This is a genomic window from Pseudomonas sp. FW305-20, from assembly GCF_058788075.1.
On sequence record NZ_JBYTAJ010000009.1, the window covers coordinates 1 to 114058 of the forward strand.

The following is a 114058-nucleotide window of genomic DNA, read 5'->3' on the forward strand; positions in this document are numbered from 1 at the left end:
TTGCTGAAAGGGCAAAGCGAATATCAACCAAAAGCCAGTTGAGGGCTTTCCCTCAACCATAGAATCTCCCACAGGGGGATTTTTGTGCTTGTTAGATAGGTTGCAACGGCATCGTCAACTCAACCCGCAACCCGTCCGGCCGGCTGTCGAAATGCAACGTACAGCCGCAACGCTGGACAATCGCCTGGACAATCGCCAGCCCCAGGCCGCAGCCGGTGCTCTGGCCGTTGCGCCAGAAGCGTTGGGTCAAATGCTGCAGATCGTCTTCGGCAATGCCCGGCCCATGATCGCGAACCAGGAACTGCACGCGATTGCCGGTGGTTTCCAGGCTCAGTTCCACCGCGCCGTCGCCCGGGGTATGCCGCAGCGCGTTGTCCAGCAGGTTACGTAGCGCGGCAATCGACAGCACCGCGGGCATTTGCACCGGGGCGTGGGAGATTTTCGGCGGCAGCTGAAATTTGATCCGCTGACGATCACCGCTGGCGGCGTCCTGAATTGCCAGTTTCGCCACCTGCTCGGCGCTGCATTGCACGCCGTCATCAAACGACAGACTGCCCTCGACCCGCGCCAGCAACAGCAATTGTTCAAGGGTCCGGTGCAGGCGATCGGCGCCCTCTTCGGCCCGGGCCAGGGATTGATCGCGGGCCGCGCCGTCGGTCATGCGCGCCACTTGCAGGTGGGTCTTGATCGCTGTCAGCGGGCTGCGCAATTCATGGGCAGCGTCACCGGTCAGGCGGCGCTCGCGTTCGATGGTCTTGCCTATCCGTTGGAACAGCTGATTCTGGGTGTCCAGCAACGGTTGCAGTTCGCTGGGCAGCGGCTGGATTTGCAAAGGTTCGAGAGAATCGGCGCTACGGCGCATCAAGGCGTCACGCATGCGATTCAGCGGCGCCAGCCCCTGGCCGATTCCCAGCCAGAGCAGGCACAGGCAGCCCAGCAACGCCACGCCCACCGGCACCGAAGCGGCCAGCAGGATCGACATGTTCAGCGCCTCACGTTCGATCTGCCGATCAGCGGTGGTGATGCGCACGTCGCCGCGGGCCAGGGTGAAACTGCGCCACGGTGCACCGTCGATCATCTGGTCGTGGAAGCCCATTTTCTCGGCTTCGAGGGTTTGTTGCGGATCGGTGTGACTGCGGGCGAGGATTTCGCCACGCAATGAACTGACCTGGCAGGCCATGCCACCGGGGAGGTTCAGTTGTTCAGCACTGAAATGGGTGCCCTCGCCCTTGCTCGGCAATGGCGGCAATTGTTCCATCAGGCCGGCGACCATTCGTGCCGAGGCCACCAACCGCTGGTCGAGGGAAAACATCATCTGATTGCGCAGGTCGCTGAGCATCCAGGCTGCCGCCAAGGCCCAGATCAGCGCAAAAGCGGCGCCGAGTGTCAGGCTCAGGCGCGAACGCAGGCTCATCACTTTTTCAATTCCTCTGCACCATCAGCCGGCCCCAGGCGATAGCCCAGGCCGCGCACCGTCTCGACAATGCCATTGCCGAGTTTGCGTCGCAGGTGATGGATATGCACGTTGAGGGCGTTGCTTTCCAGTTCATCGTTGAAACCGTAGACGCTGTCTTTGAGTTGCTCGGTGGACAGCACCCGGCCCCGATTATGCAGCAAGGCCTGCAACAACGACTGCTCACGACGGGAAAGGTCCACCGGCTGGCCGCCAAGCATGGTTTCGCGGCTGCTCGGGTCGTAAGTCAGGCGACCATGTTCGATCAAGTTGACGCTGCGTCCGGCCACTCGTCGCAGCAAGGTATGCAGGCGCGCGGCGAGTTCGCGCAGGTCGAAAGGCTTGAGCAAGTAATCGTCGGCGCCCGCCTGCAAGCCGTCGACGCGGTCGGTGACTGAATCCCGGGCGGTGAGGATCAGCACCGGGATTTCCAGACCGCTGTGACGCAATTGCTGCAACAGCTTCAGGCCATCTTCATCGGGCAGACCGAGGTCGAGCACCATCACATCGAACTCGGCGACCTTGAGCATCGCCCGGGCCGACGAGGCAGTGGCGACATGCTCTACCGTCAGGCCCTGAGCGGTGAGGCCGGCGACAATGCCGCTGGCGATCAACTCATCGTCTTCGCAAACCAGTACGTGCATGGTGAGACCTGTTGAAAAAAAGGTGAGTAGGCCGGAGGCCGATTAAGCGGACATTATGCCGCAAGCGCCATTGCCACAAGGCCACTGTGGTTAATCATCGGTTAATCGCCGCCTCCCATTGTGCACCTCACTTGCACAGGGATAAGGCTTACCCATGCGTCGACTGTTTTTGTTTTTTGCTCTCTTGATCTCGGGCGTGGCCCAGGCAGGGACCAATCCGTTCGAGACCAAACCTGATTTTTTGCCGGTGGAAAAAGCGTTCGTCTTCACGTCCGAGCGTCTTGAGTCGGGCGAAACCCAGCTCTATTGGCAGATCGCCGACGGCTATTACCTGTATCAGAAACGCCTGAAGTTCGATGGCTTGCCCGCTGAGCAGCATCCCGCGTTACCTGAAGGCGAAGCGCACAGCGATGAGTTCTTCGGCGAACAGCAGGTCTATCGCCAGGGTCTGGAGCTGAAGATTGCGGCCGGTGCCACCGGGCAAATCAAAGTGGGCTTCCAGGGCTGTGCCGACGCTGGCTTGTGTTATCCGCCGCACACTCAGGTCGTGGATCTGGGCGGTACCTCCGCTATCGCTGCGACAGACGAAGCACCGGACCAAGCCCTGGCCAGCGGCCTGCAACAACGGGCGCTGGGCTGGAGCTTGCTGGTGTTCTTTGGTCTGGGGCTGTTGCTGGCCTTCACGCCTTGCTCGTTACCGATGCTGCCGATTCTGGCGGGTTTGATCGTCGGTAGTGGCGCCACACCCAAACGCGGTTTCGCCTTGGCCACCAGCTATGTCGTGAGCATGGCGCTGGTGTATGCGGCGATGGGCGTGCTGGCGTCAATGCTCGGGGCAAATTTGCAGGCGTTGTTGCAAAACCCTTGGTTGCTGGGCAGTTTCGCTGCGGTGTTTGTGTTGCTGGCATTGCCGATGTTCGGTTTCTTCGAGTTGCAACTGCCGGTGACCGTGCGTGATCGACTGGAAAATGTCTCGCGCAATCAGCGTGGCGGCAGCCTGTTCGGGGCCGGAGTGTTGGGCGCCTTGTCCGGTTTGCTGGTGGGGCCGTGCATGACCGCCCCGCTGGCGGGCGCCTTGCTCTACATCGCGCAAAGCGGCAATGCGCTGCATGGCGGGCTGATTCTGTTCGTCATGGGCATCGGCATCGGTGTGCCGCTGCTGCTGTTGGTCACCGTCGGCAATCGTTTCCTGCCCAAACCCGGTGCGTGGATGAACCTGCTCAAGGGTGTGTTCGGCTTCCTGTTCCTCGCCACCGCATTGCTGATGCTGCGCCCGGTGCTGGACGAATCACTGTGGATTGGTTTGTGCGGTGGGTTGCTGCTGATTGCCGCGTACAGCGCCTGGAAGCAATCGGAGGGTTTCGGTCGCGTCGCCCATGTGTTCGGCGCCAGCTCACTCTTGTTGGGTGTGTGGGGCAGCCTGTTGATGATCGGTGCCGCCGGTGGCAGCGACGACTTGATGAAGCCTTTGCAGGTCTACAGCGCTTCGAACTCGAGCAGCGCCGCCTATCCGGTCGGCCATGACGCATTCACCACGATCAAGGACCCGACAGCTCTGCAACGGGAGCTCGATGCGGCACAGGCTCAGGGCCAATGGGTCTTGCTGGACTACTACGCCGACTGGTGCGTGTCGTGCAAGGTCATGGAAAAACAGGTGTTCGGCAAAGCCCACGTACTGGAGGCCTTGAGCGATGTGCGCTTGCTACGGCTGGACGTCACCGCCGACAATGCCGCCAGCCGCGAACTGCTCGGCCGTTATAAAGTGCCGGGGCCACCGAGCCTGCTGTGGATCGGTGCCGACGGCATCGAGCGTCGGAGCCAGCGCATCACCGGTGAAGTCGATGCCGGCACCTTCCTGCAACGCTGGACCACAACCCGAGACGCCCGTTAATGCTGACCTTTACCCTCGGCACTTTTGCCATCGCGCTTAATCACCTGCTGCTGATCAGCGCCCTGGCGTTGGCGACTTTCGTCGGCTGGCGGGTGGCCAAGCGCGGCGGCGAGAATCCGGAGTCGGTGCTGTTCAGCCTGTTCCTGCTGGGCTTGGTGGCTGCCCGGGTCGGTTTCGTGGCCGGTTACTGGGCCCATTATCGCGACGATCCCTGGCAGATCATCGACCTGCGCGACGGCGGTTTCCTCGCCTGGCCCGGTGTGATCGTGCTGCTACTTGCGGCGTTGTATCGAGGCTGGCGTCGCCCGGGCTTGCGCCGGCCGTTGGGCTTTGGCGTGGCCAGTGGCCTGGCGTTCTGGTTGCTGGCGACCTTCTCCCTGACTATTTACGAACAAGGCACGCGCCTGCCGGAAATCACCCTGCGCAATGCCGCCGGTGAAACCGTGCAACTGGCCGATTACCAGGGCGGCCCGTTGGTGATCAATCTCTGGGCCACCTGGTGTCCGCCGTGCCGTCGGGAAATGCCGGTACTGGAAAACGCCCAGCAACACCGCCCGGACCTGACGTTCCTGTTCGTCAATCAGGCTGAAAGCATGCAAAGTGTCAGTACGTTTCTGGAAACCCAAGGCCTGAGCCTCTCCAACGTGCTGTTCGACGGCAGTGGCCGATTGGGTCAGGCCGTCGGCTCCATGGCGTTGCCGACTACGCTGTTCTATAGCCCCGAAGGTCGCCTGCTGGGCAGCCATCTGGGTGAGCTGTCGGAAGCGAGCCTGGCCCGCGCCCTGGAAAACTTCGACACCCCGAATCCTGCCGTACCGGCCACCTATTCAAGGAAATTGCCATGCCCCGCCTCCGCCACCTGCTGACGTTGACCCTGGGCGCTGCCCTGCTGCATTTACCCTCAGTGCAGGCCGCCGAAGAATTGCCCGAAGCGATCAAGAAAATCGAAGCCAAGGGCGCGAAAATCGTCGGCCAATTCGACGCGCCCGATGGCCTGCGCGGTTATGCGGCGCAGTACCAGAACCGGGGCATGGCGTTGTACCTGACCCCGGATGGCAAGCACGTGCTGCTCGGCAATCTGTACGATGCCGACGGCAACGACCTGAGCAGCGCACCGTTGCAGAAGCTGGTTTATGCACCGATGGCCAAGGAAATCTGGGGCAAGATGGAAGCCAGCAACTGGATCGCCGACGGGAAGGACGATGCACCGCGGATCGTGTACCTGTTCAGCGATCCGAACTGCCCTTATTGCAACGTGTTCTGGGAGCAGGCGCGGCCATGGGTCAAGGCGGGCAAGGTGCAGCTGCGGCACATCATGGTCGGCATCATTCGCGAAGACAGTCCAGGGAAATCGGCTGCATTGCTGGCCGCCAAGGATCCGCAGAAAGCGCTGGAAGACCATGAGAAGTCAGGCAAGAAGAGCTCGCTGAAAGCCCTGAAGGACGTGCCCCCGGCGATTCAGGCGAAACTGGCGGCGAACATGCAGTTGATGGAAGACCTGGAGCTGCAGGCCACCCCGGCGATTTTCTACATGGACGGCAAGGGCGAGCTGCAACAACAGCAAGGCGCGCCGTCGCCGGACAAGTTGGTGCAAATTCTCGGGCCACGCACCTGACATTCCCAACTTATAGCCAAGCCCCCCCTGCCCGCTGACCGCATACGCAGGGGGATATGTTCCCCTGAATCATCTGTGCGGCAACTTTAATATTCCGTAGCACTCCCGACGAGACATCAATAAAACAATCATTTACCTTTCTGAAAACGAAGGACCTCGACATACAGAAAGGACACTAAAACATGAACTTCCTCACCGACGAAATGCGTAACTTTGAGCGCAGCGCCGACATTACAGAGCTCAGCATATCGGCAACCATCCAGAACAAATCATTTGCGGGCACCGACGACAAAATCTATATAAGCATGGGTCACCATGAAAACAAGCAATTATTTTGCGACGCCCCTAGAGCGGGCCAGGCCATCACTGTCGACATAGATATTCCCCGCCTCTTCGGCAAGCAAAGCATTCATATCAGCGAACTGAATAATATTTCACTATATCAACTTCCAGTCGAGCATCCGATCGCCAGCGATGATTGGGAGCTGGAGTCACTGATACTGACCGCCAACCGTATTTTTACCAATACATCCTTTAAGAAAATCCACCAATGGCTCTCCAACCACTCCGTTAACTTACAGCAAATATGGGCCGGACAAATATCGTGGTCCGAGTGGGTCAACACCGACTACCGCCCCATAGATGTGAACACCCAGACCTACCCCGTTCGCTGGTTGCCGTGGATCGGCGACCTTCGGTCGTGGCGGACTTATGATCCATCAAAAATCGATGGTGTAGGCCAGCTGGTTGGAATGATTGACGGAAAACTGGTGGGCGAACGTTTGAAAAGTCGACAGACCGAAATCCTGAACGTCAACGGTTCCCATGACAGTTACACCTGGGTGTACACTCCCGAAGGTTCGATTATCTATAAGCTTTGGAAGCACGAAGCACGTAACGATTATATAAGACACAGCCAACTGGGCGGTGGTAGACCCGTTATATGTGCGGGCGAATTCAGACTGGATAATATTCAGGACCGCTCAGGCATTCGTGATGTCATCGGACTGGTAAATGACGCGTCCGGGCATTACATTCCAGATGGCGGTGCATGTTTAAAGTACGTAGAAGAAAAACTCCGAGGCCTGGGAATTAATACTGACCATACTGAATGGCGTTGGCACAACTCATTTCCGTAACGCTACATTCACCCAGCTCATTGTTTTATAAATAGTCCCAGCACACCTGAACCTTCGGTAACGCCTACCGAGTTACTCGCACCGAAGGTTCGGGCCGCGCTCTAACAATCTTTTTATCAAGTGTCACACGAACTCCTGTCTGCCAGGAACACCAGCAAGGCCTTAGTAACAAACTGCGGATTCTCCAAATTGGAGATATGCCCCGCCTCTGGCACCAATACATACGGGCATCCGATCAACCCGGCCATCTCCCTCGTTTCCGATGGCGGCCGCGGTTTGTCTTGATCGCCGCACATCAGCAGCGTGGTATCAGGATCCAACTCGCCCAGTCGCGGCAACAAATCGTCCCGCCCAAACGTAATCCGCCCCATCGGCACGATGCTCTCGCGCAGACGCTCCGGCGGCAGCGCGGCCAGTTGGGCGCGGAAGTCCTGGTACAGCGCCGACTGCGGATCGATGCCCGGACGGAAGAAGATCGGCACGACGATGTCGAGCAGCTGCGGTGCGATCACGCCGGTATCTTCGATCTGTTTGAACAGCGAGAAGTAGTATTGGCGAGTCGGTTCCGGCTCGACGCCGACGTAGGTGTCCATCAGCACCAGAGCATTGATCCGCTGCGACGCCGACAGCGCCAGACGCACGCCCCACATGCCGCCGACCGACAGACCGACCAGCGTGACACGGTCGATGTCCAGGTGATCGAGCAACGCCAGTGCCTGGCGCGCAATGTCATCCAGCGATTGCGTGCCGTGGGGTAGCGGCCCGGATTCACCATGGCCCCAGAGGTCCAGAGCAATCACCCGGTATTGCTGGGACAGGGCGGCAATCTGCGGCGCCCACATGGCCTGGTCCCACAGGTAACTGCCGGCCAGCAGAACGGCTGGGCCGGTGCCTTGATCAGTGTAGTGAAGGGGTTGTCCATCAACCGTAACGAAGGGCATTGACTGTCTCCTTTGTGAATTGCGATCCACCCAAAAAAGCACAGGCAGCCTGAGCCGGTCCGAAGCGACAGTCAACGCGCAAATCCGCGCAAATTTCGGTGACGCCATCGCAGCGGAACCATGTACTCCGGCATTTCAGTGCGCAGGCGCTACTTGATTAACCCAGCGTGTCGCAGTTCTCACTCTGCACCTCAAAGGGGCATTAGTTCTAATTCTCATTTGACAATAATTATCATTAATAATAATTTGTTGCTCGACGTGTTGGACGGCTCAGCCCCCGCTTGCCGTCCCGCCAACCTATTTGGAGCAAGGTGATTTCCAATGACGGAACAAGTGTCCACAAGCAGGTGCGATTCACCGCTACTTCAAGTATTCGTCGACAATCGACTGATTCTGGTCAAGATTGCCGCCCGCATTACCGGCTGCCGATCGCGTGCTGAAGACGTGGTGCAGGATGCGTTCTTCCGACTGCAATCAGCGCCGCAGATCACGTCCTCGTTCAAGGCTCAGATGAGCTACCTGTTCCAGATCGTGCGCAACCTGGCAATCGATCACTACCGCAAACAGGCGCTGGAGCAGAAGTATTCAGGATCTGAGGAGGAAGGCCTGAACGTGGTGATTCAAGGTGCTTCACCGGAAACCTCGCACATCAACTTCTCGACGCTGGAACACATCGCCGACGCGCTGACCGAGCTGCCTAGCCGCACCCGCTACGCCTTCGAGATGTACCGCCTGCACGGCGTGCCGCAAAAAGACATCGCCAAGGAGCTTGGCGTCTCGCCGACGCTGGTGAACTTCATGATTCGCGATGCATTGGGGCACTGCCGCAAGGTGTCGGGGAGTCGTGTGGATACCTTTGCCCGTCGCTAAGACCTGTAATCTGCCTTCTACTTGAACTTGCAGCGCGGGCTCTCGAGTCAGGTGCAGCTGAATCAGCGGCTGCCCTTCAAGGCTTACACACAGATCTCAGGTACCCGGAACCGGCACCACGGCGATCTTGTAGGGATCGAAAATCTTCAGCAGTTGGCCATTGTCCCGCAACCCTTGCAGCAATTTGCCGAAAGCCTCGCCAGTGATCGGTGCGGCCGGCCGGAGGATGGCGTAGTGGTGATAGATCTGGTCGATACGCTGGGACACCAGCAGCTGATCGGCGACTTTCTCGTTACGCAGCAGGTAATCGCTCAGATAGGAGCGCGTCACCAGGGCAACGTCGGCACGCCCACGCAGCACCATCAGCAGGTTGCTGTCGTGGGAATACGTCAACGTTGCATCGTAGTTTTGCGCGAGGAATTTTGGATCGGCATTGAAGTTGGCGAATTCATAGTGATAGCCGCTGAACAGCGCCAGGCGCTTGCCGGCGAGGTCGGCAAAATAATTCTGCTGGCGAACCGGCTGGCCATCGGGCTGGCGTTGCGCGACAAAAATCTCGGCGTCTTCCAGCCCCATGTCGACGGTGGTGTGCGGGATGTCCTTCCAGCCCCAGTCCGGGTTCTCGAAAATCGCCATGTCCACCCGGCCTTGCTTGAAGTCGCCGAAACGTCGGGGAATGGAAGTCGGCACCAACACAAACTGATAGTCGCTCTGCAAGGCATTGAGTGCCTCGACCAACTGCGGCAGCAAACCGGTGTCGGCACCGGATTCCGGGCGCACGGTATAAGGGGGAAAATGTGCGGCACCGACCCGAACCAGCTGTGCAGCCTGGGACGGAACCATGCATAACAGCGCAAGCGTCGCCAGCAAAAGCCGCGAAACCGTCCGAATTGGCGAAGACATCAAAACAACCCACTCCCCAAAAAAAACGCCTCAATGCATTCAAGCTAGGCGGTTTCGGCTACTTAGCCAGTTTTCTTCTGTTTCAAAACAAACTTACTGCTTTTCTTCCAGCACCAGAATCAATGCCTCATCGGCCAATTGATCGAGGCTCATGCTGCCGCCTGCGCGAAACCAGGTGGTGGTCCAGGACAACGCCCCGGTCAGAAAACGGCGGGTAATGAACACATCGCCGCGAATAAAACCGGCCTGCTTGGCTTCGCCCAGCACCTGAAGCCAGAGTTCTTCATAAATGTCGCGCAGCGCCAGCACTTGCGCCTGCCCGTCTGCGGACAGCGAGCGCCACTCATATACCAATACCGCCATGGCCTCGCCGCTGCCGCCCATGATCGACTGCAATTCACAACGAATCAGCGCCAATACCCGCTCGCGCACACTGTCGGCTTCTGCCAAGGCTGCACGCATCAACGCAGTGTTATAGCGAATGGTTTCTTCCATCACCGCCCGCAGGATCTCGTCCTTGCTTTTGAAGTGATGGAAAATGCTGCCGGACTGAATCCCCACGGCGCCGGCCAGATCGCGCACGGTGGTACGTTCGTAACCTTTGTTGCGGAACAGGTGAGCCGCCACTTGCAGCAGTTTGCCGCGGGCGCTGTCCGGGTCGGTCAATTGGCCGCTGTCGACCAATTCGCGCATCACCCTCAGGGCTTTTTGCTCGTCCACCCGTTCTCTCCTACAGTCGAATCAATCAAATACGCCGCACGCCGCTAAAACCGCGGGCTTGCGCGGGCAATTTAAGCTGGACGGCGCAACCAAGCAAGCGCTCGGGCCGAAGATATTTATACCGTTTACAAACCAAGCGCTTGCTTGGTAGTCTCGACGCACTTCTATCGCAGGTGACTATGGAGTTGACTGTGCCCAAGACAATCCGCATCGGTTGCGCCAGTGCCTTCTGGGGCGACACCTCGACCGCCGCCGCGCAACTGGTGGAAGGTGGGCGCCTGGATTATCTGGTGTTCGATTATCTGGCCGAAATTACGATGTCGATCATGGCCGGTGCGCGGATGAAAGATCCCCAGGCCGGTTACGCCAGCGACTTCATCGAAGTCCTGAGCCCGCTGCTGGGTCAACTGGCCGAACAGAAAATCCGTGTCATCAGCAACGCCGGCGGGGTCAATCCGCAAGCCTGCGCCGCCGCTTTGCAAGCGGCTTGCGACCAGGCCGGAGTGACGCTGAAAATCGCCGTGTTGCTGGGCGATGACCTGCAGCCGCAGTTCAAACAGCTGAGCAGCAGCGGTATCCATGAAATGTTCAGCGGCGCGCCCCTGCCGCCGATGTGTGTCTCGACCAACGCCTACCTCGGCGCACCGGGCATCGTCGAGGCCCTGCGTCTGGGCGCCGACATCGTCATCACCGGCCGCGTGGTCGACAGCGCCGTGGTCAGCGCCGCGCTGGTGCATGAATTCGGCTGGTCCTGGCACGACTACGACAAACTCGCCCAGGCGGCATTGGCCGGGCACCTCATCGAATGTGGCGCCCAGTGCACCGGCGGCAACTTCACCGATTGGCGCGAGGTGCCCGACTACGAACACATCGGCTTTCCCATCGTTGAAGTCAGCGCCGACAGCCAGTTCATCGTCAGTAAACCCGACGGCTCCGGCGGCCTGGTCACTCCCCTGACGGTCGGCGAGCAAATGCTGTATGAAATCGGCAACCCGCAGGCGTATCTGCTGCCGGACGTGGTCTGCGATTTCACTGAAGTCAAACTCGTGCAACAAGGCAAAAACGCGGTTCAGGTACACGGCGCAAAAGGCCTGGCGCCGACCGATCAGTACAAAGTCAGCGCGACGTACCCGGACGGTTTCCGCTGCACCGCCAGTTGCCTGATCGCCGGGATCGATGCGGTCGACAAGGCGCGTCGAGTCAGCGAAGCCATCATCAACAAGACCTCGGAAATCTTCAGTCAGCGCGGTTGGCCACCCTACAGCGAAGTGAACATCGAATTGCTTGGCAGCGAGGCCACTTACGGGCCCCACGGTCAGCGTCAGGACAGCCGCGAAGTGGTGATCAAACTCGCGGTGCGCCATCCGGGCAAACAGGCGTTGATTGTGTTTTCCCGGGAGATCGCCCAGGCCGCCACAGGCATGGCACCGGGGTTGACCGGGATTGTCGGTGGCCGGCCGACGGTGTATCCGCTGATCCGGCTGTTCTCCTTCCTTATCGACAAAACCGCCTGCACGCTGGAAATTGATCTCAAGAGCCAGCGCCACCCCTGTGCCTTGCCCGCCGTTGATGCAATCGACACCGCCGACCTGCCCGTGGCGTACGCCCCACCGAAACCCTCGGGCCGAGCCGATGCCAGCGTGGCCCTGGTCAAACTCGCCGTGGCGCGCTCCGGTGACAAGGGCAACCACAGCAACATCGGCGTCATGGCCCGCGAGCCGGAGTACCTGCCGTGGATTGCCGAAGCCTTGACGCCGGCAGTGATCGTCGACTGGATGAGTCATGTCCTCGATCCGATCCACGGACGCGTCGAACGCTGGTACCTGCCGGGCACCCACAGCCTTAATTTTCTGCTGGAAAACGCCCTGGGAGGCGGTGGCGTGGCCAGCCTGCGGATCGACCCGCAAGGCAAAGCCTTCGCCCAGCAACTGCTGGAAATCCAGATACCGGTGCCGCAGCGCATCGCCGACCGGGTCAACTAGAGGACTGTCGCCATGGCTTACGATTCGATTTTCAAAGCCGACTTGTTTGCAGGCCAAAACATCATCGTCACCGGTGGCGGCAGCGGCATCGGCCGTTGCACCGCTCACGAACTGGCGGCCCTCGGCGCCCATGTGCTGCTGCTCGGGCGCAAGGCTGACAAGCTGAAAAACGTCGCGGCCGAGATTACCGAAGATGGCGGCAAGGCTGACTGGATGGTCTGCGACATTCGTGAGGAAGAAACGGTCAAGCATGTGGTCAGCGAATTGATCCGCAAGCACGGACCGATTCACGGCCTGGTCAACAATGCTGGCGGGCAGTACCCGTCGCCGCTGGCGTCGATCAATCAGAAAGGCTTCGATACGGTGTTGCGTACCAACCTGATGGGCGGCTTCCTGATGGCCCGGGAAGTGTTCAACCAATCCATGAGCAAACACGGCGGTGCCATCGTCAACATGCTCGCCGACATGTGGGGCGGCATGCCCGGCATGGGCCACTCGGGCGCGGCCCGTGCAGGCATGGACAACCTCACCAAGACCGCCGCGTTCGAATGGGGTTATGCCGGGGTGCGGGTCAACGCCGTGGCGCCGGGCTGGATCGCGTCCAGCGGCATGGACACCTACGAAGGCGCGTTCAAAGCGGTGATCCCGACCTTGCGCGAACACGTGCCGCTGAAACGCATCGGCACCGAATCGGAAGTCAGCGCGGCGATCGTTTTCCTGCTCAGCCCGGCCGCGGCATTTGTCAGTGGCAGCACCTTGCGCATCGACGGCGCCGCCAGCCTCGGCGGGCGTGCCTGGCCGATACACAAGGCGCAGATCAGCGAGTCGTATAACGGTTTTCACCGTGCCTACCTGCCTGACGTGCTCAAGGACAAGGAATAAGTCATGCCGGTGATTCAGTCGCAAGTGGACCCATTCAGCGAACAGTTCGCCCGCAATCGCGCGGCGATGCTGGTCGGCATCGAGCATGTCCGCCAGCTCGAACAGAACCTGCTGAACAAAGCGGCCGAGGCCAAACCCAGGTTCGACAAGCGCGGCCAATTGTTGCCCCGTGAACGCCTCAATCTGCTGCTCGACCCTGGCGCACCGTTTCTCGAACTGGCGAGCCTGGCGGGCTACAAGTTGCACGATGACAAGGACGGCAGCTCGGCAGGCGGCGGGTTGATCGCCGGGATCGGCTACGTGTCCGGCGTGCGCGTACTAGTAGTGGCAAACAATAGTGCGATCAAGGGCGGGACCATTTCCCCCAGCGGTTTGAAAAAATCCCTGCGCCTGCAACAGATCGCCATGGAGAACAAACTGCCGGTCATTACCCTGGCCGAAAGCGGTGGCGCCAACCTCAATTATGCGGCGGAGATTTTCGTCGAAGGCGCCCGCAGCTTTGCCAATCAGGCGCGGATGTCGGCCATGGGCCTGCCGCAAATCACCGTGGTCCATGGCTCGGCCACGGCGGGCGGCGCCTATCAGCCAGGGTTGTCGGATTACGTCGTGGTGGTGCGTGGCAAGGCGAAGCTGTTTCTGGCCGGCCCGCCGTTGCTCAAGGCTGCCACCGGCGAAGTCGCCACCGATGAAGCATTGGGCGGCGCCGAGATGCATGCGCAGATCGCCGGCACCGCTGAATACCTGGCCGAGAACGATGCCGACGGCGTGCGCCTGGTGCGCGAGATTGTCGGCCTGCTGCGGTGGAACGATCAGCTGCAATGGCTACCCGAACGTCACTGGGAAGAACCGCTCTACCCCATCGATGAGTTGCTCGGGCTGATTCCCGACGATGCGAAAAAACCTTACGACGTGCGCGAAATCATCGCGCGGATAGCCGACGGCTCGAACTTTCTCGAATTCAAGGGCGAGTTCGATCAGCAAACCGTCTGCGGCCATTTGCAGATTCAAGGCCGCGCCTGCGGGTTCATTGGCAACAATGGGCCGATCACGCCCAAGGGTGCGAGCAAGGCGGCGCAGTTCATTCAGCTCTGTGATCAGAGCAAGACGCCGTTGCTGTTCTTCCACAACACCACCGGGTTCATGGTCGGCACCGAGTCGGAGCAGCAGGGCGTGATCAAACACGGCGCGAAAATGATTCAAGCGGTGGCCAATGCCCGGGTGCCTAAACTGACTATCGTCGTCGGTGGCTCCTATGGCGCCGGTAACTACGCGATGTGCGGCCGCGGCCTCGACCCGCGCTTCATCTTCGCCTGGCCCAACAGCCGCACGGCGGTGATGGGCGGCGCCCAGGCCGGCAAAGTGCTGCGGATCGTCACCGAGGCCAAACAGGCCAAGGACGGCCTGGTACCCGACCCGAAAATGCTCGACATGCTGGAACAGGTCACCGCGCAGAAACTCGACAGCCAGTCCACCGCGCTGTACGGCAGCGCCAGCTTGTGGGACGACGGGTTGATCGATCCTCGCGATACCCGGACCTTGCTCGGGTACTTGCTGGATATCTGCCATGAGGCTGAAGTGCGGCCATTGCAATCCAACAGCTTCGGCGTCGCTAGATTTTGATCGTCCCCACGCTCTGCGTGGGAATGCAGCCAGGGACGCTCCGCGTCCCAAGAGCGGACGCAGCGCGTCCATAGAGGCGTTACCACGCAGAGCGTGGGAACGATCGGGTTCGTCAGGAGAACAATAAGAATGATCTTCACCCAGGAACACGAAGCACTGCGCCGCACTGTCCGCCAATTCGTCGATCACGAGATCAATCCCCACGTCGATGAATGGGAAAAGGCCGGACGCTTTCCGATCCACGAGCTCTTCCGCAAGGCCGGCGAGCTCGGCCTGTTGGGGATTTCCAAACCGGAAAAGTTTGGCGGCATGGGGCTCGACTACAGCTATTCGATCGTCGCGGCTGAAGAGTTCGGCACCATCCATTGCGGCGGCATTCCGATGTCCATTGGCGTGCAGACCGACATGTGCACCCCGGCCCTCGCCCGCTTCGGCTCCGATGAGCTGCGTGAAGAATTCCTGCGACCGGCGATCACTGGCGAGCAGGTCGGTTCCATCGGTGTTTCCGAAGTCGGCGCCGGTTCCGATGTGGCCGGTTTGAAAACCACCGCCCGCAAGGACGGCGACGACTACGTGATCAACGGCAGCAAGATGTGGATCACCAACTCGCCGAGCGCGGATTTCATCTGCCTGCTGGCCAACACTTCAGACGACAAACCGCACATCAACAAGTCGCTGATCATGGTGCCGATGAACACCCCGGGCATCAGCCTCAGTTCGCACCTGGACAAGCTCGGCATGCGCAGTTCGGAAACCGCCCAGGTGTTTTTCGACAACGTGCGCGTGCCGCAACGCAACCGCATCGGCCACGAAGGCGCGGGGTTCATGATGCAAATGCTGCAGTTCCAGGAGGAGCGGCTGTTCGGCGCGGCGAACATGATCAAAGGCCTGGAGTACTGCGTCGACAGCACCATCGAGTACTGCAAGGAACGTAAAACCTTCGGCAATGCGCTGATCGACAATCAGGTCATCCACTTTCGCCTGGCCGAACTGCAAACCGAAATCGAATGCCTGCGGGCATTGGTCTATCAGGCCACCGAGCAATACATCAAAGGCCAGGACGTCACCCGCCTGGCGTCGATGGCCAAACTCAAGGCCGGGCGCCTGGGCCGGGAAGTCAGCGACAGCTGCCTGCAATATTGGGGCGGCATGGGCTTCATGTGGGATAACCCGGTAGCCCGCGCGTACCGTGACGTGCGGCTGGTGTCGATCGGCGGCGGTGCCGACGAAATCATGCTGGGGATCATCTGCAAACTCATGGGCATCCTGCCGGGGAAAAACAAATGAGCGCCCTGCCGGTTTGCCAGACCTTGTTGCTGGAATCGCACAACGGCGTCCTGCACATCACCCTCAACCGCCCCGAAAGCCGCAATGCCATGAGCCTGCTGATGGTCGCGGAACTGCGTGCGGTGCTGTTGGCCGTGCGCGATGACCGTGGGATTCGTGCCTTGGTGATCGGTGGTGCCGGCGGGCATTTTTGCGCCGGTGGCGACATCAAGGACATGGCCAACGCACGCGCTCAAGGCCCGAGCGCCTATCGCGACTTGAATCGCGCATTCGGTGCGCTGCTGCAAGAGGTGCAACACGCGCCGCAAGTGGTGATCACGGTGCTGCAAGGCGCGGTGCTCGGCGGTGGTTTGGGGCTGGCCTGCGTCAGCGATGTCGCCTTGGCCGATCACCAGGCGCAATTCGGTCTGCCGGAAACCAGCCTCGGCCTTCTGCCTGCGCAGATCGCACCGTTCGTGGTGCAGCGAATCGGCCTGACCCAGACACGTCGACTGGCGCTGACCGCGGCACGTTTCGATGGCACACACGCACGGCGCATGGGGCTGGTGCATTTTGTCGAGCATGACGCGCAAGCGTTGGCCGAGCGTCTCGATGAAATTCTGGCCCATGTGTTGTGCTGCGCGCCGGAGGCGAATGCGACGACCAAAAAGCTGTTGCTGGCGAGTGCCGGACAACCCTCGAATGCGTTGCTGGATGAAGCGGCCGACTGGTTCAGCGAGGCGGTGACCGGGGCTGAAGGTATTGAGGGGACCATGGCTTTCGTGCAAAAGCGTAAACCGGGCTGGGCGCCTTAAAAGCATCGTCGGAACGCCGCCCGGAGCAAGCCCGCTCCCACATTTGAAATGCATTCCCCTGTGGGAGCGAGCCTGCTCGCGATGAGGCCATCACATCCACCGCAAAACCGTGGGAATAAAACATGCCCGGACTCATAAAAATCCTGATCGCCAACCGCGGTGAAATAGCCTGCCGCATCCAGCGCACCGCCCAGGCCCTGGGCTATCGCACGGTCGCGGTGTTCAGCGATGCCGACGCCAATGCGCTGCACGTGCAACTGGCCGACGAAGCCGTAAACATCGGCCCGGCACCGGTGCAGCAGTCCTATCTGAATATCCCGGCCATTCTCGACGCCGCCCGGCGCACCGGCGCTGACGCGATCCATCCGGGCTATGGCTTCCTCTCGGAAAACGCCGGGTTCGCCCGCGCTTGTCAGGATGCCGGCATCACCTTCATCGGCCCCAGTCCCGATGCCATCGAACTGATGGGCAGCAAACGCCTGTCAAAACTCGCCATGCTCGATGCCGGTGTGCCGTGTATCAAGGGTTATCAGGGCGAAGAACAGGACGACGCCACCCTGAGCCGCGAAGCCGCACGCATCGGCTATCCGCTGATGATCAAGGCCAGTGCCGGCGGTGGCGGGCGTGGCATGCGCCTGGTGCGCGAGGCCAAAGATTTGCTCGAACAGCTGCGCACCGCTCGCTCCGAAGCGCTGCATGGGTTTGGCAGCGACGAACTGATCCTCGAGCAAGCGCTGATCGACCCGCGTCATGTCGAAGTTCAACTGTTCGGCGACCTGCACGGCAACCTGGTCTACCTTGGCGAGCGCGACTGCTCGATCCAGCGTCGCCATCAAAAAGTCATCGAAGAAGCGCCCTGCCCGGTGATGACCGCCGAGTTGCGTCAGGCCATGGGTGAAGCGGCGCTAAAAGCAGGTCGCGCAGTGAATTACGTTGGCGCTGGCACCGTCGAATTTCTGCTGGATGCGCGCGGGCAGTTTTACTTTCTGGAGATGAACACCCGTCTCCAGGTGGAGCACCCAGTGACCGAATTGATCACCGGCCTCGATCTGGTGGCCTGGCAGTTGCACGTCGCCGAAGGGCTGCCGTTGCCGTTGCGCCAGGAGCAGGTCCAGCTCAGCGGCCATGCCATGGAAGTCCGCTTGTACGCCGAAGATCCGGCGCACGGTTTTCTGCCACAGACCGGTCGCATCACCGCCTGGGAGCCTGCGTTGCAGAGCGGCGTGCGAATCGATCATGGCTTGGTCGAAGGCCAGACCATCAGCCCGTTTTATGACCCGATGCTGGGCAAGATCATCAGCCACGGCGCCACCCGCGAAGAAGCCCGGCGCAAACTGCTGCGGGCAGTGCAGGACAGCGTGCTGCTCGGCGTGCAGAGCAATCAGCGTTTGCTCGCCAGCCTGCTCGAACATCCGCAGTTCATCAGTGGTGAGTTCAGTACCGGCTTCATCCCGACTCACTTTGCCGAGCATCCTTGCCTGCATGCGCATGTGCCGAGCGCCGAAGAACTGGCCATCGCTGCGGCATTGTTCTATCAGGCTTCGGCGCAGGTTCATCACGCGCCACTGGCCGGTTGGCGCAACAACGCCAGCGTGCCGCTGCACTATCGAATCGGCCTTGAGGATCAGGATTGGCCTGTGGAGTTGAACGCTGTATCGGGTGAGCCGTATCGGATTCAAGTCGCAACAGTGCCCTTTGAATTGAAGATCATCCAGTGCGACGGACGCTGGGCCAGCCTGGACATCAACGGTGTCCGCCGACGCCATGCCTACCGTCTTGAGGCCGGGCAACTCTGGCTGTTCACCCGTCCCGGCAGTGTGCGGCTGATGGACCGCACGCAAGCCTTGGTCAGCAGCCAGGCCAGCGTCAGCTCCGGCACCCTCAAGGCTCCGATGGACGGGGCGATCGTCGACGTGCTGGTGACCGAGGGCAGCCCTGTCAGTAAAGGCCAGTTATTGGTGGTGCTGGAGGCCATGAAAATGGAGCATCCGCTTAAGTCAGGCATCGACGGCGTGCTCAAACGCTTGCAGGTCAGGGTCGGTGACCAGGTGAAAAATCGTCAGATTTTGTTGGAGGTCGAATAAGCCGCTAGGCGGATCCGCCGGGTTTGGCTACGCTCAAGCCCTATCAGGACGCGGATACCAGGAACCCTGCGATGCCTCACTGGCTGGTCATTGATCTGGAAGCCACCACCGATGAGGGTGGTTGGCCAGTAACAGAAATGGAAATCATCGAAATCGGCGCCACCCTGGTGGACCGAAAAGGTCGAGAACTGGATAGCTTTCAGCGCTTCGTACGCCCGACGCGTCGGCCTTTGCTGACGCCGTTTTGCCGGCAACTGACCCACATCACCCAGGCCAACATCGACGCCGCGCAGTCTCTGAGCGAGGTCTGGGCGTCGTTCGAACACTGGCTCGGCCAGCATCACTCGCGCCTCGAAGGCTGGGCCAGTTGGGGCGATTACGATCGCAAACAGCTGGTCCAGGAGTGGGAGCGCCTGCAACTCGACAGCGCCCTGAGCCGGGTTCCGCACATGAACCTCAAACAGCGCTTTGCCAAGTCTCGACGTCTGGAACGCCCGTTAGGGCTCAACGGCGCGCTGCAGCTGGCGGGCATGCAGTTCAGTGGCCAACAACATCGGGCGCTGGAAGATGCGCGCAATACCGCACGATTATTACCATTGGTTCTTCCGTCTTAGAGAGGTGACGCCGGCATGGGCCTTGTGCATACTGGCCGGCCCTTTTCAGCCCTTTTCGAGGAATCGCCCATGTTTAAAGTCAACGAGTACTTCGACGGCACCGTCAAGTCGATCGCCTTTGGCACCGCTGAAGGTCCTGCGACCATCGGCGTCATGGCACCGGGCGAATACGAATTCGGCACCAGCCAGCGTGAAATCATGCACGTGGTGTCCGGCGCCCTGACCGTCAAACTGCCGGACAGCAGCGACTGGGAAACCTTCTCCGCCGGCAGCCAGTTCAACGTCCCCGCCAACAGCAAGTTCCAGCTGAAAGTGGCCGTCGACACCGCTTACCTGTGCGAATACCGCGGCTAAAACCCTGGGTTTCACAGCGAAAAAAAAATGCCCGCGTCCTTGGATGCGGGCACTTTTTTTTTCAAAGGCCGTTATTCAGATGGTCTTATTCAAGGATCGTCACCGGCATACCGACTTCAAGTTGGCCATTGCTGTCGTTGACCAGGTTCTGTCCGAACATCGCGCCGTCGGCTTCGCTACGGTATTTCTGCAATGTAGCCAGAGGTTCACGATCTTCGCTGCGCTCACCGGTTTGCGGGTCGATGGTGGTCAGAATGCAACGTGAACACGACTTGACCACGCGGAACTCGACATCGCCGATGCGGATACGCTTCCAGCCATCTTCGGCATACGCCTCGCTGCCCTCGATCACCAGGTTGGGCCGAAAGCGCAGCATTTCCAGCGGGCGGCCGACTTTTTGCGACAAGTCATCCAGTGAGGCCTGTCCGATCAGCAACAGCGGAAAGCCATCGGCGAAGGCCACCTGATCATCGTCCTTGCCGTAGCCGGCCTGGGTGGTCCGTGCGCGATCAAGAGGGACTTGTACCAGGCGAGTCGGTTTGCCAATGAACTCACTGACCCAGGCACCCGCCTCGTCACCGGCATCCGGCACACGCAACGTATCGCGCCAAATGGTCACGCCACGCAGTTCAGCGTGGCTGGCAGGCAGGGCGACATCGATCGGTAAGCGGCCCGGCGCACTGAGGGTCAAGCCACCGTCGGCATTCCACAACGCCGACAGTTGACTCATCTGCGCCACGGCACGCTGGGTCAGAAAGCGCCCGCTGGCCTCGTCCACCAGCATCCAGCGTCGATCACCGTCCAGGCCCAGCTTGTCGAGGCTGACCTGCTGCAGGATCTCGCCCTTGCCGGATTTCAACGGATAACGATACAGCGCGCTCAGACGCAACATGGCCAGCTCCCTGGTGGATAAAAACGCCACCCTATACGAGCTTGATCACCGAATCAAAGGCCAAAACTGTGGGAGTGTGTTGGGTCAGGCAGGCACTTCGTCGAGCATCAGACGCTGGCGCACCACATCGACGAGTTTGTCCGGCTGGAATTTGGAGAGGAAGTTGTCGCAGCCAACCTTCTTCACCATCGAGTCGTTGAAGCTGCCGGACAACGAGGTATGCAGGACCACATAAAGGCCACGCAAGCGCGGGTCGTTGCGGATTTCCGTGGTCAGGCGATAGCCGTCCATTTCCGGCATTTCCGCGTCGGTAAAAATCATCAGCAGTTTGTCGGTCATGTTCACACCGGTATCGGCCCAGGCCTTGAGCATGTTCAGCGCCTTCAAGCCGTCGCTGGCGATGTGCATCTTCACGCCCAGTTGACCCAGGGTGTCGCGCAATTGCGACAGGGCCACGTTCGAGTCGTCCACCAGCAGCACTTCACGGCCACGGGCACGTTCCAGAACCGGATCGTCGAGTTTTTCGCGCGAGACCTTGGCGTTGTACGGGACGATTTCCGCGAGAACTTTTTCGACGTCGATGATTTCCACCAACTGGTCGTCGACCTTGCTGATAGCCGTCAAATAATGCTGGCGACCGGCGCTGGCCGGCGGCGGCAGAATGGCTTCCCAGTTCATGTTGACGATACGGTCCACGCCACCAACCAGGAACGCCTGCACCGAACGGTTGTACTCGGTGACGATGATCGTACTGGTCGGGCCTGGCACCAACGGGCGCATGCCGATGGCCTGGGACAGGTCGATCACTGGCAAGGTCTGGCCACGCAAATTCACCACGCCGCAAACAAACGGATGACGCTGGGGCATCAGGGTCAGCTTCGGCAGTTGCAGCACTTCCTGCACTTTGAACACGTTGATCGCGAACAATTGACGTCCGGCCAGCCGGAACATGAGAATTTCCAGGCGATTCTCACCCACCAGTTGCGTGCGTTGGTCTACCGTGTCGAGAATGCCGGCCATCAATGACTCCTGGGCTTGTTCTGATGAATTCACTAAAGGGGGTTATCGGCTGTTTTTGCCGGACCTTGACCCCCGTGTAAAATGCCACGAACAAACATTGATGTCACATTAACATCATGTTTTACTGGCCAGGCGGATTCATCTGCCCAATTGCCTGCCGCGAGACCTCGTTTCGTTCGGTTGGTTCCCCTGTGTAAGGGATTCCCCTAGTAACAATCAGGCCCAACCTGATATTCGCAATATCCAATAGCCATTAATGTGACGCCATTCTCATTGCATGAACGGAGTCAGGCTTTTGTGTGCGATCGCAGGTAAGTGGCCATCCACCCTATCGAGTTCCCCAGCCTGCAGCCAGACAGGCCGGCGCGCGATCTCACGACGGCATGGCAATGCGGGGACCATGATCGTCCCCGTCGACACACACGACACTCCCGCATTTGACATGACGTTGTGGAGATAGACATGCCGAACGATCGTAACGAATGGGCTAACCGGCTCCCTGAATTTCTCGTCGAAGCAGAAACACTGCTGGTTAAAACCGAGGAGTGCCTGAGCCATTTGCAGCTGATCAGCAATGACAAGGACGCCATCGACTGCATGCTGAGCACCCTGCTCAAACTGGCCAACAAGGCCGATGCTCTTGCCTTGGCAGCCGTTTCGGAATTTTCGTTGCACATTCATGGTTTGCTCAGCCATGCGCAGAATCACATGGATTTACACGACCAGGCCCTGAGTGCGCTGAAAGACTGCCTGACGTTGATCGCCTGGCAACTCGAGCTTATCGATCAGAAGACCGGCCAACTCAGCCTGGATGACAGCGAACAGACCTCCCTGATCGAAGCCTTCGCCTTTCAGGTCGGACACAGCCAGTTTCACCCCCCCGCTCATTCCAAACCGCTCACACTCGTTTCCTTTGCAGGTCGGCAAGCCTGAATTATCGGGCTTCTATGCCGTGCTGAAATTTTATTGCCGTGAAGCCCCTTTAGCGGGCTCATGTCGCATTTGAATATTTCATACCTGCTTACGACAACTCGAAACCAAATAAACCACTCTTTCAGCCAACTTTTTCCATTATGGAACTGCTGTCCATAGAGTGCTTGTTTCCTGACTCGACTGACATATAGACCAAACGCGACCAACGGTATCTTAGGTGGTAGTATGCCGCCCATTAGTTGACGTCAATTAATGGCAGATTGACTCCAGACAGAGACCGTTATCCTCGATGCCCCGGTCTTCCCGCAGCGAACATCTATTGGCTCCATCCGCTATGTACGCCAGCCTCAAGTCAATCATACGAAGGCTACCCTCCTCAAAGTACGCGCACCTGGTCATGCTTGTGTTGTGTACCTGCTCGGCGCTTGGCAGCGCGCTGGTTTATAGCCTGTCCACTCGCCTGCCCCTGAGTCTGCTTGCCCTCAATATCGCCGCGTTGGCCTGCGTCTGGGTGCAGCATTGTTTTTCGCGCAAGTCGATAAAATTTCAACCCCAGGAATTGGCTGACCGGCTGTTGGAGGTTCAGGAAAACGAACGTCACCGGCTCAGTCGGGAGCTGCATGACGACATCGGCCAATTGCTGACCGCGGCAAAACTTCAAAGCGACTGGCTCAAACGCCGAATGCCCGAAGAACTCCAGGGCCAGTGTTCGGTACTCTGCGACACGCTGGAAGAGACCCTGGCCAAGGTAAGAGACGTGTCGGCCATTCTCAATCCAAGGCAGCTGACCAGCCTCGGCCTGGAAGCCAGTCTGCGCGCGCATTTACTCAAGACACTGGCCAACACACCGGTGCACTGGAGCCTGGAATGCCATCAGCGCCTGTCCGGTATACCGGAGGAAATGAGCCTGGCCGCCTTTCGTATCACCCAGGAAGCGGTGACCAATATATTGCGCCATGCCAAAGCGAAAAATCTGTTGGTCCGCCTGCAACGTCTGCCGCAGGGCCTGACGCTATTGATCAGCGACGATGGCCAGGGTTTCGCGCCAGCGACCGATCCAGGCCGAGAAGGGCAACGCGGCATGGCAGGGATGTCGGAGCGGATCAATCAGTTGGGCGGCACACTGAGCATTTGCAGCGAGCCGGGCAAAGGCACTCAAATCGAAGCCCTCTTCCCCTGGGCGCCCCGTGCGCTCGAACGGGCCAGTACGAATAAGGTTATGCGTTGACTTGTAACTTACTTCTGGTGGATGACCACTCACTTATCAGGGCAGGCGTGCGCGCCCTGGTGCTGGATATTCCCGGTTACGCGGTAATCGGTGAAGCCAATGACGGTTCGCAGTTGCTCGAGTTGGTCGAGCAGTTGTCCCCCGACATCATCCTGCTGGATATTTCCATGAAGGAAACCAGTGGCCTTGACGCATTGCAGCGACTCAAGCGCGTACGCCCGCAGAGCAAGGTGCTGATCCTGTCGATGCACACCGATCCCGCACTCATCATGCAGGCATTGGAAACAGGTGCGCATGGCTACTTGCTCAAGGACACCACGGCCACCGAGCTCGAACATGCCCTGGATGCCTTGCGTAACAATGAGCGCTACCTGAGCCCGGCCATCGCCCATACCGTCATCAGCCAGGCGCTGACCCGAACTCAGAAACACCAGCCGGAACCTGATTCGCACAACCTGACAGCGCGTCAGCTGGAAATCCTCCGGCTGATCGTTCGCGGAAAATCCACCCGGGAAATCGCCAATGGCTTGGGCCTCAGCATCAAGACCGTTGAAACCCACCGCTCGCAACTCATGAAGCGCTTGCAGATCTACGATGTAGCGGGCCTGGTACTGTTCGCCGTGCGCGAGCAGATCATCAGCCTGGATGATTGATCAATGGCGATGCCCCCAGCAGCGGCGAGTTTTCAGGTAAATGCACGCGCAGTGCCGCCGGACGTGTCGAGAAACGCAAGTTGTCTCCTTCCAGAGGTTCGCCGTCGAGGTTGATGCAGAGGCCTTCCGAGACCTTGATTTCGACCCATGGCAAGCGGACTCGCACAAACATGTTGTCGATGCCGAAGCCATCCGCCAGCAGAGTCTTCAAGGTGCCGACGATTTCCTGCGGCGCAGGCAGAATACTGATGTCCAGCAGACCGTCGTCAGCCAGCGCTTCTGGACACAGCACGTGCCCACCGCCAGCCTGCCGGCCATTGCCGATGCCCAATGCCAACAGCTCGCCGCTCCACTGGAAATCAGGCCCCTGCAACTCGCCATAAGCTGCGTGCAACTCACTGAACCGCGATAAACCGGTGAACAGGTAAGCTGCGCCGCCGAGGATTTTTTTCAAGTCCTCCGAGGTGTTTGCCGTGACCTGGCTGCCAAAACCGCCCGTGGCCATATTCAGGAACACCTGCCCGCCGACCTCCCCCAGATCAATGGCGCTCGGTGCAATGTCGAGAAGTTCCAGCGCCTGCTCGGGCTCCAGAGGCACGCCGGCGGCACGCGCAAAATCATTGGCGGTCCCCAACGGCATCAGTACCAGGCTGGCCTGTGTCGAATGCGCTGCCATGGCTTCGGCAATATCGCGCAAGGTACCGTCACCGCCACCGGCGATGATCTGTGTGTAGCCTGCCGCCAGTGCTTCATCTACCAGCCGCTGTGCGTCGCCCGCTTCCCAGGTCACTCGAACAGCCAGTTCCCAACCCTGTTCTCGCTTGTCCGCAACGGCAGAACGAACCGCCTCGTTGAGCGCTTGCTTGCCATGCAGAATCAACAGCGCCTTGCGTTCGCTCATTAGTTGTCACTCCCATGATTGAATTCCGTATAGGAAATGTTGACCTCATCTCGCCCCATAAAAGTCGCAAGAATTTGAATTTTTTGAAGTCGAGCCGTATGGCGTCCTACAAGGCGGGATTTTTTCTTACAACATGTGAGGAATCGGCTCAATTGACCGAGCAATGCGTTTGGTACACCTTGGCACCAGCAGTTATCAAACATCAGCAGAAACTACACAGGGACGTGCCATGCAAAGCCAAGAGATCAGGTCACCGGTCACTCCGGTTGCATCCTTCGCAGAAAAACGCGCCAATCATCAAGCTGAATTCAAAACCAGCGCAAAGCCCAGTGGAGAGGCTGCCATGGAATCTCGCGTCGTTGAACTGGAGACACACCTCAAATACATCCGACGAGACATCGATGAAGTCCGCAGTGACGTCAAATCCATAAAACACAGGCTTGCCTATTCGGCTATCGGAACAGCCGTCGTCATCGGCGTTCTGGCCTGGATCGCCAATAGCCGTTTCGACCAGCTCGTGACACTCCTGGCTCACCAAGGGTAAGCCATGAACGCGAAACCCGGTTCGATCAACCGGGGTTGCGCGGTAAGACAGCGGCGGGAGTCAGCTCAAGACTTCGCTCAACGGGATGAAGCCCACGTAGTCACCTTCGCTCAGCGTGCGATCCTCCAGCACCTCAACCAGACCATCAGCCCAGGCAGCGCTACGCAGTACACCAGAACTCTGATTCCTGTAGATAATTGCCCGGCCATTCTCCAGACGCCCGCGCAAGTACTCGCGTCGAGTGCCTGCTTTTGGCCATGCAAACCCTGCAGGCACCTGAAACTTAAGGGGCTCAACCTCTTTTACACCCTGGCGGCGCAAGAGATAGGGCCTTGCCAACAAAGCAAAGGTCACCAGCGTTGAAGCCGGATTGCCAGGCAACCCAATCACCGGCACGCCGCGAAAATGCCCGAATGTCAGCGGTTTGCCGGGTTTGATGGCAAGTTTCCACAACGTCAACTCGCCCTCTTCACGCAAGGCAATGCCCAGAAAATCCGCCTCGCCCACCGAGACACCACCGGTGGAAAGGATCAGATCGACATCTTTCAATTCACCAAGACAAGTACGGGTAGTCGCTAAATCATCCGGGAGAATTCCGGCGTCGATCACTTCACAGCCCTGACGCTGCAACCAACTGCACAACAACACTCGATTGCTGTTGTAAATCTGTCCCGGTCCCAGCGCCTGACCCGGTTCAATCAGTTCGTCCCCGGTGGACAGAACAGCAACGCGAACCTTGCGAATCACGTCCAGCTCTGCACATCCCAGCGATGCAACCAACCCCTGCTCGATCGGCCCGAGGCGCGTGCCGGCTGGCAGAATCAATTCACCAACGGTAGCTTCCTGGCCTTGGGGACGAATGTTTTGTCCTGGGGCCATGGTTTGGGTGAAACGTACTCGCTCATCCGCCAGAATCTCGGTGTTTTCCTGCATCTCGACGCAATCTGCACCAGCGGGCACTGGCGCACCGGTGAAGATTCGTGCACAGGTGCCAGGCTTCAACGGCTGCGGAGCCTGACCGGCAAAAATCTTCTGGCTGACTACCAGGGGTTCTCCAGTCCAGTCGGCCACGCGCAAGGCATAACCGTCCATGGCACTGTTGGGCCAAGGTGGCAGATCCAGCGTCGAGACCAGGTCATCAGCCAGCACCCGACCCTGAACCTGCACCAATGGCAAGCGTTCACGCTCACGAATCGGTGAGGCTTCCGCCATTGCCAGCAAGCGTGCCAATGCCACCTCGACAGCCATCAGGCTGCCAGTCTTGCCTGGCTTACCCGCGGGATTCACAGGGTGCCGCCTGTTTAAGATGAGTGACGAAGTTGCACGGGCGGTGCCGCGAATCCAGCTGCTCGGCAAGAATGCCATCCCAACCGGTGCGCACGGCATTGGTCGAACCCGGTAAACAGCAGACCAGCGTGCTATTGGACAAGCCGGCCAGGGCACGGGACTGAACAGTAGAGGTGCCAATATCCGCCACCGATATTTGCCTGAACAGTTCACCAAAACCGTCGACCTGTTTATCCAGCAGGCAACTCACCGCTTCCGGAGTGCTGTCGCGCCCCGTGAAACCGGTACCGCCAGTGATCAGTACCACCTGCACAACATCGTCGGCAATCCAGTTGGCGACTTGCGCGCGAATTTTGTAGAGATCATCTTTGAGCAGAACCCGGGCCGCCAGGTTATGGCCGGCAGCACTCAAGCGGTCGACGAAGAGCTGGCCTGAAGTATCGGTTTCCAGGGTACGGGTATCGCTGACCGTCAGCACCGCGATGTTGAGCGGTGCGAAAGGTACATCAGCCTTGGCTTTCATAGGCTCATCCAGTTGTAGGAGAAACAGCCCGGTGTTATATCACAGCGCTTCATTTTTTCGCCGCCCCCATGGAGACCGGCCATGACCTCGAATACACATTTGCCGCCCTGCTCCATTCTGCTCCTGGCAGGTGGTCGCGGCCAACGCATGGGCGGGCAGGACAAAGGGCTGCTGGAATGGCACGGCGAGCCATTGATTGCCCACTTGCACCGCAAGACCCGCTCACTGAGCGATGACCTGATCATCTCCTGCAACAGAAACCTGGAAAAGTACGCCCCCTACGCCGACCAACTGGTTCATGACGATGAAGGCGACTTCCCTGGCCCCCTGGCCGGTATTCGCGCAGGCCTGAAGGCCGCCCGCCATGCGCATTTGCTGGTGCTGCCTTGTGATGTACCGCGCGTAGACACCGCACTGCTCAATAGCATGCGCGATTCCGCCAGCCATCACCCGGACCAACCACTGATGCTTCGCCATGGCGAACACTGGGAGCCTCTGCTGTGCATTATTCCCGTGGCACTCTCGGCGGAATTCGAAAGCGCCTGGAGCGACGGTGAACGCAGCCCGGGTCGCCTCATGCGCAAACTGGGCGCTACGGCCCTGCAATGCCCCGACAATGACCCACGTCTGGCCAACCTCAACACACCAGAACTGTTAAGTGCCCACAACTCTGTGTCAGACTGACACGAGAAGGAACTTGCGCGCGCTCTACACGTCTCAAGCTCAGTAACCAAAAGAATTCATATTCGGAGACACACTCATGACTCAACGGACCCTCGCCACTTTCATGCTCGCACTGGGCCTCGCTACCCTCGCCGGTTGCGCATCGCCTACAGTGATTACCTTGAATGACGGTCGAGAAATCCAGGCTGTCGACGCGCCAAAGTTCGATAAGGATTCGGGTTTCTACGAATTCGAACAACTGGATGGCAAGCAGAACCGCATCAACAAGGATCAGGTTCGTACCGTTAAAGAGCTGTAATTTTTGCGGTGAACAACCGGATATGAAAAAGCCCGCTTCATGCGGGCTTTTTCGTGGCTGAAGATCGGCAGATTCGCTGAATTTGGTGATCACCACTGCAGGGTGATGGTGCTTTCGAATGCTCTTTCCTGGCCGCTGACCGGGTCCACAAATCGTAATCCCTGAGCGAGCAGTTTCAAAGGATTGGCATAGTCATCCTCAACACCCTTGAGTACGTGCGGATAAAACGGGTCGTTGCAGATGCTGGCGCCCAAGGCTGTCATGTGCACCCGTAATTGATGCTTTTTGCCTGTCACCGGGTAAAGCGCATAACGCCACAGATCACCGTTCTTCTCCGTAACCTCGACAGCCGTTTCGGTATTGCTGACGCCCGGGCCTTCCTGCATGCGGAAGAAAGGCTCGCCATCGATGAGCCGACTCTTGTGGACCAGCGGAAAAGACAGTTCAGGTAGCGCTCGGGCAATTGCCTCGTAGCGTTTTTCGATCTGCCGTGTAGGAAACAAGGACTGATAGGCGGAACGGCTCTGAGGGTTGGCGGAAAACAGCACCAACCCCGCTGTGTGCCGGTCAATGCGATGCAAAGGCACCAGATGCGGGTTATCGAGTCGACGGATCAACCGTCGCAACAGGGTTTGCTCCACGTATTCACCCGCCGGCGTCACCGGTAGAAAATGCGGCTTGTCCGCCACGACCAGATGCTCATCCGCATACAGAATCGACTCAACCACCGGGATCGGCTTTTCGTCCGGCACCTCACGGAAATAATGAATCCGCAAGCCTTCCTTGTAAGGAAGATCCAGGGCGATCGGTATGCCGTGACCGTCGAGGACACGGCCACGAGCGATTCTGTCCAGCCATTGTTCACGACCGATGGCGCTGAAGTGCTCGCACAGACAATCGAGTACGGTCCGCCACGGACCGGGCGGCAAGTAGAGCGTGCTGGCCTGGTTGTGTGCAGCAGAAAATGATGAAGTGGACATACGAAAATTCTAACCCTCAATACAGGGCGGCATTATCCAACAGCGACCGGAACGAACCTAGAAGAGAATCCTCAAGCCGGAATCTGCGTGCGCGCTGCCGCTTCGGTGAACTCCTTGAGCCAGCGCAGCACATCGACTGCCTCCCATCGACCTGGGTCATAAAGTGCATACAACAAACCCTGATAGCCCACGACATCCAGCTGCCGGTGATAGCCCGCGCGCTGGAACAAGGCTTCGATTTCGGCGAAACAGGTATTGAAATGCAGTTTATTGAAAGGAGTTTTTCCTTCTGTCACCAGGCCATCCAGGCGCAATTCGAGGACAGCCTCGCGCACCACGTCCGCCGACATCCGGTTCACGCTGTTCTTCAATTGTTCGACATTGACCACGATTCATCCCTCTCACGCCCGGACCGCCTGCCCAAAACCCGAAACCAGAGGGCAAGGCAGGCATCACGAATAACTGTATGTGCATACAGTATCCGATCAATGCCGGTAAAGCCAAGGGAACCATCGCAAAGTTCGACAGGCGGGAACACCGACCGCCTAACGCAGGAACGCCACTACCTGATCGGCACTGAACGGCCAGCCCAGCTCCGCGCCGGTATCGATCCGCCGTAAAACCGGAATACGCAGACTGTAAGCCTCGAACCATGTTTCGTCGTCCGCGATATCCACCAGTTCCACCAGCAGACCGCGCTCGACAAACTCCATCAGCATGGCTTCGGCGACTTCACAAAGATGGCAACCAACGGTGCCGAACAGCTGACATTCAGGAAGCATGATTACAAGACCCGGTAAAGTAGGCGTTCATTCTAGGCCCGCCACGAAAAGCCGTCGAGCCAGGGACATCTTGATCAAAACTGGTTTCATGAGATTTCGGCAACGCCCTGACGCAAATCATTCGACCTGAACATCACTTGCGTCATGCTCGCCGCTTTTTTGCCTCTACGCTTGAATTGCCAGCGCCCATCACCGGAGTTATTCGTGTTCGCCAACCTGTTGATCATCCTCGCTTCCTCCCTGGTGGTGATTGCGCTGTTCCAGCGCCTGCGATTGCCACCCGTGCTGGGCTACCTGTGCGTGGGCCTGATGATTGGGCCAACCGCATTCAACTGGGTAAATGACAGCGAAGAGCTGCCGGATCTCGCCGAGTTCGGCGTAGTGTTTCTGCTATTTTCCCTGGGGCTGGAGTTTTCCCTGTCGAAAATCCTCGTGTTGCGCCGAGTGGTATTCGGGCTTGGCAGTCTGCAGGTGCTGTGCTCCGGGATGCTGCTAGGGGGGTTGCTGATGCTGCTCGGCATGCCGATCACGCCTGCGCTGTTACTCGGCGCCGGCCTGTCGCTGTCTTCCACTGCCATAGTCAGTAAAGAACTGAGCAGTCTCGGCGAGATCTTCAGCAGCCACGGCCAGAATGCCATCGCCGTGTTGTTGTTCCAGGACGTCGTGGCGGTATTGCTGCTGACCCTGGTGCCGGTGTTCTCTGGCAGCAGTGACCAGGCCTGGTATTGGGCGCTGCCACTGACGCTGGGTAAAACCGTCGTACTGTTCGTGGGCCTGCTGCTGGTCAGTCGCTGGTTGCTGCCGCGGCTGTTCCATGAAGTGGCAGCTGCCCGCTCCCCGGAACTGTTCGTACTACTGGCGCTAGTCATTGTTCTGCTGACGGCGTGGCTGACGCACCTGCTCGGTCTCTCCCCTGCCCTGGGTGCATTTCTCGCCGGCATGCTGCTGGGAGAAAGCCATTACCGGCACCAGATCGAGGCCGACATCCGCCCGTTCCGCGACATCCTGCTCGGGCTGTTCTTCGTCAGTATCGGCATGCTGATCGACTTGCAGTTGTTCGCCAGCCACGGCCTGCTGATCCTCGGCCTGACCCTCGGGCTGTTGCTGCTCAAGGGCAGCGTCGTTGCGCTGCTGGTCAAATGGCGTGGCAGCGATGGCGAAACCGCCTGGCGCAGCGGCCTGGCATTGGCCCAGGGCGGAGAGTTCTGCTTTGCGCTGATGGCACAGATGCAGCAAAACAAATTGATGCCCGCGGATTTTGGTGGCCTGCTGCTGGCGGCGACCTTTTGTTCGATGCTCGTCACGCCGTTGTTGCTGCGCGCCGCCCCCCACATCGCCACACGCCTGCACCGCAAACCCAACGAAGAAGCAAAACTTGAAGAAATCAACGCGCTCAATGCCGGGTTACACAACCATGTCGTTATATGTGGCTACGGTCGTGTAGGTCAGTCAATCGGCCGCGCGCTACGCAACGCGCAACAACCCTACATCGCACTGGATACTGATCCGGTGCGTGTCCACGAAGCCGCAATGGATGAGACCTGCGTGCATTATGGCGACTCAAGTCGCGGTGAACTCCTGGTTGCGATAGGGCTGTCGCGCGCCAGGCTGCTGGTGATCGCCGTGGATCAGACCGACATTGCGTTGTTGATTCTCAAGGAAGCGCGGCAACTCAATGCGAGCGTGCCGATTCTGGTGCGCACACGCGACGACAGCCAACTGGCCGAGCTGAAGGCAGCCGGCGCCAGCGAAGTCGTGCCCGAACTGCTGGAGTCGAGCCTGATGCTCGCCTCCCACGCGCTGATCATGCTGGGATTACCCGCACATCAGGTACAGGAGCGGGCCGACCAGATACGGCACGACCGCTATCGCCTGCTGCACGGTTTCTATCCGGGTACTGATGACGAAGAAACCTAGTCCTGGCTCACAGCGCCAATCTTATGCACCGACAAGTCAGCGCCGTAATACTCTTCTTCCTGACTCAGACGCAGACCATGCAACGCCTTGATCACGCCATACACGGTAAAGCCGCCGGCCAGCGCCACGATCACCCCCAACGCGGTGCCGATCAACTGGCTGATCAGACTCACGCCGCCCAGCCCACCCAACGCGCTCTGGCCGAAAATGCCGCAGGCGATTCCGCCCCAGACGCCACACAAACCATGCAACGGCCAAACCCCCAGCACATCGTCGATGCGCCATTTGACTTGAGCCGCAGTGAAGCACCAGACAAACAATGCGCCGGCGATGACGCCGGTGACCAGCGCGCCCACCGGGTGCATCAGGTCGGACCCGGCGCAAATCGCCACCAACCCGGCCAACGGGCCGTTATGCAGAAAACCCGGGTCATTGCGCCCGATGATCAGCGCCGCCACGGTACCGCCGACCATGGCCATCAGCGAGTTCACCGCCACCAGTCCGCTGACACCTTGCAGTGTTTGCGCGCTCATTACGTTGAAACCGAACCAGCCAACGATCAGGATCCACGACCCCAGCGCCAGAAAGGGAATGCTCGAGGGCGCGAACGCCACCAGTCGCCCTTCGCGATAACGACCATTGCGCGGCCCGAGCAACAACACCGCCGCCAGGGCCAGCCAGCCACCCATGGCATGAACCACGACCGAGCCGGCGAAATCATGGAAGCTGGCGCCAAAGCGTTCCAGCAACCAGGCTTGCAAACCAAAGTTGCCGTTCCAGATCATGCCCTCGAAAAATGGATAAATGAACGCCACGATCAGCGCCGTCGCGCACAACTGCGGGACAAACCGGGCACGTTCGGCGATGCCGCCGGAAATGATCGCGGGTATTGCCGCCGCAAAGGTCAGCAGGAAGAAAAACTTCACCAGTCCATAGCCATGATCAGCATTGATCACAGCCGCCGGTTGCATGAAGGTCACCCCGTAGGAAATCCAATAGCCTATAAAGAAGTAGGCCAGGGTCGAAATGGCGAAGTCGCTGAGAATCTTCGACAAGGCATTGACCTGGTTCTTTTGTCGAACCGTGCCGACTTCAAGAAAGGCGAAACCGGCGTGCATCGCCAGAACCATGACCGCGCCGATCAGAATGAACAACGTATTGGAGCTATGAACCAGACTGTCCACAGCGCTTTGCAGATTTTCCATGGGGTTGGCAGACCTGAAGGCTAAAAAAGCACCAAAGCAGTTCGCGCAGACAATTCATGCACCAAGTTGCATCCTGACAGGATCAGCAGATCGATCCCGATGAGCCACTTTGGCGCACAAGGTTGCAACCTTTGCGCGAGTTTTCATTATTTGAGATAAGGTTTTGCTCGCATCCTGCCCAGCAACAGCGCAACGGCGCAGACAGACGCACCACGACATAGCAAAAGTTGTACCAGTCATTTGTACTGAACCTTCGCGCAAGGCTCATACTCGAACGATTCAGAAGCCACTTACGGAGATCCACCCATGGCCAGCATCAAGGCAAAGACTGCTCAAGAAATCCTGATGAATGATTTTCAGACTCTGGTCAGCGACACCGAACGGTTGCTGGAACACACGGCAACATTGGCCGGCGATCAGGCTGATGAGCTGCGTGAGCAAATCCACGACAGTCTGCTGCGTGCGCGCGAAACCTTGAAATTGACCGAAGACTCCATGCGCGAACGCGGCAAGGCTGCTGTTACCGCCACCGAAGACTATGTCCAGGCCAACCCATGGCAATCGGTCGGGATCGCGGCCGGGGTTGGTTTCCTGATTGGCTTGCTGGCCACTCGGCGCTGATATGGCTATCGGCGAATCCGGCTCGTCCGCGACGGGCCCAAGCTCCTCACCGCGGCGCCTGGGTGCTGCGTTTCTTGGACTGCTGCACAGCCATGTCGAACTGTTCGGCATTGAATTGCAGGAACAAAAAGCCCGCACGGTAAGCCTGCTGCTGTTCGCAGGCCTGGCGCTGGTTTTTGCCTTGCTGTTGCTGGTGGGCTTGTCGACGCTGGTGTTGATCCTGTTTTGGGACACCTATCGCCTGGCGGCCATCATCGGGCTTTGTGTTTTCTATACCCTCGCGGCGATTTTCTGTGCGATGCGCTTGAGAGCGGCGATTTTCGATGAATCCTCGCCCTTCCACGGCACCCTGGAAGAATTGGCCAACGATCGGGAGCGCCTGCTGCCATGAGCCTGCCTGAACTGCCTCACAACAGCTCGCGCACTGAAATGCGCAAAGCACTGATCCGCCTGCGCATGGAAATGCATCGTCAGGAAATCCGTCACGAATCCGCGCAACTGTTGCAACCCTTGCAGCGTGTGCGCGGAATGACGCAAAACCTGCAGGACGGCTTCGGCATCAAGCACGCGCCACTCTGGGGCGTGGCAGCCGTCACCTTGCTGGGCTTTCTGACGGGCAAGGGCGCCAAGGGCGGTGGCGTCAGCAGCCTCACTCGGCTGGTTCGGCTGGGCGCCACGCTGGGTCCGTTGATCAAGCTGGTCATGCAAGGCTCTTCGCGTCACCACTAAGGCCATATCTGGCCGCGTTCTTGTAACACCGGGACTGAACCTCTTTATCGAGGGGTTCAGTCCTGCGCGCCTCGCCGGCAAGCCGTGCGCCTACAGATGTGTGGGTGTTTTTCGCTTGCAGGTCCGCACGCGAACCCGGAAGCTTAAGCAACCGAACACCTGACGGAGAGAACCCGCCTTGGATTGGCAAACCCTGCTTACTCGCGAACGCCTCGGAAAGCCTCTGCACAGCCCGGAAGAACTCGGCCGCAGCCCGTTCCACAAAGACCACGACCGGATCATTTTCTCGGGCGCGTTTCGCCGCCTCGGCCGCAAGACCCAGGTCCATCCGGTCAGCAGCAACGATCATATCCACACGCGCCTGACCCACTCGCTGGAAGTCAGCTGCGTCGGTCGTTCGCTGGGCATGCGCGTCGGCGAAACCATCCGCAGCGCCCTGCCCGACTGGTGCGAGCCCAGCGACCTGGGCATGGTGGTGCAATCGGCTTGCCTGGCCCATGACATCGGCAATCCACCCTTCGGCCACTCCGGCGAAGACGCTATTCGCCACTGGTTCCAGCAAGCCGCCGGCCGTGGCTGGCTGGATGCGATGAGCGAAGTCGAACGCAATGACTTCCTCAATTTCGAAGGCAATGCCCAAGGCTTCCGGGTACTCACCCAACTGGAATATCACCAGTTCGACGGCGGCACCCGGCTGACCTACGCCACGCTGGGTACTTATCTGAAGTATCCATGGACGGCAAAACACGCAGATTCACTGGGTTACAAGAAACACAAGTTCGGCTGCTATCAGAGCGAACTTCCACTTCTGGAACAAATCGCCCATAAACTCGGCCTGCCGCAACTCGAGGAACAACGTTGGGCGCGCCATCCGCTCGTGTATCTGATGGAAGCTGCCGATGACATCTGTTACGCGCTGATCGATCTGGAAGACGGTCTGGAAATGGAGCTGCTGGAATACGCCGAAGTCGAGTCCCTGTTGCTGGACCTTGTAGGTGACGATCTGCCGGAAACCTATCGCCAGCTGGGCCCATTGGATTCGCGTCGACGCAAACTGGCGATCCTGCGAGGCAAAGCCATTGAACACCTGACCAATGCCGCAGCGCGGGCTTTTGTCGAGCAACAGGACGCGTTACTGGCCGGCACGCTGCCCGGTGATCTGGTGGAGCACATGCACGGGCCTGCCAAGCGTTGCGTGCTGAATGCGAAGGACATGGCGCGGAAAAAAATCTTCCAGGACAAGCGCAAGACCCTGCATGAAATCGGCGCCTACACCACGCTGGAAATCCTGCTCAACGCCTTCTGCGGCGCGGCACTGGAACAGCATAACGGTCGAACCCCGTCCTTCAAGAGCCGCCGGGTCCTCGATCTGTTGGGAAACAATGCGCCCGATCCTCACGGTCCATTGCACGCCTCGTTTCTACGGATGATTGATTTCATCGCCGGCATGACCGACAGCTATGCCAGCGAAATGGCGCTGGAGATGACCGGTCGTTCAAGCCACTGATAAAACCGGGGGGTCAGCCATTACACCGCGTGCAATGGTTGATTTGCCCCCCTCAAACCCCAAGTGCACTCAACGTTCGCCGAATCCCCCTACAACATGTGCTGAGCTAACTGATCGATTTATTCGGTAACTTCGCGAAATAATCTCGCTTCCTTCAGTCCAACAGAAGAAGCGTGAATACTCCTATGTTCAAAGACGATCTGCGCATCTTGCTGGTGGAAGATCATCCCTTCCAACTCCGGGCGACTCAATACCTGCTTGAGAGTTACGGTTTCACCCAACTGACCACGACCGACAGCGCCGATGGCGCCTTGCATCAAATGCTCAAGGCGGTGCAACCGTTTGATATTCTTCTGTGCGATCAATGTCTGCCCGGTCTTTGCGGACTTGATCTGGTCGAATTTGCCAGCCAGCGGGGGATGATCAGACAGGCAATACTATTAAGCAGCCTGACATCCGATGAACTGGATGAACTTGAAAAAAAGGCCAACGAACACGGACTGCCATTATTGGGATACTTGATCAAACCTCTGAAACAATCCGAATTTAGAAACTTGTTGACCTTGGCATCATTCTAAAAAAACACATACCAACCACACTAACCCCCCCGCCAAAACACAATTTGAAACTTACCTTAAACAACTCCAACACTTCGACCAACTACCAACAACCTTCACCTTTCCTCATAAGAAACCTAGTTGATACGTAGTCCTATTCTTCTTCAGCCGTAGGACTATTCCTATATTGCAGCTACAGGTACGTCAGTTCATGCGTCACCTCAACTATCTGAGCTAAGGTGCGCGCTTTATTAGAGCTCGTATGGGATTTGATTATGAACTCCGTTTTTATTGTCGACGATCACCCAGTCATCCGCCTTGCCGTCAGAATGTTGCTTGAACATGAAGGTTACAAAGTCGTCGGCGAAACCGATAATGGGGTCGACGCCATGCAGATGGTTCGCGAATGCATGCCTGACCTCGTCATACTCGACATCAGCATTCCCAAACTGGACGGGCTGGAAGTTCTCGCCCGTTTCAACGCAATGAGTACCCGCCTGAAAACATTGGTATTAACAGCACAGAGCCCAACACTTTTCGGTATTCGCTGCATGCAATCCGGCGCATCGGGATATGTGTGCAAACAGGAAGACCTGAGTGAGCTGGTCAGTGCTATAAAAGCCGTATTGTCAGGTTACAACTACTTTCCCAGCCAGGCCTTGAATCCTGTTCGCTGTGATGATGCTCGTTTTTCCGACCTGGAATTGTTCAAGTCAGTCAATGATCGGGAACTGATGGTCTTGCAACTATTTGCCCAAGGACGCACCAACAAGGAAATTGCCAAAGGCATGTTTCTGAGCAACAAGACTGTTAGTACTTATAAAAAACGCCTCATGCAGAAACTCGAAGCCAAATCTCTGGTTGAACTCATCGATATGGCAAAACGTAACGCGTTAGTGTGAGAGACAGGATGCCCAGTCGTATAAAGGATTATCTGAGACTCATGGCCGCAGGTTTATGTCTGCACACCTCAGTGGCCGCTGCGCAGACCGTCAGCGAGAACTACAACCTGATGAGTCGCTCGATGGCTGGACACCAGGAAGTCCAACTGGATAAATCACAACGACAATGGATTGAGCATAAACGGGAACTGATCCTGGGCACGTCAGCCCCGGACTACCCCCCTTTCGACCTGACCATCAGTGGTCACGACTACGAAGGCTTTACCGCCGATTACGCAGGTATCCTTGGCAAAACAACCGGTCTGCCCATCAAGGTGCTGCGCTTTGCGTCCCGGGAGGCCGCGATCGAGGCACTCGAAAGTGGCAGGATCGACTTGCTGGGGACCGCCAATGGCTTTGAAGCCCGCAACGTTGACATCGTACTTTCCGCCCCCTACGCCGCAGACCAGCCGGTTCTGGTGACCCGCGAAGGTGAAACCCGATCCCTGACCGATGGGCTGGCGGGGCTACGGCTGAGCATGGTGTATCACTATTTGCCGCTGGAAGAGGTCAAGGCCATGTATCCGGGGGCGATCATCACGTCCTTTCCGTCCTACCAGAATGCGATCAATGCCGTTGCCTTCGACCAGGCTGACGTGTTTCTGGGTGACACGATTTCCACCCATTACATGATCAACAAGGGTTATCTGAACAACATCCGCATGGCCAACTTCGGCAAACACGAAGCCCACGGTTTCAGCTTTGCCGTGCATAAGGACAACCCGCAACTGCTCGGCATCATCAACGCAATGCTGTTAGCCATCCCCACCAGCGAACGAGACAACATTGCCAAGCGCTGGAGTGCCGGCAGTGACATGCTGCTCACCGATCAGAAACTGCAACTCACCCACAAAGAGGAACGCTGGCTGGCACAAAACCCGGTAGTGCGAGTGGTGGTCAATGAAGCTTTTGCGCCGCTGACGTTTTTCGACAGTGATGGCAACTTTCGTGGGGTTACTGCGGACTTGCTGGAGCTGATCAGATTGCGCACCGGCTTGCGCTTCGATGTCCGTCGCAGCCGCAGCGATGAAGAGATGATCCAACAGATCAGCGACAACCAGGCCGACGTGATCGCCGCACTTCTTCCCAGTGCCCAACGTGAAACGACGTTGAACTTCACCCGCCCCTATTTGCAAAACTCCTTTGTCCTGCTGACTCGCAAAGCCGCCGACAGCCCGGCAAGCCTTGCGCAGTTGGAGGACAAACGCCTGGCAATCGCCCAAGGCAATCCCCTGGTGGATTACCTGCGCAGCGAGTTCCCGCGGATCAAGCTGATTGAAACCCCGGATACCTTCAGCGCCGTGGAGTTGCTGGCCGAGGGCAAGGCAGAAGGTGCGGTGAATTCACTGGTGATTGCCAACTACTTCATCTCTTCGCAGCTCTTCGAGCACACCCTTCAAATCAGTACCACCATCGGCACCCGGCAAGCTGCGTTTTCACTGGCCACAAGCCGGGACGCCAAAGAACTGAACACCATTCTCGACAAGGCGCTGCTGAGCATTGCACCGGAAGAACTGGGCATCATCAACAGCCGCTGGCGCGGCTATTCGGCGTCCTCGCAAAGTACCTGGCGCAACTATCACCGTCTGTTCTACCAAGTCGTCATCGGTGCCGGGGTGCTGCTGCTGATTTCCGTTGCCTGGAACGCTTACATGCGTCGCCAGATAAAGCAGCGCCAGGCAGCCGAGCGTGCGTTGAACGATCAACTCGAATTCATGCGATCACTGGTCAACGGGACGCCTCATCCGATCTACGTCCGCGATCGCCAGGGACTGCTGCAAAGCTGCAACGACAGTTACCTGGAAGCCTTCTGCGCAAGACGTGAAGACGTCATCGGCAAAAGCGTCATGCAAGCCAGCCTGAGCAATGCGTTCGAAGCCCGGGAATTTCAGGCCGATTACCAGCGCGTTGTGGCCGAGGGCAATCCGCTGATTCTCGATCGCGCGCTGCACATCGGCGAGCGCAGGCTGACGATTTACCACTGGATTCTTCCCTACCGTGATTCGAGCGGTGAAGTCCAAGGCATCATTGGCGGCTGGATCGACATCAGCGAACGACGGCAACTGTTCGATGACCTGCGCGAGGCCAAAGAGCGCGCCGATGAAGCCAACCGTGCCAAAACCACCTTTCTGGCGACCATGAGCCATGAGATCCGCACTCCGATGAATGCGGTCATCGGCATGCTCGAACTCACGCTCAAACGCATCGATCACAAGCATCCGGATCGCCCGGCAATCGACGTGGCGTACAACTCGGCGAAAGACCTGTTGGAGCTGATCGGAGACATTCTCGACATTGCACGGATTGAATCCGGACGCCTGAGCCTGAGTCCTGAACGGGTCAATCCCAGTGAAATCGTGGCCTCGGTGGTGCGGGTCTTCGATGGACTGGCGCGTCAGAAAAATCTGCAGCTGCTGCTGGAATTTCGCCCTGCCAATCCAGGGTTTGATGTCCTGCTGGACCCTATGCGCTTCAAACAGGTGCTGTCCAACCTGGTGAGCAACGCCATCAAGTTTACGGAGCACGGCCAAATCAGGATCATCGTCGACCTGCAGCTGACCGCCGAGCCTGAGCGGGTCCGGATGTTGTTGCAGGTTCATGACAGCGGCATAGGGATCAGCGAACAGGATCAGCAGCGGTTGTTCGAACCCTTTGCTCAGGCCGATCACGCCGTGCAGTCAGCCAGAGGCGGGGCGGGGCTTGGGCTGATGATCAGCCGCAGCCTGTGCGAAATGATGGGCGGCAGCCTGCAATTGAGCAGCCAGCCGGGTGCCGGCACGCACGTCGAGGTGTCGTTGCACCTGGCAACATTGCCATTGGTACAGATGCCAGAAACTGCTGAAGCGAAAATCCGCACCACTGCGACTCCCTTAAACGTTCTGGTGGTCGACGATCACCCCGCCAATCGCTTGCTCATGTGCCAGCAACTGGAGTTTCTGGGCCATCGATTCAGCGTCGCGCCGGATGGACAGGCGGGGCTTCAGGCATGGGAAGCCGAGCCGTTCGATCTGGTGATTGCCGATTGCAACATGCCGGTCATGAACGGATATGAACTGGCCCGCGCCATTCGCCAACATGAACAAAAAACGCACCGCCCGGCCTGTACCGTGCTGGGTTTTACCGCCAACGCACAACCGGAAGAAATACAACGCTGCAAACAAGCCGGGATGGACGATTGCCTGTTCAAGCCACTTACCCTCACAGCCTTGAGTCAGTGGTTTGAAGGTATCAGGCCAACCGTGCGCGATCCTGCCTTCAGTCTGCAAGGATTGCGTCTTTTGACCGGCGGAGATCCGGTATTGGACCAGCGACTGTTGACCGAACTGTTGAACAGCAACCGTCTGGACCGACAAGAACTGCTGGCGCTGTCCCCCTCTAAAGAACCTCAGTCATTTCTCGACGTCGCCCACAAAATCAAAGGCGCCGCCCGAATCGTCCAGGCGTCCAGGGTGATCGACAGCTGCGAGGCGATGGAAAAGGCCTGCCATGAAGTGTTCCATCAGGATCAAGTGGCCGATTGCAGCAAGGCTATAGAGCGCGCCATGCTCGAACTGGAGCAGGCATTGCAGCAACAGATCGGCCAAAACGACAAAGGCAGAATGACAGAGCCTTAACTATGCTTGGACGCTGAGCAGTGTGTTAACCATCATGGAGAGACCTGCAATGCCCAGCCCACTGCGCCCGGATCAACGTCGGTTTCCCCTGCACGTCCATATCAGTGTGATGTTCACATTCCTGCTGTTGCTGACTGGCGTGGTGCTGGGCCTTTTCAACTACCAGCAAACCACGCAGATCATCCTTTCCAGCAGTGAGAAACTCTTCAACCGCATCGAGCAGGATGTCCGTCTCGACCTGCACGCCACTTATGAACCGATTCGCCATCTGCTGTCCCTGCTGGCGCAATACCCGGCGACCCAGGCACCTGACCTTGCGCAACGCCTGGCGCTGCTCAAACCCTTCAGCCAGTCGCTCAAGGACAACCCCGACCTGGCCTCGTTGTACCTTGGCTATGGCAATGGCGATTTCTTCATGGTTCGGCCCTTGCGAACCCCCGAGTTGAAAACGCTCCTCAAGGCACCGGACACGGCGGCTTATCAGGTGTGGAGCATTGAGCGAACAGGCAACAGCGGCCAGGTCCGCTCCCAATCATTGTTTTTCGATCAGGATCTGGCCCTCATCAGCCGCCAGGACAACCCCGACGAATCCTACGATCCGCGAACCCGTGCCTGGTATGCCAATGCCCGTAGCGACAGCAATCAGATCACCACCGAACCCTATCTCTTTTTCTCCACCCGCAATGTCGGCACTACCCTGGCCCGGCGCAGTGGCGAACAGGCGGTCATGGGTGCCGACCTGACCCTGGCGGCACTCTCCGCAACCCTGGCCAAACATGTCGTGACCCCCAGTACCGAAATCGTGCTGTTCGATGCAGAAGGAAATGCCATCGCGTATCCCGACAGCAGCAAACTGATCATCGACGATCAGACTGCCCGCCTGATCAAAGCCGCCGACCTGAGCCCCAGCCTCGGTGTATTGCTCAACAATCCCTCCGCAGGTAATCGCCTGGATGTCGCCGGTCGTCAATGGATCGTTGCCCGCAGCCGCATGCAGGAGGGCGGCCCTCAGGGGCTGCAACTGGCGCTGCTGGTGCCGGAAGATGAATTGCTGGTCGATGCCTACCGCATGCGCTGGCAAGGCGCGCTGATTACCCTGGCCACGCTGTTGCTGTGCCTGCCGCTGGGCTGGCTGACCTCACGAATCCTGGTCAAACCCTTGCGCGCGCTGGTGCAGGAGGCCGATGCGGTGCGCAGTTTCGACTTCAACTTTCCGGCCTCCCGTCGCTCTCCCGTGCTCGAAGTCGACCAACTGAGCGTGTCGATGACGCGCATGAAAGACACCCTGGCGAGTTTTTTCCGGATCACCGACAGCCTGAGCGCCGAGACTCGCTTCACCCCCTTGCTGGAACGGGTGTTGTTTGAAACCGTGAAAATCGGCCAGGCCCAGGCCGGCCTGATCTACCTGCGCGAAAGTGATGGCGATCGAATGGAGCCCCATGGCCTGGTCCTCAACGGTTCCTCACGGGCATTGCCGCCATTTCATCTTCGAGCACACGACTCCCAGGCGCCGCAAAGCCCGGCATGGCTACAACAGCTGTCGAAGGCCGACAACATCGTCACCACGCTTGGTTTCGAACAGGCCGGGGATTTGCAAAAGGTGTTGCATGAGCTGGAGTGTCCCCGCGTCCACCTGATCGGCATTCGACTGCACAATCGTCATAACGAAACCGTGGGCCTGCTGGTCCTGCTATTGGCCGATAGCGGCAACCAGAGCGATCTGGAGAAACTTCGTCCGGACCGCATCGCGTTCCTCCAGGCTGTGTCAGGCGCGGCCGCCGTCAGTATTGAAAGTCAGCGTCTGCAAGCCAAACAAAAACAACTGCTGGATTCCTTCATTCAACTTCTGGCGGGGGCGATTGACGCCAAAAGCCCCTATACCGGCGGTCACTGCCAGCGAGTACCGGCGCTGACCCTGATGCTCGCCCAAGCCGCCGCTGCCAGCCAGGCCCCCGCCTTCAGTGGCTATCAACCCAACGAAGATGAATGGGAAGCGCTGCACATCGCCGCCTGGTTGCACGACTGCGGCAAGGTCACCACCCCGGAATATGTGGTCGATAAAGCCACGAAGCTGGAAACCCTCAACGACCGTATTCACGAAATCCGCACCCGTTTCGAAGTGCTCAAGCGCGATGCCTGGATCAGCTATTGGCAAGCCATGGCCCTGGGCGGTAACGAGCAGCACCTGGCCGAACTGCGCAACGCCACGCTGGCGGGGCTGGACGATGATTTCGCGTTCGTTGCCCGCTGCAACCTGGGCAGCGAGGCAATGGCCGAGTCCGACCAGCAACGCCTGCGCAGCATTGCCCAACGCAGCTGGACCCGAACCCTGGATGACCGGCTGGGCGTTTCCTGGGAAGAGAATCGACGTCAGGCACGGACCCCGGCACCGGCACTGCCGGTCAGCGAGCCATTGCTGGCGGACAAACCCGAGCACCTGTTCGAACGCCCCGAAGCCGAGTTGATTCCAGAGGACAATCCCTGGGGGTTCAAGCTCGATGTGCCGCGCTACAAGTACAACCGGGGCGAGCTCTACAACCTGAGCGTTGCCCGAGGCACCCTGACCCGCGAGGAGCGTTACATCATCAATCACCACATGGTGCAGACGATTCTGATGCTCAGCCACCTGCCCTTCCCCGGCCACCTCACCAATGTCGCGGAGATCGCCGGTGGCCACCACGAGAAAATGGACGGCACGGGGTATCCCAAACAGTTGAAGCGCGAAGAAATGAGCCTGCCGGCGCGGATGATGGCGATTGCCGATATTTTCGAAGCCCTGACCGCCGCCGATCGCCCCTACAAGAAAGCCAAGTCCCTGAGCGAAGCGCTGGGCATCATGGCCACCATGTGCCGGGATTCTCACATCGATCCCGAGTTGTTCGGGCTGTTCATCAACGCGCAAATCTACTTGGAGTACGCCGATCGTTTCCTCGATCCCCAACAGATCGATGCGGTTGATCCGGCAAGCCTGCTGGTCAAAGCAGGCCTGGCATGATCAGCAGTCGGTCAGGCGCAGGAAAATCGCCGCCAATTGCTCGATACCAGCCTGATCTTCAACGGTAAAACGCGCCAGTTTCGGGCTATCGAGGTCCAGCACGCCAATCAATCGACCGTCCTTGACCAGTGGCACCACCAGCTCGCTGTTCGACGCACTGTCGCAAGCGATGTGCCCGGGAAACGCATGCACATCCTCGACCAATTGGGTCTGCAAGGTAGCCGCTGCCGCTCCGCACACGCCACGGCCGAACGGAATCCGCACGCAGGCGATCTGTCCCTGAAACGGGCCAAGCACCAGCTCTTCGTTGCGATTGAGGTAGAACCCGGCCCAGTTCAGGTCATCGAGCTGGTTGAACAGGAACGCCGAGAACTGCGCGGCGTTGGCGATGAAATCCCGTTCGTCCGCCAGCAATGACTCCAATTGCGCCCACAGCATGCCGTAGCCTTCGAGGCCCTGGCCGCTCTTTTGTAAATCGATCATGCCTTGTGCTCCAACAGCTTCAGCCCGACCCAATAGCGGGCAAATTGATACGCGCAACGTCCGTTGCGATTACCGCGGCCCGTGGCCCAACGTACCGCGAGGATGTCCAGTTCTTCGTCCCGCTGCCACTTGAGGCCCGCCTTGTCGGCCAGTTGACCGATCCAGTGTTCGACGACGTTGAGGAAGTGCTCCTGGGTAAACGGATAGAACGACAGCCACAATCCGAAACGATCCGACAGCGCAATCTTGTCTTCCACCGCCTCACTGGGATGGAGTTCGCCGTCAACGCGTTTCCAGTTTTCGTTATCGCTTTCCTTTTCCGGCACCAGATGGCGACGGTTGGACGTGGCGTACAGCAAAACGTTATCCGGCGCCTGTTCGAGAGAGCCGTCGAGCACGCTTTTGAGCACGCGGTAATCGCCCTCGCCCGACTCGAACGACAGATCATCGCAGAACAGCACGAAACGCTGGGGCAACTTGGCGATCTGTTCGACAATACGCGGCAAGTCCGCCAGGTGATCGCGCTCGATTTCGATCAAGCGCAAACCGGCTTCGGCGTGTTCGGCCAGCAAGGCGCGAACCAGCGACGATTTACCGGTTCCACGCGAACCCCAGAGCAGCGCGTGGTTGGCCGGCATGCCGTCGAGGAACTGTAGGGTATTACGCCCCAGTTGCTCCACTTGACGGTCGACACCGACCAGGTCGGTCAAACGTGTGTCGAGGCTGACTTGCAGCGGCAACAGAAAACCGCTGCGGCCCTCACGTTGCCAGCGCGCGGCCAGGCAGTGAGTCCAGTCGATGGTTTGCCGAGGTGCTGGCAGCAGCGGTTCGATACGGGCCAGAACGGCATCGGCGCGTTCAAGAAAAGCATTTAATCGGGAATCCACGTCTTCTCCTCGGGCACGTTCACAGTAATGATGGTGATACAGCGACGAAACACAACATCCGGTGTCCGGTTCATCCCTCTGCACAAGGGCTCACGAGAACATCGGTATCCATGCATGATCGACTATGCTTGAGCAGCGAAGGGAAACGGAAGTGGTTCAACACCCCATGGATATCAAGTTCACCAACCGGCTGTCCTACAAGCAAGCCAGGCTGACTGTGCTGGTCGGTTTCATTCTGGGCACGCTGCTCAGCCTGCTGCAAATAGGCATCGATTATGCCAGTGAAGACGCCTCCATCAACCGCGAAATCCTGTCGTTGCTGGAAATCAGCCATAACCCCGCGTCCCGCATTGCCTACAACATCGACGCCGAACTCGCTCAGGAACTGACCCTGGGCCTGTTGCGCTCGCCGGCGATCATCGGCGCACAATTGATCGACAACAACAGTACCGTGCTGGCCAACGTCAAACGCCCGGGGGTGCAAAGCGGCTATCGGGTGATCAGCGACTTCCTGTTCGGCGCCAATCGGCAGTTCGAAGACCGTCTCTACCTGGATCACTTGCCGACCGAATCCCTCGGCATCCTGCGACTGGACGTCGACACCTATTCATTCGGCAACCGCTTTCTGCGTCGGGCCGAGGTGACCCTGCTCAATGGCTTCGCGCGCAGCCTGCTGCTGACTGGCATCCTGCTGGCGCTGTTCTACGTGATGCTGACCAAGCCGTTGGTGCGAGTCATCCGTGAACTCAGCAGTCGCGACCCGCGCAGCGCGGAGTCAACGTCGCTGGAGTGTCCGACGGACCATGAAAACGATGAAATCGGTGTACTGGTCAAGGTGGCCAATCAACAATTCGAAAACATCGCCACCGAAATCCAGCAGCGACGCAACGCGGAAAACCGCCTGACCGACTACCTCGGGCAACTGGAGAACATCGTCTCGGCCCGCACTGCGGAACTCAAGGCGATCAACTCGCGGCTCAGCCAATCCAACGAGGAACTGGAAGTCGCCCGCAGCACCGCCCTGGACATGGCCGAAGCGCGCTCGGTGTTCCTGGCCAACATGAGCCACGAGATCCGCACGCCGCTCAATGGCCTGTTGGGGATGATCGCGCTTTCCCTGGACGGACCGCTCAATGCCGAGCAACAGCAACAGCTGTCCATCGCCCATGACTCAGGCAAAGTGCTGGTGGAACTGCTCAACGATATTCTCGATCTGTCGAAGTTCGATGCCGGCCAACTGGAGCTCGAACATATTCCGTTCGATCTTGGCTCGCTGATCGAAGACACCGCCAACCTGCTATCGCAAAACGCCGCGCCGAGCGTCGAGCTGAGCTGCCTGATCGACCCGCAATTTCCGGCCCTGGTGCTTGGGGATCCGACGCGAGTCCGACAGATCGTCAGCAACCTGTTGTCCAACGCCCTCAAATTCACCCGTTTCGGTCGGGTCGATGTGCGCCTGTCGACATTCGAGGACGGCGTCAGAATCGAAGTCTGCGACACCGGCATCGGTATCGCCCAGGATGCCCAGGTCAAGATCTTCCAGCCCTTCACGCAGGCCGGCGCCGGCATTACCCGGCAATTCGGCGGGACCGGGCTGGGTCTGGCGCTGACCTACAACCTCTGCGAAGCCATGCAAGGGCGCCTCACCATCAGCTCGGAAGCAGGCTTCGGCAGTCAGTTCTGTGCCGATCTGCCGCTACCCAGCCACACCCGCGCCCTTCCCCCGGCCTCTTTACGGGGCAAGGTCATCGCAATCACCGCCGCCAGCAGCGGTCTGGCCGAACTGTTGAACAGTGTTTTGCCTGGCTGGGGGCTCGACTATGAGCAGCGTTCCATCGATGACTCGTTGCTGGGTGTGAACCCGGATGTGCTGATTACCGATTGCCCCGAATGTCTGTTTGGCCTGCGTCCTTCGTGTACAGCCCCCATTCTGCTGGTCACCGCGTACGGCAGTTTCATGCCCAGCGAAGAAGCTCTCGCCCTCGCCCCCTTACAGCAACAGGCGCGACCTCTGGCACGCAACGCGCTATACCAGACGCTAAGGCGAACCCTGCAGCCGGAACTCAGCACGATCAACGGTGCCCGGCTCGACGTCCTCTCCCCACAACGACGCGGGCGCGTGCTGTTGGTGGAGGACAATCCGGTCAACCAACTGGTGGCCAAGGGGATGCTCGGAAAACTCGGTTGCGAGGTGATTGTCGCCGGTCACGGTGGTGAGGCGCTGGATCAGCTGGAGCAGAGCGAATTCGATCTGGTGCTGATGGACTGCAACATGCCGGTGATGGACGGCTACGAGGCCAGTCGGCAAATCCGTCGCAGCGGACGCTGGCCACAGCTGCCCATCGTCGCCCTGACCGCCAACGCCATGTCCGAGGAGCGCGAACGCTGCCGTGCGGCTGGCATGAGCGATTACCTGGCAAAACCCTTCCGCCGGGAAGAGCTGGCTGCCCTGCTGGATTTATGGATTCCGACTACGACAGTACTTTGATTTGCCTCAACAGGTGATCAAGGCCGTCGCGCAGATCATTCAAGCGATCCAGATCGACACCGCTGTCGCATAACAGACGGGCCTTGAGCGGCCCGACCTGATCGCGCAAAGCCTTGCCGGTTGGCGACAGGCTCAAGTGTACTTCCCGCTCGTCCCGCACCGAGCGCTGCCGCTGAACCAGTTGCAGTTGCTCAAGACGCTTGAGCAACGGCGTCAGCGTGCCGGAATCCAGCGCCAGACGTTCGCCCAACGCCTTGACCGTCGGCTGCTCTGGCGCTGCGTCCTGCCATTCCCACAACACCAGCATCGCCAGGTATTGCGGGTAGGTCAGGCCGAGCTGATCGAGCATCGGCTTGTAGGCGCGGATCACCGCCCGGGAAGCGGCGTACAGCTTGAAGCACAGTTGACTGTCAAGCTTCAGGGAATCGACTGACAAGGTGTTCATTTGAGCAGGGCTTCGATCTCGCGGCTCAGGTCCTGCGGCTTGGTCGCGGGGGCGAAGCGCTTGACCAGTTGGCCATCCTTGCCAATCAGAAACTTGGTGAAGTTCCACTTGATGCCTTGGGAACCCAGCACACCCGGCGCGCGCTTTTTCAGTTGAACGAACAGCGGATGGGCACCGGCGCCATTGACTTCAATCTTTTTGAACAGCGGGAAACTGACGCCGAAGTTCAACTCGCAGAACTCGGAAATCGCCCCTTCGTTGCCCGGCTCTTGCTTGCCGAACTGGTTACACGGAAAACCCAGCACCACCAGACCTTGATCCTTGTAGGTCTGCCACAACTCTTCAAGACCTTTGTACTGGGGGGTGAAACCGCATTTGCTCGCGGTGTTGACCACCAGCACGGCCTTGCCGGCGAAATCGGCCAGGGTCTTTTGCTCACCCTTGATGGTGGTGCAAGGGATGCTCAGCAGGTTGTCGCTCATGGTTCGGACTCTGAATGAGGGAAGATGAGGCAAACATAGCGAGCAATTGAATTGTGTGCAATTTAATAAATCAATTGCCGATTGACTGTAGGAGCACGGCTTGCCTGCGATGGCGTCCTTTTGATCGCCATCGCGAGCAAGCTCGGCTCCCACAGGGCTCGCATTACGCGCGCGGTGCCAGGTCCAGGCACACCGAGTTGATGCAATAACGCAGGCCGGTCGGCGGCGGGCCGTCCGGGAACACGTGCCCCAGGTGCGCATCGCATTTGGCGCAGACCACTTCGGTGCGGATCATGCCGTGGCTGACGTCACGGATCTCGACCATGGCGCTGTCGCCGATCGGTGCATAAAAGCTCGGCCAGCCGCAGCCGGAATCAAATTTGGTCTTGGAATCGAACAGCGGCTCGTTGCAGCAGATGCAGTGGTAGACACCGTCAGTTTTGGTGTCGTTGTACTTGCCGGAGAACGGCCGCTCGGTGCCCTTGAGGCGGCAAACGTTGTACTGCTCCGGATCGAGCATCGCCCGCCATTCTTCCTGGGTTTTTTCCAACTTTTCCATCATCACACCTCAGCAGCTGAAAAAGCCCGATCTGAACCTTTTCCACGGATCGGGCGGCACGTATGATTGCGCCTCGTCAAACGCCAGTCTGGCAGCCAGACCACGCGCATTCAAACGGATTTATGGATGCTGCCTCTCAAGGCGTCAGGCCTGTGTGAATACGCAGGATTCCCAGCACGGTCGTTCATACGCCGCCTGGATCGTTCATTTTCGGGAACACATCGCCATGCAGGTCAGCAAATCGAACAAGCTCGCCAACGTCTGCTACGACATTCGCGGCCCAGTGCTCAAGCACGCCAAACGCCTGGAAGAGGAAGGCCATCGCATCCTCAAGCTGAACATCGGCAACCCGGCGCCTTTTGGTTTCGAAGCGCCGGATGAAATCCTCCAGGACGTCATCCGCAATCTGCCGACGGCTCAGGGCTACAGCGATTCCAAAGGTCTGTTCAGCGCCCGCAAGGCCGTGATGCAGTACTACCAGCAAAAGCAGGTAGAAGGCGTCGGCATTGAAGACATCTATTTGGGCAACGGCGTTTCCGAGCTGATCGTGATGTCGCTGCAGGCCCTGCTCAACAACGGCGATGAAGTGCTGGTGCCGGCCCCGGACTACCCGCTGTGGACTGCCGCGGTGAGCCTGTCGGGCGGCAACCCGGTGCATTACCTGTGCGACGAGCAGGCCAACTGGTGGCCGGATCTGGCCGACATCAAGGCCAAGATCACCCCGAACACCAAGGCACTGGTGATCATCAATCCGAACAACCCGACCGGCGCGGTGTATTCGAAAGAAGTCCTGTTGGGCATGCTGGAACTGGCCCGTCAGCACAACCTGGTAGTTTTTTCCGACGAGATCTACGACAAGATTCTGTACGACGATGCCGTGCACATCTGCACGGCGTCCCTGGCGCCAGACTTGCTGTGCCTGACCTTCAACGGTCTGTCCAAGTCCTATCGCGTCGCGGGTTTCCGTTCCGGCTGGATCGCCATTTCCGGCCCGAAACACCATGCCCAGAGCTACATCGAAGGTATCGACATGCTGGCCAACATGCGCCTGTGTGCCAACGTACCGAGCCAGCACGCGATCCAGACCGCCCTCGGCGGCTACCAGAGCATCAATGATCTGGTATTACCCAACGGACGATTGTTGGAACAGCGCAATCGCACTTGGGAGCTGCTCAACGATATTCCCGGCGTGAGCTGCGTCAAGCCAATGGGCGCGCTGTATGCGTTCCCAAGGATCGACCCGAAAGTCTGCCCGATCCATAACGACGAGAAATTCGTGCTCGACCTGCTGCTGTCGGAGAAGCTGCTGGTGGTACAAGGCACGGCCTTCAACTGGCCTTGGCCGGACCACTTCCGTGTGGTGACCCTGCCGCGCGTGGACGAGCTGGACATGGCCATCGGACGTATCGGCAACTTCCTCAAGTCCTATCGCCAGTAACCTGCCTGTCACCGTGCGACGCTTGCGCATGTCGCACGGTGATTGATTCAGCAACATTTCTTTGCACCCTGCCGAACATCACTTCTTCAATCGCTGACCGATGCCTCGTTGCGCGCTCGCGCCTAACAACGGCGGGGCTTACGACGTTAATTGGCTGACAAACACTTCCTGCATCGATGTCGGAAATGCCCTTCAAACAGCTAGACTGTTGCCGTAGGACACAGTTTGAAATAGTCACCCGGTTGAATAGCCCGGGTCAGCACCTTATATACCCCGCAGTACGCTACATCTTTAGCATGAGGAGATTTCTACAACCATGATGCGCATCCTGCTGTTTTTGGCCACTAACCTGGCGGTCGTGCTGATTGCCAGCATCACCCTGAGCCTTTTCGGCTTCAACGGGTTCATGGCGGCCAACGGGGTTGATCTCAACCTCAATCAGCTGCTGATTTTCTGTGCGGTCTTTGGTTTCGCCGGTTCGCTGTTCTCGCTGTTCATCTCCAAGTGGATGGCGAAGATGAGCACCAGCACCCAAATCATCAGCCAGCCGCGCACACGTCACGAGCAATGGCTGCTGCAAACCGTCGAGCAATTGTCCCGGGAAGCCGGGATCAAGATGCCCGAAGTCGGTATTTTCCCGGCCTACGAGGCGAACGCCTTTGCCACCGGCTGGAACAAGAACGATGCGTTGGTCGCGGTCAGCCAAGGGCTGCTCGAACGCTTCTCGCCTGATGAAGTGAAGGCCGTTCTGGCCCACGAAATCGGCCACGTCGCCAATGGCGACATGGTCACCCTGGCATTGGTCCAGGGCGTGGTGAACACCTTCGTGATGTTCTTCGCACGGATCATCGGCAACTTTGTCGACAAGGTGATCTTCAAGAACGAAGAAGGCCAAGGCATCGCCTATTACGTGGCGACCATCTTCGCCGAGCTGGTCCTGGGCATTCTGGCCAGCGCCATCGTCATGTGGTTCTCGCGTAAACGCGAATTCCGTGCAGACGAAGCCGGTGCACGCCTGGCCGGCACCGCCGCAATGATCGGCGCCCTGCAACGCCTGCGGGCCGAACAGGGGCTACCGGTGCACATGCCGGACACCCTGACGGCTTTCGGCATCAACGGTGGCCTCAAACAAGGGTTCGCCCGCATGTTCATGAGCCACCCGCCGCTGGAAGAGCGTATTGACGCGTTGCGTCGTCGGGGCTGAGAGGCTTCGCACTAACAAAAAAAGGCCCGCATTGAATGCGGGCCTTTTTTTGTCTGCTGATTTTTGCAGTGTTCATTCGGGCCCCATCGCGAGCAGGCTCACTCCCACATTAGACCGCGTCTATCTAGACAGCTCGGTCAACTGTGGGAGCGAGCCTGCTCGCGATGAGGCCGGTACAAACAACACCAATCTATCGGCTGGAAACCCGATAAACCCGCTCTTCAAGCCGCGTAACACCCTTTTCCAGGAACTTCCAGCTTTCGCCCAGAACGTCCTGATCTTCCAGAATCTTTAACTCCCACGACGCACCGAACAACCGCTGCACTTCGTCATCCAGCACGGCAAAGGGCGGTCCCTCCATTTGTGCCTGGTCGTAATCCAGGGTAATCAGCAGCCCCAGCGAATCCTTCGGCATAATCCGCTTCAGATGCTCGGCATATTGCTCGCGCATCTTCGGTGGCAAGGCGATCAACGCAGCGCGGTCGTACAGCGCGCTGCAATCGGCAACGTCGCCGGCCGTCAACGCGAAGAAATCACCACACCAGATCTCGATCGAGCCCGCCCGATAGACCGTGAAGGGGCCTTGATCGCTGACGTCCGGATCAAATTGATGCTCATGGAAAAAGTCTTCCACCGCTTTTTCCGACAATTCGATGCCCAGCACCTCATGCCCGCATTTCGCCAGCCACAGCAGATCCAGGCTTTTCCCACATAACGGCACCAGTACGCGCGCGCCCTCTTCCAGGCCCAGCTGCGGCCAGTACCGCTGCAGATATGGATTCACTTCCGGCAGGTGAAAGCCGATCTGATTCGACGTCCACCGCTTGTGCCAAAACTCCGGCTGCATAATTAATCCCGAAAATTCGATCAAAAGACTCTAAAACTTATATTAGATTTAGATCAATGATCTGACTGAAGATGATGCCATCTTACCCCTCAGGAGCGCATTCATGTTCCCCAGCCTTTACATATCCCATGGCTCGCCCATGTTGGCACTGGAACCGGGCGCCAGCGGGCCCGCTCTTGCTCGCCTGGCGGCAGAATTGCCGAAACCCGAGGCCATCGTCATTGTTTCTGCGCATTGGGAAAGCAATGAGTTGCTCGTCAGCGGCAATCCCCAGCCTGAAACCTGGCATGACTTCGGCGGTTTTCCGCAGGCGTTGTTCAACGTGCAATACCCGGCACCCGGCAATCCAAAATTGGCCGCAGAGGTTGTCGAACTGCTGAAAAGCAATGGCCTGCCCGCTCGCATCGACGCCGAACGGCCGTTCGACCATGGGGTCTGGGTGCCCTTGTCATTGATGTATCCACAAGCCGACATCCCCGTGGTGCAAGTTTCGCTACCCACCCGCGGCGGCCCGGCCCTGCAGACCCGTGTCGGTCATGCCCTGGCCAGCCTGCGCGAACATGGCGTGTTGCTGATTGGTTCCGGGAGCATCACCCACAACCTGCACGAACTGGACTGGCACGCCGGCCCGGAAAGCGTCGAACCCTGGGCCCAGGCATTTCGTGACTGGATGATCGAAAAACTCGCTGCCAACGACGAACCCGCGTTGCACGATTACCGTCAGCAAGCACCGAATGCCGTGCGCAACCATCCCAGCGATGAACATCTGTTGCCGTTGTACTTTGCGCGCGGCGCGGGAGGGACATTCAGCGTGAGTCACAAGGGATTCACCATGGGCGCCCTGGGCATGGACATTTACCGATTCGGGTAATGACAGAACCGAGGCCTGTGGCGGCCAGGCTCAGACCACATCAACCCCGACATGAATCGCATCGTGCCGCCAAAACTCCAGATCACAATCGATCAACCGTTCATGCTGATCGTAATTGACCCGAGCGATGCGCAACCCCGGGCTCCCCACCGACACCCGTAAAGCCGCCGCCGCATCCACCGACAACGCCGTCGGCACAATCTCGAAACGCACCCGCCCATAGTGCAAGTCGTAATGCCGGGCATACAGCTCGGTAATCGACTGATTCAGATCGAAATCCAGAATCCCCGGAAAAAACTGCGGATTCAAATAGTGCTCCACATACAACACCAGCCGCCCATCTATCCGCCGCGCCCGGCAAATCTGAATCACGCTGGACAACGCCGGCAGCTGCAACCAGGCACAGACCGCCGCCGACGCCGGTTGCAACCGCGCGGAAATCACCTCGGTGGACGGCACCCGCCCCTGTGCACTGACCATTGCGTGAAAGTGACTGCGCTGCATCAGGTTATAGGCCAGGCGCGGTGGCGATACGAACCAGCCACGGCGCTCCTCCCGATAAATCTGCCCCTGGGCTTCCAGTTGCAACAACGCTTCACGCACGGTGATCCGCGTGGTTGCGAACAACTCACTGAGCTTGCGCTCGGCCGGCAGTTTGCTCCCGGGCGCCAACAGGCCATGGTCGAGCTGTTCTTGCAGAACCTGCCCGATGGCTGTCACCGCTTTGGTTGTCTCGATGCGCATCAACGTTACCTATCTGGACTAGACCAGCACTGTTCCGGGGCGGAACCGCGATTCAAATCGGTTCCCTCAATTCCCGACAAGCCTAGGCACTGCTCATGACTGACAGATGACAAAGCCGCCGAACGGTTGCTCCAAACGCCTGCAATTTCACGGCCAAGTCCTTTTATATCAGCCTATTAGCCATGGTCTACGCTTACTCCGAAGCCTGAGCTTTGCAACTTGAAAAATATAGGCCGACCGGTCGTCGACATCAAAATGTCATCCGAGGCGCCTAAATTGGCTCAGGTATTGCTGACCTAGACCAACACAACCGCAATCGCAGCGTTGAAAACGCCCAAAGGAGCTTCGGATGAAACAGCTTTTCCTGGCCTCACTGTTAGGCTCGACCATTGCCATGTGTACCGCCGCGATGGCGGCTGATAGCGATTTGAAAACCCTCGAAGCCGCGGCGAAAGCGGAAGGTGAGGTCAACAGCGTCGGCATGCCCGACAACTGGGCCAACTGGAAAGGCACCTGGGATGACCTGGCCAAGAACTACGGCCTGAAACACATCGACACCGATATGAGCTCGGCCCAGGAAATCGCCAAGTTCGCCGCTGAAAAAGACAATGCCACTGCCGATATCGGTGATGTCGGTGCCGCGTTCGGTCCGATCGCGGTGAAGCAAGGCGTTGTGCAACCTTACAAGCCAAGCACCTGGGATCAGATCCCGAGCTGGGCCAAGGATAAGGACGGCAACTGGGCGCTCGCCTACACCGGCACCATCGCGTTCATCGTCAACAAAAAGCTGCTGCACGGTTCCGACGCTCCGACCAAATGGGCTGACCTCAAGGACGGCAAATACAAGGTTTCCATCGGTGATGTGAGCACCGCGGCCCAAGCCGCCAACGGTGTTCTGGCTGCCGCGCTCGCCAATGGTGGCAATGAGAAAAACCTCCAGCCGGCGCTGGATCTGTTTTCCGATATCGCCAAGCAAGGCCGCCTGTCGATGGCCAACCCGACAATTGCCACCATGGAAAAGGGTGAAATCGAAGTCGGCGTGGTCTGGGACTTCAACGGTCTGAGCTACAAGGCCAAAATGGCCAACCCGGATGACTACACCGTGCTGATTCCCTCCGATGGCTCGGTGATCTCTGGTTACACCACCATCATCAACAAGTACGCCAAGCACCCGAATGCCGCCAAGCTGACCCGCGAATACATTTTCAGCGACGCCGGCCAGATCAATCTGGCGCGCGGCAACGCCCGTCCGATCCGCGCCGAGCATCTGACTCTGCCGCCCGAGGTTCAGGCCCAGTTGCTGCCTAACGAGCAGTACAAAAAGGTCACGCCGATCAAAGACGCCGATGCATGGGAAAAGACCTCCAAAGCCCTTCCGCAGAAGTGGCAGGAAGAAGTCATCATCAACATGCCGTAACACGGTAGATCCCCATTCGGGGATCTGATGGAGATCCAATGTGGGAGCGAGCCTGCTCGCGATGAGGGACTGTCAGCCAACATCAATGTTGAATGTCAGACCGCTATCGCGAGCAGGCTCGCTCCCACAAAGGATTGGTTGCGTATTTGAATCATCTGTTTTGCGGAGTTCCAGCCCCTATGAAGCACAACGTCATCCTTGTCGTGCTCGACGGCCTCAATTACGAGGTCGCCCGTCACGCCATGGGGCACCTGCAGGCTTATGTCGGCGCAGGACGCGCGGCACTCTACAAACTGGAGTGCGAATTGCCGGCGCTGTCCCGACCGCTTTACGAGTGCATCCTGACCGGTGTCACCCCGATCGACAGTGGCATCGTTCACAACAACGTCTCGCGCCTGTCGAACCAGCGCAGCATCTATCACTACGCCAGCGATGCCGGCCTTGTCACCGCCGCCGCGGCCTATCACTGGGTCAGTGAGCTGTATAACCGTTCGCCGTTCGTGGCTGCGCGGGATCGTCACACCGACGACCTGGACCTGCCGATCCAGCACGGTCATTTCTACTGGAACGATCACTACCCGGACTCGCACCTGTTCGCCGACGCCGAAAACCTGCGCCTGCGTCATGCGCCGAATTTTTTACTGATCCATCCCATGAACATTGACGACGCCGGGCACAAGCACGGTCTCGACACCCCGCAGTACCGCAACAGCGCCCGTTCGGCCGACATAATTCTGGCCGATTACCTGCAAACCTGGCTCGACGCCGGGTATCAGGTGCTGGTGACCGCCGACCATGGCATGAACAACGATCGTTCCCACAACGGCCTGCTGCAGGAAGAACGCGAAGTACCGCTGTTCGTCCTCGGCGATGCTTTCAGCTTCAATGCCAACGCCGCACCGAAACAGACTGAAATCTGCGGCACTGTCTGTGAACTGCTGGGCGTGCCCCATGACAAACCTGTGTGCCGGGAGCTGCTCAAGTGAACACCATGACCCGCGGAAAATGGCTGGCAGCCTTGTGTCTGGTGCCTTTCGCATTGTTCTTTATCGTATTCCAGATCGCCCCGCTGACCTGGGTGATGATCAACAGCCTGCAATCGGAAGAATTCGGCTGGGGCATTGCTAACTTCACCAGGATCTTCAATTCGAAGTTCTATCTGCAGGCGATCCAGTTCAGCCTCGAGATCAGTTTCTGGTCCAGCGTGTTCGGGATCATCATCGCGGTGCTCGGCGCCTATTCCCTGCGCCGGGTCGACTCGAAACTGCGCAACTTCGTCAACGCCTTCGCCAACATGACCAGCAACTTCGCCGGCGTGCCTTTGGCCTTCGCGTTCATCATCCTGCTGGGCTTCAACGGCAGCTTCACCATCATGCTCAAGCAGGCCGGGATCATTCAGGACTTCAACCTGTATTCGAAAACCGGGCTGATCATTCTCTACACCTACTTCCAGATTCCGCTCGGCGTGCTGCTGCTCTACCCGGCCTTTGATGCCCTGCGCGAAGACTGGCGCGAATCCGCCGAGTTGCTCGGCGCCAATGGCTGGCAGTTCTGGCGGCACATCGGTTTGCCCGTGCTGACCCCGGCGCTGCTCGGTACGTTTGTGATCCTGTTGGCCAACGCCTTGGGCGCCTACGCGACGGTGTACGCACTGACCACCGGCAACTTCAACGTGCTGCCGATCCGCATCGCGGCGATGGTTTCCGGCGACATTTCCCTGGACCCGAACCTGGCCAGTGCTCTGGCCGTGGTACTGGTGGCATTGATGACCCTGGTGACCATCGTGCATCAGTTGCTGTTGAAGAGGAGCTACCATGTCTCGCGCTGAACTGGGCCCCGTCGGGATCTATCACCGGGTGGTGGTGTATTTGCTATTTGCCATCCTGCTGCTGCCGTTACTCGGGACGCTGATTTACTCGATCTCCAGCAGTTGGTCAGCGACCATTCTGCCCAGTGGCTTTACCGTTAAATGGTACTTGGAGCTGTGGAGCGATCCGCGCTTTCTCCATTCGTTCGGCCAATCGCTGCTGGTCTGCGTCGGCTCGCTGATTCTGTCCGTGGTGCTGATTCTGCCGCTGCTGTTTGTGGTGCATTACCACTTCCCGAAACTCGATGCCCTGATGAACATCCTGATCCTGCTGCCCTTCGCGGTGCCGCCGGTGGTGTCGTCGGTGGGACTGTTGCAGCTTTACGGTTCCGGGCCATTCGCGATGGTCGGGACGCCGTGGATTCTGATCGGCTGCTACTTCACCGTGGCGCTGCCGTTCATGTACCGGGCAATCACCAATAACCTGCAGGCGATCAATCTGCGCGACCTGATGGACTCCGCTCAGTTGCTCGGTGCCAGCACCTGGCAAGCGGCGTTCCTGGTGGTGCTGCCAAACTTGCGCAAAGGTTTGATGGTGGCGTTGCTGCTGTCGTTCTCGTTCCTGTTCGGTGAGTTCGTGTTCGCCAACATCCTCGTCGGGACCCGCTTCGAAACCCTGCAGGTCTACCTCAACAACATGCGCAACAGCAGCGGCCACTTCACCAGTGCGCTGGTGATTTCCTATTTCTTCTTTGTGCTGGTTCTGACCTGGGCGGCCAATATTTTGAACAAGGACAAAAGCCAATGAGCTTCGTCAGCGTCCAACACCTACTGAAAAGCTACGCGGGCACCACGGTGTTCAGCGACATCAACTGTGAAATCCAGAAGGGTGAGTTCGTCACCCTCCTCGGCCCGTCCGGTTGCGGCAAGTCCACACTGCTACGCTGCATCGCCGGGCTGACCTCGGTGGATGGCGGCAAAATCCTGCTCGATGGCCAGGACCTCGTGCCGTTGAGCCCGCAAAAACGCGGGATTGGCATGGTGTTCCAGAGCTACGCGCTGTTTCCGAATATGACTGTCGAGCAGAACGTCGCCTTTGGTTTGCGCATGCAGAAGGTCAACGCCGACGACAGCCATAGGCGTGTTGCCGAAGTACTGAAACTGGTGGAACTCAATGACTTCGCCGCGCGTTATCCGCATCAACTGTCCGGCGGTCAATGCCAGCGAGTCGCCCTCGCCCGCTCGTTGGTGACCCGGCCTCGCCTGTTGCTGTTGGATGAACCGCTGTCGGCCCTGGATGCACGGATTCGCAAGCACTTGCGCGAACAGATCCGTCAGATCCAGCGCGAACTCGGCTTGACCACGATCTTCGTCACTCACGATCAGGAAGAAGCCCTGACCATGTCCGACCGGATTTTCTTGATGAATCAGGGAAAGATCGTACAAAGCGGCGACGCCCAGACCCTTTACACCGCCCCCATCGATCTCTTTGCCGCAGGTTTCATCGGCAACTACAACCTGCTGGACGCCGACAGCGCCACAAAACTGCTGCAGCGACCGATTACACACCGCATCGCGATTCGCCCGGAAGCCATCGAACTGAGCCTGAATGGCGAACTCGACGCACAAATCCGCAGCCACAGCCTGTTGGGCAACGTGATTCGCTACCGGGTCGAAGCCCGGGGGGTGGAATTGGTGGTGGATGTGCTGAACCGCTCGGCGGCCGATCTGCATCCCGATGGTCAGCGTCTGGCGCTTTCCATCGATCCGACGGCCCTGTGTGAGGTAGCCTGATGACTTTGCTGATGTTGAAGAGAGAACCGCACTGATGGCCCTGGCAATTTTTGATTTGGACGAAACCCTGATCCACGGCGACTGCGCCACCCTCTGGAGCGAACAAATGGGTCGCCTGGGCTGGGTCGATCCCGAGTCGTTCATGCGTCAGAACAATGAACTGATGGACGCCTACAGCCACGGCAAACTACGGATGGAGGAGTACATGACCTTCAGCCTGGAGCCGATGATCGGGCGCACCCCCGAAGAGGTCGACCATTTGGTAGGGCCTTGGGTGGAAGACTTCATCGAGCCGATCATTTTCAGTGACGCCACCAAAGCCATTGCCGCCCATCGCAAGGCCGGCGACCGGATTTTGGTGATTTCGGCGTCGGGCACGCACCTGGTCAGGCCGATTGCCGATCGTTTGGGCATTGACGAGATTCTCGGCATTGAACTGGAAGTGGCACATGGGGTGTATAGCGGCAACACCGTTGGCACGCTGACCTACCGCGAAGGCAAAATCACGCGATTGCTGGAGTGGCTGGATGCGCAAGAGGAAAACCTCGAGGGCGCGAGCTTCTACTCCGACTCACGCAATGATTTGCCGTTGCTGCTGAAGGTGGATTTCCCACACGTGGTAAATCCCGATCCGGTGCTGCTTGAGCACGCAGAAAAAGCCGGCTGGCCAATTCATACCTGGAAGTAACCTCCTCGCCTGATCGTTCCCACGCTCTGCGTGGGAATGCCTCAATGGACGCTCTGCGTCCGCCTGGGACGCGGAGCGTCCCGGGCTGCATTCCCACGCAGAGCGTGGGAACGATCAATCAAACCAGGCTTTCGTCGATCACCAACACCAACTTTCCCGACACCTTGTTAGTCGCCAACTCCGCAAACGCCGCTTCGGCGTCCTTGATCGGGAAGGTCTTGGCCAATTGCGGGCTCAAACGCCCTTCGGCAAACAGCGGCCAGACATGTTGGCCGAGATCGCTGAACAGATCCGCCTTGAACTGTTCGTCACGACTGCGCAAGGTCGAACCCAGCAGTTGCACGCGCTTGGCCAGTACCTGTGCCAGATCCAGCTGCGCCTCACGACCGCCCATCAGGCCGATCAGCACCCAACGACCATCGAGCGCCACCAGTTTCAGATTCAACGCGGCGTAGCTGCCGCCCACCGGGTCGAGAATCACATCGAACGGCCCCAGGTCGCTCAAGCTATCCAGATCGCCGTTGCGCACGACCCCACCTTGAGCGCCCAACGCTTCGCAGTAAGCCAAACGCTCGGCGGAACCGACGCTGACCCAGCACGGGTTACCAAACGCCTTGCACAGCTGAATGGCAGCTGAACCGATTCCACTTGCGCCGGCGTGCAGGAGAACTTTCTCACCCGGCTTGAGCGCAGCCAGTTGAAACAAATTCAGCCAAACGGTCGCATACACTTCGGGCAGCGCTGCCGCCTCAGCCAGGGACAAACCTTCGGGAACCGGCAACACATGCCGTCCGTCGACAACTACCTCCTCGGCCATCCCGCCCCCGGCCAGCAAGGCGCAAACCCGATCCCCGACCTGCCAGGACGAGCCCGGCCCCACCTCGCTGATCACCCCCGAACACTCAAGACCCAGTACCTGACTGGCTCCCGGCGGTGGCGGATAAAGGCCCGCTTTCTGTAACAAATCGGCGCGATTGAGACCCGCTGCCGCCACTCGAATCCGAACTTGTCCTACATCGCATGTAGGACTGGGCTCTTCAAGCCACTCCACTCGACCTTCAACGCCTTGCAATGCTTTCACAGTGCCTCCATAGTGAGTCTGGACTGAGCCCGTAGCTGTAGCGCCGGGCTTTCTTGCATTATGCGACCGGCCCTGGGGTCTGTACGAAAGCTAACAGGCAGTTTCCATACAGAGACTAGTGGTACCGGCGACTTCAAAGACGGCCTAATATGCGTGATCAATTGTCCCCGCGTCGAATCAGCATGAAGCATTTTTTCCCCAGCACCGCCCTAGCCCTGTTCATTGGTATCGGTCTGCTGCCGATGTCGACCCATTCGTTTGCAGCCAACAGCTGGGACAAGCTTCAGCCTGATCGTGACGAAGTGATCGCCAGCCTGAACGTCGTCGAGTTGCTAAAGCGCCATCACTACAGCAAGCCGCCGCTCGATGACGCGCGCTCCGTGATCATCTATGACAGCTATATCAAACTGCTGGATCCGTCGCGCAGCTACTTCATGGCCAGCGATATTGCCGAATTCGACAGGTGGAAAACCCAGTTTGACGATTTCCTCAAAAGCGGCGACCTGAACGCCGGGTTCACCATCTACAAGCGCTACCTGGACCGCGTCAAGGCGCGTCTGGACTTCGCCCTTGCCGAGTTGAACAAAGGCGTCGACAAGATCGACTTCAACGCCAAGGAAACCTTGCAGGTCGATCGCAAGGACGCCCCATGGCTCAAGAACACCGCAGAACTCGACGACCTGTGGCGCAAACGCGTCAAGGACGAAGTCTTGCGGCAGAAGATCGCGGGCAAGGATTCCAAGCAGATTCAGGAAACCCTGACCAAGCGCTACAAGAATCAATTGGCGCGCCTGGACCAGACCCGTGCGGAAGATATCTTCCAGGCGTACATCAATACCTTCGCCATGTCCTACGACCCGCATACCAACTATCTGTCACCGGATAACGCGGAAAACTTCGACATCAACATGAGCCTGTCCCTCGAGGGCATTGGCGCCGTGTTGCAGAGTGACAACGACCAGGTGAAAGTCGTGCGTCTGGTGCCTGCCGGCCCGGCCGACAAGACCAAACAGGTCGCACCGGCCGACAAGATCATCGGCGTTGCCCAGGGCAACAAGGAAATGGTCGACGTGGTCGGCTGGCGCCTGGACGAAGTGGTCAAGTTGATCCGTGGGCCAAAAGGCACCGTGGTGCGCCTGGAAGTGATCCCCGCCAGCAATGCGCCGAACGACCAGACCAGCAAGATCGTCCCGATTACCCGCGAAGCGGTGAAGCTTGAAGACCAGGCCGTGAAGAAGTCGGTTCTCAATCTGAAACAGGACGGCAAGGACTACAAGCTCGGCGTCATTGAGATCCCGGCCTTCTACCTGGACTTCAAAGCATTCCGTGCTGGCGATCCGGATTACAAGAGCACCACTCGCGACGTCAAGAAACTGCTGACCGAGTTGCAGAAAGACAAGGTCGACGGCGTGGTCATCGATCTGCGCAACAACGGCGGCGGTTCCTTGCAGGAAGCCACCGAGCTTACCAGTCTGTTCATCGACAAAGGCCCGACCGTTCTCGTGCGTAATGCCGATGGCCGGGTCGATGTGCTGGAAGATGAAAACCCGGGAGCCTTCTACAAAGGGCCGATGGCGTTGCTGGTCAACCGCTTGTCTGCGTCGGCTTCGGAAATTTTTGCCGGCGCCATGCAGGACTACCACCGCGCCTTGATCATCGGCGGCCAGACCTTCGGTAAAGGCACCGTGCAAACCATTCAGCCGCTGAACCATGGCGAACTGAAACTGACGCTGGCCAAGTTCTACCGGGTTTCCGGCCAGAGCACCCAGCATCAGGGCGTACTGCCGGACATCGATTACCCGTCGATCATCGACACCAAGGAAATCGGTGAAAGCGCACTGCCTGAAGCCATGCCGTGGGACACCATCCGCGCGGCCATCAAGCCTGCGGTCGACCCGTTCAAGCCGTACATTTCGCAGCTCAAGTCCGAGCATGACGTACGCTCGGCCAAGGACGCGGAGTTCGTATTCATCCGCGACAAGCTGGCCCTGGCGCAAAAACTGATGACGGAAAAAACCGTCAGTCTCAATGAAGCTGATCGTCGTGCACAACACGCCGATATCGAAGCCAAGCAACTTGCCATGGAAAATATCCGTCGCAAGGCCAAGGGTGAAGAGCCGCTCAAAGAGCTGAAGAAAGAAGACGAAGACGCAATTGCGGCCGAGACAGACAAGACCAAACCAGAAGACGATGCCTACCTGAGCGAGACCGGGCGGATTCTGTTGGACTATTTGAAACTCAATACCGCAGTAGCCAAGCACTAAATGGTTACACGCAAGATGATGGCAATTTAATGCTGACGCTCCCCGGAGCGTCATCAAACAGTCATCATTCTGTCGTGAAATAAAGGACTGGGAGCCCCTCTTCATCGAAGAGAGTGCTCCCGGTCCTTTTTTTATCGCCAGAGAAAGCCATGACCACCACAGAACAGCTGAGTGCCTTGAGTTTCATACTGACTCAAAGCGGTTTGCACAGCTTGTTCCAGCCGATCATTTCCCTCTCCGAGCGACGTATTGTCGGTTACGAAGCCCTCAGTCGCGGCCCCTCCAACAGTCCGCTGCACTCTCCCCTCGCACTGTTCGCCGTTGCCCGTCAGGCAGGCCGGCTGAGCGAGCTGGAAATCGCTTGCCGTCAAAGCGCCTGCCGACGTTTCAATGAGCAGCAACTACCCGGCAAACTGTTCCTCAACGTTTCCCCTGAATCCCTGCTCGAAGCCGCCCACCAACCCGGGCGCACCCTGCAACTGCTGCAGGATTTCGGCATACCGCCGAGTCAGGTGGTAATCGAACTGACCGAACAGACCCCGACCGACGATTTCGAGCTGTTGCAAACCGCTCTGCATCACTATCGAGCGATGGGTTTTTCCATAGCTCTGGATGATCTGGGCGCAGGCTATTCGAGTTTGAGACTGTGGTCTGAATTGCGTCCGGACTACGTGAAGATTGATCGACATTTCATCGACGGCATTCACCAGGATGCCCTCAAGCGCGAATTTGTCGGCTCAATCCTGCAAATTGCCAAGGCCTCGCGGGCGCAAGTGATCGCCGAAGGTATCGAGCTGCCAGAAGAGCTCGCGGTGCTGACCGAGATGGGCGTTGATCTGGTCCAGGGTTATCTGCTCTGCCGGCCTCAGGAACATCCGCCTCGTGATGCCCGAGCCCTGATGCCCAAACGGGAAAGCACAGCGATAGCGTTGAATGATGAAGTCAGTGACCTTAGCGCTTTGCTTAACGACCAACCGGCAGTGGGTCGCGATACCCCGACCGCCACCGTCCTGGAAGCCTTTCGTCGCCAGGCCAACCTGAACTCCCTGGCGGTGCTCGACGAGCAAGGCCAGCCCTGTGGCATCGTCCACCGGCATTCGCTCTCCGATGCACTGCTCAAGCCTTTTGCCACCGACCTGTTCGCCCGCAAACCGATCAGCCGCTTAATGAGTGATGACTTCCTCGCCGTTGAGATGAGTCAGTCGTTGCAACAAGTGAGTCGCCTGATCACCAGCCGCGCGCGACAGCGCATCGAAGAAGACTTCATCATCACCTTCAACGGTGGTTACCTGGGACTGGGCCGGGTGATCGACGTACTCAAGCTGATTACCGAACTGAAGATCCAGCAAGCCCGTTACGCCAACCCGCTGACCCTGCTGCCGGGCAACGTGCCGATCCAGCAATGCCTGTCGCGACTGCTGCAACAGCAACGGGAGTCGGTGATTTGCTACGTCGACATCGACAGTTTCAAACCCTTCAACGACATCTATGGCTACGGCCGTGGGGATGAAGTCCTGCTGTGCCTGGCGCAATGCCTGAATGATCGCGTCGACCCTTCCCGCGACTTTGTCGGCCATATCGGCGGCGATGACTTCCTGCTGGTACTCGGCCCGGAAGACTGGCGCAAACGCTTGAACCAGTTACTGGACGACTTCCAGAGCCAATGCCGACGCTTTTATCGCAGTGAACACCTGGAAGCCGGCTGCTTCATCGCGCCAAACCGTCAGGGTGTGCGCCAGGAGTTTGCGTTGTTGTCACTGTCGATTGGCGTGGTGCATTTACATCCACAGGCCTGTGGACAACTCGATGCAAGCCAGTTGGCGGAGATGGCATCGCAGGCCAAGCATCACGCGAAGAATATGCCGGGGTATAGCGTGCATGTGATCGATAGTCTGGGGGTGCCAGCAGCCGAAGAAGAATTGCTCGTCGGGCAGCGGTGATTGATCTGCCAACTCAGATCGAGGGCGGTGCCTCGGAACCGCGAGCCGCCAACTCTTTCAGTTTAAGTTCGGCCAACGGATGCCCTGCTTTGGCGGCGATCTCCCAAAACCGCGCAGCTTCAACCGCATCCGGTGCCTTGCTCGGCGTTCCCGCCAGGCTGATCACACCCACCTGATACGCTGCTTTGCCATCCCCCGCCAACGCCGCCAGGCGCAGCAATCGAACACCTTCCTCACGAGCCCCAAGGCCCACGCCGCGAAAGGTCAGGATGTGGCCATAGAAGCTCTGGGCGCCAACATCACCCAGGTTCGCCATGCGTGCGAACTGGCCTTCGAGCCAGCTCCAGCCACGCGGCTGACGCACAAACCATGACCAGTGAAACAAGCGGCGAGCCAGCCAGTAGCTGGCCAGCGCCTTGAGTTTTAAAAACACTCAGGCCTCCGCCGATTCCGGGTACTCGTATTCGAACACCCGCACCACTTCCGAGGCATGCCAGGACGCTGCGGCCACCCCGTCGGACGGCCCGGAGAAACGCCCCAGACGCTCGACACATTCAAAGAATCCGGTGCGCGGCAGGCGGCTGGCGCCCTGGCTGATCACCAGCGAACTGCGCAATGGCTGCTCGGCCTTGGCGTCCAGCGCGGCCAAGTGCTCAAGGGCGGCGGTCAAGGTTTGCATGGCCGGTGTGGGTAATTGCAAACGTTCAAGTAACGCCCGGTATGTCAGAAGATGACGCTGGCGCCGTGCCTGATCCAGTTCGCCTAGCAACCCGTCCCAATGTTGACGACTGATGCGTACGCTCACGATTCATCCCTCCACCCTGGCACCGTCAATTCCCAGGCCAGGCTGCGGCGAATCGCAGCGTCGGGTAGACGCTCGCCACTTTCGATCAAGGCCAGATAAGACGGGCTGATGCCTACCGTGCGGGCCAACGCCTCGATGGCGATGCCCTTCCCTTCGCGCAAACTGCGTAATTGATCCAGCCCCGGAAGAATCTGGTCTGGTGTTGCCGCCGGACGCTCTGGGGCGACCCGAGGCGGTTGTTCATTGATGCCTGCTGCTTTCAGTAGAGCCTGATACTGAGCCCATGGAAGAACCGCATACTCGGGCTCTCCTTCGCGTGTAATTATCTGAATATCCATGACTACCCCGTAGGACAACAACACTTAGCGAGTCGGCACTTTTCCCTAGAAGTGTAATCCTAACAGCGGCCAAGGTCGCGGGGGTATCAATGGATGAGACTGAATCAGTTCAGTTTTTTTTCGGACCCTGAAGTTGAAGTTGCTCCGGCGTATCGGGCAGGCGTTCGACCACCGCAAGCTTTTCCGGTAACTGACGCTTGCGCCAGGCGCGGAAGGCGTTGAGTTCATCGTCGAGAACCTTCATCAGCCAAGCCAGCACGGCAATGTCATCGAGCATGCCGAACACTGGAATGAAGTCCGGCAAGGCATCCAGCGGACTGAGGAAATACATCAGGCCTGCCACCACCGATATCAGCGCTTTCGGGCTGATGGACCGATACTCGCCGCGCCAGTAAGCCAGGCAGAGTGCCTGCAACAGGCGTAGATCATCCTTGATCTTGCCCAGCCGATTACCTTGGCTGGCACCTTTGCTGGCTACGGCGAAGAGCAAGGTCGGCAAACGTCCGCGCGCGAGCAGGCGTCCAGCCAAAGGCAGGAAACGAGCGAAATTCCAGGGCGTTTTCATCATTTCTCCCGCTGAAATGTTATCCACACAAATTGTGGATAACCTTGTGAACAGAGCTGCATTTCATGGCTGAAAGCCCCGATTTATAAGGGCCTGACTCAGATCGGGCGTTTTTTACTCACATAAAAAAACCCAAGATTTCATTGACTTGGCGCTTTGGCGCGGCTAGCGCGGGCGCCCTCAATGGCTAAGACTCCAGCCTATAGCATCCGTTCGCTTTGTTTACCTTCGCCGAACGCCAGATGCAACAACGCCCCGCATAAGCGAGGCGTTGTTTTTAAAGCAGACGCTGTTACTTGGCAGGAGCGTCTTGTTTTGCCGGATCCTTGATTGCCAGCAGTTCCAGGTCGAATACCAGCACCGAATTGGCTGGAATCGCCGGGCTTGGGCTTTGGGCGCCGTAAGCCAGTTCGCTAGGGATGTACAGTTTGTACTTCTCGCCAACGTGCATCAGTTGCAGGCCTTCGACCCAACCCGGAATCACACCGCTGACCGGCAGATCGATCGGGCTGCCACGCTCGACGGAACTGTCGAAAACGGTGCCATTGGTCAGGGTGCCGGTGTAGTGAACGGTCACTACGTCAGTCGGCTTAGGCTGTGCGCCATCGGCTTTCTTGACCACTTCATACTGCAGGCCCGAAGCGGTGGTGGTTACACCGGCTTTCTTGGCGTTGTCTTCGAGGAATTTCTTGCCGGCAGCTGCCGACTCTTCGCTCATTTTGGCCATACGCTCTTCAGCACGCTTTTGCAGCGCAGCGAAGGCTTCGACCAGTTCGTCATCCTTCAGCTTCTGTTCTTTCTTGCCGACGGCATCTTCAATGCCCTGGGCTACGGCTTTGGAGTCCAGATCATCCATGCCTTCCTGAGCCAGGCTCTTGCCCATGTTCAGGCCAATCCCGTAGGAAGCTTTTTGCGCCGGGGTTTTCAGCTCTACGCTGGTCTGCGAATCACAACCCGCAAGTACCAGGCCAACCAGGGCCACCGCCGCCGCCAACCGATGCTGTTTCATGCTATTTCCTTGTTCATGCGCCTAAAGGGCAATCGAGTAAAGCCGCGAGCTTATCAGGCCGCCACGACCAATGGCTACCGGCATGAGAGCAGGAAACTTCTGATAAGTTCAGGTGTTTTAACGCATTTGGGGAATGGGCGGATGAAGGTTCTGTCATCTTGCGCTCGCAAGAACCGATAGCAGAACCCCCGCATCTGGCGTAATGGCCTCTTGCCGCACTTCAGTTGCTGAGGCATAAGGGAGCTTCAAATCAACAAGGATGTTCATCTTGCGCCCCTTCTTTCGCTTGCTGGTTCTGTTCGCAGTCCTGCTGGGGCTGGGCCTCGCTGTGGTTCTGTACTACGTCGCCAACCCGAAACTGCCGGCCTGGTCCCCCGCGCAGCAAGTGCATTATCTGGAGCAATGGAGCGCCAGCGATCGCGAGACTTATTACTTCACGCCCCAGGGCACTCAGGTCAAAGGCTTGCGCTATGACTGGTTCAAGGCCCTCGAATTACCGTTCTCGCAACAGCGATTCGCCGCCCCCGAATACCTCGCCCGCTTTGGCTTCCTGATCGACCCCAGCCAGAAACCCACATTGAACAACCCTGGCAATCTGCCCGTGGGTTTTGCCCGGCATCAGAACCCTGGAAGCCAGGACGAGTTTCTGGACATTACCTGCGCTGCCTGCCACACCGGGGAACTGCGCTTTAACGGCCAGGCCGTGCGCATCGATGGCGGTTCGGCACAGCACGTTCTGCCCTCCAGCGTTCCTACATTGCGCGGCGGTAGTTTCGGACAAGCGCTGGTAGCGAGCCTGACGTCGACTTATTACAACCCATGGAAATTCGAGCGTTTCGCTCGCAACGTATTGGGCCAGGACTACGATGCCCGGCATCAACAACTGCGCAAAGACTTCAAAGTCTCTCTCGACACCTTCTTGAAAGTGGCCTGGAACGACACCCATCGCGGGCTCTATCCCACCGAAGAAGGCCCCGGTCGCACCGACGCTTTCGGGCGCATTGCCAACGCCAGTTTCGGCGATGCGATTTCCCCCGCCAACTACCGTGTGGCCAACGCTCCGGTCGACTATCCGCAACTGTGGGACATGTGGACCTTCGACTGGGTGCAGTGGAACGGTTCGGCGCAGCAACCGATGGCCCGTAACATCGGCGAGGCCCTGGGAGTGGGCGCCACGCTGAGTTTCTTCGACGCTGACGGCCAGCCGCTTAAAGGAGACGACCGTTATCCGTCCAGTGTCCGCTTGCGCGATCTGCACCTGATCGAACAAACCCTGCAACGGCTCAAACCACCGGCCTGGCCGGAAGCACTGCTGGGCGCCATCGACAAAACCCAGGCCGCAAAGGGTCGTGAGTTATTCACCGAGAACTGCGCCGGCTGCCATGTACCTCGAACGGTCCAAAGTGACGGGCGCTGGGTGCAACATTTGAAAATGCTGCCCGTGGAGTTCATCGGCACCGACCCGGGCGCGGCCAACAACATTGCCGACCATCGCTTCGACCTCAGCGCCTTGCAATGGGACCCGGCAGAGTTGGCGCAACTGGATGTGCAATTGCAGCCGACGCCCACTGAATCGCTGGATTTGAGCAAGCTCTCATCGGCTAAGGGGTTGGCCTACGTCACCGCTTTCGTCGGAAACCGGGCCTACCGTGACGCAAACATTCCTGCGGCCGAACGACCGGACATGGATGGTTTCGGCCTGCCGATTGGCGTGCGCGAATTGCGCGCCTACAAGGCGCGACCATTGGCGGGAGTCTGGGCAACCGCACCGTTTCTGCATAACGGTTCGGTGCCGAGCCTTTATCAGTTGCTCTCACCCCAGGATGAACGCGCAACCACCTTCTACAAAGGCACCTTCGAGTACGACCCCCGGCACCTCGGCTATCGCACCGAGGCCTTCACCAATGGCTTCATGTTCGACACACGCATCACCGGCAATCACAACAGTGGCCACGAATTCCGCGCAGGCAAGCGTGGTAACGGCGTCATCGGTCGCCTGCTGCAACCGGAAGAGCGCTGGGCGCTGCTGGAGTATCTGAAAGTGTTGGGCGGCCCATTAGAGGCACAATTGCCATGAGCAGACTCTGGATGCGTTTTGGCACCTTTCTCGGCAAAACCCTGCTGTGGTTGCTGGGCTTGGGATTGCTCGCCTGGGCACTTGCCGCCGCGTGGTTCGCCTGGCAGCACCGCGGCCCTGTCTCGGCTGAAGAACTGATTCCCGATGGTGAATCAGCGATGACCCGAGACATCATCCAGACGGCCGTACGCATCGTCGATCAGCACCGTGAAAACACCCGCTACCTGCGCGACGCCCATGCCAAGGCCCATGGCTGCGTGAAGGCCGAGGTTCAGGTGCTGCCGGATCTGGCGGGCGAACTGCGTCAGGGGGTATTCAACGAACCCGGTAAAACCTGGCAAGCGACGATACGGCTGTCCAACGGCAATGCGTATCCGCAATTCGACAGCATCCGCGATGCCCGGGGCATGGCAATCAAATTGCTCGATGTGCCTGGCAAACAGTTGCTGAGCGATCGCCAAGGGCACAGTGAACAGGACTTCGTGATGTTCAACCATCCGAACTTCTTTGTCAGCGATGTCGCTGAGTATCGTCAGAATGTGGCGGCTCAGGCTGATGGCAAAAAGGCGATGGCGTTCTTCCCGGGTTGGGACCCGCGCACGTGGCAAGTCCGCCATCTGTTTATCGCGTTGGCGACGCTCTCCCCTGCCCCGGCAAGCCCGACGCAGACCACTTACTTTTCGGTTTCGCCGTACAAGTTCGGTGAAGCCAACGCTAAATTCCGCGTGGCCCCGGATCCTGATAGCTGCCCGGTCTACACGCTGCCCACGCAAAATCAGAACCTGCCGAACTTCCTGCGTACTGCGCTGAACCAGCAGCTGACGACCGACCGGGTGCCAGCCTGTTTCGTACTGCAGATACAGCGCCAGGATCCGACCAAATACATGCCGATCGAAGACACCAGTATTGAGTGGCAGCAACGCGATGCTCCGTTCGAGACCGTGGCGCGGATCAAAGTACCCGCCCAGGACTTCGATACACCTGCGCTGAACATGCAATGCGATAACCAGTCGTTCAACCCGTGGTTTGGCCTTGAGGCTCATCGCCCCATTGGCGGCATCAACCGGTTACGCAAAGCCGTGTATGAAGCAGTCAGCGACTACCGCCACAGCCGTAATAGTGAGTAATCATTGCGGCGCCTCCGGGTCGACGGAGACGACGGTCGTGGAGACAGTAACCTTACCGGCTTGCGGCCAGACTTTACTCGTATAAAGGACACCCAAGGCCCCGGCAGCCGCCACCAAATCAACGTACGCCCTCGGACGCAGCGCTCCCGTCGTTATGCTCTGCTCAATGTCTTGTTGTCCATTGGTATACAGGTCCAGCTTCGCCATCAGTTCTATTAGTTTCTCGGACTCAGGCTTGGCAAAACGCAGTACCGCCCCATCGGGCGTGCACAAAAACAAGCGATGATGAGGTGCCATGACAACCCGGTTCAGGCCGACCCGCAGGTCCGCGGGAGAGAAGAAGTTTTTATAAAGCTCGACGTCTGTGGGGGGCAGTCGATTTGTCGGGAGAGGGTTCACCGAGTGGTAGAAACCGTGAACCCGAAATGTTTCCGGGAGGATTGGATTACCGTGGCGATCCTTTGGGAAGAGAGCTTCCCGATTGAACGAGGCGTAATCACATGCAATAGGGAGGGTGACGACAAAAACTTCCTGCGTTTTATGCTTGAGTACGATGCCCACCTGCTGCTGCGTGGACGATAACGTTTGCATTTTCGTATGAAGATACCGGGCAACTTCCCTGGCATCCTTAAGGATTGGCCCACAAACCGGCATCCGCCTGATCGGCGGATTTTGCTGCAGCATGTCTTTCCGCCAACTGGCTTTCAGCTCGCCCCTTTTCCTCCAAAGACTGCCTGGTACCACTGTGACCACCTCCCCGGCGGCTACAGCCAACAAAACCAGAATGCTGCCTGGCACTTCACCTCGTTCATACAAGCTCTCGAAGGATTGAAGCCTGCCATCGGGCTTTCTTCCAAGCTGGCGTGACAACTCCTGCTCGAACTCTGTGTCTTTTGAGGTGTAAGAAAGCAGACCGCCACTTCCAGATACGTAACATCTGGAAAATTTTCGACGCCGGGTCATTACTTCGAAAAGATCGGAAACTGAAAAGAACAGCTTTCGCTGGATCCACTCTACGTTGCTTTCCTCCAGACCTCTGACCATGTCGACATGGGAAAGCAAGCGCGCCTGGAGGGTGTATCCGGCCGGAACCTCCAGCGCACCATTTGCACTTACGGATACGACTAACGGAAATTTGGGTTCTTTTTGTGTATCAGCACTTTCTTCGCCGTGCATCACCTCGGTGGCGCAAAGAAAGTGACCTTCCTCGTTTTTGAGCATGAGTCCTGAGAACTCGACGCCTTGTTGACCTTTCAACGACTCGTGCAAAAAAGCAGCGGCGTCATCGCAGGTTACGAAAACCGGATTCGGAAGGAACGAGTCGGGAGTGGAGGACGAAACAACAACTTCAGGAGGGGTGGACTTCATGATTACAGCCTCTCGGTAGGCAATGAACTTGCTCCATGACAGGTATTGGTCATGGAGAACGCTGTCCATTGTCCGAAAGCTGCGTGCCTTGCAGGCACTACATAGTTATATCCACGACACGCTGTGAAGGACTTCACCAAACCCCAGAAAGCAAAAAGCCCGCATTAAGCGGGCTTTCTGTGGTGACCTGGCGTTCAGCGTTCCAGGTGACCGAATATGGCGCAGCGGACGGGACTCGAACCCGCGACCCCCGGCGTGACAGGCCGGTATTCTAACCGACTGAACTACCGCTGCGCGTAGCGTTGAAAGTAAGTGGTGGGTGATGACGGGATCGAACCGCCGACATTCTGCTTGTAAGGCAGACGCTCTCCCAGCTGAGCTAATCACCCTTCACTTTCGGTGTGGCGCGCATTCTACGGAGCGACCACATCTCTGGCAAGAACTTTTTTAATTAATTTTTTCAGGCCTTCCAAAGGCTTAGAGAAGGGTTGGCCTATGGCGCTGTGAAGAGAATAATGCCCCCCTTTGTATAAAGGAGAGACTCGCCCCATGTGGTTCAAAAACCTGCTTATCTATCGCCTGACCCAAGATCTGCCTTTTGATGCCGAGGCGTTGGAAACTGCACTGGCCACCAAACTGGCGCGTCCATGTGCAAGCCAGGAGTTGACCACCTACGGTTTCGTCGCGCCCTTCGGCAAGGGCGAAGATGCTCCGCTGGTGCACATCAGCGGCGACTTCCTGCTGATCGCTGCCCGTAAAGAAGAACGCATTCTGCCGGGCAGCGTCGTGCGCGACGCGGTAAAGGAAAAGGTCGAAGAGATCGAAGCCGAACAAATGCGCAAGGTCTACAAAAAAGAACGCGATCAGATCAAGGATGAAATCATCCAGGCCTTCCTGCCGCGGGCTTTTATTCGTCGTTCGTCGACTTTCGCTGCCATCGCGCCGAAGCAGGGCCTGATCCTGGTCAACTCGGCCAGCCCGAAACGTGCCGAAGACCTGTTGTCCACCCTGCGTGAAGTCATCGGCACACTGCCGGTACGTCCGCTGACCGTGAAGATGTCTCCTACCGCGACCATGACTGAATGGGTCACCACCCAGAAAGCCGCGAACGATTTCTTCGTGCTGGACGAGTGCGAGCTGCGTGATACCCATGAAGATGGCGGCATCGTGCGTTGCAAGCGCCAGGACCTGACCAGCGAAGAAATCCAACTGCATCTGAGCACCGGCAAAGTGGTCACTCAGCTGTCGCTGGCCTGGCAGGACAAGCTGTCTTTCGTTCTTGACGACAAGATGGTGGTCAAGCGCCTGAAGTTCGAAGACCTGCTGCAAGACCAGGCGGAACAGGACGGTGGCGAAGAAGCCCTCGGCCAACTGGACGCCAGCTTCACCCTGATGATGCTGACCTTCGGCGACTTCCTGCCATCGATGGTTGAAGCGCTGGGTGGTGAAGAGACTCCGCAGGGAATCTAAAAGGTAAAAGGTCATCCCTGTGGGAGCGAGCCTGCTCGCGATGGCGTCATCACGATCAACATGTATGTTGACTGTGAAACCGCTATCGCGAGCAGGCTCGCTCCCACATTTTTATGGGTTACTCAAAGAACAAGGATCAAGCCATGCGCGCACTGGCTGCATTGAGTCGTTTTGTCGGCAACACCTTCGCTTACTGGGTATTGATTTTCGCCGTCGTGGCGTTCCTGCAACCGTCCTGGTTCATCGGCCTGAAGGGCGCAATCGTGCCGCTGTTGGGCCTGGTGATGTTCGGCATGGGCCTGACCCTCAAGCTCGAAGACTTCGCCGAAGTCGCTCGCCATCCATGGCGCGTGGCCTTGGGCGTGGTTGCGCATTTTGTGATCATGCCCGGTGTGGCGTGGTTGCTTTGCCAGGCTTTCCACTTGCCGCCGGAGATCGCTGTCGGCGTCATCCTGGTTGGCTGCTGCCCTAGCGGCACTTCGTCGAACGTGATGACCTGGCTGGCCCGCGGCGATCTGGCGCTGTCGGTGGCCATTGCCGCTGTCACCACCCTCCTCGCCCCGCTTTTGACCCCGGCTCTGATCTGGCTGCTGGCCTCAGCCTGGTTGCCGGTGTCGTTCATGGAGCTGTTCTGGTCGATCCTGCAAGTGGTGCTGCTGCCGATCGTGCTTGGCGTGGTTGCCCAGCGCCTGCTGGGTGATTGGGTTCGCCACGCGGTAGACGTGTTGCCACTGGTGTCGGTGGTGAGCATCGTAATCATCGTCACAGCCGTGGTGGCCGCCAGCCAGACGAAGATTGCCGAATCTGGCCTGCTGATCATGGCCGTGGTGATGCTGCACAACAGCTTTGGCTATCTGCTGGGTTACTTCACCGCAAGGTTGTTCAAATTGCCACTGGCCCAGCGTAAATCCCTGGCACTGGAAGTCGGCATGCAGAACTCCGGGTTGGGTGCAGCGCTGGCCAGTGCACACTTTTCACCGCTGGCGGCGGTGCCGAGTGCGTTGTTCAGCGTCTGGCACAACATCTCCGGGGCGCTGCTCTCGACATATTTCCGCCGGATGAGCGAGAAAGAAGATCGGGAAACAGCGGCGCAGCAGGCTATCGACTGATCCGAAAACTTGATCCCCGGGTTAATGATGGGCACTCTATTGCAAAACGCGAGGACGACCTCGCGGCTCGATCGAGTCATTAATCTGGGGACGACCCCGTCAATCGATGGAGGTCTCTCATGTCCTGGATCATTCTGTTTTTCGCCGGCCTGTTCGAAGTTGGCTGGGCCGTCGGCCTGAAATACACCGATGGCTTCAGCCGCCCTCTCCCCACCGCATTGACCGTTGCCGCCATGGCGATCAGCCTTGGCTTGCTGGGCCTTGCCATGAAGGAATTGCCGCTGGGCACGGCCTATGCGATCTGGACGGGTGTCGGTGCGGTCGGGACGGTCATTGCCGGGATCATCCTGTTCGGTGAATCCATGGCGTTGTTCAGGCTCGCCAGTGTCGCGTTGATCATTTCCGGGCTGGTTGGGCTGAAGATCAGCGCCTGACTGTTGTTGACTGCCAATACAAAAAAGCCCGCCTCCCTAGACAAGGGGGAGCGGGCTTTTTCAAGGGTGTGAATCGGCCGATCAGCTCTCGGCCAGTTCCATGCGCTCACGCGCGACAGGTGCCTTTTGCGCATGCTCAAGCTGCATGCAGCGCTCCAGGAACAGGAACATGTAGTCGTAGCTCTTGCACACGGCCTGACGCAATTCCACTTGCAGGGATTTACTAGGGTTCATACCTGCCAAGGTGCAGATGATTTCCAGGGCTTCCCACGGATGGGCATCGTCGTACTGGGCATGCATCTTCAACCACTTCATGGCCCGCTTGCGATCTTCCTCCGGGAAAGAGGCCGCGTAGATACCATTGGAACAGACCAGCGCCGACCATTCCCCGGTCGCGCCTTCAATGGCGTAGTTGGTGGCGGCAATGGCAACAATCAGTGAATCCGCTGAACTGGTGTGCCAGCACCAATGGCTCAAGGCGTGAAGTTCAGGGGCAACTTTTTGCGCTTGCAGATCTTCCAGGCTGACACCGTGAGCACGGCTCCAGTGCACCCAGTAATCGGCATGGTTCAATTCAACGCGTATGTTACGCATCAACCAGCGACGTGCCATGTCTTCACCTGGATGGCGGGCAAAGCGTGTCTTGGTCAGGTTTTGTGCCATATATAACGCGAACTGTTCGACTACCGGCCAGCCACCAATCAGGTAATGGCGCATGGTCTTTGCACTGAGTTTGTTATCACGCAGTCGCTGATACAGTTCGTGTTCGACAACCCGGCGTTTGCTCTCGCTGCAATCCTGAATCAGGCGTTGAGCCCAGACGGGATAACTTGCAGCGTCCATGAGTGGTCCGGTTCGGTTGAATGTGTCGATCACTGTCGAGCTCCTTTTGATTGTGATTATAAGGATCAGCAAGAGATTTCAACGGAACGTGCCAGGCGCCTTGAACAACAAAGGCTGTGGCCTGGCGGGACGACTTTGTAAACTGTCGCAGGTAAACAAATGCGGGCGTTCAATAACATACCCTTGAGCGTAATCCACCCCGATCTCCAACAGTGCCTGCTCGATCTGGGGTGTTTCAACAAACTCGGCAATCGTACGCTTACCCATAACATGACCGATGTGATTGATCACTTCGACCATGGCGCGGTTAATCGGGTCGTCCAACATATCCTTTACGAAACTCCCGTCGATCTTCAAGAAGTCTACAGGTAAATGTTTCAAGTATGCGAATGAGGACATTCCGGCGCAAAAGTCATCCAGTGAAAAGTGGCAACCTAAGCCTTTGAGTTCATTAATAAATCTGATTGCACTTCCAAGATTTGAAATAGCACTGGTTTCAGTGATTTCAAAACAAATCATTTCAGGCGGTATGGAGTAAGTAACAAACTGTTCACGCAGGAAGTGCAGAAACGCCTCATCTCCGATAGTTGTGCCTGACAGATTAATCGCACACATGGCCAATGGGCCTTTGTGCTGTTCGGCTATGCATTGGGCAATAATTTTGAATACGTTCTGTACCACCCAGCGATCAAGGGATGTCATCAGACCATATCGCTCAGCAGCCGGAATAAAACTGTCGGGCAATATCATGCGTCCGGCTTCGTCATGCAGGCGCAACAGAATTTCGATATGTCCACCGCCCTTCTCGACATGACCAAGTGGCGCGATTTCCTGGGCATACAAACAGAAACGGTCTTCTTCCAGTGCGATGTGCAAGCGCTGTACCCAAGCCATCTCGCCGAAGCGCAGGGACAGTTCCGAATCATCGGCGTGATAGACCTGAACCCGATTGCGCCCCTTTTCCTTGGCCATGTAGCAGGCCATGTCGGCAGCGCGCAGCGAGGCCTCGAGGGTGGTCGGATTCTGAGCAACGTGAACCAGCCCGATGCTCACCGTGGTTACAAAGGGTCGGCCTTTCCAGACGAAGTGCAGGTTCTGCACAGTCTGACGCAGGCCCTCGGCGATTTTCTCGGCGGCTTCCGGGGCGCAGTTCTCCAGCAGGATGCCAAACTCATCGCCACCCAGGCGGGCCAGGGTATCGCCTTCGCGCAAACCGGACTGCAACAGAGCGCAGATATGCCGCAGCAATTCATCACCCGCTGCATGGCCACAGGTATCGTTGACCAGTTTGAACTGATCCAGATCGAGGAACATCAGCGCATGGCGCCCCGGCTGACGTGTCAGGTTGTGCAGCGCCTGCTCCAGGCGATACTCAAACTCACGGCGGTTGGCGAGCCCGGTCAAGGCGTCATGGGTCGCCTGCCAGGACAGATTGGCAATGTATTGCCGTTCCTGGGTCATGTCGTGCAGCACCAACACCGTGCCGCTGACCTTGCCAGCGTTGCGGATCGGCGCACCGACCAAGGTCACCGAAACGGTGCTGCCATCCAGGCGCTGGATCAGTTTTGAGTGTTCGCTGCCACCGCTCAGCTGTCCGCTCAAAATGTGCTCGATCAACGTGAAACCATCGGCCTGAGCGTTCTCGTCCAACAGATTGAACAGCGCCGCCAGCGGCAAACCCGTCGCCTGTTCGGCTTTCCAGTGCGTCAACGCCTCGGCGGCCGGGTTCATGTAGGCAATCGCTCCGTCGACATTCGTGGTGATCACGCCATCGCCGATCGATTGCAAAGTGATTTGTGCCCGGTCTTTCTCCAACTGCAAAGCGTCGGCGAAGGCATGGCGCTGCTTGAGCAATTTGTGCGTGCGCATCAAGGCCAGGAGGATCAATCCCAGAGCCGTGGCGAGGTTGGTCACCAGCAACACCCGCAGGATCCTCCGCGAGCCTTCACCCAAGGCATCGCTGAAGGCCTTCGCCGCCGGTGTCACACTTTCGTTGATGAGGAATATCTGTTCCTTCCAGCGCTTGATATCGGCAGCGCTGGCCTGGCGGGTGGTGACGCGCTGATGCATTTCCCGCGCAATGGCATCGAGTTGCACCAGATACGCATCCCCCACCCTCCAGAGGTCAATGGCTTTCTCGTGGTAACTGAAGTGCCGGAAATTCAGGTACAGCCAGATCACACTATCGATGTCATCCGGGTGGTTGCCGCCTTTGAGGATCGCCGCGCGCGCGGCTTCGATATTCGGCGGCTGATGATCCAGCGCCACACGCAACTCGTGGCCCCCTTGGGGCACGGCAATGGCGTTCTGGTATTTGAGGAAAATCGCCTCGTCGCGACTGTCGGCGTAGAGATTGAGGTAATAAATGGCGTCTTTCTGGCCTTTGGACCACAGGCTTTCACCGGCAACGTAGCCGCGAACCGCCGACAGAACGTACAGGCTCACGCCGCCCAACAGGGCCTGAAATAACACAACGGCGATAAATGGCCAGACAATGCCCAACAACCGTGGCGTTCCGAGAGTCCGCGTTTGTTTCATGAGATCCCTTGCATTAGCACTGCTTGATCGTCTTCCGGACGAAATCGCTACAGCTAGACTAGGGTGCGTTCCCGGTTCCGGCAAGCGGAGGATCCGTCTCGGCACCCTCTGAACATCGCCCTATATAGGTACTCGGCACTGACCTAATGCTGCTGCAAATGCCCATAAAGCTTGGCGTACAAACCACCCTCGGCAATCAGTTGCTGATGGTCGCCATCCTCGGCAATTTGTCCGCCATCGAATACCAGCACCCGGTCGGCCTGTTTCACCGCCGATAATCGGTGCGCAATGATCAGCGTGGTGCGGTTGCTCAGGAACCGCGCCAGCGCCTGGTGAAGGTTGTATTCGGTGGCGGCATCCAGTGCCGAAGTGGCCTCGTCGAGGATCACTACCTTGGGTTCGGCCAACACCATCCGCGCAATGGCCAGGCGTTGGCGCTGGCCGCCGGACAAACGCACGCCGGAACGCCCGACGATACTGTCCAGGCCATTGGGCAACTCTCGAATCGTGGCGTGCAATTGCGCGATTTCCAGCGCTTGCCAACAGGCTTCGTCACTGCGCTCACGGCCCATGGTCAGGTTGGCGCGCACGGTATCGTTGAACAGCGCCGGGTGTTGCAAGACCACGGCGACGTTCTCCCGCACGGTTTCCAGGCCGATCTCTTGCTGGGTGGAACCGCCGAAGCGGATCGTCCCGGAGAGCGGCGTGTACAGGCCCAGCAGCAACTGCACCAGCGTGCTTTTGCCACCACCGCTGGCGCCGACGATCGCGACTTTTTCGCCGGGGGCGATCGACAGGTCCATCTGGTTCAACACCAACTCGTCGCCGTAACCGAAACTCAATCCCTGGACTTCAATGCCCACGGTTTCGCGACCGTGGAACGGGTCCACTCCGCCCGGGTATTCAGGTTCATCGGCCCGGGCCAGCAGCTCGTTGATCCGCGACAGCGCGCCGCCGGCGGCATAGTAGGCGTATTGCAGATTCAGCAGCTGTTCCACCGGACCGATCATGAACCACAGATAGCTGAACACCGCGAGCATCTGGCCGATGGACAGGTCGGAAAACAGCACGGTGAGCATCGCCGCCGCACGGAAAATATCGATGCCGAACTGGAACAGCAAGCCGCTGGCACGGTTCGAAGCATCGGTTTTCCACTGCGAGTTCACCGCGTAATCGCGCACTTCCCGGGCGCGCTGCCCCAGGCGCCCGAGGAAAAAACCCTGACGGTTGCCGGCACGCACTTCCTGAATGGCATCGAGGGTTTCGGTGAGTGCCTGGGTAAAGCGCGAGGTACTGTCGTTCTCGAGTTTCTTCAGGTGCTTGACCCGTTTGCCCAGCAGTACCGTGGCGTAGATCACCAGTGGGTTGAACAGCATGATCAGCAGCGCCAGCTTCCAGTGCATCCAGATCAGAATGCTCGCGGTGCCGACCAAGGTCAGCATGGCGACCAGGAAACGGCTGAGGGTTTCGCCGACGAATTTGTCCACAGTATCGAGGTCGGTGACCAGGTGCGTGGTCACCGTGCCGCTGCCCAGGCTTTCGTATTCGCCCAGGGAAATGCGCTTGAGCCGATCGATCAGCCGTGTGCGAATGCGGTACACGATGTCCTTGGCCAGTGCCGCAAACAACTTCGCCTGAACCACGTTGAACAACAAGGCGCCACAACGCAGCAACAAGGTCACCAGCAGCATCAGGCCGATATAGCCCGACGCTTTCTGCCAGCCGTCGGGCAGCGCGTGGTTCATGATCTTCAGCGCAGAGTCGCCATGGCCCAGCAGCACTTCGTCCACCAGCAACGGCAAGAGCAAGGGAATCGGCACGCTGCACAAGGTGGCCAACACGGCCACGCCGTTGGCGATCCACAGGGATTTTTTGTGATGCAGCGCCAGGCGACGGATTTCCGCCCAGCTCAGACGGTCGACACGTGTAGCGGTTGCGGCTTCGTCAGGCTGGTCATGCACAGGCAGCGCGCTCCAGCCAGCGGCCGAGCAACGGTGACAATACGCTGAGCGGCTGATAGCCATTGGTCAACAGCGCCAATTGACCATTACGCTCAGCCAGCAAGGTAGGGAAACCGGCAATGCCCAGGTCCTGGACCCAGGTGAAATCGGCCGCTGTCGCGGCGTGCTGATCGGCACGGTCGAACGCGGCGGCGAACTCGATGCGCGGCAGACCGGCCTGCTCCGCCAGCTCCACCAGGACACTGGCATGCGTGACGTCGCGACCTTCGGCGTAAAACGCGTGCTGAATCAGCCCCAGCAGTTTCCACGCGCAATCCGGCGCCAGGCTGCGCGCGGTCACCAGTGCCCGACAGGCAGGTTCGGTGTCGTAGACGAACCCGGCGGGCAACGCACCTTCCAGTTTGAACGGTTGCCCCGTGGCTTCGGTGACCGCTTGCCAATGCTCAAGGATGTAGCGCCGGGTGGTCGGCTCCAGCGCGGAACCACTGCCGGTACGCAAACCGCCCACCACCAGGTGCACGTCCACCCCCGCTGCTTGCGCCTGCTCGACCAGCGCGTTGGCCACCGGCGCGAAGCCCCAGCACCAGGAGCACATCGGGTCCATCACATAGAGCAGGCGTTGCGCAGACATGGTTCAAGCCTCGGAAGGAGTTTGCTTGTAGTTGTAGCCGATCGGGTGCGGCAGGTTGCGCGCCTTGGCCAGTTCGATCTGCTTTTGCCGGTCGATGGCACTGCGACGGGTCTTCTCGCTCAGCTTATCCCAGCAATGCGGGCAACTGATGCCGGCCACGTAGTGCTCGGACGCGCGGTCGGAGGCGCTGACAGGCGTACGGCAGGCATGGCATTGATCGTAGTCGCCTTCGCTGAGGTCATGACGCACGGTCACACGGTTGTCGAACACGAAGCAGTCGCCCTGCCATTTGGTTTCTTCCTGCGGCACCTCTTCGAGGTATTTCAGAATGCCGCCTTTGAGGTGATAGACCTCGTCGAAACCCTGGCTGAGCATGTAGCTCGAAGCCTTTTCGCAACGAATGCCGCCGGTGCAGAACATCGCGACTTTCTTGTGCACGGCCGGGTCGAAATGGGCTTTGATGTAGTCGGGGAATTCGCGAAAACTGGTGGTCTTCGGGTCGATGGCGCCTTCAAAGGTGCCGATCGAGACTTCGTAGTCGTTGCGGGTGTCGATCAACAGCACTTCAGGATCGCTGATCAGCGCGTTCCAGTTCTGCGGATCCACATAGGTGCCAACCTTTTTGTTCGGGTCTACGCCTTCGACGCCGAGGGTGACGATTTCTTTCTTGAGTTTGACTTTGGTGCGATAGAACGGCTGGTCGTCGCAGTACGACTCTTTGTGGTCAATGTCGTCCATGCGCTGGTCGTTCTTGAGCCAGGCCATCAGCCCGTCAATGCCTTCGCGGCTGCCGGACACGGTGCCGTTGATGCCTTCTTCGGCGATCAGCAGGGTGCCTTTGATGCCGTTGTCGACCATCGCTTGCAGCAGTGGCTCGCGCAGGGCGACGTAATCTTCCAGGGTGACGAACTTATACAGTGCCGCCACGACAATCTGTTGTGTCATGGGTGATTCTCCAGGTGGCTACCCTCGTAAGGGGTGAACCGGATGCGAAAAAAAACGCGCCGGGTGAGCGGCGCGTTGCGGATTCTAGCAAAAACGGTGTGGTTTAGGACTGCGATCTGCAGGCTTGGCACAGCCCATCAACCCTTCACATCAATGCTTGCTGCCGCCAGCACAGGTCGGCGAGGCCGGAGCCGCGTCGATCTGTGCCCATTCCTCTGGCGTGTAGGTATGCAGCGCCAACGCATGGAACTCGCCCATCAGCTCGCCGAGCGTGCCGTAGACTTTCTGGTGACGCTTGACCCGGTTGAGCCCTTCGAACTGCTGGCTGACCACCACGGCCTTGAAGTGGGTCTGCAACCCACGGCTGTGCATGTGGCTTTCATCCAGCACTTGCAGATGCAGCGGCTGCAACAGGCCCAGCGTTGATTCGATGCGTTGTTGCATGGTCATACCGAACTCCGCTTAAGGCTTCTTCTTGGCAGGAGCGGCGCCTTTAGGCTCCAGCTCGGCCGTCATGTCAGCCAGCAGCTTGTTGACCACAGGCACCGCGCTTTCCAGCTTGGCTTGAGTCATCTGGGCCGATTGCTGAGTCAGCTGCGGCATTTTCTCCAGGACTTTCTTGCCCAGTGGCGACTTGTAGAACGCGACCAGGTCTTTCAGCTCGGATTCGCTGAAGTTGGTGGTGTAGAGCTTGACCATGTCCGGCTTCAGCTTGTTCCAGCCAATGGCTTGGTCCAGCGCGGCGTTGGCTTTGGCCTGGTAAGTTTCCAGCAAGGCTTTTTTCGACTCGGGGGCTTTGGTTTGCTCAAAGCGCTGAGCGAACATTTGCTGCACTTGCATGTACACCGGAGTGCCCAATTTGTCAGCGTGCGCCAGGGTCAGGAAAGCTTCGGCACTGGCGTTGTGGCTGGCGGTATCGGCAAGAACCTGGCCGCTGGCGCAAACCAGTGCAACCGCGGTACAGATGGCACGAAGACGAGTCATCGAGTTTCCTTTTCTAGCAGGCGAGGCAAAACCTCAAGGGCGACCATTCTGCACCTAAAAAACTGTGTCACTCAACCCCAAGCCTTGTCGCACCTGATTTAGAGGGGCTGAACGGTCAAAAAACAGACTGATGGAACCACGGCCGGCGATCACGGCCTAAACTGCGCTATCGACCTACAGGAGTGTGCATGATGAGCCGTATCGAAACCGACAGCCTTGGCCAGGTTGAAGTCCCGGATGAAGCCTACTGGGGCGCTCAGACGCAACGCTCGCTGATTAACTTCGCCATCGGCAACGAAAAAATGCCGCTGGCGGTGCTGCATGCCCTGGCGCTGATCAAGAAAGCCGCGGCGCGGGTCAATGACCGCAATGGTGACCTGCCCGCCGACATCGCCCGGCTGATCGAACAGGCCGCCGACGAAGTGCTCGACGGCAGCCATGACGACCAGTTCCCGCTGGTGGTCTGGCAGACCGGCAGCGGCACCCAGAGCAATATGAACGTCAACGAAGTGATCGCCGGTCGCGCCAACGAGTTGGCCGGTAATGCTCGTGGCGGCAAGTCGCCGGTTCACCCTAACGATCACGTCAACCGCTCCCAGAGTTCCAACGACTGCTTCCCGACCGCCATGCACATCGCGGCCGCCCAGGCGGTGCAACAGCACTTGTTGCCGGCGATCAACGAACTGTCGGGCGGATTGGCCGAGTTGTCCGCGCGGCACATGAAACTGGTCAAGACCGGCCGCACCCACATGATGGACGCGACGCCGATCACCTTCGGTCAGGAACTGTCGGCCTTCATCGCGCAACTGGATTACGCCGAGCGGGCGATCCGCAGTGCGCTGCCGGCCGTCTGTGAACTGGCCCAGGGCGGCACCGCGGTCGGCACCGGGCTGAATTCGCCCCACGGTTTTGGCGAAGCCATCGCTGCTGAACTGGCCGCCCTCTCCGGCCTGCCGTTCGTCACCGCACCCAACAAGTTCGCCGCCCTGGCTGGCCATGAGCCGCTGACCACGCTGTCCGGCGCGCTGAAAACCCTCGCCGTGACCCTGATGAAAATCGCCAACGACCTGCGCCTGCTCGGCTCCGGGCCGCGAGCAGGCTTCGCTGAAGTGAAATTGCCGGCCAACGAACCGGGCAGTTCGATCATGCCGGGCAAGGTCAATCCGACTCAGTGCGAAGCCCTGTCGATGCTGGCGTGCCAGGTATTGGGCAACGACGTCGCCATCGGGTTTGCCGCGAGCCAGGGGCACCTGCAACTGAACGTGTTCAAACCGGTGATCATCCACAACCTGCTGCAATCGATCCGCCTGCTTGGCGATGGATGCAGCAACTTCCAGCAGCATTGCATCACCGGTCTGGAACCGGATGCAGAGAAAATGGCTGAACATCTGGAGCGTGGATTGATGTTGGTGACGGCGCTTAATCCGCACATTGGCTACGACAAATCGGCAGAGATTGCCAAGAAGGCTTATGCCGAAGGACTGACCTTGCGTGAGGCGGCGTTGCAGTTGGGGTATCTGACGGATGAAGAGTTTGATGCGTGGGTAAGGCCGGAGAATATGCTGGAGGCTGGTGCCAAGGGCTGACCTGACTGATCGTTCCCACGCTCCGCGTGGGAATGCAGCCCGGGACGCTCCGCGTCCCTGCCGAAGCGGACGCGGAGCGTCCATGGAGGCATTCCCACGCAGAGCGTGGGAACGATCATCCGACCGCTATTCGGGCCTTTCGAGCCCTGAGCCCCGCAATCAACGACGGCCCCAACGCCACCAGCGCCGATCCCAGCACCACCAGCACCGCCCCGCCATACCCCAGACCATTGATCGTCTCGGCATGCACATAGTCCGGCCATAACCACGCCGCCACGGCCACCGCAGCGAATGTCACCAACGGCGTGATCGCCAGCGTCGCACTGACCCGCGATGCCTCCCAATGCGCCAGGGCTTCGGCAAAGGCGCCATAGGCGATCAGGGTGTTCATGCAGCACGCCAGCAGCAGCCAGCCTTGCAGCGGGCTCAGTTGCAGCGCTTCCAGCGGGTGCACCCACGGCGTCAGCAACAACGCGCAGAACAGGTAGATCACCATCATCACTTGCAGCGAATTCCATACCGTGAGCAGTTGCTTCTGGCCCAAGGCGTAAAACGTCCAGACCGTGGACGCCAATAACACCAGCAGCACGCCGGCGGTGTAATCGGTCAGCGAGGTCAGCAACTCGGCCAGGCGCTGATTGAAAAACAGGGCAAAGCCGATCAGCAGCACGAGCAGGCCAATCCCCTGCCCCACGCTGAACCGTTCCTTGAACACAAACAGACTGGCAATCAGCAACATGATCGGCCCCATCTGCACCACCAGTTGCGCGGTGCCGGGGCTGAGCAGGTTCAGGCCCATCAGGTACAGCACGTAGTTGCCCACCAGGCCGAGCACCGCCATCAACACCAACCAGCCACCACGCGGCCCGAGCACCTTGCGGCTCGGCAGGCGCTTGGTCGCCGCCAGATAAATGAACAGGCAGCCGCCGGATACGATCAGGCGAAACCAGGTCACCGTCACCGGGTCCATCACCAGCAGCACTTGCTTGAGTTTGATCGGCAGGATTCCCCACAACAGCGCGGTCACCAAGGCCAGGAACAGACCGTAAACCCAGCGACCCGATGAAATGTGCATTGCGAACCCCGAAGCCAAGTGGCGAGAACCGTCATTCTAGGCTCAGACCTGTTCGGTACACAGGGACAGTTGGGGGCGGGCCGCGAATGAAACTGTGCAGGTCGCACCATTAAATTGGCGCTATGCCGTCGATCGGCTGGCCAGGCGTCGCAAGTGGTTCATGCATAAGCTCATGGAATTCGCCAACAGGAATATTCCTCAGGAGATCGCCATGTACGGCAAACGCGCCCAGGACAATGCCCCCGCCACTCACTTTCGCTGTGACCGGGTGTGTCGTGTGAATGGGGATTTGTATTTCAGCACCCGGGAAAACACCCTGGAGGGCCCGTTTGAAAATCCGGAGAAGTTGGCGCGCGAGGTACAGGCTTACATTGAGCGGATGCTGCTTTTGCGGATGAGCCTGTAGACCGCGTCGCTCCCTTCGCGAGCAAGCCCGCTCCCACATTCAACCGCACTCCAATATGGAAACTCGGTCAATGTGGGAGCGGGCTTGCTCGCGAAGGCGATCTAATAAACAGCAAGAACTTTAAGGGTTAACGCACCGCCTCAAACAACCCGGTCGCCCCCATCCCGCCACCTACACACATGGTGACGATGCCGTAACGCACATTGCGGCGCTGCAACTCACGCACCAGATGCCCGACCTGACGCGAACCGGTCATGCCGAACGGATGGCCGATTGAAATCGAGCCGCCATTGACGTTGTACTTGTCGTTATCGATCTCCAACCGAATGCGGCTGTACAGGCACTGGGACGCAAACGCTTCGTTGAGTTCCCACAGATCAATGTCGGAAATCCGCAAACCCTTGGCCTTGAGCAACTTCGGCACCGAAAACACCGGGCCGATGCCCATTTCATCCGGCTCGCAACCGGCCACGGTGAAACCACGGAAAAACGCCTTCGGTTTCAACCCCAGTTCCAGTGCTTTTTCCAGGCTCATCACCAGCGTCATCGACGCGCCATCGGACAGCTGCGAAGAGTTGCCCGCCGTCACCGAACCGTCTTCGGCAAACACCGGTTTCAATCCCGCCAGGCTTTCCAGGGTGGTGCCCGGGCGGTTGCAGTCATCGTGGTCGACGATGCCGTCGAGGATCTGCACCTGACCGGTGGCCTTGTCTTCAACCCGATACTTCACCGCCATCGGCACGATTTCATCGTCAAACAATCGATCGGCCTGAGCCTGAGCAGTACGTCGCTGACTTTGCAGCGCGTACAGATCCTGTTCTTCGCGGCTGACGTTGTAACGACGAGCGACGATTTCGGCGGTCTGGCCCATCGGGAAATAAATGCCCGGCACCTGCTCTTTCAGCAGCGGGTTGATCAGGTTGTCGGTGTTGATGCTTTTCATGGTCAGGCTGATGGACTCGACGCCACCGGCGACGATGATGTCGCTGCAACCCGAGGCGATCTGGTTGGCGGCGATGGCGATCGCCTGCAAGCCCGACGAGCAAAAACGGTTGAGGGTCATGCCGGCAGTGCCGGTGCCCAGGCGCGACAGCACCGCGATGTTGCGTCCGATGTTGAAGCCCTGGCCACCTTCATTGGAACCGGCACCGACGATGCAATCCTCGACACTGGCCGGGTCGATGCCCGAGCGCGCCAGCAGCGCATTGACGCAATGGGCCGCCATGTCGTCCGGGCGGGTCATGTTGAACTTGCCGCGAAAGGATTTGGCCAGGCCGGTCCGCACACTGTCGACGATCACCACTTCACGCATGGCATACCTCATTGTTGTTGTCGGTTGGGAGTGGACCGAGCATAAGTCCACTGCATTACCGACCGCGACAATCATTCACCCTGTGTATGCGTAACCATCGTTCACTTCTTGTGCTGTTGCGCTTTCCTGTTGTGTTTGTCGGACTTTTCGAACGCCTCTTCCAGCGCCAGATTGATGGTGCGCAGGACTTTGACCCGCGCCCAGCGCTTGTCATTGGCTTCTATCAGTGTCCAGGGCGAGATCTCGGTGCTGGTGCGATCGACCATGTCACCGACCGCCGCGCGGTAGGCGTCCCATTTGTCACGATTGCGCCAGTCATCTTCGGTGATCTTGAAACGCTTGAAGGGAATCTCTTCCCGCGCCTGGAAGCGCTCCAGTTGCGTCTGCTTGTCGATGGCCAGCCAGAACTTGACCACGATCACCCCGGCCTCGGCGATCAGTTCTTCAAAATCATTGATTTCACTGTAGGCCCGCAACCAGTCAGCCGGTGGGCAGTAGCCCTCGACGCGTTCCACCAGCACGCGCCCGTACCACGAACGATCGAACACCGTGAACTTGCCCTTGGCCGGGATGTGCCGCCAGAACCGCCACAGATAAGGCTGCGCCCGTTCCTCTTCAGTGGGCGCGGCAATCGGCACGATGTTGTACTGACGCGGATCGAGGGCCGCGGCAACCCGGCGGATCGCCCCACCCTTGCCGGCCGCGTCATTGCCCTCGAACACCGCCACCAAGGCATGCCGACGCATGCGTTTGTCGCGCATCAGGCCGGAGAATCGTGCCTGTTCGGTAATCAATTGTTCTTCGTAATCGTCCTTGTCCAGGCGCAGGGTCAAATCCAGGCTGTCGAGCAGGCTCAGTTGATCGACATGGATCGGCAACGGCGCGGCATTGACCTTGGAAGGATGGACCTTGTGTCGCTTCAGGGCGCTTTGCAGGCCTTCGAGCAGGATCTTGCCCACCGCCAGGCTGCGGTAATGCGGGTCCACCCCTTCGATCACATGCCAGGGCGCATAGTCGCGGCTGGTACGGCGCAACACGCGTTCGCCGTATTTCACGAACTTGTCGTAGGTTTGCGATTGCTGCCAGTCCAGCGGACTGATGCGCCAACTGTGCAGCGGGTCATCCGCCAGGGCCTTGAGCCGCGCCTTCATTTGCTTCTTGGAGAGGTGGAACCAGAACTTGAAGATCAGCGCGCCTTCGTCGCAGAGCATTTTTTCAAAGCGCTCGGACTGGTTGATGACCTGATCCAGCACCGGGTCCTTGAACAAGCCATGCACCCGGCCTTGCAGCATCTGGCTGTACCAGTTGCCGAAGAAAATCCCCATGCGGCCCTTGGCCGGAAGCATCCGCCAGTAGCGCCAGGCCGGTGGCCGCGCCAGCTCTTCGTCGGTCTGCTGATCGAACGTGCGGACCTCGATCAAGCGTGGGTCCATCCATTCGTTGAGCAACTTGACCGTCTCGCCCTTGCCGGCGCCTTCGATGCCATTGATCAGGATGATCACCGGGAAGCGGCGTTGCTGGTGCAGTTCGAACTGCGCTTCGAGCAGGGCTTCACGCAGGGCTGGTTCTTCGGCTTCGTAGGTTTCTTTGTCGATGGCGTGACCGATTTCGGCGGATTCGAACATGGATGGCTCCCTTTCCAGATTGAGCAAGACTAGCGGATTGAGTGGTTTCCGCAGGAGAAATCCCTGACTTCCCAGCAACGACGTTTCCTGTAGCAGCTGCCGAAGGCTGCGTTCGATCGCGCAGCGGTCGTAAATCCTGAGTTCACGTTTTACCTGAAAAATGCATCGGCTGTTTTTGCGACCGCTGCGCGATCGAACGCAGCCTTCGGCAGCTGCTACAGATTTTCAGCGAATCTGCGAGCGCATGCGTTGCCATGGATCAAGCACCACCCCGGCGATCGGCTAGAATGGCCGCCTTGCCGTTGCCGAGCCTGCCATGAAACCTGTATTGCCCCACGCCCAGCTCGACTGGGACGACCAAGGGCTCCCGCGTTCGCGGGTGTTCGATGATGTGTATTTCTCCGACCTGTCGGGGCTGGACGAAACCCGCTACGTGTTCCTCGAACAGAACGCTTTGCGTGAACGCTTTGCCGCGCTGCCGGCGAGCGGTCGACTGGTGATTGGCGAGACCGGTTTCGGCACCGGGCTGAATTTCCTTTGCGCCTGGCAGCTGTTCGAACAGCACGCGGTGGCGGGGGCGCGACTGCATTTTGTCAGTGTCGAAAAGTACCCGCTGAGCCTGCCCGACCTGCAGCGCGCCCTGGCCTTGTGGCCGGAACTCAAGCCGTTTGCCGATCAATTGCTGACGCAATACGTCGCGATCCATCCAGGCTTCCAGCGCCTGGTGCTGGACAACGGCCGCGTGACCTTGACCCTGCTGATCGGCGATGCGCTGGAACAATTGCCACAACTCGACGCGCAGATCGACGCCTGGTTTCTCGACGGTTTTGCCCCGGCGAAAAACCCCGACATGTGGACCGCCGAGCTGTTCGCCGAACTGGCACGCCTGGCGGCCCCCGGCTCGACCATCAGCACCTTCACCAGCACAGGTTGGGTTCGCCGCCTGTTGAATGCCGCAGGCTTCAAGATGAAGCGCACGCCCGGCATCGGCCACAAATGGGAGATCCTGCGAGGCGTTTTTCTTGGCTGGCCGGAAGAAGTCCCGGCGCCCGCCGCAGTCAAACCATGGTTCGCACGTCCGACGCCATTGACCGGCGAACGTCGGGCACTGGTGATTGGCGCCGGCCTGGCCGGTTGCGCCACGGCCGCCAGTCTCGCCGCGCGGGGTTGGCAAGTCAGCCTGCTGGAGCGTCACGATGCGCTGGCGCAAGAAGCCTCGGGCAATCCACAGGGCGTGCTTTATCTCAAGCTTTCGGCCCATGGCACCGCGTTGTCGCAATTGATTGTCAGTGGTTTCGGTCACACCCGACGCTTGCTCGAACAGCTGCAACGGGGCATCGACTGGGACGATTGCGGGGTCTTGCAACTGGCCTTCAATGCCAAGGAAGCCGAACGCCAGGCGCAATTGGCCGCCGCCTTTTCGCCAGACCTGGTGCACTTGCTCGATCAACCGCAAGCCCAGGCTCAGGCCGGGATCGCCCTGGAGCACGGCGGATTATTTTTCCCGGAGGGCGGCTGGGTTCACCCGCCGGCGTTGTGCCATTGGCAAGCATCTTCAGCGAACATCCAGTGGCTGCCCCATCGCGATGTCCTGGAACTGCGCAAAGTTGATGATCAGTGGCAGGCTTGGGACGGTGATGATTTGCTGGCCAGTGCTACCGTGGTGATCCTGGCCGGCGCCGCCGAGATCAAACGTTTCCCTCAAAGCGCCGAGCTGCCCCTCAAACGCATTCGTGGCCAGATCACTCGGTTGGCGCAAACACCGGAAAGCCAGAGCCTGGCCACCGTCGTCTGCGCCGAAGGCTATGTGGCGCCGGCTCGACTGGGCGAACACACCCTCGGCGCCAGCTTCGACTTCAAGAGCGACGACCTGACCCCGACCCTCGCCGAACACCTCGGCAACCTGGCTTTGCTGGAGGAAATTTCCCCCGACCTGGCCAGGCGGCTGCATGCACAGGAATTGGACCCGCAACTGCTTGAAGGACGCGCCGCGTTCCGCTGCACCAGCCCGGACTACCTGCCGATCGTTGGCCCGCTGGCCGAATCAGCAGCCTTCGCCGATGCCTACGCCGTACTGGGCAAGGACGCCCGGCAAGTACCGGATATTCCCTGCCCCTGGCTTGAGGGTTTTTACGTCAACAGCGGCCACGGCTCTCGCGGTTTGATCACCGCGCCACTGTCGGGTGAATTGCTCGCGGCATGGATCGAAAACGAACCGCTGCCCCTGCCCAGAATGGTTGCCGAAGCCTGCCATCCCAACCGTTTTGCCGTGCGCCAATTGGTCCGCGGAAAAGTCTGACGCCGCGCCTTATAACTTATCGGTCTAAAACTCCAGGGATTCAGCCGGGTCAGTTTCTGAGTACCCGCCGTTTTTGGCGCGGTATCGATTGACCCTCCCCAACGGAAAAACCGGTAAGGAATTTATGTGCGGATTAGCTGGCGAGTTACGCTTTGATCATCAACCTGCGGACCTCGCGGCCGTTGAACGAATCACCCATCACCTGGCCCCACGCGGCCCTGACGCATGGGGCTTTCATGCCCAAGGGCCGATTGCCCTGGGCCATCGTCGCCTGAAAATCATGGACCTGTCGGACGGCTCGGCGCAGCCGATGATCGACAACCAACTGGGCTTGTCCCTGGCCTTCAACGGCGCGATCTACAACTTCCCGGAACTGCGCACCGAGCTTGAAAGCCTCGGTTATGCGTTCTATTCCGGTGGTGACACCGAAGTGCTGCTCAAGGGTTATCACGCCTGGGGCGAAGCACTGCTACCCAAACTCAACGGCATGTTCGCCTTCGCCATCTGGGAGCGCGATGCCCAACGCCTGTTCATCGCCCGCGACCGTCTCGGCGTGAAGCCGCTGTACCTGTCGCGCACCGGTCAGCGCCTGCGCTTTGCCTCGGCACTGCCGGCGTTGCTCAAGGGCGGCGACATCAACCCGATCCTCGACCCGGTGGCACTCAATCATTATCTGAATTTCCACGCCGTGGTCCCGGCACCGCGCACCTTGCTGGCCGGCATCGAAAAACTGCCACCGGCGACCTGGATGCGCATCGAAGCCGATGGCACCACTGAGCAGAAAATCTGGTGGACCCTGCCCTACGGCCCACACGCCGACGAGATGAATCTGACACTCGAAGACTGGCGTGACCGCGTACTCGACAGCACCCGTGACGCGGTGGCGATCCGTCAACGTGCGGCAGTCGACGTCGGGGTGCTGCTGTCGGGCGGTGTCGATTCGAGCCTGCTGGTCGGCCTGTTGCGTGAAGTCGGCGTGGAAAACCTGTCGACCTTCTCCATCGGTTTCCAGGATGCCGGCGGCGAGCGCGGCGACGAGTTCCAGTATTCGGACCTGATCGCCAAGCACTACGGCACCCAGCATCACCAATTGCGCATCGACGAAAAAGAAATTATCGAGCAATTGCCCGCGGCATTCCGCGCCATGAGCGAACCGATGGTCAGCCATGACTGCATCGCGTTCTATCTGCTGTCCCGTGAAGTGGCCAAGCACTGCAAAGTGGTGCAGAGCGGCCAAGGCGCGGACGAGTTGTTCGCCGGGTATCACTGGTATCCACAAGTCGACGGCGCCGAAGATCCGTACACCGCCTATCGCGATGCCTTTTTCGACCGCAGCTACGACGACTACGCCGCCACCGTGCAGCCGAAATGGCTGACAGCGAATGACGCTGCTGGTGACTTCGTGAAGGAACATTTCGCACAACCCGGCGCCGATGCCGCGGTGGACAAAGCCCTGCGCCTGGACAGCACGATCATGCTGGTGGACGACCCGGTCAAACGCGTCGACAACATGACCATGGCCTGGGGCCTGGAAGCGCGCACACCGTTTCTCGACTATCGCCTGGTGGAATTGTCGGCGCGCGTGCCGGGCAAATTCAAACTGCCCGATGGCGGCAAGCAGGTCTTGAAAGAAGCGGCGCGGCTGGTGATTCCGAGTGAAGTGATCGATCGCAAGAAAGGCTACTTCCCGGTCCCCGGCCTGAAGCATTTGCAAGGCGATACGCTGAACTGGGTGCGCGAACTGCTGCTCGATCCGAGTCAGGATCGCGGCCTGTTCAACCCGGCGATGCTCGACCGTCTGCTGACCGATCCACAAGGTCAATTGACCCCGTTGCGCGGTTCCAAGCTGTGGCAATTGGCGGCGCTGAACCTGTGGCTCAGCGAACAAGGAATCTGATCGATGAAACCCCACGCCACGGCCTACAGCCAACGCTTGTTGCGCGGTCAGGCGCCCTCTTACGAACGCTTGCAGGCGCGCCTGGCCGAAGACGGCAGTGAATTGGGCGCTGCACCCATCGCCGTGCATTGCGGTTGGGGCCGGTTGCTGATCGGCCATACCTTTCCGGATGCGGCGAGCCTGGCCCAAGAGCTGCTCAACGAGCACACCGGTGAACGCGACATCGCCCTGTACGTGGCTGCGCCTCAGCAAGTGCTGGGGCTGGAACCGGCCCAGTTGTTTCTCGACCCGTCCGACACCTTGCGCCTGTGGTTCAGCGATTACCGCCAGTCGACTCGGGTGTTTCGCGGCTTTCGCATTCGCCGGGCCCAGAGCGACGCGGACTGGCAGGCGATCAATCAGCTGTATCTGTTGCGCGGCATGCTGCCGATCGATGCGAGCCTGCTGACGCCGCGTCATCAGGGCGGGCCCGTCTATTGGCTGGCCGAAGATGAGGACAGCGGTGCGATCATCGGCAGCGTCATGGGCCTCAATCACCACACGGCGTTCAACGATCCGGAAAATGGCAGCAGCCTGTGGTGCCTGGCAGTCGATCCGCAATGTTCGCGTCCGGGTGTCGGTGAAGTGCTGGTGCGACATTTGATCGAACACTTCATGAGCCGTGGGCTGAGTTACCTGGACCTGTCGGTGCTGCACGACAACCGGCAGGCGAAAAGCCTTTACGCCAAGCTGGGGTTTCGCAACCTGTCGACCTTCGCGATCAAGCGCAAGAACTGCATTAATCAGCCGTTGTTTCTCGGCCCGGGTCCCGAAGCCGAGTTCAATCCTTATGCACGGATCATCGTCGAGGAAGCGCACCGTCGCGGCATCGAAGTGCAAGTCGATGACGCCGATGCCGGCCTGTTCACCTTGATCCATGGCAGTCGCCGCGTACGTTGCCGTGAATCCCTCAGCGACCTGACAAGCGCTATCAGCATGACGTTGTGCCAGGACAAAAGCCTGACGCACAAAGTGCTCAAGGCCGCCGGTTTGAACCTGCCGGCGCAGCAACTGGCCGGTAATGCCGACGACAACCTGGCGTTTCTCGACGAGCACGAACGGGTCGTGGTCAAACCGCTGGATGGCGAACAAGGCCAAGGCGTCGCGGTGGATTTACGGAGCATCGAAGAGGTCCAGCAAGCCATCGAATCCGCCCGCCAGTTCGACAGTCGCGTGCTGCTGGAGAGTTTCCACGAAGGCCTCGACTTGCGGATTGTGGTGATCGGTTTTGAGGTGGTCGCCGCGGCGATTCGTCGTCCGGCAGAAGTGGTCGGTGATGGCCAGCATTCCATCGGTGCGCTGATCGAAGCGCAGAGCCGGCGTCGTCAGGCGGCTACCAGCGGAGAAAGCAAAATCCCGCTGGATCACGAGACCGAGCGCACCTTGAAGGCGGCGGGTTTTGACTACAACAGCATTCTGCCGGCGGGCGAGCATCTGTTCGTACGGCGTACGGCGAACCTTCATACCGGCGGGATTCTTGAGGATGTGACGGCGATCCTGCATCCAACCTTGGTGGATGCGGCGGTGCGCGCGGCGCGGGCGCTGGACATTCCAATGGTCGGGCTCGACCTGATGGTGCCTGCCGCCGATCAACCGGAGTATGTGTTTATCGAAGCCAATGAGCGCGCCGGACTGGCCAACCACGAACCGCAGCCGACGGCCGAGCGGTTTGTGGATTTGTTGTTTCCGCACAGTCAACCGGCGGCTTAGCCCCCCCTTCCTGATCGTTCCCACGCTCTGCGTGGGAATGCAGCCAGGGACGCTCTGCGTCCCAAAAGCGGACGCGGAGCGTCCAGTGAGGCATTCCCACGCGGAGCGTGGGAACGATCAACGCTTAACTCATCAGGAGTTTCCATGACCAGCAACATTCCCGAACCGGATCTGAACTACCTGCAAAAAGTCCTGCTGGAAATGCTCGCCATTCCCAGCCCGACCGGGTTCACCGATACCATCGTGCGTTACGTCGCCGAACGGCTTGAAGAGCTGGGCATTCCCTTTGAGATGACCCGCCGCGGCACGATCCGCGCCACCCTCAAGGGCAAGAAGAACAGTCCCGACCGCGCAGTCTCCGCTCACCTCGACACCATCGGCGCAGCGGTTCGCGCGATCAAGGACAACGGTCGCCTGACCCTGGCGCCTGTCGGTTGCTGGTCCAGCCGTTTTGCCGAGGGCAGCCGGGTCAGCCTGTTTACCGACAACGGCGTGATTCGAGGCAGCGTGTTGCCGCTGATGGCTTCCGGGCATGCGTTCAATACCGCCGTGGATGAAATGCCGATCAGCTGGGATCACATCGAACTGCGCCTGGACGCCTATTGCGCCACGCGTGCCGATTGCGACTCCCTGGGGATCAGCGTCGGTGACTTTGTCGCCTTCGACCCTTTACCGGAGTTCACCGAAAGCGGCCACATCAGCGCCCGTCATCTCGACGACAAGGCTGGCGTTGCCGCATTGCTGGCGGCGCTCAAAGCGATCGTCGACAGCGGCCAAGAGCTGATGATCGACTGTCATCCGCTGTTCACCATCACCGAGGAAACCGGTAGTGGCGCGGCGGCGGCATTGCCGTGGGACGTCAGCGAATTCGTCGGCATCGACATTGCCCCGGTCGCACCGGGTCAGCATTCCAGCGAACACGCGGTGAGCGTGGCGATGCAGGATTCCGGCGGGCCTTACGACTATCACCTGTCGCGACATCTGCTGCGCCTGGCCAGTGACAACGAGTTGCCGGTGCGCCGTGACCTGTTTCGCTATTACTTCAGCGATGCCCATTCGGCGGTCACTGCCGGGCATGACATTCGCACCGCCCTGCTCGCCTTCGGCTGCGACGCCACTCACGGCTACGAACGCACCCACATCGACAGCCTCGCCGCCCTCAGCCGCCTGCTCGGCGCCTATATTCTGAGCCCGCCGGTGTTTGCCAGCGATGCACAACCGGCCAAGGGGTCGCTGGACCGGTTCAGTCATCAGATCGAACATGAGACACAGATGGAAAGCGACACGCGGGTGCCGTCGGTGGATAGCCTGGTGGGGCAGCGCTCCGAAAGCTGAGTCTTGCTTGAGATAGGCTGTGATTGAAAGATTGCCATCGCGAGCAGGCTCGCTCCCACAGGAGTACGCGGTCACCTGTGGGAGTGAGCCTGCTCGCGATGGCGTCAGACCAGACAACTCAAAACCCCAGGCTAGCCGCAACCTCCCATTCGCCGTAGCATCGCGCCATTGTTTAGCCGAGGTGCCTATGCTGATCCCCCACGACCAACTTGAAGTCGACACCCTCACCCGCCTGATCGAGGATTTCGTGACCCGTGACGGTACGGACAATGGCGATGACACGCCGCTGGAAACCCGTGTTCTGCGTGTTCGCCAGGCATTGACCAAGGGCCAGGCGCTGATTGTCTTCGACCCGGAAAGCGAACAATGCCAGTTGATGCTCAAACACGATGTGCCCAAGCACTTGTTCGACTGAGATCTCAGCGCCCTTTGTTTTTCGCCAGTTTGACCTGGATGCGGTCGTAGACCTCGGACCGGTGCACGTTGACGTTTTGCGGCGCTTCGACGCCGAAACGCACACTGCCGCCGTTGACGGCAAGAACGCGCACGGAAATGTTGTCACCGATGGAAATCAACTCGCCCACAACGCGACTGAGTACAAGCATGGCATTCGTCCTTCAGGGGTATCGGACCCTGACGATGCCCTGCACTCGGAGGGTCTTCAATGGGATTACGGCAAATCAGTCCCGCCCTACAGCCCCTTCCGAACAGTTCCTATGGAAACGTCTGACAAACCGGTTGAATGAAGGACCGATCCTTCAGGAAGCGGAGAATCGCGGGCCGAAAAGGATGACGCTAGCCCCGATCACACACAGCGCCACCCCGAGCCAGTCCGAGCCCAGCGGACGAATCCGCTCGACCACCGCCAGCCAGCCGATCGACGCGATGATGTAGATGCCACCGTAAGCGGCATAGGCGCGACCGGCGTAGGTCGCTTCGATGCGGGTCAGCAGCAGCGCGAACAAGGTCAGACTGAGCAGCGCGGGCACGACCCACCAGGCACTTTTCCCCTGGCGCAGCCACATCCAGAAGGCAAAACAGCCGGCGATTTCGAACAGCGCGGCGAGGAAAAACCACAGGTAATTGAGCATGCAAACGTCTCGCGAGGATGGCCGATGGCGGCCACCCTAACGACGGTATTGCGTACGGGCAAGTTCAGCCTGCGGTTTGTTTGGCCTTGGCGCGCATTTTGTCGGCCATGGCGGTCATTTCGTCGTAGAGCAGTTGCGGGTTCTTCTGCTTGAGCGCCCAGGCCATGCGGCCCTGTTCGTGAGGCAGGATCATGAATTCGCCGGCGGCAACGTGCTGATAGATGTAGTCGGCAATGTCGGTTGCGGTGATCGGCGAGCTTTCCAGCAACTTGCCGACCTGGGCTTTCATGGCCGGCGTCGGGCCACGGAAGGAGTCCAGCAAATTGGTCTGGAAGAATGACGGGCACACCACATGCACGTCGATTTCCTGCTGCGCCAGCTCCACCAGCAGGCTTTCGGACAACGCCACCACGCCAGCCTTGGCCACGTTGTAGTTGCTCATGGCCGGGCCTTGCATCAGGGCGGCCATCGACGCGATGTTGATGATCTTGCCTTGGCTTTTTTCCAGCAGCGGCAGGAAGGCCTTGCAGCCCTTGACCACGCCCATCAGGTTGATCGCGATCTGCCAGTCCCAGTCTTCCAGGGACAGTTCACTGAAAAACCCGCCCGAGGCAACGCCGGCGTTGTTGACGATGACATCGATGCCCCCGAATTTCTCGTCGCAGGCTTGGGCGAACGCGGTCAGCTGGCTGTAATCGCGCACGTCGCAACGCTGGATAAAACCGTCGCCGCCGGCTTCTCGAACCAATTTCAGGGTTTCCTGCAGACCGGGTTCGCTGACATCCGACAAGGCCAGCTGCCAGCCTTCACGCGCCCAGCGCAGCGCGATTTCGCGACCCAAGCCCGAGCCCGCGCCAGTGATCATCATGCGATTTTGCATAGCAAACAGCCTTGTTGTTCCGGGGAAGATGCAGCGAGTGTAGCGAAGGACTATGCCCGATCCACGCTCCATCAGATTGCTGAATGGCCCGAGCAAACCGTGGCAGCGCCTGAACCAACTTGTGCAATAAAAAACGAAATAAGCCTTTCTTCGAAAAACATTAAAAAAACTTGGAATTTTCTTTCATTCACTACAGTCGGATTTTGTAAGCAGCCCGGATTTACAGCAGCCCGGCTGACCGTTAAACGCCAGGTAATTCCAGAACACTTCCAACAAGGAAATAGATATGGGCACAATTCTAATCATTATTCTGATCCTCCTGCTGATAGGTGGCTTACCGGTCTTCCCACACTCCAGAAGTTGGGGTTATGGCCCGTCGGGTATCATCGGCGTGGTGTTGGTGGTGCTGTTGATCCTGCTGTTGCTCGGCAAGATATAAAGGTTTAACAGGCAAAAAAAAGAGGCCCTTTTCAAGGGCCTCTTTTTATTGCATCACGACTTAGTCCGGCGTGCCGTCAACCACACCGGCGGTGTTGTCGATCAGGCTTTTGGTCGCCGTTTGCAGGAACGCTTCGAGCTTGAGCTTCAGCTCAGCGGTACGCGGCGCATCCGGAACGATCTCGGCGTGAGGGGTGGCGCCCAGTTCGTACTGGTACATTTTCGGCGCCATTTCCTTTTCCTTCGGCAGCACCAGAATCTGATCTGCCGTGATGATGGCGGTGGTCTGCTCGCTACCCGACGGCTTGATCACACCGAAACCGGTGTCGCCTTCAGGCAGGTTGAGCAAATCGCGGCCCCAGCACTGATGACGCACTTCACCACCAATACGGCCCATGATGGTTGGCACGATGTCGATCTGCGTGCCCACGGTATGGTCCCGCTCGCCGAACTTTTCCTGGATGCCCGGTGCGATCATCAGCATCGGTACGTTGAAGCGGCCCAGGTCCATTTCGGTGATCTGACGCTCGTTGCCAAAACCGTGGTCGCCGACGATCACAAACAGGGTTTCCTTGAAATACGGCTCCTTGCGGGCCTTTTCAAAGAACTGGCCGAGCGCCCAGTCCGCATAACGCATGGCGGTCAAATGCTCGTTCAGGCTACCGCGATCGGTCACGGGCTCAACCGGCAATGGCGTCGGCAAGGCGTATGGCGTGTGGTTGGACAGGGTTTGCAGCAGCGCATAGAACGGCTTGCCGTTTTCCCGCGCCTTGAGCTCAGTCAGACCTCGGTCGAACATGTCCTGGTCGGACACGCCCCAGGTCGGATCGGAGAACACCGGGTTCACGAAGTCGTTGCGCCCAATGAAGTTGGTCATGCCCTGGTTGCTGAAGAAACCCGACTGGTTATCCCAGGCGAAGTCGCCGTTGTAGACGTACACGTCGTCATAGTCACGGGCACTGAGCAATTGCGGCAGGCCGGACAGCTTGTGGCTGCCTTCCGGCGTCTGCATCAGGTATTCGAAACCCGGCAGGTTCGGGAAGCAGGCCATGGTGGCGAACATACCCTGGTGGGTATGGGTGCCGTTGGAGAAGAAGCGGTCGAACATCAGGCCTTCCTTCGACAGTTTGTCGAGGTACGGCGTGATGTTGCCCGGTGCACCCAAGGCGCCAACCGAGTGACCGGCCATGCTTTCCATCAGGATCACGACGACGTTCTTGATCGGCAGGGTCTTGTCGGACGGCGGCGTGTAATCGCGACGCACGGCTGCGGTTTGGGCATCCACCAGCTTGTCGTCCGCCATCACCAGCATGTCACGCACCACTTTCTGCGCTTCAGGCTGTGGCAGGGTGGCCTTCCAGATATTGTCGCGATCTTCGGACATCCGGCTCTTGGCCGCGGCGACCAACGACAAAGTGCCGTTAAGGCCTAACTGGTTGGCGAAGTTCGAATCGGTGGTGTAGACGTCACCCCAACGCATTGGCGGGCCCTGGCGCAAGGTGCCACGAGCGGCGACCACGCAGACCAGCAGGCAGACGACAAACACCGCGATGCGTGAGTACCACGGGGCGACCTTGCGCGTACCGATACTGCCGCCGCTGAAGGGGCCACGAGGCCGGGTGGCGCGGTCGGCGCCCTTGAATGCCAGGGTCAGGATCAACGTGCCCACGGCCCAGGCCAGCAGGTAGCGAACCACCGGAAAACCGTACCAGAGCATGCTCATCACGGTTTTCGGGTCTTCTTTTACATATTGGAAGACCAAGCCGTTGAGGCGCTGGTGGAACTCGCGGTAGAAGTCCATCTCCATCAGGCCGAGGAACAGGGCGATGCTCGAGGCAATGGTCAGCCAGAACCGGAAGAATCCGCGTGCGGACATCGCCCGGGCGCTGAACAGCGCCAGCAGCAATGGAATGCTGAGGTAGACCACCAGGCGCAGGTCGAAACGCAGACCGTTGGCGAACGCTTCGAGAAAGGTCGAGGCCGGGGTGTCGAGGATCATCTCGCGGTTGTAAACCAGCAGCGCAACGCGCAACAGGCTGAACATGACCATCATGACCAGGGCACACAGCAGCGTGTAGGCCAGATGCGATTTGACGGTCGGTTGCAGCAGGCGACTAGAAGCTCGCTGCTGACTCAGGGCGTCCGGGTTTGCCATGTCGTTTTAGGACCCATTGGAAGTTGAAGTTTCAAAAAAATACAGCGGCGCCTTGCCCTCTGTTGGCCTGTACTCGGCCCCGGGGCTTGCGCGGTGCGCAAATGTTGCACGATCAAACGCGGCATTGCCATTGATTACTGTCCGGCATGCCTGGCGCGGGCGAATTGTCTTGGAGACGTTGTGAAAATTTCGTGCAACGTATATTCGGATACAAAATAAAGTCTCCCGCTCCGAATGCCCGTTAGTTTGATCGTTCCCACGCTCTGCGTGGGAATGCATCCCGTGACGCTCCGCGTCACCAGTGCGCAGGACTTACGCCTTGCGTCAACAGCGAAATGCGGAGCGTCCCCGGCGGCGTTCCCACGCAGAGCGTGGGAATGATCAGATGTACGCGCAAGCTTTGAGGAAACAGGGGCCCACGGAGCAGGACCGGAGCGAGGGCATGCCGAACCTGGGCGTGGCACCGACCGAAAGGGGCAAGAGCCCTTGGTTACTTGGGACTTTTCCAAGTGACCCGCCGTAAGGGCGGAACCGCCAGCCGCCGTTACCGCAAAAACGGATATGCCCCCGATTAAATAAACCGCCCCACCAAAATAGAAAACGCCCCAAACAAGTCAGGGCGTTTTATCAAAAGAGCAATTATTTCTCAGCGCGTTCTTTCAGAGCTTTCAAGGTATTAAACGGCGCATCCACCACAAACTTGTTGGCAACCATCGACGGAATGCTACCGCCCGGCTCGGTATGCACCTGATAAGTCACTTCAATCTGATCGCCCTTGGGCACAAACTTCCAGAACCCATCAATCTTGGTCACCCGCACAAAGCCTTTTTCTTCAGGAAGGTACGTCGGCACACCTTCAAGTTTGCGAGTCAGACTGCCATCGGCGCCTTCGGTGGTGGTGACATGCAACACCGAGTCACGCGCGGTAACCGGCCAAGGCGTATTGAACTGAGTGTAGGTCCAGCTCTGATTGCCCTCATGCTTAAGCAATTTCTGAGTCTTGCAGTCGTGAATCCAGGCACAGGCGCCAGGCACGTCTTCCTGCAGGGCACGCAGTTTGGCCATGGTGGTCTTCATCAGGGTGACGCCCTGGTAAGCCTTGTAATCGGAGCCAGCCACTTCACTCAAGGAAACCTTGATGCCGTCTTCGTTCTTGGCGACTTTCCAGTCTTCTGCCTGAGCGGCCGTGGAAGCCAGAAAAACCGTTAAACCACACAGCACAGCCATACGTTGCAGCGAACCCATAGTCTTATTCCTTATTGTTGAAAATCCGTTCGTTGAACACATCACGCCGCCGTCATTTCCTCCCACCAACCCAGCAATTTGATCGCTTCGTCACTGCTGCTCCCGCAGACTTCGACGTCGGCTTCGAACGCCGAACACACTGCTGGACGTTCCGGTTTGCCGAAAATGCCGCACAGGTTATCGACAGAGAGTTGTACGCAACGTTCTCCCGCGGGCTTGCCATTAGGCATGCCGGGGATCGGTGAACTGATGGAAGGGGCAATGCAACAGGCGCCACAGCCTTCACGGCATTTCATGACGACGAGCTCCTCGACGGGTGATGTGTTAAATGACGTGGCACAGAGTAACCGCTAAAACGTTTGTTTAAAATTGTCTGGGCCGGGGTTTTTCGCTTTAACGAGCGTGACTGACCAGTCTCCGACAAAGCGTCTGGCCAACAGGTCACGGACGGAAAGAAATTATCGCTTGAACTCGAATTCCAGGGCTGCGCCTTCGACCTCATGACGCTCTTCGTTGCGCAGTTGCAACTGCATTTCGTTGCTGATCAGCCTCCCGTTGAGCTGAAACGGGCCTGCCTTGTCACTGAACATTTGCGGCAATACTGCATCGTGCCGTGGCAACTCTACCGTACCGATCGGTTTCAGCTCCTCGGCCATGTCTTCGGGCAGGCTTAAATCCAGGTCGGCCGAAGGCAGCTTGGTTTTCGCGATCTCACTGGCGGTTTTGGACTTGGATGCAATTGGCGGTCGCTTTGTTGCCTTGGCCGCTTTCTTTTTGACCGGCGCGGCTTTCTTGACCGTTGCCGGTTTTTTCGACGTGGCGCTGGCTGCCGGTTTTTCTTGAACGGAAGCCGCCAATACACCTTCGGTCTGGAAGGTCATCAGCAGGCAGATCGATAGCCATACGGCGGGAAAAATCGGCTTCATGGACCCAACGGGGCAAACGGCAGGAGCCATATGCTCGCCTGTTGTACGCGACATGACAAGCTCGGGCAGGAATATCCTGCCCGCCCCCTCAAAAGCCGCCGACCATTTCCTGACAGAGCTGGGTGGCGAGCATGCCCAAGGTCATCAATGCACGTTCGGCTTCACGGTTCCAGGGTGTGCCGCAGTTCAGCCGAATGCAGTGGTTGAACTGCTCGGTGTTACTGAATATCAGCCCCGGCGCGATGCTAATGCCCTGCTGCAACGCACGAACGTGCAGCTCTTGCGTGTTGACCCGCCCCGGCAGGCTGACCCACAGAATGAAGCCGCCGGTCGGCCGGGTCATCTGCGTGCCTTCCGGGAAGTATTGCTGCACCGCCAACTGGAAAGCGCTGAGGTTCTTGCGGTATTCCTGACGGATGTAGCGCAAATGCCGGTCGTAACCACCATTTTCCAGATAAGCCGCGATGCCCATTTGGGTGACGCTGCAAGCCGAGTGGGTACTGAAGGTCTGCAAACGCTGGATTTCCTGCTGGTACTTGCCGGCAATCATCCAGCCGATCCGCACACCCGGCGACAGGGTTTTGGAGAAGCTGGAGCAATAGATCACCCGATCCAGCCGATCGTAGGCTTTAAGTGATTTGGTGCGACCCTGCTCGAACATCAGTTCGCCGTAGATATCGTCCTCGACAATCTGGATATCGAAATCCGAGGCCAGGCGCAGCAGTTGTTTCTGCCGCTCTTCGGGCATGGTGCCGCCCAATGGATTGCTCAGACGAGTGGTCAGCACCAGTGCCTTGATCGACCACTGGTTGGCCGCCAGCTGCAAAGCTTCGAGGCTCATGCCGGTGGCCGGATCGCTCGGAATCTCGATGACCTTGAGCCCCAGCAGGTCAGCCAGTTGCAGCAAACCGTAATAGGTTGGTGACTCGGCAGCGATCAAATCGCCCGGCCGGGTTAATACGCGCAGAGACATCTGCAAGGCATCAACGCAGCCGTGGGTAATCACCACTTCTGAGGGATCGACCACTACGCCGGCATCGCGCATGCGGATCGCCACTTGTCGGCGCAACGGTTCGAAACCCGGGCTGAACATGTAGCTGAACGCCCGCGGGCTATGGAAACGGGTGACTTTGGCCAGTTGCTGATGCAGCGCCCGCACCGGCAGGTAATCAACGCTCGGTACCGCCGCGCCCAAGGGAAACACACCCTCGCGGCGGGATTCGACCAGGACTTGTTGGATGATGCTGCTGCGGGTGACCAGACCTGGACGCTCGACCCGGGCGATGTCCGGTGTCGGCGCGGTCAGGGCCGGGGTCTGGTGCACGTAGTAACCGGACTGCGGCCGGGCGCGGATCAGCCCCTGATCCTCGAGGTTGGCGTAAGCCTGCAACACCGTCGCATGGCTGACATTGAGCTGCGAGCTCATCTTGCGCACCGATGGCACGCGCTCCCCCGGTTGATAGACGCCACGGCGGATGTCTTCGGCCAGTTGCTGAGCAATACGTTGGTAGAGCAAGAGATTGGTCATGACGCAGCACTCGATTTCACGGGCATTTTATTCTTGTGTGAAACAATACCGGAACAGTTTAGAAGTGTACTGGGACAGTTGCCACAATAGTCGACCGTACAGTGCAGTGTCAGCAAAAACTGTACTGTTTTTTGGCGTTGATCAGCAGGCGTAAAAAAACCCGGCGCTGACGGGCAGGCCGGGTTGTAGCAGCTGTCGAGTGAAACGAGGCTGCGATCTTTCCAGGCCCATTGAGTGTCAGGGGCAAGATCAAAAGATCACAGATTCCTACCGGGCAGCGCCGAGCTGGCCTTTTTCGTCAGAGAACACAATTTCCACCCGACGGTTCTGTGCACGTCCCCGCTCGGAGGCGTTCACGTCGACCGGATATTCATCACCGTAACCTTCGACCTGAATGCGTTTATCGTCGATACCCAAATCCATCAGCACGTCTGCCACCGATTGCGCACGGTCACGGGACAGCTTGAGATTTTCCTGCTTGCCACCGGTGCTGTCGGCATAACCTTCGATGCGCACTACGCGCTTGGGGTTGAGCTGCAGGAACTGCACGATCTTCAACACCACGCGGTTCGCCGAGTTTTTCAACTCCGCTTCGCCCGTGTCGAACAGCACATCGCCCAACGTCATCACCAGGCCGCGGTCAGTCTGAGTGGTCGCCAGTGCAACAATCTGTTCTTCGAGCCACTTGCCCTGCTGTTGCACGCTAAGCAGTTTGGACTCGCGCAGGGCCAGCTGCAGACGCTGACGCTCCAGTTCAAGCTTCGCCGCACGTTCTTCGTTGAGCACCTGATTGGTGTGTTCGCGCGCGATTTCGCTGTAGCGTTCACTCAGGTAAGCGTAATGCAGCACGTCCGATCCGCTGCCCCAATAGCTGGACAGACGATCGGCTCGGGCCAGCGACTCACCAGCGCGAATCACTTCCTTGGGCGCGATTCGCAGCACGTTGGAATCTTCCTTGACCTTCTGGAAGTCGGTACTGGCCTGCTGCAACGCGGCCTCGCTGTGCTGACCGGCACAACCATAGAGGCTGACGCAGCCTGCCAGGATCAAACCGCCCAAGGCTTTGGTCATGAGGCTCATTGGGCATCTCCCAGTTGCTTGCGCAGGCGAGTGATGCGGGTGTTGAGCACGTTCAACTGTTCCTCGCTCTTGAGGGTCAGAACCCGGGCTTCGGCCAGACGCGCGTCCAGCTCGGCCTGCTCAGCCCGCATGCGCGCGTTCTTGAAGGATTGGTCGTTCATGCTGCCCTTGGCGCGGTTGAACTTGTCTTCGGCCAGTTTCATTTCCGGCACGTCGGCGGCGGTGGCGCCCACGGCCTTGGCCTGCTCTAGTGCCCGTTCGGTCAGGCGCATTTGTTCATTCGGCGCCGGATCGGCTGCACAACCCGCCAGAGCCAGAACGGCCAGGGCAGCGAAAAAAGGTCGGATACTCACTAAAAATCCCTACTGTTTTGGGGTACTGACAGATGGTTGCTGCGGCTGTGAGAGCTGCGCCTTCCAGCGCTCGATGTTGCGTTGCAGCACGGCTTCCGTCAGTCCGGACGCGGGCAATTCTGTCATCTTTTTCGCCAGCTGTCCGCGCAACCACGGATCGTTGCAGGCGGAGTTGTGGGAAACCGCGAGGAACAGGCCGGGTTTGTCGATCGGTTGTGGACGGGCGATCAGGTCGTTGGCCAGATTAAGTGTCTGCGCAGCCGTCAAGCCCGAGTAGCGTCCGGCGAGGACAAATTCCACCTCACCCAGAAGCAATTTCTGAAAGGCCTGGGTGAGGTTAGGCGTACGTGCGAGGGTCAATTGCTGCTCGGCGAACACGCCAAATGCCGGTGTCATACGAGACTTTTCCGACAATGCGCCGGGATGACCGTGAAGGTCCTGCGCTTCGTTGTAGACCAGCGTCGAGTCTTTGCGGGTCCAGACCAGGTAATCGTTTTCCAGTAATGGAGGATGAATGTAATCCAGAGTGTCCAGTTCGCTGACCGTCAATGACGCATCCGCCAGCATGTCCATTCGCCCACTGCGCACTTCATCCAGAGCCTGGGAACGTTTGCCGGCGTAAAGCAATTCGACCTTGATCCCCAACTCCCCCGCCACTTGCTGCAACAGATCAGCACTGGCGCCGATCAGATGCTTGGGGTTTTGCGGGTCTTGCCACAGGTACGGCGGCGCGTCCGGGCTGCCAGTCACCACCAGACGCTCGCACTTGCCCGCAGCGACGGACAACGCCGGCAATACCGTCAGCCCCAGCAGCAATGACCAGCCGTAAACGCGGCGCAGATCCATGGCGACACTCTCCCACTCAAATCCGGAACAAAAAAAAAGCCCGACCAAAAGGTCGGGCTCTTTATAAGTCAGGCCGCTGGATTAGACCAGCTTCTCGAACTCAGGGATTGCTTCGAACAGGTCTGCCACCAGGCCGTAATCGGCCACCTGGAAGATCGGCGCTTCTTCGTCCTTGTTGATCGCAACGATCACTTTGGAGTCTTTCATGCCGGCCAGGTGCTGGATCGCGCCGGAGATACCGACGGCGATGTACAGCTGTGGCGCAACGATCTTGCCGGTCTGACCGACCTGCATATCGTTCGGTACGAAACCTGCGTCGACCGCGGCGCGCGAAGCACCGACGGCAGCGCCCAGCTTGTCGGCCAGGGCGTACAGGTGTTTGAAGTTGTCGCCGTTCTGCATGCCGCGGCCGCCGGAAACGACGATCTTGGCAGCGGTCAGTTCCGGACGATCGGACTTGGCCAGCTCTTCACCGACGAAGCTGGAGATGCCCGCGTCGTGAGCAGCTGCAACGGCTTCAACCGAAGCCGATCCACCTTCAGCAGCAACCGGGTCGAAACCGGTAGCACGCACGGTGATCACTTTGACCGCAGCGTTCGATTGAACGGTGGCGATGGCGTTACCGGCATAGATCGGGCGCTTGAAAGTGTCAGCGCTTTCGACCGAGATGATCTCGGAGATCTGGTCAACGTCCAGTGCAGCGGCAACGCGCGGCAGGATGTTTTTGCCGTTGGAAGTAGCGGCAGCCAGGATGTGGCTGTAGCTCTTACCCAACTCGGCCACCAGCGGCGCGACGTTTTCCGGCAGCTGATGCGCGTAAGCGGCATTGTCAGCTGACAGGACTTTGCTCACACCAGCGATTTTCGCCGCTGCTTCAGCCACGGCGCCAGCGCCCTGACCTGCAACCAGAACGTGGATGTCACCACCGATTTTAACGGCGGCAGCGACGGTGTTCAGCGTGGCCGGGGCCAGCACTTTGTTGTCGTGTTCAGCAATAACCAAGATAGTCATTTAGATTACCTTCGCTTCGTTTTTCAGTTTCTCGACCAGTTCAGCCACCGACTTGACCTTGATACCCGCGCTGCGTGCAGCTGGCGCTTCGACTTTCACGGTCTTGTTGGTAGAGGCGGTGGAAACGCCCAAAGCGTCCGGAGTCAGCACTTCGAGAGGCTTCTTCTTGGCTTTCATGATGTTTGGCAGGGACGCGTAGCGCGGCTCGTTCAAACGCAGGTCGGTGGTGACGATGGCCGGCAGTTTCAGGGAAACCGTCTGCGCGCCGCCGTCGACTTCACGAGTCACGGCAACGCTGTCGCCGCTGATTTCGACTTTGGAGGCGAACGTGCCCTGACCGTAGCCGCTCAGTGCCGCAAGCATCTGGCCGGTCTGGTTGTTGTCGCTGTCGATAGCCTGTTTGCCAAGGATCACCAGCTGAGGCTGTTCCTTGTCGACAACAGCCTTGAGCAGCTTGGCAACAGCCAGCGAAGTCAGGTCTTCAGCGGATTCGACGAGGATGGCACGGTCGGCACCCAGAGCCAGCGCGGTGCGCAGTTGCTCTTGAGCGGTGGACGGGCCGATGGAGACGACGACGATTTCAGTCGCAACACCTTTCTCTTTCAGGCGTACGGCTTCTTCCACTGCGATTTCGCAGAACGGGTTCATCGACATCTTGACGTTGGCGAGGTCGACGCCGGAATTGTCCGCCTTGACGCGAACCTTGACGTTGTAGTCCACAACGCGTTTGACAGCTACAAGAACCTTCATGGATTCCTCGTTACTCTCCGGTGAAAAGAAAGTCGCCTAGGCGAACCTGGCGGTTTGATGCTCATCGGCGCAAGGGCACCTCTAAAAACGCTGGCAAAGCTGTCAAGTGACAAGCGCTCACGATGAAGATGACCGTTCGTCAGTGGTGACTGACGAGTCATTCATTACCGTGGCGTGTAAACTGCGCGCCGGAACCTGCGCTGCGCATCACCTTGTACTGCCATCGCCCTGTCTTTAGAGGTGCTCTTGAAACCAACAGTCAGCCTACGGCGAGCGCAAAACCGACCGTATCTTGACCGGAACGCCTATTCCGGTCAATACGGCAAAATGGCCAGTCATAAGCCGCGTGACTTTGATTTCTCTGGCTTTGAGCCGATTCAAACAAACGTTTGTATTGGACGCTAGGAGTGGTGTAGATATAATGCGCCACCTTAGAGAGAAAGGTGGCTCATCGATTGTCCTCTTCCTGCATTGCGCAGGAATTCATGGATGCGACACCAAACCTCCAATTAGAAAAAAAACTGTTGAGCCTTGAGTAGGAGATAACCTGTGGAACGCGAATACATGGAATTCGACGTGGTCATCGTCGGTGCCGGCCCCGCTGGTCTTTCCGCCGCCTGCCGATTGAAGCAGAAGGCCGCCGAAGCCGGTAAGGAAATCAGCGTCTGCGTGGTCGAAAAAGGCTCCGAAGTCGGTGCTCACATCCTGTCCGGCGCCGTGTTCGAACCACGCGCCCTGAACGAATTGTTTCCTGACTGGAAAGAACTCGGCGCCCCGCTGAATACGCCAGTCACCCGCGACGACATCTTCGTTCTCAAGAACGCCGACAGCGCGCAGAAGATTCCTGACCTCTTTGTGCCCAAGACCATGCACAACGAAGGCAACTACATCATTTCCCTGGGCAACCTGTGCCGTTGGCTGGCCCAGCAGGCCGAGAACCTGGGCGTGGAAATCTACCCAGGCTTCGCCGCCCAGGAAGCACTGTTCGACGAGAACGGCGTAGTTCGCGGGATCATCACCGGCGACCTGGGCGTTGACCGCGAAGGCAACCCGAAGGAAGGCCTGTATACCCCAGGCATGGAACTGCGTGGCAAGTACACGCTGTTCGCCGAAGGTTGCCGCGGCCATATCGGCAAGCAACTGATCAAGCGCTTCAATCTCGACAGCGATGCCGACGCCCAGCACTACGGCATCGGCCTGAAAGAAATCTGGGAAATCGATCCGGCCAAGCATCAACCAGGCCTGGTGGTGCACACCGCCGGTTGGCCGCTGGACATCATGGGCACCGAGAACACCGGTGGCTCGTTCCTCTATCACCTGGAAAACAACCAGGTTGTAGTCGGCCTGATCGTCGATCTTTCCTACAGCAACACCTTCCTGTCGCCGTTCGACGAGTTCCAGCGCCTCAAGCATCACCCGGTGCTCAAGCAGTACCTGGAAGGCGGCAAGCGCATCAGCTACGGCGCTCGCGCCATCTGCAAAGGCGGCCTGAACTCGCTGCCGAAAATGGTCTTCAAGGGCGGCGCGCTGATTGGTTGCGACCTCGGCACCCTGAACTTCGCCAAGATCAAAGGCAGCCACACCGCGATGAAGTCCGGCATGCTCGCCGCTGAATCCGTGGCCGAAGCGCTGTTTGCTGAAAAAGACGGCACCGAAGAGCTGACCACTTACGTCGACGCGTTCAAGAAGAGCTGGCTCTACGACGAACTGTTCGCCAGCCGCAACTTCGGCCCGGCGATCCACAAGTTCGGCGCCATCGTCGGCGGCGGTTTCAACTGGCTCGACCAGAACATCTTCGGCGGCAAACTGCCGTTCACCTTGCACGACACCAAGCCGGATTACGCTTGCCTCAAGCTGGCGGCCGACTGCAAGAAGATCGACTACCCGAAACCGGACGGCAAGATCAGCTTCGACAAACTCAGTTCGGTGTTCATCTCGGGTACCAACCATGAAGAAGAGCAGCCGTGCCACCTGAAGCTGACCGATCCGAGCATCCCGATCGCCAAGAACCTGCCGCTCTACGATGAGCCTGCCCAGCGTTACTGCCCGGCCGGCGTGTATGAAGTGGTGACCAAGGAAGACGGCGAGAAGCGCTTCCAGATCAACGCCCAGAATTGTGTTCACTGCAAGACCTGCGACATCAAGGACCCTGCACAGAACATCACCTGGGTCGCACCGGAAGGCTCTGGCGGCCCGACTTACCCGAACATGTAAGTTGAATGCCTGAACATCAAGGCTCCCGAAATGGGGGCCTTTTTGTTGTCCGCCATTTACCCCACACCACAATCCCCCTGTAGGAGTGAGCCTGCTCGCGATTGCGGTGAGTCATCCAAAGAAGATGTCGACTGACCCACAGCAATCGCGAGCAGGCTCACTCCTACAAGGGGGATCATCGCCAACTTAAGCGGCGCGTTCGTCACCGGGATTACGCTCGAAGTAGCGCTTGTACTCGCGACTGAACTGCGACGTACTTTGATACCCGACCCGATGCGCCACCTGCGCCACACCCAGCCCCTCGGATAGCAACAACTGCTGCGCCTTGAGCAAACGTAAACGCTTCAAGTACTGCACCGGCGACAACAATGTGCTGCGTTTGAAATGCTCGTGAAAGGTCGACGCACTCATGTTCGCGCAACTGGCCAGGGTTTCGACGTTCAGCGGTTCGGTGTAATGCGCATGCAGATGGCTGAGCGACGCCGCGATCCGGGCGAACTGCCCCTGCTGCTCGACCAGCGCCCGCAGCACATCGGCTTGCGGCCCGCGCAAGGCGACGAACAACAACTCGCGCAATCGCGCCTGCCCCATCACCTGGCATTCCAGCGGATCGTGCAGGCAAAGCAGCAGTCGTTCAACACAACCGCGCATCGCATCGTCGAGCACCGCCGAGGTCATGGACGCTGGCGTTTGCGCCGCAATGCTACGCCCCGGCGCCAGCCCCATGGCCAAGACCAACTCACCGAGCAACACCCGGTCAATGGCAATGGAAACCCCTAGCATCGGTCCATCTGGCGCCGAAAACGTTTCGCACTCAAAAGGTACCGGCAATGCCTGAATCAAATAATGCCCGGCGCCGTATTCCAGCGTCCGCGGGCCCAGATACGCCAGTTTGCTGCCCTGGGCGATGATGACCAGGCTCGGTTCGTAAATCTGCGGGCCGCGAGCCACATCACAACTGGCGCGTAAAACCTGCACACCCGGCAACGCCGTGGGGGCGAAACCGTCGCGATTGGTCAAAGGCTGAATCAGCGAAACCAGCGTGGCATTGGCATCCAGATGACGGGTCAACAACATGAGAGCTCTTCACAAAAAAGTCGCGAAAACAGGGATGAAAGCATCATCGCAGGTCTGATGGCCAATGCGACCCGTCGAAGGCTGATGCCGGAGGATTAGGCATGACACCCGGAGGATTCGCCATGGCCGGTGGCCGGTGCGGCGCCCAAAATGCGCCACCTCACCCGTCACAGCTTTTGCGAGGTTCACCATGTACACCGCCATCGGATACGCCGCCCAGTCGGCCACCACTCCCCTCGCCCCCGTAAAATTCGAGCGCCGCAGCCCACGGGCCGACGACGTTGTGATCGACATTCTCTACTGCGGCGTCTGCCATTCCGACATCCATCAGGCACGCAACGAGTGGGGCATTGCCGTTTACCCGCTGATGCCCGGCCACGAGATCGTAGGCAAAGTTACCGCCGTCGGTGCGAACGTGACCCAACATAAAGTCGGCGATCTGGTTGGCGTCGGCTGCATGGTTGATTCCTGCCGCAGCTGCGAAGCCTGCCAGTCGAACCTCGAGCAATACTGTCTCGAAGGTCCGACCATGACCTATGCCACCCCGGACCGCGTCGATGGCAGCAACACCATGGGCGGCTATTCCGACAGCATCGTGGTCAGCGAACATTTCGTCGTGCGCATCCCGGAAAAACTCGACCCGGCCAGCGCTGCGCCGATCCTGTGTGCCGGCATCACCACCTATTCGCCGCTCAAGCACTACGGCGTGAAGGCGGGCGACAAGGTCGGGATTCTCGGCATGGGCGGCCTCGGCCACATGGGCATCAAGTTCGCCAAGGCGATGGGCGCCGAAGTCACGCTGTTCACCCGCTCGGCGAGCAAGGCTGAGGAAGGTCGTCGCCAGGGTGCGGACCACGTGATCGTGTCCACCGATGCCGAACAGATGAAAGCCGCCGCAGGACATTTCGACTTCCTGCTGGACACCATTCCGGT

The 114058-nt window shown here is 58.8% G+C and carries 107 protein-coding genes and 2 tRNA genes (1 of these 109 cut by a window edge); 55 read left to right on the top strand and 54 right to left on the bottom strand.

The window, feature by feature from the left end; all coding sequences use genetic code 11:
• Positions 1–91: 91 nt before the first annotated feature.
• Complete coding sequence (locus tag AC3WP4_RS10000) at positions 92–1417, bottom strand: ATP-binding protein (protein WP_102614780.1); 1326 nt, start codon at positions 1415–1417, stop codon at positions 92–94.
• Positions 1414–2097 carry a response regulator gene (locus AC3WP4_RS10005; protein ID WP_074878741.1) on the bottom strand — a complete coding sequence of 228 codons (684 nt, stop codon included), beginning with the start codon at positions 2095–2097 and terminating at the stop codon, positions 1414–1416. Before AC3WP4_RS10005 ends, AC3WP4_RS10000 begins: the two co-directional genes overlap by 4 nt.
• Positions 2098–2251: 154 nt before the next feature.
• Between AC3WP4_RS10005 and dsbD the strand changes: the two genes are divergently transcribed.
• The 4 genes from dsbD (at position 2252) to AC3WP4_RS10025 (ending at position 6742) form a co-directional block, all read left to right on the top strand.
• Positions 2252–3988 carry a protein-disulfide reductase DsbD gene (gene dsbD, locus AC3WP4_RS10010; protein ID WP_102614781.1) on the top strand — a complete coding sequence of 579 codons (1737 nt, stop codon included), beginning with the start codon at positions 2252–2254 and terminating at the stop codon, positions 3986–3988.
• Complete coding sequence (locus tag AC3WP4_RS10015; protein WP_102614782.1) at positions 3988–4854, top strand: TlpA disulfide reductase family protein; 867 nt, start codon at positions 3988–3990, stop codon at positions 4852–4854. Before dsbD ends, AC3WP4_RS10015 begins: the two co-directional genes overlap by 1 nt.
• Positions 4830–5603 carry a thiol:disulfide interchange protein DsbG gene (gene dsbG / locus AC3WP4_RS10020; protein WP_074878746.1) on the top strand — a complete coding sequence of 258 codons (774 nt, stop codon included), beginning with the start codon at positions 4830–4832 and terminating at the stop codon, positions 5601–5603. The genes AC3WP4_RS10015 and dsbG overlap by 25 nt, the downstream gene beginning before the upstream one ends.
• A gap of 182 nt (positions 5604–5785) precedes the next feature.
• Positions 5786–6742 (top strand): hypothetical protein, encoded by a 957-nt coding sequence (locus tag AC3WP4_RS10025; RefSeq protein WP_074878748.1) that lies wholly within the window; start codon positions 5786–5788, stop codon positions 6740–6742.
• A gap of 116 nt (positions 6743–6858) precedes the next feature.
• Here the strand turns inward: AC3WP4_RS10025 and AC3WP4_RS10030 are convergent, their stop codons facing one another.
• A complete protein-coding gene (locus AC3WP4_RS10030; RefSeq protein WP_102614783.1) occupies positions 6859–7683 on the bottom strand; it encodes an alpha/beta fold hydrolase in 825 nt (274 codons plus the stop codon).
• A gap of 321 nt (positions 7684–8004) precedes the next feature.
• On the opposite strand from AC3WP4_RS10030, the gene AC3WP4_RS10035 reads away from it, so the two are divergent.
• On the top strand, positions 8005–8553 hold the full coding sequence (locus AC3WP4_RS10035; RefSeq protein WP_074878754.1) for an RNA polymerase factor sigma-70: 549 nt from the start codon (positions 8005–8007) through the stop codon (positions 8551–8553).
• A gap of 96 nt (positions 8554–8649) precedes the next feature.
• Here AC3WP4_RS10035 and AC3WP4_RS10040 read toward each other — a convergent pair whose 3' ends face one another.
• Both AC3WP4_RS10040 and AC3WP4_RS10045 read right to left on the bottom strand, forming a co-directional pair.
• The gene (locus AC3WP4_RS10040; protein ID WP_074878756.1) at positions 8650–9456 is read right to left on the bottom strand and encodes a substrate-binding periplasmic protein; all 807 of its coding nucleotides are present in this window, start codon (positions 9454–9456) and stop codon (positions 8650–8652) included.
• 93 nt (positions 9457–9549) lie between these two features.
• On the bottom strand, positions 9550–10176 hold the full coding sequence (locus AC3WP4_RS10045) for a TetR/AcrR family transcriptional regulator (protein WP_102614784.1): 627 nt from the start codon (positions 10174–10176) through the stop codon (positions 9550–9552).
• Between the two features lie 191 nt (positions 10177–10367).
• On the opposite strand from AC3WP4_RS10045, the gene AC3WP4_RS10050 reads away from it, so the two are divergent.
• The 8 genes from AC3WP4_RS10050 (at position 10368) to ppnP (ending at position 19793) form a co-directional block, all read left to right on the top strand.
• On the top strand, positions 10368–12158 hold the full coding sequence (locus AC3WP4_RS10050; protein WP_173860448.1) for an acyclic terpene utilization AtuA family protein: 1791 nt from the start codon (positions 10368–10370) through the stop codon (positions 12156–12158).
• Positions 12159–12170: 12 nt separating this feature from the next.
• The gene (locus tag AC3WP4_RS10055) at positions 12171–13040 is read left to right on the top strand and encodes an SDR family oxidoreductase (protein WP_102614786.1); all 870 of its coding nucleotides are present in this window, start codon (positions 12171–12173) and stop codon (positions 13038–13040) included.
• A gap of 3 nt (positions 13041–13043) precedes the next feature.
• Entirely contained in the window at positions 13044–14660 is a 1617-nt protein-coding gene (gene atuC, locus AC3WP4_RS10060) for a geranyl-CoA carboxylase subunit beta (protein ID WP_102614787.1), read from the top strand.
• A gap of 129 nt (positions 14661–14789) precedes the next feature.
• On the top strand, positions 14790–15947 hold the full coding sequence (atuD, locus tag AC3WP4_RS10065) for a citronellyl-CoA dehydrogenase (protein WP_102614788.1): 1158 nt from the start codon (positions 14790–14792) through the stop codon (positions 15945–15947).
• Positions 15944–16741: an enoyl-CoA hydratase/isomerase family protein gene (locus AC3WP4_RS10070; protein ID WP_102614789.1), complete on the top strand. Its 798-nt coding sequence runs from the start codon at positions 15944–15946 to the stop codon at positions 16739–16741. Before atuD ends, AC3WP4_RS10070 begins: the two co-directional genes overlap by 4 nt.
• 122 nt (positions 16742–16863) lie before the next feature.
• Positions 16864–18825: an acetyl-CoA carboxylase biotin carboxylase subunit gene (locus AC3WP4_RS10075; protein ID WP_102614791.1), complete on the top strand. Its 1962-nt coding sequence runs from the start codon at positions 16864–16866 to the stop codon at positions 18823–18825.
• A gap of 71 nt (positions 18826–18896) precedes the next feature.
• Positions 18897–19439: a 3'-5' exonuclease gene (locus AC3WP4_RS10080; protein WP_074878771.1), complete on the top strand. Its 543-nt coding sequence runs from the start codon at positions 18897–18899 to the stop codon at positions 19437–19439.
• A gap of 69 nt (positions 19440–19508) precedes the next feature.
• Entirely contained in the window at positions 19509–19793 is a 285-nt protein-coding gene (gene ppnP / locus AC3WP4_RS10085) for a pyrimidine/purine nucleoside phosphorylase (protein ID WP_074878773.1), read from the top strand.
• Positions 19794–19878: 85 nt separating this feature from the next.
• On the opposite strand, the gene AC3WP4_RS10090 is transcribed toward ppnP, so the two are convergent.
• Positions 19879–20685 carry an MOSC domain-containing protein gene (locus AC3WP4_RS10090; RefSeq protein WP_102614792.1) on the bottom strand — a complete coding sequence of 269 codons (807 nt, stop codon included), beginning with the start codon at positions 20683–20685 and terminating at the stop codon, positions 19879–19881.
• Between the two features lie 84 nt (positions 20686–20769).
• Positions 20770–21705, bottom strand: coding sequence for a chemotaxis protein CheV (locus AC3WP4_RS10095; protein ID WP_074878777.1), 936 nt, complete (start codon positions 21703–21705; stop codon positions 20770–20772).
• Positions 21706–22167: 462 nt separating this feature from the next.
• On the opposite strand from AC3WP4_RS10095, the gene AC3WP4_RS10100 reads away from it, so the two are divergent.
• The 3 genes from AC3WP4_RS10100 (at position 22168) to AC3WP4_RS10110 (ending at position 24519) form a co-directional block, all read left to right on the top strand.
• Positions 22168–22638 carry a hypothetical protein gene (locus AC3WP4_RS10100; protein ID WP_074878779.1) on the top strand — a complete coding sequence of 157 codons (471 nt, stop codon included), beginning with the start codon at positions 22168–22170 and terminating at the stop codon, positions 22636–22638.
• A 334-nt stretch (positions 22639–22972) separates the two neighbouring features.
• Positions 22973–23866 (top strand): sensor histidine kinase, encoded by an 894-nt coding sequence (locus AC3WP4_RS10105; RefSeq protein ID WP_102614793.1) that lies wholly within the window; start codon positions 22973–22975, stop codon positions 23864–23866.
• Complete coding sequence (locus AC3WP4_RS10110; RefSeq protein WP_074878783.1) at positions 23863–24519, top strand: response regulator; 657 nt, start codon at positions 23863–23865, stop codon at positions 24517–24519. The genes AC3WP4_RS10105 and AC3WP4_RS10110 overlap by 4 nt, the downstream gene beginning before the upstream one ends.
• Here the strand turns inward: AC3WP4_RS10110 and yegS are convergent.
• Entirely contained in the window at positions 24503–25420 is a 918-nt protein-coding gene (gene yegS / locus AC3WP4_RS10115) for a lipid kinase YegS (protein ID WP_102614794.1), read from the bottom strand. The genes AC3WP4_RS10110 and yegS overlap by 17 nt on opposite strands.
• Positions 25421–25649: 229 nt before the next feature.
• On the opposite strand from yegS, the gene AC3WP4_RS10120 reads away from it, so the two are divergent.
• Positions 25650–25964: a hypothetical protein gene (locus AC3WP4_RS10120; RefSeq protein WP_074878786.1), complete on the top strand. Its 315-nt coding sequence runs from the start codon at positions 25650–25652 to the stop codon at positions 25962–25964.
• A 60-nt stretch (positions 25965–26024) separates the two neighbouring features.
• On the opposite strand, the gene AC3WP4_RS10125 is transcribed toward AC3WP4_RS10120, so the two are convergent.
• A complete protein-coding gene (locus AC3WP4_RS10125) occupies positions 26025–27251 on the bottom strand; it encodes a molybdopterin molybdotransferase MoeA (RefSeq protein WP_102614795.1) in 1227 nt (408 codons plus the stop codon).
• Positions 27235–27774, bottom strand: a complete 540-nt coding sequence (gene moaB / locus AC3WP4_RS10130; protein ID WP_074878790.1) for a molybdenum cofactor biosynthesis protein B — start codon at positions 27772–27774, stop codon at positions 27235–27237. Before moaB ends, AC3WP4_RS10125 begins: the two co-directional genes overlap by 17 nt.
• Before the next feature lie 81 nt (positions 27775–27855).
• On the opposite strand from moaB, the gene mobA reads away from it, so the two are divergent.
• Positions 27856–28458 (top strand): molybdenum cofactor guanylyltransferase MobA, encoded by a 603-nt coding sequence (gene mobA / locus AC3WP4_RS10135; RefSeq protein ID WP_074878792.1) that lies wholly within the window; start codon positions 27856–27858, stop codon positions 28456–28458.
• Between the two features lie 76 nt (positions 28459–28534).
• Positions 28535–28756: a YgdI/YgdR family lipoprotein gene (locus tag AC3WP4_RS10140; protein ID WP_074878794.1), complete on the top strand. Its 222-nt coding sequence runs from the start codon at positions 28535–28537 to the stop codon at positions 28754–28756.
• Between the two features lie 89 nt (positions 28757–28845).
• Here the strand turns inward: AC3WP4_RS10140 and AC3WP4_RS10145 are convergent, their stop codons facing one another.
• From AC3WP4_RS10145 to AC3WP4_RS10155, 3 genes are all read right to left on the bottom strand, one after another.
• On the bottom strand, positions 28846–29736 hold the full coding sequence (locus tag AC3WP4_RS10145; protein WP_074878796.1) for a pseudouridine synthase: 891 nt from the start codon (positions 29734–29736) through the stop codon (positions 28846–28848).
• A 71-nt stretch (positions 29737–29807) separates the two neighbouring features.
• The gene (locus AC3WP4_RS10150) at positions 29808–30125 is read right to left on the bottom strand and encodes a hypothetical protein (protein ID WP_008145883.1); all 318 of its coding nucleotides are present in this window, start codon (positions 30123–30125) and stop codon (positions 29808–29810) included.
• A gap of 156 nt (positions 30126–30281) precedes the next feature.
• Positions 30282–30518 carry a glutaredoxin family protein gene (locus tag AC3WP4_RS10155; RefSeq protein WP_074878797.1) on the bottom strand — a complete coding sequence of 79 codons (237 nt, stop codon included), beginning with the start codon at positions 30516–30518 and terminating at the stop codon, positions 30282–30284.
• Positions 30519–30722: 204 nt separating this feature from the next.
• Here AC3WP4_RS10155 and AC3WP4_RS10160 point away from each other — a divergent pair, with 204 nt between their 5' ends.
• Positions 30723–32435, top strand: coding sequence for a cation:proton antiporter (locus tag AC3WP4_RS10160; protein ID WP_074878799.1), 1713 nt, complete (start codon positions 30723–30725; stop codon positions 32433–32435).
• Here the strand turns inward: AC3WP4_RS10160 and AC3WP4_RS10165 are convergent.
• Complete coding sequence (locus AC3WP4_RS10165) at positions 32432–33640, bottom strand: ammonium transporter (RefSeq protein WP_074878800.1); 1209 nt, start codon at positions 33638–33640, stop codon at positions 32432–32434. The genes AC3WP4_RS10160 and AC3WP4_RS10165 overlap by 4 nt on opposite strands.
• A gap of 306 nt (positions 33641–33946) precedes the next feature.
• Between AC3WP4_RS10165 and AC3WP4_RS10170 the strand changes: the two genes are divergently transcribed.
• From AC3WP4_RS10170 to AC3WP4_RS10205, 8 genes are all read left to right on the top strand, one after another.
• The gene (locus AC3WP4_RS10170) at positions 33947–34261 is read left to right on the top strand and encodes an ElaB/YgaM/YqjD family protein (RefSeq protein ID WP_074878802.1); all 315 of its coding nucleotides are present in this window, start codon (positions 33947–33949) and stop codon (positions 34259–34261) included.
• Position 34262: 1 nt separating this feature from the next.
• Complete coding sequence (locus AC3WP4_RS10175; RefSeq protein ID WP_008145878.1) at positions 34263–34652, top strand: phage holin family protein; 390 nt, start codon at positions 34263–34265, stop codon at positions 34650–34652.
• Positions 34649–34990 carry a hypothetical protein gene (locus tag AC3WP4_RS10180; RefSeq protein WP_074878804.1) on the top strand — a complete coding sequence of 114 codons (342 nt, stop codon included), beginning with the start codon at positions 34649–34651 and terminating at the stop codon, positions 34988–34990. The genes AC3WP4_RS10175 and AC3WP4_RS10180 overlap by 4 nt, the downstream gene beginning before the upstream one ends.
• A 178-nt stretch (positions 34991–35168) precedes the next feature.
• Positions 35169–36497, top strand: coding sequence for a deoxyguanosinetriphosphate triphosphohydrolase (locus tag AC3WP4_RS10185; RefSeq protein ID WP_074878806.1), 1329 nt, complete (start codon positions 35169–35171; stop codon positions 36495–36497).
• Positions 36498–36682: 185 nt separating this feature from the next.
• Complete coding sequence (locus AC3WP4_RS10190; protein WP_076028159.1) at positions 36683–37075, top strand: response regulator; 393 nt, start codon at positions 36683–36685, stop codon at positions 37073–37075.
• A 254-nt stretch (positions 37076–37329) separates the two neighbouring features.
• Positions 37330–37956 carry a response regulator transcription factor gene (locus AC3WP4_RS10195; protein WP_074878811.1) on the top strand — a complete coding sequence of 209 codons (627 nt, stop codon included), beginning with the start codon at positions 37330–37332 and terminating at the stop codon, positions 37954–37956.
• An 8-nt stretch (positions 37957–37964) separates the two neighbouring features.
• Positions 37965–41609, top strand: coding sequence for a transporter substrate-binding domain-containing protein (locus tag AC3WP4_RS10200; RefSeq protein WP_102614796.1), 3645 nt, complete (start codon positions 37965–37967; stop codon positions 41607–41609).
• Between the two features lie 49 nt (positions 41610–41658).
• Positions 41659–44604: an HD domain-containing phosphohydrolase gene (locus tag AC3WP4_RS10205; protein ID WP_102614797.1), complete on the top strand. Its 2946-nt coding sequence runs from the start codon at positions 41659–41661 to the stop codon at positions 44602–44604.
• Here AC3WP4_RS10205 and AC3WP4_RS10210 read toward each other — a convergent pair whose 3' ends face one another.
• Together AC3WP4_RS10210 and AC3WP4_RS10215 are read right to left on the bottom strand one after the other, a co-directional pair.
• Complete coding sequence (locus tag AC3WP4_RS10210; protein WP_074878818.1) at positions 44605–45087, bottom strand: GAF domain-containing protein; 483 nt, start codon at positions 45085–45087, stop codon at positions 44605–44607. It abuts the gene before it with no gap.
• Positions 45084–45974 carry an ATP-binding protein gene (locus AC3WP4_RS10215; RefSeq protein ID WP_074878819.1) on the bottom strand — a complete coding sequence of 297 codons (891 nt, stop codon included), beginning with the start codon at positions 45972–45974 and terminating at the stop codon, positions 45084–45086. The genes AC3WP4_RS10210 and AC3WP4_RS10215 overlap by 4 nt, the downstream gene beginning before the upstream one ends.
• A 166-nt stretch (positions 45975–46140) precedes the next feature.
• Between AC3WP4_RS10215 and AC3WP4_RS10220 the strand changes: the two genes are divergently transcribed.
• A complete protein-coding gene (locus AC3WP4_RS10220; protein ID WP_102614798.1) occupies positions 46141–48462 on the top strand; it encodes a hybrid sensor histidine kinase/response regulator in 2322 nt (773 codons plus the stop codon).
• On the opposite strand, the gene AC3WP4_RS10225 is transcribed toward AC3WP4_RS10220, so the two are convergent.
• The 3 genes from AC3WP4_RS10225 to msrB all read right to left on the bottom strand — a co-directional run bounded on the left by AC3WP4_RS10225 (position 48446) and on the right by msrB (position 49948).
• The gene (locus AC3WP4_RS10225; RefSeq protein ID WP_074878823.1) at positions 48446–48907 is read right to left on the bottom strand and encodes a MarR family winged helix-turn-helix transcriptional regulator; all 462 of its coding nucleotides are present in this window, start codon (positions 48905–48907) and stop codon (positions 48446–48448) included. The two genes, AC3WP4_RS10220 and AC3WP4_RS10225, sit on opposite strands and share 17 nt — an antisense overlap.
• The gene (locus AC3WP4_RS10230; RefSeq protein ID WP_074878825.1) at positions 48904–49389 is read right to left on the bottom strand and encodes a glutathione peroxidase; all 486 of its coding nucleotides are present in this window, start codon (positions 49387–49389) and stop codon (positions 48904–48906) included. Before AC3WP4_RS10230 ends, AC3WP4_RS10225 begins: the two co-directional genes overlap by 4 nt.
• Before the next feature lie 163 nt (positions 49390–49552).
• Positions 49553–49948, bottom strand: coding sequence for a peptide-methionine (R)-S-oxide reductase MsrB (msrB, locus tag AC3WP4_RS10235; RefSeq protein WP_074878827.1), 396 nt, complete (start codon positions 49946–49948; stop codon positions 49553–49555).
• 226 nt (positions 49949–50174) lie between these two features.
• Between msrB and AC3WP4_RS10240 the strand changes: the two genes are divergently transcribed.
• Both AC3WP4_RS10240 and htpX read left to right on the top strand, forming a co-directional pair.
• Positions 50175–51386, top strand: a complete 1212-nt coding sequence (locus tag AC3WP4_RS10240; protein WP_008145866.1) for a pyridoxal phosphate-dependent aminotransferase — start codon at positions 50175–50177, stop codon at positions 51384–51386.
• A gap of 316 nt (positions 51387–51702) precedes the next feature.
• Positions 51703–52590, top strand: a complete 888-nt coding sequence (gene htpX / locus AC3WP4_RS10245; protein ID WP_074878828.1) for a protease HtpX — start codon at positions 51703–51705, stop codon at positions 52588–52590.
• Between the two features lie 190 nt (positions 52591–52780).
• Here htpX and AC3WP4_RS10250 read toward each other — a convergent pair whose 3' ends face one another.
• Complete coding sequence (locus AC3WP4_RS10250) at positions 52781–53437, bottom strand: thiopurine S-methyltransferase (protein WP_074878830.1); 657 nt, start codon at positions 53435–53437, stop codon at positions 52781–52783.
• A 103-nt stretch (positions 53438–53540) separates the two neighbouring features.
• Between AC3WP4_RS10250 and AC3WP4_RS10255 the strand changes: the two genes are divergently transcribed.
• Complete coding sequence (locus AC3WP4_RS10255) at positions 53541–54308, top strand: DODA-type extradiol aromatic ring-opening family dioxygenase (RefSeq protein WP_102614799.1); 768 nt, start codon at positions 53541–53543, stop codon at positions 54306–54308.
• Between the two features lie 30 nt (positions 54309–54338).
• Here the strand turns inward: AC3WP4_RS10255 and AC3WP4_RS10260 are convergent, their stop codons facing one another.
• A complete protein-coding gene (locus AC3WP4_RS10260; RefSeq protein ID WP_074878833.1) occupies positions 54339–55052 on the bottom strand; it encodes a UTRA domain-containing protein in 714 nt (237 codons plus the stop codon).
• 349 nt (positions 55053–55401) lie between these two features.
• On the opposite strand from AC3WP4_RS10260, the gene AC3WP4_RS10265 reads away from it, so the two are divergent.
• From AC3WP4_RS10265 to AC3WP4_RS10290, 6 genes are all read left to right on the top strand, one after another.
• Positions 55402–56469 carry an ABC transporter substrate-binding protein gene (locus tag AC3WP4_RS10265; protein ID WP_074878835.1) on the top strand — a complete coding sequence of 356 codons (1068 nt, stop codon included), beginning with the start codon at positions 55402–55404 and terminating at the stop codon, positions 56467–56469.
• 179 nt (positions 56470–56648) lie between these two features.
• Positions 56649–57455 (top strand): alkaline phosphatase family protein, encoded by an 807-nt coding sequence (locus AC3WP4_RS10270; RefSeq protein WP_074878838.1) that lies wholly within the window; start codon positions 56649–56651, stop codon positions 57453–57455.
• A 5-nt stretch (positions 57456–57460) separates the two neighbouring features.
• Positions 57461–58297 carry an ABC transporter permease gene (locus tag AC3WP4_RS10275; RefSeq protein WP_173860451.1) on the top strand — a complete coding sequence of 279 codons (837 nt, stop codon included), beginning with the start codon at positions 57461–57463 and terminating at the stop codon, positions 58295–58297.
• Complete coding sequence (locus AC3WP4_RS10280; RefSeq protein WP_074878843.1) at positions 58284–59084, top strand: ABC transporter permease; 801 nt, start codon at positions 58284–58286, stop codon at positions 59082–59084. The genes AC3WP4_RS10275 and AC3WP4_RS10280 overlap by 14 nt, the downstream gene beginning before the upstream one ends.
• Entirely contained in the window at positions 59081–60070 is a 990-nt protein-coding gene (locus tag AC3WP4_RS10285) for an ABC transporter ATP-binding protein (RefSeq protein ID WP_074878845.1), read from the top strand. The genes AC3WP4_RS10280 and AC3WP4_RS10285 overlap by 4 nt, the downstream gene beginning before the upstream one ends.
• Before the next feature lie 34 nt (positions 60071–60104).
• Positions 60105–60758 carry an HAD family hydrolase gene (locus AC3WP4_RS10290; RefSeq protein WP_074878847.1) on the top strand — a complete coding sequence of 218 codons (654 nt, stop codon included), beginning with the start codon at positions 60105–60107 and terminating at the stop codon, positions 60756–60758.
• A 118-nt stretch (positions 60759–60876) separates the two neighbouring features.
• Here the strand turns inward: AC3WP4_RS10290 and AC3WP4_RS10295 are convergent, their stop codons facing one another.
• A complete protein-coding gene (locus AC3WP4_RS10295; protein ID WP_074878849.1) occupies positions 60877–61839 on the bottom strand; it encodes a zinc-binding dehydrogenase in 963 nt (320 codons plus the stop codon).
• Between the two features lie 182 nt (positions 61840–62021).
• Here AC3WP4_RS10295 and AC3WP4_RS10300 point away from each other — a divergent pair, with 182 nt between their 5' ends.
• Both AC3WP4_RS10300 and AC3WP4_RS10305 read left to right on the top strand, forming a co-directional pair.
• Positions 62022–64103 (top strand): carboxy terminal-processing peptidase, encoded by a 2082-nt coding sequence (locus AC3WP4_RS10300; RefSeq protein ID WP_162493960.1) that lies wholly within the window; start codon positions 62022–62024, stop codon positions 64101–64103.
• A gap of 149 nt (positions 64104–64252) precedes the next feature.
• Positions 64253–66043, top strand: a complete 1791-nt coding sequence (locus tag AC3WP4_RS10305) for a bifunctional diguanylate cyclase/phosphodiesterase (protein ID WP_102614801.1) — start codon at positions 64253–64255, stop codon at positions 66041–66043.
• A 13-nt stretch (positions 66044–66056) separates the two neighbouring features.
• Here the strand turns inward: AC3WP4_RS10305 and AC3WP4_RS10310 are convergent, their stop codons facing one another.
• From AC3WP4_RS10310 to bamJ, 5 genes are all read right to left on the bottom strand, one after another.
• Entirely contained in the window at positions 66057–66476 is a 420-nt protein-coding gene (locus AC3WP4_RS10310; RefSeq protein WP_102614802.1) for an SEL1-like repeat protein, read from the bottom strand.
• Positions 66477–66848 (bottom strand): hypothetical protein, encoded by a 372-nt coding sequence (locus AC3WP4_RS10315; protein WP_003223109.1) that lies wholly within the window; start codon positions 66846–66848, stop codon positions 66477–66479. It abuts the gene before it with no gap.
• Positions 66845–67186, bottom strand: coding sequence for a helix-turn-helix domain-containing protein (locus AC3WP4_RS10320; RefSeq protein ID WP_074880824.1), 342 nt, complete (start codon positions 67184–67186; stop codon positions 66845–66847). Before AC3WP4_RS10320 ends, AC3WP4_RS10315 begins: the two co-directional genes overlap by 4 nt.
• Before the next feature lie 109 nt (positions 67187–67295).
• Positions 67296–67751: a YkvA family protein gene (locus tag AC3WP4_RS10325; RefSeq protein ID WP_074878857.1), complete on the bottom strand. Its 456-nt coding sequence runs from the start codon at positions 67749–67751 to the stop codon at positions 67296–67298.
• Positions 67752–68043: 292 nt separating this feature from the next.
• Positions 68044–68760: a BamJ family beta-barrel-assembly machinery protein gene (gene bamJ, locus AC3WP4_RS10330; protein ID WP_074878858.1), complete on the bottom strand. Its 717-nt coding sequence runs from the start codon at positions 68758–68760 to the stop codon at positions 68044–68046.
• Positions 68761–69028: 268 nt separating this feature from the next.
• Between bamJ and AC3WP4_RS10335 the strand changes: the two genes are divergently transcribed.
• On the top strand, positions 69029–70837 hold the full coding sequence (locus AC3WP4_RS10335) for a di-heme-cytochrome C peroxidase (protein ID WP_102614856.1): 1809 nt from the start codon (positions 69029–69031) through the stop codon (positions 70835–70837).
• A complete protein-coding gene (locus tag AC3WP4_RS10340) occupies positions 70834–71964 on the top strand; it encodes a catalase family protein (protein ID WP_102614803.1) in 1131 nt (376 codons plus the stop codon). The genes AC3WP4_RS10335 and AC3WP4_RS10340 overlap by 4 nt, the downstream gene beginning before the upstream one ends.
• Here the strand turns inward: AC3WP4_RS10340 and AC3WP4_RS10345 are convergent, their stop codons facing one another.
• The 3 genes from AC3WP4_RS10345 to AC3WP4_RS10355 form a co-directional block, all read right to left on the bottom strand.
• Positions 71965–73332: a hypothetical protein gene (locus AC3WP4_RS10345; protein ID WP_146011595.1), complete on the bottom strand. Its 1368-nt coding sequence runs from the start codon at positions 73330–73332 to the stop codon at positions 71965–71967. It lies immediately after the preceding gene.
• A 217-nt stretch (positions 73333–73549) separates the two neighbouring features.
• Positions 73550–73626: transfer RNA gene (locus tag AC3WP4_RS10350), tRNA-Asp, on the bottom strand.
• Between the two features lie 19 nt (positions 73627–73645).
• Positions 73646–73721, bottom strand: a tRNA-Val gene (locus AC3WP4_RS10355).
• A 160-nt stretch (positions 73722–73881) separates the two neighbouring features.
• Between AC3WP4_RS10355 and rdgC the strand changes: the two genes are divergently transcribed.
• The 3 genes from rdgC (at position 73882) to sugE (ending at position 76345) form a co-directional block, all read left to right on the top strand.
• The gene (gene rdgC / locus AC3WP4_RS10360; RefSeq protein WP_074878865.1) at positions 73882–74802 is read left to right on the top strand and encodes a recombination-associated protein RdgC; all 921 of its coding nucleotides are present in this window, start codon (positions 73882–73884) and stop codon (positions 74800–74802) included.
• A 143-nt stretch (positions 74803–74945) separates the two neighbouring features.
• Complete coding sequence (locus AC3WP4_RS10365) at positions 74946–75911, top strand: bile acid:sodium symporter family protein (RefSeq protein ID WP_102614805.1); 966 nt, start codon at positions 74946–74948, stop codon at positions 75909–75911.
• A gap of 119 nt (positions 75912–76030) precedes the next feature.
• Entirely contained in the window at positions 76031–76345 is a 315-nt protein-coding gene (sugE, locus tag AC3WP4_RS10370; protein WP_008151200.1) for a quaternary ammonium compound efflux SMR transporter SugE, read from the top strand.
• A gap of 81 nt (positions 76346–76426) precedes the next feature.
• Here the strand turns inward: sugE and AC3WP4_RS10375 are convergent, their stop codons facing one another.
• The 7 genes from AC3WP4_RS10375 to AC3WP4_RS10405 form a co-directional block, all read right to left on the bottom strand.
• A complete protein-coding gene (locus AC3WP4_RS10375) occupies positions 76427–77188 on the bottom strand; it encodes an iron-containing redox enzyme family protein (RefSeq protein ID WP_219732291.1) in 762 nt (253 codons plus the stop codon).
• A gap of 78 nt (positions 77189–77266) precedes the next feature.
• Positions 77267–79726 (bottom strand): EAL domain-containing protein, encoded by a 2460-nt coding sequence (locus AC3WP4_RS10380; RefSeq protein WP_074878874.1) that lies wholly within the window; start codon positions 79724–79726, stop codon positions 77267–77269.
• A gap of 143 nt (positions 79727–79869) precedes the next feature.
• The gene (locus AC3WP4_RS10385; protein ID WP_102614807.1) at positions 79870–81687 is read right to left on the bottom strand and encodes an ABC transporter ATP-binding protein; all 1818 of its coding nucleotides are present in this window, start codon (positions 81685–81687) and stop codon (positions 79870–79872) included.
• A complete protein-coding gene (locus tag AC3WP4_RS10390) occupies positions 81680–82282 on the bottom strand; it encodes a DsbA family protein (protein ID WP_173860450.1) in 603 nt (200 codons plus the stop codon). Before AC3WP4_RS10390 ends, AC3WP4_RS10385 begins: the two co-directional genes overlap by 8 nt.
• Before the next feature lie 39 nt (positions 82283–82321).
• Complete coding sequence (gene trhO, locus AC3WP4_RS10395; protein ID WP_102614808.1) at positions 82322–83263, bottom strand: oxygen-dependent tRNA uridine(34) hydroxylase TrhO; 942 nt, start codon at positions 83261–83263, stop codon at positions 82322–82324.
• Between the two features lie 150 nt (positions 83264–83413).
• Positions 83414–83713, bottom strand: coding sequence for a BolA family protein (locus AC3WP4_RS10400; protein WP_076028183.1), 300 nt, complete (start codon positions 83711–83713; stop codon positions 83414–83416).
• A 12-nt stretch (positions 83714–83725) separates the two neighbouring features.
• Complete coding sequence (locus tag AC3WP4_RS10405; RefSeq protein WP_074878884.1) at positions 83726–84247, bottom strand: DUF2059 domain-containing protein; 522 nt, start codon at positions 84245–84247, stop codon at positions 83726–83728.
• 191 nt (positions 84248–84438) lie between these two features.
• Between AC3WP4_RS10405 and AC3WP4_RS10410 the strand changes: the two genes are divergently transcribed.
• Positions 84439–85833 carry a class II fumarate hydratase gene (locus AC3WP4_RS10410; RefSeq protein WP_074878886.1) on the top strand — a complete coding sequence of 465 codons (1395 nt, stop codon included), beginning with the start codon at positions 84439–84441 and terminating at the stop codon, positions 85831–85833.
• A gap of 115 nt (positions 85834–85948) precedes the next feature.
• On the opposite strand, the gene AC3WP4_RS10415 is transcribed toward AC3WP4_RS10410, so the two are convergent.
• Complete coding sequence (locus tag AC3WP4_RS10415) at positions 85949–86908, bottom strand: DMT family transporter (protein WP_076028185.1); 960 nt, start codon at positions 86906–86908, stop codon at positions 85949–85951.
• A 211-nt stretch (positions 86909–87119) separates the two neighbouring features.
• On the opposite strand from AC3WP4_RS10415, the gene AC3WP4_RS10420 reads away from it, so the two are divergent.
• Entirely contained in the window at positions 87120–87314 is a 195-nt protein-coding gene (locus tag AC3WP4_RS10420) for a DUF6316 family protein (RefSeq protein ID WP_033055288.1), read from the top strand.
• A 127-nt stretch (positions 87315–87441) separates the two neighbouring features.
• On the opposite strand, the gene AC3WP4_RS10425 is transcribed toward AC3WP4_RS10420, so the two are convergent.
• Together AC3WP4_RS10425 and pap are read right to left on the bottom strand one after the other, a co-directional pair.
• Complete coding sequence (locus tag AC3WP4_RS10425; protein WP_076028186.1) at positions 87442–88626, bottom strand: thiolase family protein; 1185 nt, start codon at positions 88624–88626, stop codon at positions 87442–87444.
• 101 nt (positions 88627–88727) lie between these two features.
• The gene (pap, locus tag AC3WP4_RS10430; RefSeq protein ID WP_074878892.1) at positions 88728–90251 is read right to left on the bottom strand and encodes a polyphosphate:AMP phosphotransferase; all 1524 of its coding nucleotides are present in this window, start codon (positions 90249–90251) and stop codon (positions 88728–88730) included.
• Positions 90252–90567: 316 nt separating this feature from the next.
• Between pap and mnmC the strand changes: the two genes are divergently transcribed.
• The 5 genes from mnmC (at position 90568) to AC3WP4_RS10455 (ending at position 97946) form a co-directional block, all read left to right on the top strand.
• The gene (mnmC, locus tag AC3WP4_RS10435) at positions 90568–92550 is read left to right on the top strand and encodes a bifunctional tRNA (5-methylaminomethyl-2-thiouridine)(34)-methyltransferase MnmC2/FAD-dependent 5-carboxymethylaminomethyl-2-thiouridine(34) oxidoreductase MnmC1 (protein ID WP_102614809.1); all 1983 of its coding nucleotides are present in this window, start codon (positions 90568–90570) and stop codon (positions 92548–92550) included.
• Positions 92551–92674: 124 nt separating this feature from the next.
• Entirely contained in the window at positions 92675–94447 is a 1773-nt protein-coding gene (locus AC3WP4_RS10440) for an N-acetylglutaminylglutamine amidotransferase (RefSeq protein WP_102614810.1), read from the top strand.
• Between the two features lie 3 nt (positions 94448–94450).
• Positions 94451–96196: an N-acetylglutaminylglutamine synthetase gene (ngg, locus tag AC3WP4_RS10445; RefSeq protein ID WP_102614811.1), complete on the top strand. Its 1746-nt coding sequence runs from the start codon at positions 94451–94453 to the stop codon at positions 96194–96196.
• Positions 96197–96340: 144 nt separating this feature from the next.
• Entirely contained in the window at positions 96341–97531 is a 1191-nt protein-coding gene (locus AC3WP4_RS10450) for an osmoprotectant NAGGN system M42 family peptidase (protein WP_074878900.1), read from the top strand.
• 187 nt (positions 97532–97718) lie between these two features.
• The gene (locus tag AC3WP4_RS10455) at positions 97719–97946 is read left to right on the top strand and encodes a YheU family protein (RefSeq protein ID WP_003199186.1); all 228 of its coding nucleotides are present in this window, start codon (positions 97719–97721) and stop codon (positions 97944–97946) included.
• A gap of 4 nt (positions 97947–97950) precedes the next feature.
• Here the strand turns inward: AC3WP4_RS10455 and csrA are convergent, their stop codons facing one another.
• From csrA to AC3WP4_RS10470, 3 genes are all read right to left on the bottom strand, one after another.
• On the bottom strand, positions 97951–98136 hold the full coding sequence (gene csrA / locus AC3WP4_RS10460) for a carbon storage regulator CsrA (protein ID WP_074878902.1): 186 nt from the start codon (positions 98134–98136) through the stop codon (positions 97951–97953).
• Between the two features lie 153 nt (positions 98137–98289).
• The gene (locus AC3WP4_RS10465; protein WP_074878904.1) at positions 98290–98622 is read right to left on the bottom strand and encodes a YnfA family protein; all 333 of its coding nucleotides are present in this window, start codon (positions 98620–98622) and stop codon (positions 98290–98292) included.
• Positions 98623–98686: 64 nt separating this feature from the next.
• Positions 98687–99502 carry an SDR family oxidoreductase gene (locus AC3WP4_RS10470; RefSeq protein ID WP_074878906.1) on the bottom strand — a complete coding sequence of 272 codons (816 nt, stop codon included), beginning with the start codon at positions 99500–99502 and terminating at the stop codon, positions 98687–98689.
• Between the two features lie 280 nt (positions 99503–99782).
• On the opposite strand from AC3WP4_RS10470, the gene AC3WP4_RS10475 reads away from it, so the two are divergent.
• The gene (locus tag AC3WP4_RS10475) at positions 99783–99941 is read left to right on the top strand and encodes a DUF3309 family protein (RefSeq protein ID WP_173860449.1); all 159 of its coding nucleotides are present in this window, start codon (positions 99783–99785) and stop codon (positions 99939–99941) included.
• A gap of 60 nt (positions 99942–100001) precedes the next feature.
• On the opposite strand, the gene AC3WP4_RS10480 is transcribed toward AC3WP4_RS10475, so the two are convergent.
• The 10 genes from AC3WP4_RS10480 to AC3WP4_RS10525 form a co-directional block, all read right to left on the bottom strand.
• Positions 100002–102095: an LTA synthase family protein gene (locus AC3WP4_RS10480; protein WP_102614813.1), complete on the bottom strand. Its 2094-nt coding sequence runs from the start codon at positions 102093–102095 to the stop codon at positions 100002–100004.
• A 639-nt stretch (positions 102096–102734) separates the two neighbouring features.
• Positions 102735–103340 (bottom strand): START domain-containing protein, encoded by a 606-nt coding sequence (locus tag AC3WP4_RS10485; RefSeq protein WP_074878910.1) that lies wholly within the window; start codon positions 103338–103340, stop codon positions 102735–102737.
• A 41-nt stretch (positions 103341–103381) separates the two neighbouring features.
• Positions 103382–103636, bottom strand: a complete 255-nt coding sequence (locus tag AC3WP4_RS10490; RefSeq protein WP_074878912.1) for a YkgJ family cysteine cluster protein — start codon at positions 103634–103636, stop codon at positions 103382–103384.
• Between the two features lie 162 nt (positions 103637–103798).
• The gene (locus AC3WP4_RS10495) at positions 103799–104266 is read right to left on the bottom strand and encodes a translation initiation factor 2 (protein WP_102614814.1); all 468 of its coding nucleotides are present in this window, start codon (positions 104264–104266) and stop codon (positions 103799–103801) included.
• Between the two features lie 88 nt (positions 104267–104354).
• Positions 104355–105794: an aminotransferase-like domain-containing protein gene (locus tag AC3WP4_RS10500; RefSeq protein WP_008146981.1), complete on the bottom strand. Its 1440-nt coding sequence runs from the start codon at positions 105792–105794 to the stop codon at positions 104355–104357.
• 267 nt (positions 105795–106061) lie between these two features.
• Entirely contained in the window at positions 106062–106874 is an 813-nt protein-coding gene (locus AC3WP4_RS10505; protein WP_102614815.1) for an OmpA family protein, read from the bottom strand.
• Positions 106871–107227, bottom strand: a complete 357-nt coding sequence (locus AC3WP4_RS10510; RefSeq protein ID WP_076028198.1) for a DUF4398 domain-containing protein — start codon at positions 107225–107227, stop codon at positions 106871–106873. The genes AC3WP4_RS10505 and AC3WP4_RS10510 overlap by 4 nt, the downstream gene beginning before the upstream one ends.
• A 9-nt stretch (positions 107228–107236) precedes the next feature.
• The gene (locus tag AC3WP4_RS10515) at positions 107237–108073 is read right to left on the bottom strand and encodes a substrate-binding periplasmic protein (protein ID WP_102614816.1); all 837 of its coding nucleotides are present in this window, start codon (positions 108071–108073) and stop codon (positions 107237–107239) included.
• A gap of 81 nt (positions 108074–108154) precedes the next feature.
• On the bottom strand, positions 108155–109084 hold the full coding sequence (locus tag AC3WP4_RS10520) for an electron transfer flavoprotein subunit alpha/FixB family protein (protein WP_074878922.1): 930 nt from the start codon (positions 109082–109084) through the stop codon (positions 108155–108157).
• Complete coding sequence (locus AC3WP4_RS10525) at positions 109085–109834, bottom strand: electron transfer flavoprotein subunit beta/FixA family protein (protein WP_024164570.1); 750 nt, start codon at positions 109832–109834, stop codon at positions 109085–109087.
• Between the two features lie 549 nt (positions 109835–110383).
• Here AC3WP4_RS10525 and AC3WP4_RS10530 point away from each other — a divergent pair.
• Positions 110384–112048, top strand: a complete 1665-nt coding sequence (locus tag AC3WP4_RS10530) for an electron transfer flavoprotein-ubiquinone oxidoreductase (RefSeq protein ID WP_076028200.1) — start codon at positions 110384–110386, stop codon at positions 112046–112048.
• A gap of 186 nt (positions 112049–112234) precedes the next feature.
• On the opposite strand, the gene AC3WP4_RS10535 is transcribed toward AC3WP4_RS10530, so the two are convergent.
• On the bottom strand, positions 112235–113125 hold the full coding sequence (locus AC3WP4_RS10535; RefSeq protein ID WP_102614817.1) for an AraC family transcriptional regulator: 891 nt from the start codon (positions 113123–113125) through the stop codon (positions 112235–112237).
• 190 nt (positions 113126–113315) lie between these two features.
• On the opposite strand from AC3WP4_RS10535, the gene AC3WP4_RS10540 reads away from it, so the two are divergent.
• Positions 113316–114058, top strand: partial view of an NAD(P)-dependent alcohol dehydrogenase gene (locus tag AC3WP4_RS10540; RefSeq protein ID WP_102614818.1) — the 5' portion only. It continues 310 nt past the right edge of the window; 743 of the gene's 1053 nt are visible here — the first part of the coding sequence; it begins with the start codon at positions 113316–113318; its stop codon lies beyond the right edge, outside the window.

Bases quoted from the DNA above. Each gene is read 5' to 3' on its own strand.
- AC3WP4_RS10005 (WP_074878741.1), bottom strand. From the start codon at position 2,097: ATGCACGTACTGGTTTGCGAAGACGATGAGTTGATCGCCAGCGGCATT.
- dsbD (WP_102614781.1), top strand. From the start codon at position 2,252: ATGCGTCGACTGTTTTTGTTTTTTGCTCTCTTGATCTCGGGCGTGGCC.
- AC3WP4_RS10015 (WP_102614782.1), top strand. From the start codon at position 3,988: ATGCTGACCTTTACCCTCGGCACTTTTGCCATCGCGCTTAATCACCTG.
- dsbG (WP_074878746.1), top strand. From the start codon at position 4,830: ATGCCCCGCCTCCGCCACCTGCTGACGTTGACCCTGGGCGCTGCCCTG.
- AC3WP4_RS10025 (WP_074878748.1), top strand. From the start codon at position 5,786: ATGAACTTCCTCACCGACGAAATGCGTAACTTTGAGCGCAGCGCCGAC.
- AC3WP4_RS10030 (WP_102614783.1), bottom strand. From the start codon at position 7,683: ATGCCCTTCGTTACGGTTGATGGACAACCCCTTCACTACACTGATCAA.
- AC3WP4_RS10035 (WP_074878754.1), top strand. From the start codon at position 8,005: ATGACGGAACAAGTGTCCACAAGCAGGTGCGATTCACCGCTACTTCAA.
- AC3WP4_RS10040 (WP_074878756.1), bottom strand. From the start codon at position 9,456: ATGTCTTCGCCAATTCGGACGGTTTCGCGGCTTTTGCTGGCGACGCTT.
- AC3WP4_RS10055 (WP_102614786.1), top strand. From the start codon at position 12,171: ATGGCTTACGATTCGATTTTCAAAGCCGACTTGTTTGCAGGCCAAAAC.
- atuC (WP_102614787.1), top strand. From the start codon at position 13,044: ATGCCGGTGATTCAGTCGCAAGTGGACCCATTCAGCGAACAGTTCGCC.
- atuD (WP_102614788.1), top strand. From the start codon at position 14,790: ATGATCTTCACCCAGGAACACGAAGCACTGCGCCGCACTGTCCGCCAA.
- AC3WP4_RS10070 (WP_102614789.1), top strand. From the start codon at position 15,944: ATGAGCGCCCTGCCGGTTTGCCAGACCTTGTTGCTGGAATCGCACAAC.
- AC3WP4_RS10075 (WP_102614791.1), top strand. From the start codon at position 16,864: ATGCCCGGACTCATAAAAATCCTGATCGCCAACCGCGGTGAAATAGCC.
- AC3WP4_RS10080 (WP_074878771.1), top strand. From the start codon at position 18,897: ATGCCTCACTGGCTGGTCATTGATCTGGAAGCCACCACCGATGAGGGT.
- ppnP (WP_074878773.1), top strand. From the start codon at position 19,509: ATGTTTAAAGTCAACGAGTACTTCGACGGCACCGTCAAGTCGATCGCC.
- AC3WP4_RS10090 (WP_102614792.1), bottom strand. From the start codon at position 20,685: ATGTTGCGTCTGAGCGCGCTGTATCGTTATCCGTTGAAATCCGGCAAG.
- AC3WP4_RS10095 (WP_074878777.1), bottom strand. From the start codon at position 21,705: ATGGCCGGCATTCTCGACACGGTAGACCAACGCACGCAACTGGTGGGT.
- AC3WP4_RS10100 (WP_074878779.1), top strand. From the start codon at position 22,168: ATGCCGAACGATCGTAACGAATGGGCTAACCGGCTCCCTGAATTTCTC.
- AC3WP4_RS10105 (WP_102614793.1), top strand. From the start codon at position 22,973: ATGTACGCCAGCCTCAAGTCAATCATACGAAGGCTACCCTCCTCAAAG.
- yegS (WP_102614794.1), bottom strand. From the start codon at position 25,420: ATGAGCGAACGCAAGGCGCTGTTGATTCTGCATGGCAAGCAAGCGCTC.
- AC3WP4_RS10120 (WP_074878786.1), top strand. From the start codon at position 25,650: ATGCAAAGCCAAGAGATCAGGTCACCGGTCACTCCGGTTGCATCCTTC.
- moaB (WP_074878790.1), bottom strand. From the start codon at position 27,774: ATGAAAGCCAAGGCTGATGTACCTTTCGCACCGCTCAACATCGCGGTG.
- mobA (WP_074878792.1), top strand. From the start codon at position 27,856: ATGACCTCGAATACACATTTGCCGCCCTGCTCCATTCTGCTCCTGGCA.
- AC3WP4_RS10140 (WP_074878794.1), top strand. From the start codon at position 28,535: ATGACTCAACGGACCCTCGCCACTTTCATGCTCGCACTGGGCCTCGCT.
- AC3WP4_RS10145 (WP_074878796.1), bottom strand. From the start codon at position 29,736: ATGTCCACTTCATCATTTTCTGCTGCACACAACCAGGCCAGCACGCTC.
- AC3WP4_RS10155 (WP_074878797.1), bottom strand. From the start codon at position 30,518: ATGCTTCCTGAATGTCAGCTGTTCGGCACCGTTGGTTGCCATCTTTGT.
- AC3WP4_RS10165 (WP_074878800.1), bottom strand. From the start codon at position 33,640: ATGGAAAATCTGCAAAGCGCTGTGGACAGTCTGGTTCATAGCTCCAAT.
- AC3WP4_RS10170 (WP_074878802.1), top strand. From the start codon at position 33,947: ATGGCCAGCATCAAGGCAAAGACTGCTCAAGAAATCCTGATGAATGAT.
- AC3WP4_RS10175 (WP_008145878.1), top strand. From the start codon at position 34,263: ATGGCTATCGGCGAATCCGGCTCGTCCGCGACGGGCCCAAGCTCCTCA.
- AC3WP4_RS10180 (WP_074878804.1), top strand. From the start codon at position 34,649: ATGAGCCTGCCTGAACTGCCTCACAACAGCTCGCGCACTGAAATGCGC.
- AC3WP4_RS10190 (WP_076028159.1), top strand. From the start codon at position 36,683: ATGTTCAAAGACGATCTGCGCATCTTGCTGGTGGAAGATCATCCCTTC.
- AC3WP4_RS10195 (WP_074878811.1), top strand. From the start codon at position 37,330: ATGAACTCCGTTTTTATTGTCGACGATCACCCAGTCATCCGCCTTGCC.
- AC3WP4_RS10200 (WP_102614796.1), top strand. From the start codon at position 37,965: ATGCCCAGTCGTATAAAGGATTATCTGAGACTCATGGCCGCAGGTTTA.
- AC3WP4_RS10205 (WP_102614797.1), top strand. From the start codon at position 41,659: ATGCCCAGCCCACTGCGCCCGGATCAACGTCGGTTTCCCCTGCACGTC.
- AC3WP4_RS10210 (WP_074878818.1), bottom strand. From the start codon at position 45,087: ATGATCGATTTACAAAAGAGCGGCCAGGGCCTCGAAGGCTACGGCATG.
- AC3WP4_RS10220 (WP_102614798.1), top strand. From the start codon at position 46,141: ATGGATATCAAGTTCACCAACCGGCTGTCCTACAAGCAAGCCAGGCTG.
- AC3WP4_RS10225 (WP_074878823.1), bottom strand. From the start codon at position 48,907: ATGAACACCTTGTCAGTCGATTCCCTGAAGCTTGACAGTCAACTGTGC.
- AC3WP4_RS10230 (WP_074878825.1), bottom strand. From the start codon at position 49,389: ATGAGCGACAACCTGCTGAGCATCCCTTGCACCACCATCAAGGGTGAG.
- msrB (WP_074878827.1), bottom strand. From the start codon at position 49,948: ATGGAAAAGTTGGAAAAAACCCAGGAAGAATGGCGGGCGATGCTCGAT.
- AC3WP4_RS10240 (WP_008145866.1), top strand. From the start codon at position 50,175: ATGCAGGTCAGCAAATCGAACAAGCTCGCCAACGTCTGCTACGACATT.
- htpX (WP_074878828.1), top strand. From the start codon at position 51,703: ATGATGCGCATCCTGCTGTTTTTGGCCACTAACCTGGCGGTCGTGCTG.
- AC3WP4_RS10250 (WP_074878830.1), bottom strand. From the start codon at position 53,437: ATGCAGCCGGAGTTTTGGCACAAGCGGTGGACGTCGAATCAGATCGGC.
- AC3WP4_RS10255 (WP_102614799.1), top strand. From the start codon at position 53,541: ATGTTCCCCAGCCTTTACATATCCCATGGCTCGCCCATGTTGGCACTG.
- AC3WP4_RS10260 (WP_074878833.1), bottom strand. From the start codon at position 55,052: ATGCGCATCGAGACAACCAAAGCGGTGACAGCCATCGGGCAGGTTCTG.
- AC3WP4_RS10265 (WP_074878835.1), top strand. From the start codon at position 55,402: ATGAAACAGCTTTTCCTGGCCTCACTGTTAGGCTCGACCATTGCCATG.
- AC3WP4_RS10270 (WP_074878838.1), top strand. From the start codon at position 56,649: ATGAAGCACAACGTCATCCTTGTCGTGCTCGACGGCCTCAATTACGAG.
- AC3WP4_RS10275 (WP_173860451.1), top strand. From the start codon at position 57,461: ATGACCCGCGGAAAATGGCTGGCAGCCTTGTGTCTGGTGCCTTTCGCA.
- AC3WP4_RS10280 (WP_074878843.1), top strand. From the start codon at position 58,284: ATGTCTCGCGCTGAACTGGGCCCCGTCGGGATCTATCACCGGGTGGTG.
- AC3WP4_RS10285 (WP_074878845.1), top strand. From the start codon at position 59,081: ATGAGCTTCGTCAGCGTCCAACACCTACTGAAAAGCTACGCGGGCACC.
- AC3WP4_RS10290 (WP_074878847.1), top strand. From the start codon at position 60,105: ATGGCCCTGGCAATTTTTGATTTGGACGAAACCCTGATCCACGGCGAC.
- AC3WP4_RS10300 (WP_162493960.1), top strand. From the start codon at position 62,022: ATGAAGCATTTTTTCCCCAGCACCGCCCTAGCCCTGTTCATTGGTATC.
- AC3WP4_RS10305 (WP_102614801.1), top strand. From the start codon at position 64,253: ATGACCACCACAGAACAGCTGAGTGCCTTGAGTTTCATACTGACTCAA.
- AC3WP4_RS10320 (WP_074880824.1), bottom strand. From the start codon at position 67,186: ATGGATATTCAGATAATTACACGCGAAGGAGAGCCCGAGTATGCGGTT.
- AC3WP4_RS10325 (WP_074878857.1), bottom strand. From the start codon at position 67,751: ATGAAAACGCCCTGGAATTTCGCTCGTTTCCTGCCTTTGGCTGGACGC.
- bamJ (WP_074878858.1), bottom strand. From the start codon at position 68,760: ATGAAACAGCATCGGTTGGCGGCGGCGGTGGCCCTGGTTGGCCTGGTA.
- AC3WP4_RS10340 (WP_102614803.1), top strand. From the start codon at position 70,834: ATGAGCAGACTCTGGATGCGTTTTGGCACCTTTCTCGGCAAAACCCTG.
- AC3WP4_RS10345 (WP_146011595.1), bottom strand. From the start codon at position 73,332: ATGAAGTCCACCCCTCCTGAAGTTGTTGTTTCGTCCTCCACTCCCGAC.
- rdgC (WP_074878865.1), top strand. From the start codon at position 73,882: ATGTGGTTCAAAAACCTGCTTATCTATCGCCTGACCCAAGATCTGCCT.
- AC3WP4_RS10365 (WP_102614805.1), top strand. From the start codon at position 74,946: ATGCGCGCACTGGCTGCATTGAGTCGTTTTGTCGGCAACACCTTCGCT.
- sugE (WP_008151200.1), top strand. From the start codon at position 76,031: ATGTCCTGGATCATTCTGTTTTTCGCCGGCCTGTTCGAAGTTGGCTGG.
- AC3WP4_RS10375 (WP_219732291.1), bottom strand. From the start codon at position 77,188: ATGGACGCTGCAAGTTATCCCGTCTGGGCTCAACGCCTGATTCAGGAT.
- AC3WP4_RS10380 (WP_074878874.1), bottom strand. From the start codon at position 79,726: ATGAAACAAACGCGGACTCTCGGAACGCCACGGTTGTTGGGCATTGTC.
- AC3WP4_RS10390 (WP_173860450.1), bottom strand. From the start codon at position 82,282: ATGTGCTCCTGGTGCTGGGGCTTCGCGCCGGTGGCCAACGCGCTGGTC.
- trhO (WP_102614808.1), bottom strand. From the start codon at position 83,263: ATGACACAACAGATTGTCGTGGCGGCACTGTATAAGTTCGTCACCCTG.
- AC3WP4_RS10400 (WP_076028183.1), bottom strand. From the start codon at position 83,713: ATGACCATGCAACAACGCATCGAATCAACGCTGGGCCTGTTGCAGCCG.
- AC3WP4_RS10405 (WP_074878884.1), bottom strand. From the start codon at position 84,247: ATGACTCGTCTTCGTGCCATCTGTACCGCGGTTGCACTGGTTTGCGCC.
- AC3WP4_RS10410 (WP_074878886.1), top strand. From the start codon at position 84,439: ATGAGCCGTATCGAAACCGACAGCCTTGGCCAGGTTGAAGTCCCGGAT.
- AC3WP4_RS10415 (WP_076028185.1), bottom strand. From the start codon at position 86,908: ATGCACATTTCATCGGGTCGCTGGGTTTACGGTCTGTTCCTGGCCTTG.
- AC3WP4_RS10420 (WP_033055288.1), top strand. From the start codon at position 87,120: ATGTACGGCAAACGCGCCCAGGACAATGCCCCCGCCACTCACTTTCGC.
- AC3WP4_RS10425 (WP_076028186.1), bottom strand. From the start codon at position 88,626: ATGCGTGAAGTGGTGATCGTCGACAGTGTGCGGACCGGCCTGGCCAAA.
- pap (WP_074878892.1), bottom strand. From the start codon at position 90,251: ATGTTCGAATCCGCCGAAATCGGTCACGCCATCGACAAAGAAACCTAC.
- mnmC (WP_102614809.1), top strand. From the start codon at position 90,568: ATGAAACCTGTATTGCCCCACGCCCAGCTCGACTGGGACGACCAAGGG.
- AC3WP4_RS10440 (WP_102614810.1), top strand. From the start codon at position 92,675: ATGTGCGGATTAGCTGGCGAGTTACGCTTTGATCATCAACCTGCGGAC.
- ngg (WP_102614811.1), top strand. From the start codon at position 94,451: ATGAAACCCCACGCCACGGCCTACAGCCAACGCTTGTTGCGCGGTCAG.
- AC3WP4_RS10450 (WP_074878900.1), top strand. From the start codon at position 96,341: ATGACCAGCAACATTCCCGAACCGGATCTGAACTACCTGCAAAAAGTC.
- AC3WP4_RS10455 (WP_003199186.1), top strand. From the start codon at position 97,719: ATGCTGATCCCCCACGACCAACTTGAAGTCGACACCCTCACCCGCCTG.
- csrA (WP_074878902.1), bottom strand. From the start codon at position 98,136: ATGCTTGTACTCAGTCGCGTTGTGGGCGAGTTGATTTCCATCGGTGAC.
- AC3WP4_RS10465 (WP_074878904.1), bottom strand. From the start codon at position 98,622: ATGCTCAATTACCTGTGGTTTTTCCTCGCCGCGCTGTTCGAAATCGCC.
- AC3WP4_RS10470 (WP_074878906.1), bottom strand. From the start codon at position 99,502: ATGCAAAATCGCATGATGATCACTGGCGCGGGCTCGGGCTTGGGTCGC.
- AC3WP4_RS10480 (WP_102614813.1), bottom strand. From the start codon at position 102,095: ATGGCAAACCCGGACGCCCTGAGTCAGCAGCGAGCTTCTAGTCGCCTG.
- AC3WP4_RS10485 (WP_074878910.1), bottom strand. From the start codon at position 103,340: ATGGGTTCGCTGCAACGTATGGCTGTGCTGTGTGGTTTAACGGTTTTT.
- AC3WP4_RS10490 (WP_074878912.1), bottom strand. From the start codon at position 103,636: ATGAAATGCCGTGAAGGCTGTGGCGCCTGTTGCATTGCCCCTTCCATC.
- AC3WP4_RS10495 (WP_102614814.1), bottom strand. From the start codon at position 104,266: ATGAAGCCGATTTTTCCCGCCGTATGGCTATCGATCTGCCTGCTGATG.
- AC3WP4_RS10500 (WP_008146981.1), bottom strand. From the start codon at position 105,794: ATGACCAATCTCTTGCTCTACCAACGTATTGCTCAGCAACTGGCCGAA.
- AC3WP4_RS10505 (WP_102614815.1), bottom strand. From the start codon at position 106,874: ATGAGCCTCATGACCAAAGCCTTGGGCGGTTTGATCCTGGCAGGCTGC.
- AC3WP4_RS10515 (WP_102614816.1), bottom strand. From the start codon at position 108,073: ATGGATCTGCGCCGCGTTTACGGCTGGTCATTGCTGCTGGGGCTGACG.
- AC3WP4_RS10520 (WP_074878922.1), bottom strand. From the start codon at position 109,084: ATGACTATCTTGGTTATTGCTGAACACGACAACAAAGTGCTGGCCCCG.
- AC3WP4_RS10525 (WP_024164570.1), bottom strand. From the start codon at position 109,834: ATGAAGGTTCTTGTAGCTGTCAAACGCGTTGTGGACTACAACGTCAAG.
- AC3WP4_RS10535 (WP_102614817.1), bottom strand. From the start codon at position 113,125: ATGTTGTTGACCCGTCATCTGGATGCCAATGCCACGCTGGTTTCGCTG.